Annotated in this window: 126 protein-coding genes and 1 pseudogene (2 of these 127 cut by a window edge); 23 read left to right on the plus strand and 104 right to left on the minus strand. The window is 50.0% G+C overall.

Annotated elements, in window-relative coordinates:
• Positions 1-294 carry the 5' portion of an NUDIX hydrolase gene (locus L6H70_RS08575; protein ID WP_236331869.1) on the minus strand. The gene continues 279 nt to the left of window position 1, outside the view, so only the first 294 of its 573 coding nucleotides appear in the window; it begins with the start codon at positions 292-294; its stop codon lies beyond the left edge, outside the window.
• Positions 295-371: 77 nt separating this feature from the next.
• On the opposite strand from L6H70_RS08575, the gene L6H70_RS08580 reads away from it, so the two are divergent.
• The gene (locus tag L6H70_RS08580; RefSeq protein ID WP_236331870.1) at positions 372-545 is read left to right on the plus strand and encodes a hypothetical protein; all 174 of its coding nucleotides are present in this window, start codon (positions 372-374) and stop codon (positions 543-545) included.
• Positions 546-656: 111 nt separating this feature from the next.
• On the opposite strand, the gene L6H70_RS08585 is transcribed toward L6H70_RS08580, so the two are convergent.
• On the minus strand, positions 657-1,784 hold the full coding sequence (locus L6H70_RS08585; protein ID WP_236331872.1) for a M20/M25/M40 family metallo-hydrolase: 1,128 nt from the start codon (positions 1,782-1,784) through the stop codon (positions 657-659).
• Positions 1,785-1,879: 95 nt separating this feature from the next.
• Here L6H70_RS08585 and prli42 point away from each other — a divergent pair, with 95 nt between their 5' ends.
• Positions 1,880-1,981, plus strand: a complete 102-nt coding sequence (gene prli42 / locus L6H70_RS08590; protein ID WP_108722016.1) for a stressosome-associated protein Prli42 — start codon at positions 1,880-1,882, stop codon at positions 1,979-1,981.
• Between the two features lie 70 nt (positions 1,982-2,051).
• Here the strand turns inward: prli42 and lipB are convergent, their stop codons facing one another.
• From lipB to lpdA, 5 genes are all read right to left on the minus strand, one after another.
• A complete protein-coding gene (gene lipB, locus L6H70_RS08595; RefSeq protein WP_236331874.1) occupies positions 2,052-2,768 on the minus strand; it encodes a lipoyl(octanoyl) transferase LipB in 717 nt (238 codons plus the stop codon).
• A 54-nt stretch (positions 2,769-2,822) separates the two neighbouring features.
• Positions 2,823-4,217 (minus strand): dihydrolipoamide acetyltransferase family protein, encoded by a 1,395-nt coding sequence (locus tag L6H70_RS08600; RefSeq protein ID WP_236331876.1) that lies wholly within the window; start codon positions 4,215-4,217, stop codon positions 2,823-2,825.
• A gap of 143 nt (positions 4,218-4,360) precedes the next feature.
• Complete coding sequence (locus L6H70_RS08605) at positions 4,361-5,347, minus strand: alpha-ketoacid dehydrogenase subunit beta (protein WP_206101221.1); 987 nt, start codon at positions 5,345-5,347, stop codon at positions 4,361-4,363.
• Between the two features lie 3 nt (positions 5,348-5,350).
• Entirely contained in the window at positions 5,351-6,385 is a 1,035-nt protein-coding gene (locus tag L6H70_RS08610; protein WP_236331879.1) for a thiamine pyrophosphate-dependent dehydrogenase E1 component subunit alpha, read from the minus strand.
• A gap of 206 nt (positions 6,386-6,591) precedes the next feature.
• Positions 6,592-8,013 carry a dihydrolipoyl dehydrogenase gene (lpdA, locus tag L6H70_RS08615; protein ID WP_236331880.1) on the minus strand — a complete coding sequence of 474 codons (1,422 nt, stop codon included), beginning with the start codon at positions 8,011-8,013 and terminating at the stop codon, positions 6,592-6,594.
• Positions 8,014-8,181: 168 nt separating this feature from the next.
• On the opposite strand from lpdA, the gene L6H70_RS08620 reads away from it, so the two are divergent.
• Positions 8,182-8,487, plus strand: coding sequence for a DUF2627 domain-containing protein (locus L6H70_RS08620; protein ID WP_236331882.1), 306 nt, complete (start codon positions 8,182-8,184; stop codon positions 8,485-8,487).
• A 130-nt stretch (positions 8,488-8,617) separates the two neighbouring features.
• Here L6H70_RS08620 and L6H70_RS08625 read toward each other — a convergent pair whose 3' ends face one another.
• From L6H70_RS08625 to L6H70_RS08635, 3 genes are read right to left on the minus strand one after another with little or no spacing between them, the layout of a single operon-like run.
• Entirely contained in the window at positions 8,618-10,468 is a 1,851-nt protein-coding gene (locus L6H70_RS08625; RefSeq protein ID WP_236331883.1) for an ABC transporter ATP-binding protein, read from the minus strand.
• Positions 10,449-12,194 (minus strand): ABC transporter ATP-binding protein, encoded by a 1,746-nt coding sequence (locus tag L6H70_RS08630; protein WP_236331885.1) that lies wholly within the window; start codon positions 12,192-12,194, stop codon positions 10,449-10,451. Before L6H70_RS08630 ends, L6H70_RS08625 begins: the two co-directional genes overlap by 20 nt.
• A gap of 18 nt (positions 12,195-12,212) precedes the next feature.
• Positions 12,213-12,422, minus strand: a complete 210-nt coding sequence (locus L6H70_RS08635; RefSeq protein WP_206101227.1) for a hypothetical protein — start codon at positions 12,420-12,422, stop codon at positions 12,213-12,215.
• A 223-nt stretch (positions 12,423-12,645) separates the two neighbouring features.
• Between L6H70_RS08635 and L6H70_RS08640 the strand changes: the two genes are divergently transcribed.
• Positions 12,646-13,215, plus strand: coding sequence for a thymidine kinase (locus tag L6H70_RS08640; RefSeq protein WP_236331888.1), 570 nt, complete (start codon positions 12,646-12,648; stop codon positions 13,213-13,215).
• 103 nt (positions 13,216-13,318) lie between these two features.
• Here L6H70_RS08640 and L6H70_RS08645 read toward each other — a convergent pair whose 3' ends face one another.
• Positions 13,319-13,843 carry a DinB family protein gene (locus L6H70_RS08645; RefSeq protein ID WP_236331890.1) on the minus strand — a complete coding sequence of 175 codons (525 nt, stop codon included), beginning with the start codon at positions 13,841-13,843 and terminating at the stop codon, positions 13,319-13,321.
• A gap of 137 nt (positions 13,844-13,980) precedes the next feature.
• Here L6H70_RS08645 and L6H70_RS08650 point away from each other — a divergent pair, with 137 nt between their 5' ends.
• The 5 genes from L6H70_RS08650 to sda all read left to right on the plus strand — a co-directional run bounded on the left by L6H70_RS08650 (position 13,981) and on the right by sda (position 16,031).
• Positions 13,981-14,646, plus strand: coding sequence for a hypothetical protein (locus L6H70_RS08650; protein ID WP_236331892.1), 666 nt, complete (start codon positions 13,981-13,983; stop codon positions 14,644-14,646).
• Positions 14,627-15,148: an accessory gene regulator ArgB-like protein gene (locus L6H70_RS08655; protein ID WP_236331894.1), complete on the plus strand. Its 522-nt coding sequence runs from the start codon at positions 14,627-14,629 to the stop codon at positions 15,146-15,148. Before L6H70_RS08650 ends, L6H70_RS08655 begins: the two co-directional genes overlap by 20 nt.
• Before the next feature lies 1 nt (position 15,149).
• Positions 15,150-15,269, plus strand: a complete 120-nt coding sequence (locus L6H70_RS08660) for a cyclic lactone autoinducer peptide (RefSeq protein ID WP_236331896.1) — start codon at positions 15,150-15,152, stop codon at positions 15,267-15,269.
• A gap of 20 nt (positions 15,270-15,289) precedes the next feature.
• Complete coding sequence (locus tag L6H70_RS08665) at positions 15,290-15,625, plus strand: LytTR family DNA-binding domain-containing protein (protein WP_236331898.1); 336 nt, start codon at positions 15,290-15,292, stop codon at positions 15,623-15,625.
• A gap of 226 nt (positions 15,626-15,851) precedes the next feature.
• Positions 15,852-16,031, plus strand: coding sequence for a sporulation histidine kinase inhibitor Sda (sda, locus tag L6H70_RS08670; RefSeq protein WP_236331900.1), 180 nt, complete (start codon positions 15,852-15,854; stop codon positions 16,029-16,031).
• Between the two features lie 143 nt (positions 16,032-16,174).
• Here the strand turns inward: sda and L6H70_RS08675 are convergent, their stop codons facing one another.
• The 4 genes from L6H70_RS08675 to L6H70_RS08690 all read right to left on the minus strand — a co-directional run bounded on the left by L6H70_RS08675 (position 16,175) and on the right by L6H70_RS08690 (position 19,799).
• Positions 16,175-16,483: a hypothetical protein gene (locus L6H70_RS08675; RefSeq protein ID WP_054941481.1), complete on the minus strand. Its 309-nt coding sequence runs from the start codon at positions 16,481-16,483 to the stop codon at positions 16,175-16,177.
• A 120-nt stretch (positions 16,484-16,603) separates the two neighbouring features.
• Positions 16,604-17,263, minus strand: coding sequence for a helix-turn-helix domain-containing protein (locus L6H70_RS08680; protein ID WP_236331902.1), 660 nt, complete (start codon positions 17,261-17,263; stop codon positions 16,604-16,606).
• Between the two features lie 186 nt (positions 17,264-17,449).
• Entirely contained in the window at positions 17,450-18,895 is a 1,446-nt protein-coding gene (locus L6H70_RS08685; protein ID WP_423802781.1) for a DHA2 family efflux MFS transporter permease subunit, read from the minus strand.
• A 4-nt stretch (positions 18,896-18,899) separates the two neighbouring features.
• Positions 18,900-19,799, minus strand: coding sequence for an SDR family NAD(P)-dependent oxidoreductase (locus L6H70_RS08690; RefSeq protein ID WP_236331906.1), 900 nt, complete (start codon positions 19,797-19,799; stop codon positions 18,900-18,902).
• A 513-nt stretch (positions 19,800-20,312) separates the two neighbouring features.
• Here L6H70_RS08690 and L6H70_RS08695 point away from each other — a divergent pair.
• Positions 20,313-21,344 carry a tyrosine-type recombinase/integrase gene (locus L6H70_RS08695; RefSeq protein WP_236331908.1) on the plus strand — a complete coding sequence of 344 codons (1,032 nt, stop codon included), beginning with the start codon at positions 20,313-20,315 and terminating at the stop codon, positions 21,342-21,344.
• A gap of 49 nt (positions 21,345-21,393) precedes the next feature.
• On the opposite strand, the gene L6H70_RS08700 is transcribed toward L6H70_RS08695, so the two are convergent.
• The 23 genes from L6H70_RS08700 to L6H70_RS08810 form a co-directional block, all read right to left on the minus strand.
• On the minus strand, positions 21,394-21,900 hold the full coding sequence (locus L6H70_RS08700) for an SHOCT domain-containing protein (RefSeq protein WP_236331910.1): 507 nt from the start codon (positions 21,898-21,900) through the stop codon (positions 21,394-21,396).
• Positions 21,901-22,038: 138 nt separating this feature from the next.
• A complete protein-coding gene (locus L6H70_RS08705) occupies positions 22,039-22,224 on the minus strand; it encodes a hypothetical protein (RefSeq protein WP_236331912.1) in 186 nt (61 codons plus the stop codon).
• A 4-nt stretch (positions 22,225-22,228) separates the two neighbouring features.
• Positions 22,229-22,930, minus strand: a complete 702-nt coding sequence (locus tag L6H70_RS08710; RefSeq protein WP_236331914.1) for a M15 family metallopeptidase — start codon at positions 22,928-22,930, stop codon at positions 22,229-22,231.
• 3 nt (positions 22,931-22,933) lie between these two features.
• On the minus strand, positions 22,934-23,245 hold the full coding sequence (locus L6H70_RS08715) for a hypothetical protein (protein WP_236331916.1): 312 nt from the start codon (positions 23,243-23,245) through the stop codon (positions 22,934-22,936).
• On the minus strand, positions 23,245-23,436 hold the full coding sequence (locus L6H70_RS08720) for a hypothetical protein (protein ID WP_236331919.1): 192 nt from the start codon (positions 23,434-23,436) through the stop codon (positions 23,245-23,247). Before L6H70_RS08720 ends, L6H70_RS08715 begins: the two co-directional genes overlap by 1 nt.
• Positions 23,437-23,500: 64 nt before the next feature.
• Positions 23,501-25,576, minus strand: coding sequence for a phage tail protein (locus L6H70_RS08725; RefSeq protein WP_341482737.1), 2,076 nt, complete (start codon positions 25,574-25,576; stop codon positions 23,501-23,503).
• Positions 25,577-25,658: 82 nt separating this feature from the next.
• Complete coding sequence (locus L6H70_RS08730) at positions 25,659-25,892, minus strand: hypothetical protein (protein WP_236331921.1); 234 nt, start codon at positions 25,890-25,892, stop codon at positions 25,659-25,661.
• A 139-nt stretch (positions 25,893-26,031) separates the two neighbouring features.
• The gene (locus tag L6H70_RS08735; RefSeq protein ID WP_236331923.1) at positions 26,032-27,114 is read right to left on the minus strand and encodes an EpsG family protein; all 1,083 of its coding nucleotides are present in this window, start codon (positions 27,112-27,114) and stop codon (positions 26,032-26,034) included.
• Positions 27,115-27,344: 230 nt separating this feature from the next.
• Positions 27,345-28,994 (minus strand): hypothetical protein, encoded by a 1,650-nt coding sequence (locus L6H70_RS08740; protein WP_236331925.1) that lies wholly within the window; start codon positions 28,992-28,994, stop codon positions 27,345-27,347.
• Between the two features lie 15 nt (positions 28,995-29,009).
• A complete protein-coding gene (locus L6H70_RS08745; RefSeq protein WP_236331926.1) occupies positions 29,010-29,810 on the minus strand; it encodes a phage tail domain-containing protein in 801 nt (266 codons plus the stop codon).
• Positions 29,810-33,403: a hypothetical protein gene (locus L6H70_RS08750; protein WP_236331928.1), complete on the minus strand. Its 3,594-nt coding sequence runs from the start codon at positions 33,401-33,403 to the stop codon at positions 29,810-29,812. Before L6H70_RS08750 ends, L6H70_RS08745 begins: the two co-directional genes overlap by 1 nt.
• Positions 33,400-33,645 carry a hypothetical protein gene (locus tag L6H70_RS08755; protein ID WP_236331930.1) on the minus strand — a complete coding sequence of 82 codons (246 nt, stop codon included), beginning with the start codon at positions 33,643-33,645 and terminating at the stop codon, positions 33,400-33,402. The genes L6H70_RS08750 and L6H70_RS08755 overlap by 4 nt, the downstream gene beginning before the upstream one ends.
• 162 nt (positions 33,646-33,807) lie before the next feature.
• On the minus strand, positions 33,808-34,035 hold the full coding sequence (locus tag L6H70_RS08760; protein ID WP_236331933.1) for a hypothetical protein: 228 nt from the start codon (positions 34,033-34,035) through the stop codon (positions 33,808-33,810).
• A gap of 77 nt (positions 34,036-34,112) precedes the next feature.
• The gene (locus tag L6H70_RS08765; protein ID WP_236331935.1) at positions 34,113-34,544 is read right to left on the minus strand and encodes a hypothetical protein; all 432 of its coding nucleotides are present in this window, start codon (positions 34,542-34,544) and stop codon (positions 34,113-34,115) included.
• Between the two features lie 60 nt (positions 34,545-34,604).
• Complete coding sequence (locus L6H70_RS08770; protein WP_236331937.1) at positions 34,605-35,135, minus strand: hypothetical protein; 531 nt, start codon at positions 35,133-35,135, stop codon at positions 34,605-34,607.
• Positions 35,136-35,211: 76 nt separating this feature from the next.
• The gene (locus L6H70_RS08775; RefSeq protein WP_236331941.1) at positions 35,212-35,589 is read right to left on the minus strand and encodes a minor capsid protein; all 378 of its coding nucleotides are present in this window, start codon (positions 35,587-35,589) and stop codon (positions 35,212-35,214) included.
• Positions 35,589-35,924 (minus strand): hypothetical protein, encoded by a 336-nt coding sequence (locus tag L6H70_RS08780; protein WP_236331942.1) that lies wholly within the window; start codon positions 35,922-35,924, stop codon positions 35,589-35,591. Before L6H70_RS08780 ends, L6H70_RS08775 begins: the two co-directional genes overlap by 1 nt.
• The gene (locus tag L6H70_RS08785; protein ID WP_236331944.1) at positions 35,909-36,295 is read right to left on the minus strand and encodes a hypothetical protein; all 387 of its coding nucleotides are present in this window, start codon (positions 36,293-36,295) and stop codon (positions 35,909-35,911) included. Before L6H70_RS08785 ends, L6H70_RS08780 begins: the two co-directional genes overlap by 16 nt.
• Positions 36,296-36,309: 14 nt before the next feature.
• The gene (locus tag L6H70_RS08790) at positions 36,310-36,537 is read right to left on the minus strand and encodes a hypothetical protein (protein WP_236331946.1); all 228 of its coding nucleotides are present in this window, start codon (positions 36,535-36,537) and stop codon (positions 36,310-36,312) included.
• 62 nt (positions 36,538-36,599) lie between these two features.
• A complete protein-coding gene (locus L6H70_RS08795) occupies positions 36,600-37,691 on the minus strand; it encodes an SU10 major capsid protein (RefSeq protein ID WP_236331948.1) in 1,092 nt (363 codons plus the stop codon).
• A gap of 73 nt (positions 37,692-37,764) precedes the next feature.
• Positions 37,765-38,475: a phage scaffolding protein gene (locus L6H70_RS08800; protein WP_236331950.1), complete on the minus strand. Its 711-nt coding sequence runs from the start codon at positions 38,473-38,475 to the stop codon at positions 37,765-37,767.
• Between the two features lie 178 nt (positions 38,476-38,653).
• Positions 38,654-39,286 carry a phage minor capsid protein gene (locus L6H70_RS08805; RefSeq protein ID WP_341482713.1) on the minus strand — a complete coding sequence of 211 codons (633 nt, stop codon included), beginning with the start codon at positions 39,284-39,286 and terminating at the stop codon, positions 38,654-38,656.
• Between the two features lie 113 nt (positions 39,287-39,399).
• Entirely contained in the window at positions 39,400-40,968 is a 1,569-nt protein-coding gene (locus L6H70_RS08810; RefSeq protein ID WP_236331952.1) for a phage portal protein, read from the minus strand.
• Positions 40,969-41,035: 67 nt separating this feature from the next.
• Between L6H70_RS08810 and L6H70_RS08815 the strand changes: the two genes are divergently transcribed.
• On the plus strand, positions 41,036-41,347 hold the full coding sequence (locus L6H70_RS08815; RefSeq protein WP_236331954.1) for a hypothetical protein: 312 nt from the start codon (positions 41,036-41,038) through the stop codon (positions 41,345-41,347).
• On the opposite strand, the gene terL is transcribed toward L6H70_RS08815, so the two are convergent.
• A complete protein-coding gene (gene terL, locus L6H70_RS08820) occupies positions 41,348-42,811 on the minus strand; it encodes a phage terminase large subunit (protein ID WP_236333206.1) in 1,464 nt (487 codons plus the stop codon). It abuts the gene before it with no gap.
• 852 nt (positions 42,812-43,663) lie between these two features.
• On the opposite strand from terL, the gene L6H70_RS08825 reads away from it, so the two are divergent.
• Positions 43,664-44,161, plus strand: coding sequence for a tyrosine-type recombinase/integrase (locus L6H70_RS08825; RefSeq protein WP_423802813.1), 498 nt, complete (start codon positions 43,664-43,666; stop codon positions 44,159-44,161).
• A 150-nt stretch (positions 44,162-44,311) separates the two neighbouring features.
• Here L6H70_RS08825 and L6H70_RS08830 read toward each other — a convergent pair whose 3' ends face one another.
• The 12 genes and pseudogenes from L6H70_RS08830 to L6H70_RS08885 form a co-directional block, all read right to left on the minus strand.
• Positions 44,312-44,455, minus strand: coding sequence for a hypothetical protein (locus L6H70_RS08830; protein ID WP_236333274.1), 144 nt, complete (start codon positions 44,453-44,455; stop codon positions 44,312-44,314).
• Positions 44,456-44,578: 123 nt separating this feature from the next.
• Positions 44,579-44,704, minus strand: a pseudogene (locus L6H70_RS08835) (hypothetical protein); the annotation flags it as partial.
• A gap of 590 nt (positions 44,705-45,294) precedes the next feature.
• Positions 45,295-45,816, minus strand: coding sequence for a hypothetical protein (locus L6H70_RS08840; RefSeq protein WP_236331958.1), 522 nt, complete (start codon positions 45,814-45,816; stop codon positions 45,295-45,297).
• Positions 45,813-46,178, minus strand: coding sequence for a winged helix-turn-helix domain-containing protein (locus L6H70_RS08845; RefSeq protein ID WP_236331960.1), 366 nt, complete (start codon positions 46,176-46,178; stop codon positions 45,813-45,815). The genes L6H70_RS08840 and L6H70_RS08845 overlap by 4 nt, the downstream gene beginning before the upstream one ends.
• Positions 46,179-46,191: 13 nt before the next feature.
• Positions 46,192-46,392 (minus strand): DUF5659 domain-containing protein, encoded by a 201-nt coding sequence (locus L6H70_RS08850; RefSeq protein WP_236331962.1) that lies wholly within the window; start codon positions 46,390-46,392, stop codon positions 46,192-46,194.
• Positions 46,385-46,843 carry a hypothetical protein gene (locus tag L6H70_RS08855; protein ID WP_236331964.1) on the minus strand — a complete coding sequence of 153 codons (459 nt, stop codon included), beginning with the start codon at positions 46,841-46,843 and terminating at the stop codon, positions 46,385-46,387. The genes L6H70_RS08850 and L6H70_RS08855 overlap by 8 nt, the downstream gene beginning before the upstream one ends.
• A 58-nt stretch (positions 46,844-46,901) precedes the next feature.
• Entirely contained in the window at positions 46,902-47,768 is an 867-nt protein-coding gene (locus L6H70_RS08860) for a tubulin gamma complex associated family protein (protein WP_236331966.1), read from the minus strand.
• A 64-nt stretch (positions 47,769-47,832) separates the two neighbouring features.
• Positions 47,833-48,627: a BRO family protein gene (locus L6H70_RS08865; protein WP_236331969.1), complete on the minus strand. Its 795-nt coding sequence runs from the start codon at positions 48,625-48,627 to the stop codon at positions 47,833-47,835.
• Positions 48,628-48,665: 38 nt separating this feature from the next.
• Positions 48,666-49,040 carry a hypothetical protein gene (locus tag L6H70_RS08870; RefSeq protein ID WP_236331971.1) on the minus strand — a complete coding sequence of 125 codons (375 nt, stop codon included), beginning with the start codon at positions 49,038-49,040 and terminating at the stop codon, positions 48,666-48,668.
• Positions 49,041-49,060: 20 nt separating this feature from the next.
• Entirely contained in the window at positions 49,061-49,354 is a 294-nt protein-coding gene (locus L6H70_RS08875; protein ID WP_236331973.1) for a hypothetical protein, read from the minus strand.
• Positions 49,355-50,469: 1,115 nt separating this feature from the next.
• Positions 50,470-50,787: a hypothetical protein gene (locus L6H70_RS08880; protein ID WP_236331975.1), complete on the minus strand. Its 318-nt coding sequence runs from the start codon at positions 50,785-50,787 to the stop codon at positions 50,470-50,472.
• Positions 50,765-51,199, minus strand: a complete 435-nt coding sequence (locus L6H70_RS08885) for a hypothetical protein (RefSeq protein ID WP_236331977.1) — start codon at positions 51,197-51,199, stop codon at positions 50,765-50,767. Before L6H70_RS08885 ends, L6H70_RS08880 begins: the two co-directional genes overlap by 23 nt.
• A gap of 458 nt (positions 51,200-51,657) precedes the next feature.
• Between L6H70_RS08885 and L6H70_RS08890 the strand changes: the two genes are divergently transcribed.
• The 6 genes from L6H70_RS08890 (at position 51,658) to L6H70_RS08915 (ending at position 55,054) form a co-directional block, all read left to right on the plus strand.
• Positions 51,658-51,885 (plus strand): helix-turn-helix domain-containing protein, encoded by a 228-nt coding sequence (locus L6H70_RS08890; protein ID WP_236331979.1) that lies wholly within the window; start codon positions 51,658-51,660, stop codon positions 51,883-51,885.
• Between the two features lie 135 nt (positions 51,886-52,020).
• The gene (locus L6H70_RS08895) at positions 52,021-52,206 is read left to right on the plus strand and encodes a hypothetical protein (protein WP_236331981.1); all 186 of its coding nucleotides are present in this window, start codon (positions 52,021-52,023) and stop codon (positions 52,204-52,206) included.
• A 226-nt stretch (positions 52,207-52,432) separates the two neighbouring features.
• Positions 52,433-53,629 (plus strand): FtsK/SpoIIIE domain-containing protein, encoded by a 1,197-nt coding sequence (locus L6H70_RS08900; RefSeq protein WP_236331983.1) that lies wholly within the window; start codon positions 52,433-52,435, stop codon positions 53,627-53,629.
• Positions 53,562-54,170: a replication-relaxation family protein gene (locus L6H70_RS08905; RefSeq protein WP_236331985.1), complete on the plus strand. Its 609-nt coding sequence runs from the start codon at positions 53,562-53,564 to the stop codon at positions 54,168-54,170. The genes L6H70_RS08900 and L6H70_RS08905 overlap by 68 nt, the downstream gene beginning before the upstream one ends.
• Before the next feature lie 220 nt (positions 54,171-54,390).
• Positions 54,391-54,774, plus strand: coding sequence for a YhjD family protein (locus tag L6H70_RS08910; RefSeq protein WP_236331987.1), 384 nt, complete (start codon positions 54,391-54,393; stop codon positions 54,772-54,774).
• Positions 54,775-54,859: 85 nt separating this feature from the next.
• Positions 54,860-55,054, plus strand: coding sequence for a hypothetical protein (locus L6H70_RS08915; RefSeq protein ID WP_236331989.1), 195 nt, complete (start codon positions 54,860-54,862; stop codon positions 55,052-55,054).
• A gap of 5 nt (positions 55,055-55,059) precedes the next feature.
• On the opposite strand, the gene L6H70_RS08920 is transcribed toward L6H70_RS08915, so the two are convergent.
• Positions 55,060-55,923 carry an ATP-dependent DNA ligase gene (locus tag L6H70_RS08920; protein WP_236331991.1) on the minus strand — a complete coding sequence of 288 codons (864 nt, stop codon included), beginning with the start codon at positions 55,921-55,923 and terminating at the stop codon, positions 55,060-55,062.
• 182 nt (positions 55,924-56,105) lie between these two features.
• On the opposite strand from L6H70_RS08920, the gene L6H70_RS08925 reads away from it, so the two are divergent.
• On the plus strand, positions 56,106-56,909 hold the full coding sequence (locus tag L6H70_RS08925) for a Shedu anti-phage system protein SduA domain-containing protein (protein ID WP_236331993.1): 804 nt from the start codon (positions 56,106-56,108) through the stop codon (positions 56,907-56,909).
• A gap of 150 nt (positions 56,910-57,059) precedes the next feature.
• Here L6H70_RS08925 and L6H70_RS28905 read toward each other — a convergent pair whose 3' ends face one another.
• The 29 genes from L6H70_RS28905 to L6H70_RS09065 form a co-directional block, all read right to left on the minus strand.
• Complete coding sequence (locus L6H70_RS28905; RefSeq protein WP_405132629.1) at positions 57,060-57,143, minus strand: putative holin-like toxin; 84 nt, start codon at positions 57,141-57,143, stop codon at positions 57,060-57,062.
• Positions 57,144-57,566: 423 nt separating this feature from the next.
• Positions 57,567-58,607, minus strand: a complete 1,041-nt coding sequence (locus tag L6H70_RS08930; protein ID WP_236331995.1) for a tyrosine-type recombinase/integrase — start codon at positions 58,605-58,607, stop codon at positions 57,567-57,569.
• Positions 58,608-58,618: 11 nt separating this feature from the next.
• Positions 58,619-59,566: a tyrosine-type recombinase/integrase gene (locus L6H70_RS08935; protein ID WP_236331997.1), complete on the minus strand. Its 948-nt coding sequence runs from the start codon at positions 59,564-59,566 to the stop codon at positions 58,619-58,621.
• 295 nt (positions 59,567-59,861) lie between these two features.
• Positions 59,862-60,686 carry a sporulation transcription factor Spo0A gene (spo0A, locus tag L6H70_RS08940; protein WP_236331999.1) on the minus strand — a complete coding sequence of 275 codons (825 nt, stop codon included), beginning with the start codon at positions 60,684-60,686 and terminating at the stop codon, positions 59,862-59,864.
• Positions 60,687-60,884: 198 nt separating this feature from the next.
• A complete protein-coding gene (gene spoIVB, locus L6H70_RS08945; protein WP_236332001.1) occupies positions 60,885-62,015 on the minus strand; it encodes a SpoIVB peptidase in 1,131 nt (376 codons plus the stop codon).
• Between the two features lie 114 nt (positions 62,016-62,129).
• Positions 62,130-63,857, minus strand: coding sequence for a DNA repair protein RecN (recN, locus tag L6H70_RS08950; RefSeq protein WP_206101237.1), 1,728 nt, complete (start codon positions 63,855-63,857; stop codon positions 62,130-62,132).
• A gap of 60 nt (positions 63,858-63,917) precedes the next feature.
• A complete protein-coding gene (gene ahrC / locus L6H70_RS08955; RefSeq protein ID WP_279306740.1) occupies positions 63,918-64,367 on the minus strand; it encodes a transcriptional regulator AhrC/ArgR in 450 nt (149 codons plus the stop codon).
• Positions 64,368-64,396: 29 nt separating this feature from the next.
• Positions 64,397-64,867: a hypothetical protein gene (locus L6H70_RS08960; protein ID WP_236332003.1), complete on the minus strand. Its 471-nt coding sequence runs from the start codon at positions 64,865-64,867 to the stop codon at positions 64,397-64,399.
• Between the two features lie 86 nt (positions 64,868-64,953).
• On the minus strand, positions 64,954-65,853 hold the full coding sequence (locus tag L6H70_RS08965; RefSeq protein WP_236332006.1) for a TlyA family RNA methyltransferase: 900 nt from the start codon (positions 65,851-65,853) through the stop codon (positions 64,954-64,956).
• A gap of 47 nt (positions 65,854-65,900) precedes the next feature.
• Entirely contained in the window at positions 65,901-67,808 is a 1,908-nt protein-coding gene (gene dxs / locus L6H70_RS08970; protein ID WP_236332008.1) for a 1-deoxy-D-xylulose-5-phosphate synthase, read from the minus strand.
• 94 nt (positions 67,809-67,902) lie between these two features.
• Positions 67,903-68,754 (minus strand): polyprenyl synthetase family protein, encoded by an 852-nt coding sequence (locus L6H70_RS08975; protein WP_423802814.1) that lies wholly within the window; start codon positions 68,752-68,754, stop codon positions 67,903-67,905.
• A 79-nt stretch (positions 68,755-68,833) separates the two neighbouring features.
• Positions 68,834-69,091: an exodeoxyribonuclease VII small subunit gene (gene xseB / locus L6H70_RS08980; RefSeq protein WP_236332012.1), complete on the minus strand. Its 258-nt coding sequence runs from the start codon at positions 69,089-69,091 to the stop codon at positions 68,834-68,836.
• On the minus strand, positions 69,069-70,448 hold the full coding sequence (gene xseA / locus L6H70_RS08985; RefSeq protein ID WP_236332014.1) for an exodeoxyribonuclease VII large subunit: 1,380 nt from the start codon (positions 70,446-70,448) through the stop codon (positions 69,069-69,071). The genes xseB and xseA overlap by 23 nt, the downstream gene beginning before the upstream one ends.
• 8 nt (positions 70,449-70,456) lie before the next feature.
• The gene (folD, locus tag L6H70_RS08990; RefSeq protein ID WP_236332016.1) at positions 70,457-71,314 is read right to left on the minus strand and encodes a bifunctional methylenetetrahydrofolate dehydrogenase/methenyltetrahydrofolate cyclohydrolase FolD; all 858 of its coding nucleotides are present in this window, start codon (positions 71,312-71,314) and stop codon (positions 70,457-70,459) included.
• Between the two features lie 64 nt (positions 71,315-71,378).
• The gene (gene nusB, locus L6H70_RS08995; protein ID WP_236332017.1) at positions 71,379-71,828 is read right to left on the minus strand and encodes a transcription antitermination factor NusB; all 450 of its coding nucleotides are present in this window, start codon (positions 71,826-71,828) and stop codon (positions 71,379-71,381) included.
• Between the two features lie 416 nt (positions 71,829-72,244).
• Positions 72,245-72,478 carry a DUF2273 domain-containing protein gene (locus tag L6H70_RS09000; RefSeq protein ID WP_236332020.1) on the minus strand — a complete coding sequence of 78 codons (234 nt, stop codon included), beginning with the start codon at positions 72,476-72,478 and terminating at the stop codon, positions 72,245-72,247.
• 15 nt (positions 72,479-72,493) lie between these two features.
• The gene (gene amaP, locus L6H70_RS09005; protein ID WP_054941494.1) at positions 72,494-73,033 is read right to left on the minus strand and encodes an alkaline shock response membrane anchor protein AmaP; all 540 of its coding nucleotides are present in this window, start codon (positions 73,031-73,033) and stop codon (positions 72,494-72,496) included.
• 74 nt (positions 73,034-73,107) lie between these two features.
• Complete coding sequence (locus tag L6H70_RS09010) at positions 73,108-73,524, minus strand: Asp23/Gls24 family envelope stress response protein (protein ID WP_236332022.1); 417 nt, start codon at positions 73,522-73,524, stop codon at positions 73,108-73,110.
• A 117-nt stretch (positions 73,525-73,641) separates the two neighbouring features.
• Positions 73,642-74,985: an acetyl-CoA carboxylase biotin carboxylase subunit gene (gene accC / locus L6H70_RS09015; protein ID WP_054941496.1), complete on the minus strand. Its 1,344-nt coding sequence runs from the start codon at positions 74,983-74,985 to the stop codon at positions 73,642-73,644.
• Between the two features lie 54 nt (positions 74,986-75,039).
• Positions 75,040-75,549, minus strand: coding sequence for an acetyl-CoA carboxylase biotin carboxyl carrier protein (accB, locus tag L6H70_RS09020; protein ID WP_054941497.1), 510 nt, complete (start codon positions 75,547-75,549; stop codon positions 75,040-75,042).
• A gap of 329 nt (positions 75,550-75,878) precedes the next feature.
• A complete protein-coding gene (locus tag L6H70_RS09025; protein ID WP_236332024.1) occupies positions 75,879-76,778 on the minus strand; it encodes a SpoIIIAH-like family protein in 900 nt (299 codons plus the stop codon).
• A gap of 78 nt (positions 76,779-76,856) precedes the next feature.
• A complete protein-coding gene (spoIIIAG, locus tag L6H70_RS09030; protein WP_236332026.1) occupies positions 76,857-77,498 on the minus strand; it encodes a stage III sporulation protein AG in 642 nt (213 codons plus the stop codon).
• Between the two features lie 33 nt (positions 77,499-77,531).
• Positions 77,532-78,320: a stage III sporulation protein AF gene (gene spoIIIAF / locus L6H70_RS09035; protein WP_236332028.1), complete on the minus strand. Its 789-nt coding sequence runs from the start codon at positions 78,318-78,320 to the stop codon at positions 77,532-77,534.
• A 161-nt stretch (positions 78,321-78,481) separates the two neighbouring features.
• On the minus strand, positions 78,482-79,711 hold the full coding sequence (gene spoIIIAE / locus L6H70_RS09040) for a stage III sporulation protein AE (RefSeq protein ID WP_236332030.1): 1,230 nt from the start codon (positions 79,709-79,711) through the stop codon (positions 78,482-78,484).
• Positions 79,712-79,757: 46 nt separating this feature from the next.
• On the minus strand, positions 79,758-80,147 hold the full coding sequence (spoIIIAD, locus tag L6H70_RS09045) for a stage III sporulation protein AD (RefSeq protein WP_039875230.1): 390 nt from the start codon (positions 80,145-80,147) through the stop codon (positions 79,758-79,760).
• A gap of 9 nt (positions 80,148-80,156) precedes the next feature.
• A complete protein-coding gene (gene spoIIIAC, locus L6H70_RS09050) occupies positions 80,157-80,360 on the minus strand; it encodes a stage III sporulation protein AC (RefSeq protein WP_020426549.1) in 204 nt (67 codons plus the stop codon).
• A 13-nt stretch (positions 80,361-80,373) separates the two neighbouring features.
• Complete coding sequence (gene spoIIIAB, locus L6H70_RS09055) at positions 80,374-80,892, minus strand: stage III sporulation protein SpoIIIAB (RefSeq protein ID WP_236333210.1); 519 nt, start codon at positions 80,890-80,892, stop codon at positions 80,374-80,376.
• Positions 80,885-81,886, minus strand: coding sequence for a stage III sporulation protein AA (gene spoIIIAA / locus L6H70_RS09060; protein ID WP_236332032.1), 1,002 nt, complete (start codon positions 81,884-81,886; stop codon positions 80,885-80,887). Before spoIIIAA ends, spoIIIAB begins: the two co-directional genes overlap by 8 nt.
• Before the next feature lie 83 nt (positions 81,887-81,969).
• Positions 81,970-82,233 carry a YqhV family protein gene (locus L6H70_RS09065; RefSeq protein ID WP_423802782.1) on the minus strand — a complete coding sequence of 88 codons (264 nt, stop codon included), beginning with the start codon at positions 82,231-82,233 and terminating at the stop codon, positions 81,970-81,972.
• Between the two features lie 327 nt (positions 82,234-82,560).
• Between L6H70_RS09065 and L6H70_RS09070 the strand changes: the two genes are divergently transcribed.
• Positions 82,561-83,427, plus strand: coding sequence for a YitT family protein (locus L6H70_RS09070; protein WP_236332034.1), 867 nt, complete (start codon positions 82,561-82,563; stop codon positions 83,425-83,427).
• A gap of 166 nt (positions 83,428-83,593) precedes the next feature.
• On the opposite strand, the gene L6H70_RS09075 is transcribed toward L6H70_RS09070, so the two are convergent.
• The 4 genes from L6H70_RS09075 to L6H70_RS09090 all read right to left on the minus strand — a co-directional run bounded on the left by L6H70_RS09075 (position 83,594) and on the right by L6H70_RS09090 (position 87,252).
• Complete coding sequence (locus L6H70_RS09075) at positions 83,594-84,847, minus strand: aspartate kinase (protein ID WP_236332037.1); 1,254 nt, start codon at positions 84,845-84,847, stop codon at positions 83,594-83,596.
• Between the two features lie 170 nt (positions 84,848-85,017).
• Positions 85,018-85,575: an elongation factor P gene (gene efp, locus L6H70_RS09080; RefSeq protein WP_054941504.1), complete on the minus strand. Its 558-nt coding sequence runs from the start codon at positions 85,573-85,575 to the stop codon at positions 85,018-85,020.
• A gap of 40 nt (positions 85,576-85,615) precedes the next feature.
• Entirely contained in the window at positions 85,616-86,686 is a 1,071-nt protein-coding gene (locus L6H70_RS09085; RefSeq protein ID WP_236332039.1) for a M24 family metallopeptidase, read from the minus strand.
• A gap of 74 nt (positions 86,687-86,760) precedes the next feature.
• Positions 86,761-87,252 (minus strand): YqhR family membrane protein, encoded by a 492-nt coding sequence (locus L6H70_RS09090; protein WP_236332041.1) that lies wholly within the window; start codon positions 87,250-87,252, stop codon positions 86,761-86,763.
• A 207-nt stretch (positions 87,253-87,459) separates the two neighbouring features.
• Here L6H70_RS09090 and L6H70_RS09095 point away from each other — a divergent pair, with 207 nt between their 5' ends.
• A complete protein-coding gene (locus tag L6H70_RS09095; RefSeq protein WP_423802815.1) occupies positions 87,460-88,407 on the plus strand; it encodes a DUF1385 domain-containing protein in 948 nt (315 codons plus the stop codon).
• A gap of 7 nt (positions 88,408-88,414) precedes the next feature.
• Positions 88,415-88,753 carry a hypothetical protein gene (locus L6H70_RS09100; protein ID WP_236332046.1) on the plus strand — a complete coding sequence of 113 codons (339 nt, stop codon included), beginning with the start codon at positions 88,415-88,417 and terminating at the stop codon, positions 88,751-88,753.
• Positions 88,754-88,859: 106 nt separating this feature from the next.
• On the opposite strand, the gene L6H70_RS09105 is transcribed toward L6H70_RS09100, so the two are convergent.
• The 3 genes from L6H70_RS09105 to mntR all read right to left on the minus strand — a co-directional run bounded on the left by L6H70_RS09105 (position 88,860) and on the right by mntR (position 92,223).
• The gene (locus L6H70_RS09105; protein WP_236332048.1) at positions 88,860-89,792 is read right to left on the minus strand and encodes a patatin-like phospholipase family protein; all 933 of its coding nucleotides are present in this window, start codon (positions 89,790-89,792) and stop codon (positions 88,860-88,862) included.
• 90 nt (positions 89,793-89,882) lie between these two features.
• The gene (locus L6H70_RS09110) at positions 89,883-91,550 is read right to left on the minus strand and encodes a family 10 glycosylhydrolase (protein ID WP_236332050.1); all 1,668 of its coding nucleotides are present in this window, start codon (positions 91,548-91,550) and stop codon (positions 89,883-89,885) included.
• A gap of 247 nt (positions 91,551-91,797) precedes the next feature.
• Complete coding sequence (gene mntR / locus L6H70_RS09115) at positions 91,798-92,223, minus strand: transcriptional regulator MntR (RefSeq protein WP_054941509.1); 426 nt, start codon at positions 92,221-92,223, stop codon at positions 91,798-91,800.
• Positions 92,224-92,413: 190 nt separating this feature from the next.
• Here mntR and splB point away from each other — a divergent pair, with 190 nt between their 5' ends.
• Positions 92,414-93,490: a spore photoproduct lyase gene (gene splB / locus L6H70_RS09120; RefSeq protein WP_236333215.1), complete on the plus strand. Its 1,077-nt coding sequence runs from the start codon at positions 92,414-92,416 to the stop codon at positions 93,488-93,490.
• 21 nt (positions 93,491-93,511) lie between these two features.
• Here the strand turns inward: splB and L6H70_RS09125 are convergent, their stop codons facing one another.
• From L6H70_RS09125 to adhE, 16 genes are all read right to left on the minus strand, one after another.
• A complete protein-coding gene (locus tag L6H70_RS09125) occupies positions 93,512-94,225 on the minus strand; it encodes a cytochrome c biogenesis CcdA family protein (RefSeq protein ID WP_236332052.1) in 714 nt (237 codons plus the stop codon).
• A 67-nt stretch (positions 94,226-94,292) separates the two neighbouring features.
• On the minus strand, positions 94,293-95,096 hold the full coding sequence (locus L6H70_RS09130; protein WP_236332054.1) for a metal ABC transporter permease: 804 nt from the start codon (positions 95,094-95,096) through the stop codon (positions 94,293-94,295).
• 523 nt (positions 95,097-95,619) lie between these two features.
• Complete coding sequence (locus L6H70_RS09135; RefSeq protein ID WP_236332056.1) at positions 95,620-96,369, minus strand: metal ABC transporter ATP-binding protein; 750 nt, start codon at positions 96,367-96,369, stop codon at positions 95,620-95,622.
• Between the two features lie 33 nt (positions 96,370-96,402).
• The gene (locus L6H70_RS09140) at positions 96,403-97,386 is read right to left on the minus strand and encodes a metal ABC transporter substrate-binding protein (RefSeq protein ID WP_236332057.1); all 984 of its coding nucleotides are present in this window, start codon (positions 97,384-97,386) and stop codon (positions 96,403-96,405) included.
• 162 nt (positions 97,387-97,548) lie between these two features.
• On the minus strand, positions 97,549-99,573 hold the full coding sequence (gene metG, locus L6H70_RS09145; protein WP_236332059.1) for a methionine--tRNA ligase: 2,025 nt from the start codon (positions 99,571-99,573) through the stop codon (positions 97,549-97,551).
• Positions 99,574-99,944: 371 nt separating this feature from the next.
• Positions 99,945-100,208 (minus strand): membrane protein insertion efficiency factor YidD, encoded by a 264-nt coding sequence (gene yidD, locus L6H70_RS09150; RefSeq protein WP_236332061.1) that lies wholly within the window; start codon positions 100,206-100,208, stop codon positions 99,945-99,947.
• A 1-nt stretch (position 100,209) separates the two neighbouring features.
• Positions 100,210-100,671, minus strand: coding sequence for a Fur family transcriptional regulator (locus L6H70_RS09155; protein ID WP_206105226.1), 462 nt, complete (start codon positions 100,669-100,671; stop codon positions 100,210-100,212).
• A 205-nt stretch (positions 100,672-100,876) separates the two neighbouring features.
• Positions 100,877-103,108: a stalk domain-containing protein gene (locus L6H70_RS09160; RefSeq protein ID WP_236332063.1), complete on the minus strand. Its 2,232-nt coding sequence runs from the start codon at positions 103,106-103,108 to the stop codon at positions 100,877-100,879.
• Between the two features lie 420 nt (positions 103,109-103,528).
• Positions 103,529-104,320, minus strand: a complete 792-nt coding sequence (locus L6H70_RS09165) for a response regulator transcription factor (protein WP_236332065.1) — start codon at positions 104,318-104,320, stop codon at positions 103,529-103,531.
• Positions 104,298-106,151, minus strand: coding sequence for a cache domain-containing sensor histidine kinase (locus L6H70_RS09170; protein ID WP_236332067.1), 1,854 nt, complete (start codon positions 106,149-106,151; stop codon positions 104,298-104,300). The genes L6H70_RS09165 and L6H70_RS09170 overlap by 23 nt, the downstream gene beginning before the upstream one ends.
• Before the next feature lie 26 nt (positions 106,152-106,177).
• Positions 106,178-107,008: a carbohydrate ABC transporter permease gene (locus L6H70_RS09175; RefSeq protein WP_236332069.1), complete on the minus strand. Its 831-nt coding sequence runs from the start codon at positions 107,006-107,008 to the stop codon at positions 106,178-106,180.
• Positions 107,008-107,892: a carbohydrate ABC transporter permease gene (locus L6H70_RS09180; RefSeq protein ID WP_236332071.1), complete on the minus strand. Its 885-nt coding sequence runs from the start codon at positions 107,890-107,892 to the stop codon at positions 107,008-107,010. The genes L6H70_RS09175 and L6H70_RS09180 overlap by 1 nt, the downstream gene beginning before the upstream one ends.
• 97 nt (positions 107,893-107,989) lie before the next feature.
• Positions 107,990-109,393, minus strand: a complete 1,404-nt coding sequence (locus L6H70_RS09185) for an extracellular solute-binding protein (RefSeq protein ID WP_236332073.1) — start codon at positions 109,391-109,393, stop codon at positions 107,990-107,992.
• 324 nt (positions 109,394-109,717) lie between these two features.
• A complete protein-coding gene (gene pflA, locus L6H70_RS09190) occupies positions 109,718-110,458 on the minus strand; it encodes a pyruvate formate-lyase-activating protein (RefSeq protein WP_236332074.1) in 741 nt (246 codons plus the stop codon).
• A gap of 137 nt (positions 110,459-110,595) precedes the next feature.
• On the minus strand, positions 110,596-112,857 hold the full coding sequence (gene pflB / locus L6H70_RS09195) for a formate C-acetyltransferase (protein WP_236332076.1): 2,262 nt from the start codon (positions 112,855-112,857) through the stop codon (positions 110,596-110,598).
• A 260-nt stretch (positions 112,858-113,117) separates the two neighbouring features.
• Positions 113,118-113,978, minus strand: partial view of a bifunctional acetaldehyde-CoA/alcohol dehydrogenase gene (gene adhE / locus L6H70_RS09200; protein WP_236332078.1) — the end only. The gene runs 1,761 nt beyond the window's last position; 861 of the gene's 2,622 nt are visible here — the last part of the coding sequence; its start codon lies off the right edge, out of view — the gene reads right to left on this strand; it ends in the stop codon at positions 113,118-113,120.

Raw genomic sequence — 113,978 nt, forward strand, 5'->3', positions numbered from 1 at the left:
ACGTCCTGCGGCGGCCAGCGGGTCCTCGCCTTTATCCAGCTTGCCTGCGGGAATCTCCACTTCCGTACGGTGCATCGGCTGACGGTATTGCTCTACGACCAGCATTTTATTGTTGTTCAGTGCCAGTACCGCCACAGCACCGGGATGTTTCACCACCTCGCGGGTAGCGGTATTGCCGTCCGGCAGCTTCACGGTATCTACCTGAAGGGTAATGATTTTGCCTTCAAAAATCGGCTGCGTGGATAATGTCTCTTCGTCTAATGCCGGGTTGCGGTTTATTTCATCTTTTTTCATAGTTTCATGGTCTCCTTTAACTGGGCTCTGCATAAGGTGTATTATAGCAAACTTAAGGGGAAAGAAGGAATGCAGGCATGAAGGACATTCTTATCCGTACAAGCACATCAGCGGTTACAATCGTAGGCAAGCCTGAGCAGATCAAAGCAGTCATTGCAGGCTGGATACAAAAATACGGACGTGATATGCCCCTGGCTTACGTTCTTCGGCTTCAGGCAGAGTCCCGGATTCATCCGCCCAAAGCCGGCTGAATCATACACTTGCCCGCCTTCACCCGCCGGCTAAACATAAGGAGCTGTTCCCGGGCATTCCCGGTAACAGCTCCTTCATTTCATGTATGCGCCATACAGACGCTCATTGTGTTAAGCTTTCACGCTTTCTTTTACAATTGCTACAACCAGTTCAGCTGTCTTGACGATGTCCTCAGCTTTGATTCGTTCCTTGGTCGTATGAATATGCTCATAGCCAATCGCCAGATTCACCGTCGGAACCTTCAGTCCGTTGAATACGTTAGCGTCGCTTCCGCCTCCCGAAGGGAACAGGCGGGTTTTCAAACCCAGCGAAGTAATCGCCCGGTCGGCAAGTTGAACTACAGGATCATGTTCATTGAAGCTGAATGCGGGATAGATAATCTCACTGCGGAACTCGCACTCTGCACCATATTCCCTCACTGTAGTTTCCAGCGCTTCACGCATGGAAGCAATCTGCAGCTCCACCTTCTCCTGCACAATACTGCGCGCTTCCGCGTCCAGCTGTACATGATCGCAGACGACATTCGTTGGCCCGCCGCCTGCGAACTTACCGATGTTAGCGGTTGTTTCTTTATCGATGCGTCCCAGCTTCATCGCTGAAATAGCTTTGCTGGCGACCTGGATGGCGCTGATGCCGTCCTCAGGGTTAACCCCCGCATGCGCGGATTTCCCAAAAATCTGCATCGTTACTCTCGCCTGTGCCGGCGCGGCTACAGCAATTCCTCCAACTTCACCGTTGGAATCGAGGGCGAAGCCCATATCCGCATCCAGATGGCTCGGGTCCATCGCCCGTGCGCCAAGCAGTCCGGATTCTTCACCCGCTGTAATCACGAACTGAATCTGCCCGTGCGGAATCTTCTGCTCTTGAATGACGCGGATCGCTTCGAATAAGGCAGCCAGTCCCGCTTTGTCATCTGAGCCGAGGATTGTAGAGCCGTCGCTCGTAATCCAGCCGTCTTCCCTGAGGATGGGTTTGATATTTTGTCCCGGAACCACTGTATCCATGTGACAAGTGAATAGCAGCTTAGGTCCTGCCGCACCGCTGTCTGCCGCCCAGGTTACGAACAGATTGCCCGCTCCATGTCCGGTACGCTCCTGGGAGTCGTCCTCGATTGCTGTAAGGCCGAGAGCACTGAATTTTGCTTTTAGCACATCGGCAATCTGCCGTTCATTTCCGGTTTCGCTGTCCACACGGACAAGCTCCATGAACTCCTGAATCAATCGGTCTTGTACTATCACTTAGGCTTCCCTCTCTTTCACAGATACGTTACAATAGTGGTAATGCTTATTTTCATGTACGCTTTAAACTTAAACTAATCCCAAAGGAGTCACTCATGAATCGTCAAAAATGGTTCCGCGTCGTCATTTATGTCATGCTGATCGCCATGGTCGCCTCAACCGTGCTGCTGGTAATCGAGCCCTTTATGGCCGGTTAACGGACAAGCCTTGAAACATTAATAACAGCGTCCGGTTTCCGGGCGCTGTTTGGCATGCCGCAGCTGCCGCTTAATCTGCCGGAACCGCGCTGCTCTCCGCTCGAACCGCCTCATAAGGAAAATGATGCAGAAAATAAGGAATCAACTCCTCCGCCACCTGCTCCAGTTCAAAAGAACGGCCGCTGCATTCCTCCAGTGACGTAATTCCATAACTCGAAATGCCACAAGGAATAATCCCCTGAAATCCGCGCCGTCCGATTCCTTCCGAGATATTGAAGGCAAACCCGTGGCTGGTGATAAACCCTCTGCGTGATCTGCTTTTGTTGAACTTGACACCAATCGCGCAGATTTTCTCATCCCCGACCCACACACCGGTATACTCCGGCTTGCGTGTTCCCTCGATCCCCTGGGCTGCCAAATAATCAATGATAACAGACTCCAGGCGGCGCAGATAACCGCGTAAATCCACCTTGCCCTCTTCCCCGAGCTTTAGCAGCGGATAGCCGACAAGCTGGCCCGGCCCATGATATGTAATGTCTCCTCCACGGTCGATTTCAAACAAGGCAATACCTTGCTGCTCCAGCTGTTCCTTGCTTAAGAGCAGATGCTCCGGATGATTCTGTGAACCGATGGTGTAGGTAGGCGGATGCTGCAAAAGAATCAGCCGTTCATTAGCTTCTCCGGCATCGATCGCCAGTACGGATTTCTTTTGCAGCTCCCAGGCCGCGCCATACTCCATCAGGGGGTGATATGAAAACTCCAGCTTACCAAGTTCCGGTTGATTCATCACTTCAGCTCCCCGCTTGGATATCAGTCTTCCGATTTAGGATTCAAATTTAAACTAATACAGTTTGGTGTCGGGCGTATAGCTTTCCAGATTATCTTTTACACGCTGCAGGAAACGGCCGCAAATGACGCCGTCCAGAATCCGGTGATCCAGGGACAGACAGATGTTGGCCATGGAGCGCACGGCAATCATGTCATTGATAACGACAGGCCTTTTGACGATGGATTCGAACGTCAGAATCGCCGCCTGCGGGTAGTTGATGATCGGGTAGGACAGAATAGAACCGAAGGAACCGGTGTTATTGACGGTAAAGGTACCACCCTGCATATCATCCAGGCGCAGCTTGCCCTCGCGGGTCTTCTGGGCCAGTTCATCGATCTCGCGGGCCAGCCCAGCGATATTCTTCTGGTCGGCCTTTTTGATAACCGGCGTCATGACGGAATCCTCTGTACCGACAGCAAGCGCGATATTGATATCACGTTTGACGATGATTTTATCAACAGCCCAAACCGAGTTCATAATCGGGTAATCTTTGATCGCACTGACCACAGCCTTCATCATAAAGGCGAGATAAGTCAGATTGATCCCTTCCTTGCGTTTGAACTCATCCTTAATTTTGTTGCGCAGCACGACCAGATTGGTTACATCCACTTCAATCATCGTCCAGGCATGCGGAATTTCTGACACACTCTGGCGCATTCTTGTCGCGATTGTGTTGCGGATCGGCGTAACGTCGATCAGATATTCCGAGCTGCTGCCAAGTCCGCCTTCCACCTCAATCGTTGGAATACGAGGGGACTCGCTCAGGTGAAGACCGGAATGGCGGACCGGCTCCAGCTTCTCCTGTACCTCCGCCTGAATGGCCTGCAGCGCAGGCTGCTGGGAGGCTTCAGGCACAGTCCGGGCTTCTGGCGCAGCTTGAACGGCAGCAGCGCCGCCGTTCTCCAGGAACATCAGCACATCCTTGCGTGTGATGCGTCCGCCGAGTCCGGTGCCCGGCACGGCGCCTAGGTCAATGCGGTGCTCAGCGGCAAGCGTCTGCACCGCCGGTGAGTAGCGGGAGCGCATCGGCGCGTCCGCTGCTGAAGGAGCCAGCGCAGCCGGCCGGCCCGGTGCGGCAGGCGTGCCTAGGGCAGGCGCAGCGGAAGCTGCCTGCGGTACGGCCTTTGCTGCCGGTGCGGAGCTTCCGGCAGGCGCGGCTACGGCGATGCGGGCGATGATCTCGCCCACGCTGACCGTCTGGCCTTCCTCGGCCAGCAGCTCTACCAGCGTACCTTCCACGGTGGAAGGGAGCTCGGCATTCACTTTATCGGTAATGAGGTCACAGAGCGGTTCATATTGCTCCACCATATCCCCTGGCTTCTTCAGCCATTTGCCAATCGTAGCTGACACCAGTGATTCCGCAAGCTGCGGCATAATCACATCGGTCAGCTTTGTATTGTCAGACATATTGTCACTCCTTAAAGTTTTGTAAGCAGATGCTTCCTGGAATTACTTCGTACAAAACTCACTCCGGAAGCATACACTTAAGTTTTGTTAGCGGATGATTCCTGAATTAACTTCGTACAAAACTCACTTCGGAATCATGTTAATCAGTACTGTGCCAGCCGGAGCATTTCCGCCTTCACTTTATCCTTGCTCAGCATGAAGAACTTCTCCATCGGCGGACTAATCGGCATCGCCGGCACATCAGGACCGCACAGGCGGAAGATCGGTGCGTCCAGCTCGAACAGGCAGTGTTCAGCGATAATCGCTGCCACTTCACCGCCGATGCCACCGGTTTTGTTGTCCTCGTGGACAATTAGCACCTTGCCGGTCTGGCGGGCCGCCGCAATAATCGCGTCACGGTCAAGCGGCTGCAGGGTGCGCAGATCAAGAATATGCGCGGTAATCCCTTCCTCGCGCTCCAGTTCCTCTGCTGCCTGCATCGCAAAATGCAGTGGCAGACTGTACCCGATAACTGTGATATCACTGCCTTCACGCAGCAGGTTCGCTTCGCCGATCGGCACGGTGTAATCACCTTCAGGCACATCTTCCTTAATCAGCTTGTAGCATTTCTTATTCTCAAAGAACAGCACCGGATCAGGGTCTCGTACGGCAGACTTCAGCAGGCCCTTGGCATCGGCTGCCGAATAAGGCGCTACGATCTTCAGTCCGGGCGTACCGAAGAAGATCGATTCCGGGCACTGGGAATGATACAGTCCGCCGAAAATCCCTCCGCCGATCGGCGCACGGATCACAATCGGGCAGCTCCAGTCGTTATTGGAACGGTAGCGGATTTTGGCCGCTTCACTGATAATCTGGTTGGTGGCCGGCAGCATGAAATCTGAGTACTGCATTTCCGCAATCGGCTTCATACCGTACATCGCTGCCCCGATGGCAACACCGGCAATCGCCGATTCGGCCAGCGGTGTATCCATCACACGCTCTTCTCCGAATTGCTCCTGCAATCCCTTAGTGGTGGTGAACACACCGCCCTTGAGGCCAACATCCTCGCCGAGCACAAATACCGAATCATCGCGTTCCATTTCTTCCTTCATCGCCAAACGGATGGCATCGATATATTCCATCATCGCCATGAGTTATGCTCCTCCTTTGAGGCCGGAATCATCGTACACATGCAGCAGCGTGTCTTCCGGTTTCGGAAACGGTGCATTTTCGGCGTATGTGATAGCCTCTTTAAGTTCCAAATTATATTCAGCGGCAAGATCGCGCTCCTGCTCGTCACTCCACAGTCCTAGTCCGGTTAGATAAGTGCGGAACGCGGCGATGCCGTCTTTTTTCCAGTTTTCGTCGACTTCTTCCTTGGTCCGGTAAGCCAGATCATTGTCAGAGGTCGAATGCGGTGACAAACGGTACATCATCGCTTCAATCAGTGTCGGCCCTTCCCCGGCAATCGCACGCTCCCGTGCCTCCTTAACCACACGGTACACTTCCAACGGATCATTGCCGTCAACGCGCACACCCGGGAAGCCGTAGCCCAGCGCACGGTCGCTGATTTTGCCGCCAAGCTGCTTGTGGACCGGAACAGAAATCGCATACTGGTTGTTCTGGCAAAAAATGATGACCGGCAGCTTATTCACACCCGCAAAATTGCAGGCCTCATGGAAGTCCCCCTGGTTGCTGGAGCCTTCCCCGAAGGTGACAAAGGAGACGAACTTCTTCTTCTTCATCTTAGCTGCCAGTGCGAAGCCAACCGCATGCGGAACTTGGGTTGTCACAGGACTTGAGCCCGTCACGATGCGCAGGCGCTTGCTGCCGAAATGGCCCGGCATCTGCCGGCCACCGCTGTTGGGATCCTCCGCCTTAGCGAATACGGACAGCATCAGCTCACGCGTAGTCATACCCACCGACAATACAAAGGCGTAATCGCGGTAATACGGTAAAAAATAATCATTCTGCCGATCCAGCGCAAACGCTGCTGCAACCTGCGCCGCCTCCTGGCCGATACCGGAGACATGAAAGTTGATCTTGCCGGCACGCTGCAGCAGCAGACTGCGCTCATCGTACTTGCGCCCGAGCTGCATATATCTGTACATATCAATGACCTGGCCGTCTGTGAGTCCAAGCTGTGAATGTCTGTTAACCGTTCCTACAGTAGTACCTTGGGATTCCATACAGAGGTACCTCCTAAATATTTTGATTCGTACAACTCCATCTATTGTGCCCTGATCTTATAACCAGGTACTAAACCTAACTCAAGATCATTATAAGCCCTTTACAGTCAAAAAGAAAAGAGAGGAAAAGCCGGAATAGCGCTATTTTACGGTCCTGAGACGTAATTAGCTCTGTTTCGGCTTCTTTTTATTACCTGCATCGTTTCCTAGAATCCGATTGCTCTGCCATCCACAGCCAGCATAGCTTCTCCAATAATCTCGGACAAGGTCGGATGGGCATGGATCGCTTCCCCGATCTCCCAAGGTGTGGCATCCAGCAGCTGCGCCAGCGCAGCTTCCCCGATCAGGTCGGTCACATGCGGACCGATCATCTGCACCCCAAGAATATCACCGCTGATGCGGTCAGCAACAACCTTAACGAAGCCATCCTTCATACCGTACACAATCGCCTTGCCGATGGCCGAGAACGGGAATTTTCCTGTCACCACATCATGACCGAGGCTCTGGGCTTCCTTCTCTGTATAACCGACACTGGCTACTTCCGGCCTTGTATAGACACAGCGGGGAACAAGGTGGGCATGATATGGATGAAGCTTCTCGCCGGCCAGATGATTGACGGCACGAATACCTTCATGGCTCGCAGCATGGGCCAGCTGAAGTCCCCCGATGCAATCACCGATCGCATAGATATGGGGCTCGCCTGTCTGCATGTTGTCATTGACCTCGATAACCCCTTTATCAAAGCGGATATCGGTATTTTCCAGCCCGATGTTCTCAATATTAGCTACTCTGCCTACAGAGACCAGCAGCTTTGCGGCGGACAACGTCTGGCTCTGATCCCCTTTGCGGGCTTCGATGGTTATACCGTCCTCCGTCACCACGCGGGTCTCCGCATCGACAGTGGTTCCGGTCAGAACCTTCACCCCGCGTTTTTTGAGCAGGCGCATGAGCTCCCTGGCAATCTCCGCATCCTCGAACGGCAGCAGCTGGTCTGCTGCTTCCACAACCGTAACCTGTACGCCAAAATCCGCCAGCATCGAAGCCCATTCCACTCCGATCACTCCGCCGCCTACGATAATGATCGAAGCCGGCAGCTCTTCCAGCGTCAGCGCTTCTTCACTGCTGAGAATAACGTGGCCGTCCGGTGTAAGGCCGGGCAGTACACGCGGACGGGAGCCCGTCGCGATAATCAGATGGGTAGAGACCACCGTCTCCATTTCGCCATCCTCCAGCTCCACTGCCACGGCACCGCTGCGCGGGGAGAAAATTGAAGGGCCGATAATACGTCCCTTGCCCTTCACTATCTGAATTTTATTTTTGCGCATTAGAAACTGTACGCCCTGGTGCAGCTGCTCGACGACTGCTTCCTTGCGGCTCTGTACTTTCGGAAATACCAGCTTTACGCCGGCAGTTTCGATCCCGTAGCTCTCGCTCTCTTGTATTTCAGCATATACCTCTGCACTGCGCAGCAGCGACTTGCTCGGAATGCAGCCGCGGTGCAGGCAGGTTCCGCCCAGTTTGTCCATTTCGATGACGACGACAGACTTACCCAGCTGGGCCGCGCGGATCGCTGCCACATAACCGCCGGTTCCTCCGCCCAGAATAGCCACGTCACAGGAAATTGTCATTATATGTATCCTCCAGTCATTACTCATAAGTTCTGCATAACTCCCTACATTGTACTCCCTTTTAAGCCTAATACAAAACTTATAAACGTCATGTAAACATGGACTTTTACCGGTTGAAGCGTTATCATATGGGTGAATCCAAAGGCCTGCAAGGGAGATGAATCCTAAATGAAACTGCTCATTTCACGCTTCATTGCTATTCTTATTCTCGTTCTTCCGGGTCTGATGGCGATGAAGGGCTTCCTGATGATGAAGGATGATATTTTCAACTACGTCTCCATGCACGGCGATGATACGGTAACACCCGTATTTGCCTGGCTGCATTTTGGCGGCGGACTGCTTCTGTTCCTGGCAGGAATGAGCTTCCTCGGCGGTTGGATTCTGACCAGGGACCGCAAGAAGAACTACGTGGGACCCAGATTCCGGGAAAAGCAAAAAGCCCAGCAGCCGGCCTCACCGGATACAACGGTTTAAACATACCATTCTATTTCGGGCCTTAGCCGAGATTACACACTAACCCCCTTTAGTTTAGTCTTCCATTTCAATCTAAATACAAAATACAAAAAGGCAGCTCCGGTAAAACGGATCTGCCTTTTGTATTGCTTTATTCTGCCCGTGAAGCTGCGGAAGCCCCCCGCACCAGCTCACTGTACAATCCGCCTTGCCGCAACAGCTCCTCATGGGAACCCTGCTGCTCCAACCGTCCGTTCTTGAGCACCAAAATGCGATCCGCAGCGCGGATCGTGCCCAGCCTATGGGCAATGACAAAGCTGGTCCGGCCCTTCATCAGCGCCTGCAGACCCTCCTGAATCTTGATTTCGGTCACGGTATCAATGCTGCTTGTCGCTTCGTCCAGTACGAGCATTGACGGGTTAGCCAGAATCGCCCGCGAAATCGCCAGCAGCTGCTTCTGCCCCTGGCTGATCCCGTTTCCATCCACCGACAGCATCCGGTCATACCCGCCTCGCATACGCATAATAAAAGCATGAGCTCCCGCAAGCTTCGCCGCCTGCTCCACTTCCTCATCCGTAGCCTCCAGCCTGCCGTAGCGGATGTTGTCACGAATCGTCCCCTTGAACAGAAAGGAATCCTGCAGCACAAAAGCCATATGGCTGCGCAGACTTTCCCGCCGGATGGAGGACAAGTCCTGGCCGTCGAGTGTGATGCTGCCTTTGTCCGGATCATAAAAACGCGACAGCAGCCCGATCAGCGTGGTTTTACCCGCACCCGTAGGCCCGACCAGGGCGATCATCTCCCCAGGCTTCGCTTCAAAGCTGATATCCTGCAGAATATCAGCCCCTTCGTCATAGGAGAAGGATACCCCCGAAAACTTCACCGCACCTTCCACATGCTCCAGCAGATGTGCAGCGCCTTCATCCCTCGCTTCCTTTTCCTCGTCCATCACTTCGAACACCCGCTCCGCTCCGGCAATCGCCGACAAAAGGGTGTTCCACTGATTAGCCAGGTCATTCAGCGGCCGTGTGAACTGGCGTGTATATTCCACAAAAGCGATAATCACTCCGACCGTGACCAGGCCGCGGATGGCCAGCAGACCGCCGACCCCTGCAACGATAGCAAAGCTCAGATTGTTTAGCCCGTTCATTAATTTGGGAATAAAGCCGGAAATCGACTGTGCCCAGTACCCGGACAGCATGATACGCCCGTTCCGCTCGCGGAAACCGTTGATTACCCGTTCCTCCTGGGAGAAGGCCTTTATAATCCGCTGGCCGGACAAAGTTTCCTCAATGAATCCGTTAAGCTCGCCCAGATTGCGTTGCCGCTCTTTAAATAGCGGGCCTGTACGCCGCGTAATCCAGCGCATGCCTAGCGTCATCAGCGGCACGACAATGAACGTCAGCAGAGTGAGCAGTGGACTCAGCCACAGCATTACCCCAACCGTCCCCAGTAAGGTCAAGACACTCGAGAAAATTTGGATTGCCGAGCTGTTAAGTGTAGAGCTGATATTCTCGATATCATTCGTCAGGCGGCTCATAATCTCACCCTGCTGCCTGCGGTTAAAGAAGGAGATCGGCAGACGGTGCAAATGTGCGAACAGATCCGTACGGATCCGGTATACCGTCTCCTGGGCAATTTCGATCATCCAGATATTCTGCAGCCATGACGTAAGAGAATTAAATATATACACCAAGGCCAGCGTGATTAAAAAAACGATCCATGTGCTGCCGCCGTCTCCCTCCAGGTAATGATCCACTGCTCTGCTGATCAGATACGGCCCCAGCAGGGCAAGCCCGGAGCTAAGCAGAACCATCACCAGCACCAGGATCAGCTTTGCCTTGCGTGCAGCTAGATAAGCCCAGATCCGTTTCAGTGTAGCTGATGAATTTTTCGCCCTGGCTTTCGGCTTCCGTCCGGCGGGGGATCCGAAGCTCTTCCCCTCGCCCAGTCCCAGTTCCAGCTTCGGATGGCGGAAAGGCTCAAGTAGTGCTTTGAACATGCTGCACCGCCTCCTCATTCTGTGATTCGTTAATTTTGCGGTAAAGTGCTGAATCCTTCATCAGCTCCCCGTGTGTTCCCCCGGCGATCAGCCTGCCCTCATCAAGCAGCAGAATCAAATCAGCAGAGACTGTAGAGCTAATCTTCTGGGTAATGAGAAAGGTGGTACAGGACATTTTTTTGAGTTCTTTCAGCAGCAGCCCCTCTGTAACCGCATCAAGGGCACTGGTGCTATCATCAAGAATCAGAATTGCCGGCTTCCTTACGAGTGCCCTGGCAATGGTCAACCGCTGTTTTTGGCCTCCGGACAGATTGACCCCACGCTGGCCCAGCATCGTCTCATAGCCTTGAGGCAGACCAGTGATCGTCTCATGGATCTGGGCTGCCGCAGCCGCCCGTTCAATCTCCTCTATCGTAGCATGCTCATTTCCCCAGGCAATATTTTCACGCACCGAACCGGAGAACAGCATGATCTCCTGCGGAACATAACCAATAGACCTGCGCAGCCTGTTAACCTCCATCTCAGAGCTGTTCTCTCCATCAATCCTGATGATCCCGCTGTCAGGCTCGTATAGACGGGGAATCAGGCTCACCAGCGATGACTTTCCAGAGCCGGTTGCGCCCATGATGGCTACACGCTCACCAGGCTGAACCGCAAATGAGATTTGCTCCAGCACAGCTATATCGCTTCCTGGGTAACTGAAGCACACATCAGTGAATTCCACTCTGCCTTCGATGGATGCCCCGCTTACCTGTACATTGGCCGATCCGGTTTCTCCCCGGCCTTCGGATGAGGACATTACTTCCGAAATGCGCTGTTCCGAAGCAACAGCCCGGGAGAAGGTCGCCATAATCCAGGAAAGGGCCGACATCGCCCCAATGGTACGCAAGGCGTAGTTAATAACTGCGACAGTCTCCCCCAGCGTAGCTTGCCCGGCAGAAATTTCAATTCTCCCAAACCACAGCACAGCTACAATTCCCGCGTTTACGATCAGCATAATGAGCGGTCCCATCGTTTCGGTTAACCTTAATGCAGCAACAGTGGATTTCATCAGATCCCCGCTGTACGAAGCAAAGCGGCCGATCTCATGACCCATTCGAACAAATACCCGGATGAGTCGGATGCCTGTAAGATTCTCCTGAATGACACCGTTTACACCGTCAACTCTGCTCTGCACAATCTTGAACAAGGCCGAAGACCTGCGCATCACCCAAGTCAGTACCACAATCAGCAGCGGCAGCGTGACGGCCAGCAATAAGCCCAGCTTCACATGCACGACCAGCGCCATAATTACACTGCCCAGCACCACCAGCGGTACACGGGTCATAAAACGCAGTGCCATAAATACCGTATCCTGCAGCTGCGTCACGTCCCCGGTCAGCCGTGTGATCAGTGAAGAAGTCTGAAAACGGCTGAACACTTCATAAGTGAAGGACTGCACCTTTTCGTACAGCTTATCCCTAAGATCATAAGCAAAGCCCTGGCTGGCATGAGAGGCAAAAAAAGAACTCAAAATGCCTGCCGCAAACGCTATTACAGCGCTAAGGGTGAGCACACCGCCCCACAGCCAGACCACCGCCATATCCTTTTCCCTGATTCCGTTATCGATAATCTTCGCGATCAGCAAGGGCTGTGACAGCTCCACTGCCAGCTCAATTCCCATCATTACCAGTGCGGCAATAGCTGCTACCCTGTATTTTTTGAGATATAAGAAAATTAGGTTCATCGGCGTTATCCTCTTGTTCTATTCGTAAAGTGCATCCCGCAAACGGGTAGACATTGCTGAGCCTTGACCGCTCTTCAAAATAACCCGCCGCAGTGCCTTGTTACTGCGTTGTAGCTCTGCCAGCTCGTCCATCATTTCCGACATTAGGCTTTGCGCCTCTGCAGACAGCCCCCCGTTCTCCATCACCCCGGCCAGTCTTTCTTGGAATTGCTCCAATTTATCTGTCACCTGCCATACTTCCTTCCTAATAAGAGTTCTCCAGCTGAAAACACAAGTGCGTACATTATAACACATCTGATGTAATGATCTTTACCTCAGGTGCGCCGCAGACGGAAAGTTTGGGATTCAACATGTTTTCACTGGCTAGCTCGGCTGCTCATATGATACTCTAATAAAGTCGCATTTTTAGGAATACTATACTTCAGGTTATAGAGCGAAAGGACAGATGGACGTGGCACAGTTGTTTTTCAAGTATGGGGCAATGAACAGCGGTAAATCCATTGAGATTCTCAAGGTAGCCCATAATTACGAGGAGCAGGGCAAGTCGGTGCTCATTTTCACCCCATCCCTGGACGATCGGGACGAGGTCGGGTATATTTCCTCCCGCATCGGACTGCGCAAGCAGGCCATACCTGTCGATGAGAATACGGATATTTACAGCATAGTAAGCAGCAATCTACCGAAGCCCCACTGCGTGCTGATTGATGAATGCCAGTTCCTCAGCAAGGATTGCATCCTTCAGCTGGTGCGGATCGTGGATGAATTGAACATTCCGGTCATGGCCTTCGGCCTGAAAAATGATTTCCAGAACAATCTCTTCGAAGGCAGCAAATACATGCTGATCTACGCCGATAAAATTGAAGAGATGAAGACCATCTGCTGGTTCTGCGAACGAAAAGCCACGATGGCACTGCGGGTTGAGAACGGCAAGCCCGTCTACAGCGGCAAACAAATCCAAATCGGCGGCAATGAAGCTTACTACCCGGTCTGCCGCAAATGTCACAAGAATCCTCCCCTGTAAACAATAAAAAAGCATTCCGGCGCCGTTATACATACGCTGGAATGCTTTTTTTAGAGAAATTTTAGCTTTGAATGACTTTCAGCGCCTCATACTCCACAGTCGATCACGCCTGCTTCAAATAACGCTCCTGCAATACATTCATGTGATGCCGTTCATGTCCAATGATCAGGCAGGCCTGAGCTCTGACTGTCATAGGCACCGAGAAAAACTGCCCTGCCTTAGTCCAAGAATCAGCCGGCAGGCTTTCCAGCAATGCAAGCGTAGACTCACGAACGATCCGGTAGTGAAGCAGCATTTCCTTCAAGCTGAACCGGTCGAAATCTCCTGCCGCCACATAATCATTCTCATCGTATCCGGGCAGCGGCGCCTGCTCACCTCTGGCAAAACAAAGAAGGCGGTAGGACATGATCCGGTCGTTATCCGTCAAATGGCCAATCATCTGCTTGATGCTCCATTTTCCCGGTGCGTACCTGTAGCTTCCCTGCTCTTCAGTGAGACCCTCCAGCAGCGTAAAGATTTCCTTAGACTGCTCGCGGAGAATAGCCGCCAGATCTCCCTCAGATGGTACTAAAGAGATGTACGCTGTTTGATACTCCAAATATTCACTTTTTTCCGGACGCTGATTCATATAAACGGCCCCTTCCACTCCCAATTTTATGAAAAAATTTGACGAAATGCATAAAATGCCATTGTTGTATTTTAGTATATTATGTATAATCTTTGCAAGATTAAGGAAAAGTTAATCTATTCATCGGGAGTGTAGGCATGCTGGATTTTGTGCTTTATATGTTTTTTTCAGGGTTGGAAACATTCGCAATGTTTTTTCTGGCTTTCAGCTTATTCAAAATTGACATTTATCCAAAAGAGATGATTTTTGCTGGTTTTATAATGGCGTTCTTCTCCTATGTTATTCGAGTGAATTATGAATGGGTGGAGCTAGACATCATTATCCAATATGCTCTGATGTTTTGCTTTTTTTGGTTGCTATTCCGCATTCATTTATTCTATTCAGCTATTTTAACTGGGATGACCTATCAAGCCTATACTTTCATTCAAATTGTTTTTATTTCATTATTCAAAAATATTGGAATTTTCTCAACACATAATTTTTTTGGGGTCGATATCAACGCGTATATAATGCAAGTTTTATCAGCTGCTTCTGCTATTCTTATCGGATGCTACATAGGTCGTAGACGTAAAGGTTTCGATTTTATTCCGGATAAGCCAAACGGTTTGATAAAAGTCACCAAACGGGAAATACTGTTGTTTATCTTAAACCTTCCTACTGCTGCTATACTTATCTCTATCAAGCATCTCTTTAATTCTACATACTTCTTAACTGTTCCTTTAATCTATGGTTTTCTGCTCTTTTGCTATATATATCTATCTTATACAAAGGACCGAAGCGGGAATGAATACACTAAGCTATAAGCTGGCAACTATCATAAAACAAGCTAACCCTCAGGAAACCGGCTCTGTTGAGGTTATGCAATATGCCCTTAACCTTATTCTTAATAGTCTGTTGATCGTAACAGTGTCACTGCTAATCGGCTGGTTTACGGGCAGCTTTGCCGGCACTGCAATCGTTCTTTTCAGCTTTGCAGTCCTGCGGTTTTTCTCTGGTGGTAAGCATCTCAAGACTGCTGCAGCCTGCAATGTTTTTACCATTACCCTGTGTTCTTCGCTACCTCATGTCTCTTACCTGTTCAAGGATAACTTATGGCTAATTAATATAGCGTCCCTGCTCTTGATTTTAGCTTTTTCCCCAAATCCTGACGTCAATGCCCAAATTCCTCATCACTGGTATCCCTGGATGAAGCTAATCTCTGCACTGATGGTTAGCGCCAATTTTTTGATTGCTTCGGATGTGATAGCATTAGCATTTTTTGCTCAATGCTTAACCATTATCAGTACTAAGAAAGGAGGAGCTTAATATGAAAAAAACCATTGCCCGTTATGCTTCTAAGACATTAACTTCATCTGCCCGTTTTTTCTCTACTGTATTGAAACCTTGGGCACACAGCCCGGAAGCACCCAAAGAATTGCGTAAGTAATCAAACAAGGATGGGAAAACATGCGTGTCTTACAAAACGACGGCTCCTCCCTGGATATCAGGGAAGAAGATATATTGTATTTTTCGAGTTTTAAGAATGCAATATTCGTCCATACGAAAGAAGGCGAGTTTGTTCTCCCCACTACTCTTTCCGATCTGTTGATTGCTTACAAGGGTAAAGGATTCGAACGCCTTGACCGTAACAATGTTGTCAGTCTTGACAACGTTGACAAGTACGACGCCGAGCGGAAAATTGTTCATTTTACCGAAGGCGAACAATTTGCCACTGTCTCGGAGTCTAACGAACCGCGAATCAAGAGATTCCTGGCTTCCCGTTTAAAAAAATCTGCAGACTGATACGCTGCGGGTTATAGCTCTCTACTACTCCCAGTGTCTAGCAGGCACTGGGATTTTTTTCAATTCAATATTGATGAAAACAAATTTATAATTATTACATATTCATCCTGTTTTGTAAAGGGTGATTCGCAGGGCGAATGCCAGGAGACGGATAACCTTCCAAATGGTACCATTTAAATAGATTAGCTACAATTTAAATCATTATACTATTTGATGGAGGAATCTAATGGATTATTATTTTCATCCTTCTCCGCGACCCTCATCACTTGAATTATTATCTGACGAGCAGTTGTTGAATATCTATGAATTAGCGGTGGAGGCAAAAGCTTCGCCTGATTTTATTGAAATTATAGTAAGTGTTCTATCTGGAAGAAAATCTGCAGCCTCTAAGCTTCAGGATGTGTGAGCACATTGTTCCAGCCTGCTTCTACATAATTCATTTCAATAACCATAATTTCAAAACCTATATCTAAAGAAGCCATCCCTCACTTCCGTGAAGAGGATGGCTTCTTTGCATGCGGACCGGAACACAGCGTCATACTCGCCCGACTACTCGATAAATTCAGTTTTAAACACATTATCTAACTTCCCGCCAAGTCTTTTTTTGAGCGGCACTTTAATATCACGGCCTAGTTCCTTAAAGAAGGTATCGACATCGCATTTCACATTTTGTGCCATCGCAATAACCGTACCGTCACCTACGATGTTCTGGTTTACTTCAAGAGGCACATCGACTTCGATGTCGTATTTCTTGGTCAGGGTCTTGATGTAACGGGCGAAAATCTCCAGCAGCTCTTCATTGTTGAAATTTTCGATTGCGGCTTTTCCCTTGGTGGTAAATTTCATGTTAATTCTCATTAATAGATATCCCCTTTTCTGTCGAACCATTTTTTGTTGGTTTATGGATCAAGATGAATAGATGGCTGCAAGAAAGGGCAACATTATTCATTTTTGAAAACTGGTTGTACCGGCTCACAGCTACTTAAAAGCCCCTTTAACCTGCTGCGCCTTAAACTGGGTGAATTCCTTCAAAGCCTGAATAATCTCGTCCTGCTCCTCTTCCTTGAGCTCGTAGATATACTCCCTCAGCCACTCCCCGAACAGATAGGCTTGCCGGCCTTTGCGGGGCTGTTTCCGCAGTGAATCCAGATTTCCTTCAAACTTGTCATTGAGTACATCCGTAAGATTATATTTCTCAATTTTTTCTATTACCATTCCTGCCCCATATTCCGTTTCATAAACGATAACTTCGTCTGAATCAAACGAAACATAAGACGTCTCCTTACCTTCCTTAGCCCGAAACGCCTTCAGCTTATTAAAAGCTGTCTCATATCTGTAATCCTGTGACTGATCATGTAGCGGCTGCTTGTATCCCTGCTTCAACGTCTTAATATATTCAATATCAGGCATGTAATCGGCCAGGTGGTACATCCGGTTCTTGAGATCACTTCCGAGCGCTTCGATTATTTTGTCCAGGTTGTCTTTTAGAGGAATGCTTTCTCCCCGTTCAATCTTGCTAAGCTGTGAGTAGCTGATGCCGCTCTTCTCTTCCAGACCCCTTAAGGTCAAACCTCGCGCTTTCCTGAAGTGCCGGATAAAGTCTCCGAGCTCATCGGGATAATGATCGAAATCGTTCATGGGGTCACCTCTACCTCTATCATAACACAAGATAACACTTTGTGTTTCAATATAACAATTAATACCTTAAAATATCTTTATCCAAAAAAGGTCCCGGCTCTAGGGAGTCGGGACCTTTTTTGCAAATTTAAGAATTTCTGTTTAACCGTAATTACCGAACTCTTTTAAATCAGCTGCATAGTCAGTTCACTTTGCCACTTCGGTCTGTTTGGTCTTTTCTATGAATAAGGAAAGAACTAGACCGATGATCCCAAAAATAATAACAGCAAAGTAAGCATCATTCATTCCGGCAATGGAAGCCTCCTGCACAATTTTTGTGGAGTCCGTAATTACTCCTTCTGCAGATAACTTTATAGCGTGGGCTTGTGCACGGTTCGTAAGAATTGTGACCAGAAGCGCAGTGCCGATGGCCCCTGAAACTTGCTTCACCGTATTCGAGATTGCAGTACCGTGAGCGTGGAGTGATACAGGCAGCTGGTTAAGCCCGGCAGTAGTAATTGGCATCAGAAACAGCGCCATTCCCACCCGTCTGCCGGTAGACATCAGCAGGAGATACGTATAACTTGTAGAGGAAGTTAAGGAAATAAACCCGATTGTGGTCACAATTGTAATCGCAATGCCGACAACAGACAGCCATTTGGCTCCGAAGCGGTCGAATAGTCTTCCTGCTACCGGCATTAGAAGTCCCATAAGCAAGGCACCAGGTAACATCAATTCTCCGGCCTCAAGAGCCGTATAGTGTCTCATGTTCTGCAAGTAGATGGGCAGCAGCATCATATCAGCATACATGACTACAGTGACCGCAACATTTATAATCGTAGTTAACGTGAACATGTTGTATTTAAAAGCCTTAAGCTCCAGCAACGGACTGCTGCTTCTTAACTGGCTTATGGTGAATAAAATTAGCGAAAGTATACCTGTAATAAAGCTTATAATGACTTCTGTACTGGACCAGCCGATGGCACCCGCTCTGCTGAAGCCGTATAACAAGGTGCCGAACCCTATTGTAGACAAAATCATTCCCGCAACATCCAGCCTTGGAAAGGTGCGCTCCGTTACATTTTTCAAGTACATAATTGCAAGAAGAATAACCAGTATTGTAAACGGAATAATTACGTAGAATAATGAGCGCCATACATAATGATCCAGCATATATCCTGCATAAGTGGGACCAATGGCTGGAGCGAAAATGATAGCTACGCCTATTAGCCCCATCGCCCCTCCCCGCTTCTCCTCAGGAAATAAAGCCAGCACAACATTCATCAGCAAGGGCATAATAATACCCGCTCCTGCTGCCTGCACGAGACGTCCGATAAGGAGCACTTCAAATCCAGGGGCAACACTGGAGATTACGGATCCCACCAAAAAGGCAATCATCGCGGAAATAAATAACTCACGGGTCGTAAAACGTTGCATAAGATAAGCGGTCACCGGGATAAATACCCCGTTGACCAGCATATAGCCTGTGGTAAGCCATTGAGCTGTTGTAGCTGCTATATGAAAAGATAGGATCAGTTCCGGGATTGCCACACTCATAATGGTCTGATTCAAAACCGTAATGAATGCACCCAAAATCATTATAAAAAGAAGTGGTCCTTTTTTAATATTAGTAATGTCCAAGTCATTATTCATAATTTTATTTATTCCCCTTCAGACATTGAGATTCAAAATAGCCTTTTTCCGCTAATAAATCCTGTGTGACCTCCCACAATTTTTTCTGCATCGCAAGGTCGCCGCCCGGAGATACTGGTTCGATTGATTTTCCGGTTCCAACGTTAAAGTACCCGCCAGAAACTTTTTCATATTCCGGTTCCACGATTAATTTAATTATGATATCCGTTCCTCTACGAGGATCACCTAGACGCAGAAGTTTCAAAATACGTTCGATGACAGAGGCAAATCTGAGCTCGCGTCCAAGCCCAGTTACATTAAAGCCCGGGTTGAGTGCATTTACGCTGATGTTCGTTCCTGCCCATTGCCGGGCCAATTCCGCAGTGAACATGATGTCCAATAATTTGGTTTTCCCATAGATGGGAGAGGAGCCGCGAGCAGTGAACGGAGTGGTATCGGTTAAATCGTCGGGCAATTTCAGTACACCATGTCTACGGGAAGCTTCAGAAGCCACATTTACTACTCTTGCGCTGGTTGCATTCTGTAAGGAGGGCAGCAGTGTCTTCGACAATAACCAGGGCGCTAAATAATTGACAGCAATCATTTCAGGGAAGCCCTCGGAAGTGACACGGGGCTCAAAGGCATGTATGCCGGCATTATTTAAAAGCACATCAATTACTGGGTAGGCCGCAACAATTTCTTTACCCACACGGTTAACATCCTCCATTAGTGCTAAATCTCCGTAGAAAAAGCCGATCTTTACAGAAGGAGCATTGGCTTCAATTATTGTTCTAGTTGCCTCCGCACGTTCTTTGCTTCTGGCGGTCAGAACAAGGTTAAACCCGCGCTTTGCCAATTCTATAGCCACAAGCTGCCCCAAACCGCTGGTTGCTCCTGTGATGACAGCAGTTGTTTCTTTACTCATCTTCATTCTCCTTAAGTGATACTTTTTTTTGTAATTTGGAAATAAGGAAACCGGTCAAACCATCAATATAGTTGATATATGTCCACTATAATTATTTAATGGATATATGTCAACTATATTACCCATGGAACGATGTTGAGCTGAATGACTTCATGCAAATACCTCGCCGCTTCAATGGCTTTGATTTGGACTGAATAACTCTGCAACTACAATAAAAACCGCCAATCACAGGCTTCCCGAAGGAAACTGTAATTAGCGGTTTTTATCGTTTGTTGCTTATAAAGTGAAACCCTTCACATATCCTGATCCTTACCCTTTCAAGATACCTTATGCTCAATGCGCAGCTTGTCGGCTACCATGGCAATAAATTCCGAGTTCACTCCGGTCAGACTCGCTTGCACATCGCACAACGATGCGGATAGTTGGACGTGAACACTCCGAAATAGCGATAAATAATGCGCACCTTTATCGGAACGTTTAGCGAAACTTTAACGCTAAAGGAGACGCAGACAAATGGTACGAAAAGATCCGAAATTTACGTTTGTATCGAAAGGAGGAAAGAGCGTTAAAATAGCGCTCGCGAAACACATTCCGCAGTTTATTGACTCTAAACGGTTGGAGAACCGATCGCCTAAAACAATCAGCGCCTATACGCAAGTTCTTGAGCAATTCCGTAAATGGTATGAGGCTACGGACTATAAGGACTTTACGGCGGAGATTCTACGGGAATATATTGAGTATCTTACGTTCAGCAAATCGAAGTGGGACGACCACCCGACGAGCCCGATCGGCAGCGTAGGATTATCACCGCGAACAGTCAATAATGTTATTCGAAATATGCGTATCTTTTTTAATTACCTCATTAAAGAGCGTATAATAACGCACTCCCCAATGGACGAAGTAAATTACCAACGGGAGGAAAAAGATACGTTTGAAGTTTTCACGGATGAGGACGTCTTGCGACTTCTCAGCGCTCCTAATCGTCGGGTCTACACTGGCCGGCGCGACTACTGTATGATGCTTGTTCTTATCGACTGTGGATTGCGCATAAAGGAGCTTACTGGATTACGTGTCTCGGACGTGGATTTTAAGCTTCGCCAAATTGTAATTCGAGCGGAGATCGCTAAGACAAATACAACGCGTGTCGTGCCTATTTCACAACGGACCATAAAAGAGTTAGAAAAGTTAATAGCATATATGGACATTGAGGGATCAGATTATTTATGGTTGACGCAGTTCGGAGAACGTTACCTGGGCGATACTTTTGGGAAGATGCTTAAACTATATGCTAAGCGCGTTGGAGTAGTAGGTCCGCGTGTATCTCCACATACATTCCGCCACTACTTCGCAGTCAAATTTCTGCGCGGTTCAGGTGATCCTATGGCATTAGCGCGCATTTTAGGTCATGTATCACTAAATATGACGCAGGTATACATTCGATACACAGGAACGGACCTGCGGGAACAGCACGATAAGGCATCGCCAGTAATGAACTTGATAGATAGCGGAAACAGAAAAAAGCGCGGTAAGCAACGGTTCTCGTAACGAAAAAAATCGCAGCCCTCACGGATGTTACTCCGCAAAGACTGCGATTTTATATCCTGGCCAGAAGTTCGAGGCGCTTTTCTTCGTACTCTTCCTTAGACACGATGTTGGCGTCTAATAATGCCTTGAGCTTCTCCAATTTTACGAAGACATCCTCGTTGTCAGGAACGCCTTGAGAGTTAGCGGAAGATATCTCAGCCTTTTGCTTATAGATGAGTTTTTCTAGCCTCAGAAAGTGGTCATAATTGTCTCGAATCATTACAGTGTTTTCATCCTTGGCGTAGTCAAACGCCGAGCTAAGTGACTTTGTCTTGTCCCCTACTCCGCTCGCAATGATCTGCATATGTCCCGCAGTAAGCATACCAGGTTTTTGCATATGTATTGAAGTAATGCTCTTAACATCGTATGATTTAATGTCTGGTCGAGAGAGTGACATCGACTTCACAATGTATACCCGATCCTTAGTTACTGCTAGAAGTGCACTGTTACCTTCTGCCCAATCAATTATGTCGCGCTTGTCGACTGATTCTGTTAACGTTCGATAAACTTTAGACATGGACTGACCTCCCCCAAGTGTTGGAAATTGTTACAATAATTATCGGCCAGTTAGTATGTTTTGTAAATATAAAGCTTCTACTAACGAAAAATAAAGCGCAGCCCCTACGGATATCCCTCCGCAAGGACCGCGCTTTTATTATTCCTTCGAACTATCCGCTGGAAACGTTTTGTAAATACCGACGCCGATAATCGCATAGCTCACGATATCAACGGCAGCCTGGTATACGCCGGCTTCCGGAGCGACTCCGTACTTAACGAGTAATTGATACGCGAGCCCTGCGACCGCTGCGATAAATACCGGATTCAATAAGCGCTTTTTCATCGTATTATTTCGCCTCCTTAGTTTTGATGCTTGCGGTTTTACTCGCGTTATCCCACGTAATGGTCGCGCCAAGCTTATCGGCAACCTCGCGCAATGGAACGTATACTGCTCCGTCGATGAGCACGCCGTCCTTCGCTTTACATCCGTCAATGATTACGTTCGCTTTATTTACGATCACTTCGACCGCCTCCTGTTTCGGTTTAATCAGCGCTAAAATAGCGTCTGTCTGCGCCTGTGTCGGACATTTCCCCGCGCGATATTCTGCGGTCGATAGTCCGAATGTCATTTCGAAATGCGGCGCGTCGTATATCGATTTGAAGTCGCCGCCCCACGTAAAGCCGAGCGCCTTCGCAATCGCAATCACTTCGTTCCAATCCGCCATACCGTCACGGTCTGCGTCAATCTTCGTATCCCACGATACCGAGCGCCCGTCATTCGTCAGCAGCGCGAAGTCAATCGCTACGCCGAAGTTATGATTCGAGTAGCCGCCGCGTGCGTGCGTTACTACGTTGCCCGGCGCTGTCCGGCCTTGCGCGTAGAGTGCGTTCTGCTCCGCAATCGTTCGTAATCCTTGCGTAATTACGATCGGAATGCCGGCGGCGTACGACCGGTCGATTAGCGCTTCGGCCGCCGCCTTTACGCACGGAATAAGCCCGGCGAGTTTCGCAGCGGACTTAGCGCGTACCTGTTCGATTGTTAACGTCATTTCTTATGCCGCATCCTTTCCGTGTACTACCGTTTTAATATCGCGGACATCGAGCGCCAGGCTTTCGTACTGTCCCGCCAGCGCTTCGAATCGATCCGTCAGTCCCTCCGCCAGCTTCATTAAGCGGTCCTCACGCGCGATTGCTTCGCTATGCATCCGTTCGCGTTCCGTACGTGCCTCCGCGCTGATCCGTTCCTCGCGCGCTTTTGCTTCGTCTGAAATCCGGATAAGCTGCTTCCAGAACGCGTAGGCCACGACCGCAGCGGCCAGCGCAAATATTCCGTTCTTTGTGACTTCCGCCCATAATACGTCCATTAATTGCTCGCCTCCGTTTTCTGCGGTTCAAACTCCGCTAATGCTACGCCGACCGCTTCGTCAAGGCTGCGGAGGACTGCTTCGCGTTGGCCTGGCGCGATTGACCCGAGGACTGCGCTGATTGCGTCCGTAAGCTCAGCGGCCGGGTTCGTGAGATCGACCGTTAATTCGAGTAGTGCGCGTGCTTTCATATGATAACGTCTCCTTTACGTAAAAAGAGCCCTGCGCGTAATGGCGCAAGACTCTTCGTTATAATTATGAAACCGTAAACGTACCGCCTGCAGATCCCGGAGGAATCGTAACACTGTGCGAGTGGTTAACGCTAGCTTTACCGGCTAACGCAGTCCATATCGCCGCAATATCGGATACGACCGCATCGAGCGCGGGCAAATTGATGACGTTAACGTTGCTGAAATCGAACGTACTCACTCCGTCCCGCACCGCGATAGTATTCGTAGGATGATCAATATCGCCGCCGAGTACGACCGTAGTTCCACCGAGCGATAGCAGGCTATCCGCCGCGATACTGAACATTCCTCCGTTTTGACCGGAGATGCCGCCGCCGTATGAGCCGTCCGGTCCGTAGTAGCGCATCTCTTGTACGCCGAAATCGTCCTCCGTCTCGATCGATATACGCCGCGTTCCCGTACTATCAAACGAACGGAATCCGCTACCGTCGAGTACGATCTTACGCGTAGTTGAATCGGTCTGAATCGTAGATCCCGTAATCGTGCCGTAGGTGATATCGGAGTCCTCAATCGTACCAGTCAGCGTAATCGAGCGCGCTACAACGTCACCGTTCATGTATACGCGGAAAGGTGCGCTGCTAAACGTAGCGTGGCCGGCTGCGATTCCGGTCGTATTAATCTGCACGACGTTGTTTCCGCTGCCGATTAGCGTCGATACGAAATTACCGAATTGGCCTACGACTGTTTCCGCTACAACTCCGGTTGCTGTGATCGCTGAGCGAACCGTATTCCATCCGTCAGTAGATACGCCGAGTCCTGCGGCAGTTAGGCGGACTTGATGCAGCGGATTCGTTTTGTCCTGCGCCAGTATACCGCCCTCGGCCGGATAAATTAGTTCCGTTTTGCTATTCGCGATATCCTTTACCGCAGCCGCCGCGTATGCTTCGAACGCTTCCGCCCGTATACGCCCGCCGCTGAACACGTTATCTACCGCCCGCCGCGTCGATTCCAGGTCCGCGATAATCTGCGCATAATCCCGCCGCAGTACGTTTGCGACCGTTACCTGTGCGTGCTTATCGCGAGCATATGGATACTCCGTTAACTCCGTGACGCGTGCGGTTATATGCGTGAGTTCCATATCCGGATCAACGCAAGTCACGGTATCGCCGAGGCCCGGACGCGGCTCCGTACTATCAAGCTTGTATAAGTCCGCAGCCGATACGGACACTTCCAGCGCAGGGACTTCGCGCTCAGCCAAACGTAAGCGTGCGGCAGCTAGCAGTTTTAGCGGATCGGTAACGTCTTGCTCCGTGAGTAAGTCGTCGTAATACGGAACGCTGGCGCTGGCCCACGTCCCTGCGTATTGACTGACGAGGTAATTTACGGTCAACTTTCCGTCGACTATTGCGTTAGGGTCCGCCGCGAGTAGCCGCGCCTGTTCATCCGTAGTTAATGTCGACGCAGGTTGCCCGATCCATGTGCGCGAGTCTTTCATTTCCGCAAATAGGCGCGTACACAGCGAGCCGCCGTCGTCCGTAAACGAAGCGCTAACGATGTTCTTGCCGACGCGGTATTGTAACGCGGAATTAGCATCGCCGATCTTCTTGCGCAGGTGCAGCGTAAAGTTATCCGGTTCAACTTCCGCGCCGTACGTGTCGATTACGTAGTTGAGCGCTTCGAGACAGTTGCCGCCGCCGAACTCTTTGACGTCCGCGAGGTCGAACGTGTCGTCTACCGCGATCGTAAAGCGTCCGCCTGTTGCCGCTGCGATTAACGTTGTGAGTTGCGAGATTTGATAGCCGAAGCCCTCCGCAACATATGACGCGTACGGGAACTTGTAATCCGCGAGTTTGTACATTACGTGGCTGCACGATATCTGCGCGGTTAGCTTGCGGCCGTCGCGCTGGCGCTGGCGCTTATTGATTACGTAATACTGGCCGCGCTCGTCTTGTACGTGGCCTTTTAGCGGAAGTAAATCGCGGTAATCAGCGCTGTTTAACGGGACGGTGAAGGTCAGCGTGTAGTCCGCGTTAATGCGGCGAGTGCGTACGATATCGTCTGCGGATACAAGCGAGCCGATTGGCGTGAGGTTGCGGTCGAGTGCGAGTAAATTCGAGATGATGGCGTCCTCCTTTCGTGTAATTACGTAAAAGTGCGCATGAAAAAGAGCCCCGCGCGTGATGGCGAAGGGCTTGCGTTTGATTGCGAGTTGTATAATCCTTTAACTATTGGCCGAAGATTGCACTACGTACTGCGTTTTTTAAGACGTTTATCTCAACTTGGCGCCAGTGTTCGATAATCGGCGTTAATTCACCAAAATCAAACCTGCCCATCATTCGGTCGTGTGTGTACGTAACCACCCCGCTCACAGTTCTTGACCCTTGCGGCACGTTCTCAACGAGTACCAGAAAAGTCGGGTCCTCAGATTGATCTTCCAAATAACTTACTGTAAAGTTCATAAATATGCCCCCTAGCTGTTTTAATGTACACAGTTAATACGTTAGGCAGCGCAGAAGGTGACATACCTTTCTATTGCGCAGTATGGTCCAACTGTGAAATTACAAACAAAAAGCCTCCACCATATGAGAGGCTTTACTCTTATGAAAATAATTTATAAGGGTCTAAATACTTTATGGTGTCAGTGTAAAAACCAACGACTAAAAACAAAATCATTACAACAGCAGCCATAATCCATGAATACTTTTTCGCCTTAACAATTGGGTGCCAGATCAGCAGTGGTATTAAAAACCATGAATATGCGGCTATACGATCACTAAAGGCTAAGAACCCACAAAGCACAAACAGAGAATTTAGAACAATATAAGCTTTAATGATTCTCAAATATTCATCTTCTCTGTAAAAGAAGTAGTATAGTACAATACCTATTGCTACCCAAACAGCGCTAAAAAGCAAGAAATCCAGCCTATTCGTCTGATTGGAATAAGCTTGCAGCGCACTAGTGCTACTGTAAACATCAAATTTTGGAATAATACCCGCAAATGGTGCTACTAATTTTGCGTTAAGATTAGTAACATAAAGTAGAGCTGACAGCATCCAGAAGCCTAGCAAATAGCGCAACTTTATATTCGTTTTTATCAGCAATATAACGGCAACGGCTGCGCTTATCCCCGTCCAATGGAACAGACATCCTACAGTTAAAAAGACATATGGTTTTTTGTTTTTTTGACCCATCAAATAGTAAGACAGTGAGAGGATAATAAACGCTATTGATATCCCCTGTCTTAGTACATTTGAAGAATACGAGTAAAAGAATCCAAAATTTAAGTAAGAAAAAATAATAACAGCAACTTGCCAAGGTTTATACATGCGGTTGAGGGATAAGTAGAACGGGACAATGAATACAACCCATAGTACCGCAAGATATATTCTTGGGTTCTCCGTAAAATGTGCAACTATCCAACTAACGATTACAAAAAGAGGCTCATTTGTAGAGTTGTAGAGAAATGTTTCTTTCAGCGTATAACTTGTCATACTGGAAAAGTCATAAGTGTATGTGCCAGTATCAATGTACGAAAAGTCTCTGAAAATGATATTAATTGATACCACTAGTAACATGACCCAAATAAGCATGTTTGCTTGATATTTGCTGTTAAGCAAACTTTGTTTATTTGAGTATGTCATTGGAATTAATAACGCCGCTGCAACTAAAGGAATAACCAATTCACATTCCACCATCCATCATTTTAGCATAACCCACCAAAATACACAGGCTACAACAGCACCAGCTGTTATACCCACCTTAGCCTTATTATCGGTTGTTTTAATTCTATTGTTGAGGATCAAAACTACCAATCCTAGCACTATCACCACAACAAAAAGAACGAAAAATTTCATCTTAGCACCAACCATTTTAGTTATATGCTACCAAACGTCAGGCATATGGTCAATGATTATGTGGTTAAATCATAAACAGTTCCAGCAAGATTTCGGTATTTAATTTTACCGTCAGTATCTTCAAAAAAATGACCCGCCATTGTGTCTGTTGCCGCGGTCTGTTTGGCAATCCGAAATAAACCGTCAGCACTTTCAATTCCTTCATCCTTTCTTAGAGACATAACTAATTTACCTTGGATAAAATGATTTGCTCGGTTAATAGCAGCAGCCGTATCAAACTGATAGAGAGAGTCTCCATTAAAGTTTGAAATATTCACACCAGCATATTGCGCTGAATCTAATCCAGCCTCTATACAAAGGTATAAAGACTGATTGGAGGAATTTTTGAATACTGGAGAAGAACCTTGATCCCCTCCCCAAGTATCAGAAAAGAGCGTACTGACATTAACAGCATATCCGCTACAGTTGGTAACTTTATTCCCTGTCTGGGAACCTACATTGTTAAGTTTGACCAGTTCTCTATTGCTGTTCGATACCACCACATTATCCAATAAACAATTTTGCAGCCCTACATCCGTCCGCGTTGGTTGCAAAAAATAATTGGCTGTTCCTAAGTCGGTATTGTGCACATTGCAGTAAACGTCTCGTATTGTTAAATCGCCTACGTAGTCGCTGGACACATCATCCCCGAACTGAATACATCCAGTCGATCCCTTATCAACTTCAAAATAAGTATTTGTAATAACTGAGTTGTTAGCGAAACGTCCAATCCGTACATTAGGAGTAAAACCCTCTATTTTAGAATTTGCCAGAGTATTGTTATATCCATCAAACCAAAATCCAAGTCCGCCATACGGGGATTGGTGAGTTGCTAAAATGTCATCTCCCCTAAATCTAGTCGCATTAATTCCACGCGGGTTAACCTTAACAAAATTAGAAGCTCGATTGAATGTCGAAAAAGTTTTCCACTGCGCGCCTGACATATCAGTATCCCAGTTGTTACCGTCCAGCCATACACCATAAGCAGAGGCGTTTCCAAAATCAACAAATCTGCACTTAACTACGGGCATGGTGACAAAATTATGGAAAAATAGTCCGTGTGACATAAACTCTCCGCCAGTAAACAGCAAATCCTTTACGGCATAGCACAATTCATATGTTGCTAAGGTATTATCGGACCTTCCACATTCGACGACTTTTCCTGTTCCGATATAATCCATAATAGCCAATCCAGATAATTCAACTGGTCGGGTAAAGGATAAGCCTCCGCTATACTTGTAATGCTTTCCTTGTGCAAATTCGATCCGAATCATTTTCTTATCGTCATATGGCATAGAGTTGACGAATGCTGACATAGCAGTGAATGCGGCAGTCTCGTCTGTAACCCCATCACCTACAGCCCCAAAAGAAGCAGGGTTAATCGCAATATCCGCCAACTGCGCATTAACTCCGCCAAACTCCGTATTCAACCGCTCTCGCAGCGTCCCGTAATCCTCGCGCGCGTCCACGATTTCCAGGTTACTCTCACCGCTACTAGCTACGATATTATCAATGCGCTCGCCTTGCGCTGCCTGTTCCGTTTCGACTGCGCCAATCCGTCCGCGATGCTCCGTTAGATCCGTTTCGATATCCGCAAAGTTAGCGTTATGTTTCGCTAGGTTAGCGAGGTCTAGCGTGCTCGATATTACGCGTCTTACAAATCCCATCCGCAATTACCTCCGTTAGTATAGATATTTATAGCGGAATACGAACTCAATCCGCACATTAACCGCCGCGCCAGTTACCGTAAACTCCGTGTCGCCCGGTAACAGCAGCGGAAACACACGATTACTCATCGCGTACGCATTGACGCCGTTCTTTTTCACCGTTTGCTTATCCGTAGCGCAATCGATCTCGATAACGTCCGTTCCCGTAGTCGATCCCGTAAGCGTCAGCGTACCGTAACCGTCCGTTAGCGATAAATTCGTAAACGCGCCTGTTATGCGAATCAGCGGTCCCACATCGTTCGAACCCGCGTTATTTACGGTGAACGTTTGGCCGGGCGCTGTAATCGCGAAGGAGTGATCCGTATAAAAATAACCGTCACCGAACGCCAGGCCGTCGCCGTATTCGTGTAGCTCCGTATCTTGCGCGCTCGTCGGCCACGGATCGTTCATGCGCAATTGCACGTCAATCAAACGCGAGCCAGTCGCGCCAAGCTGCAGCGTACCCGCGTATACACAGCGCCATTTCTTGTCAGGCATGTCCGCGAACTCTAGCGCTAGGACTCCGCGCCGTGAGTTGAACGTTCGGGCTAACGCACTTACCGTAGCGTTAAAATCCGCAGCCGACGACGTAATCTCGAACGTGAGCGTCAGCGTACGCGGCCCGTATGTAGCGCCGAAATCGAGTACACCGTCCCTTTCCGCGAGCTTAAGCGTGTTGTCTTCAACGTCCGGTAAAACGGGAAGACGACGCTCATAAAGCGCCGCCCCTACCGTTGACATCCATACTCCGTTTACATTTACGTCAGGTTTCGTCATTAAACCGTCTTCACCCCCGCCGATTGAATACGTGATACAGCGCGTGCACGCTCGTCGTAAAGCATCGCAATGTCCGCGCGGTCCGTCAGCGCTACGTCATTAACGCTCATATCGATCGTCTGCGTAACCTGCGTAACTGCTGCCGGACTCTTTGCGGCCGCCTGCGGAATCGGAATCGCGTGCCAGAGTGCCGCCTGCTGCTGCGGACTTAACGTAATTCCCGCGAGTGCTCCGACTGCCGGCGCGGACACTACGTTATTACTAGTGGTCGCTTTCGCTCCCGTAATCGCGCCCATTTTCGCGTTATACTGCGCGATAAACGTGTCAAGCTCCGTGAGTATCGTACTGTTCGCGCTGCTGCTTACGCTGACCCGGTACGCTGCGATTCCGTCCTCAACCGTTTTGATATCGCCGCTATACGATTCGAACGATTTCAATAGCGCACTGTATTGCGCTTCGGCTGCGGATTTCTCTGCGTCGAACGCGGCTTCCTTCGCGTCCTTCTCGCTAGATAACGCGTCCTGCTGCGCTTCGAGCGTTCGGTCCGCGAGATCCCGCCCATGTTCGAGCTGCATACGGTCGATTTCCTTGAGCAGCGCGTCACGTTCCGCGATGCCGTCCGGACCGACTGCGCTCGCCAGTTCCGTTAACCGCGCCCGTTTCTCCGCGAGCTGCGTTTCGTAATCGGCGTCATCGTTCAGCGTTTTATTAGCGTCGCGCAGCTTTTGGATAGCGTCGATACGCGCGTCATAATCGTCGAGTGCCGCCTTCTTACGCGCTTCAATTGCGTCGAGCTCCGCGTCCTGTGCGTCCTTAATCGCGTCCTTCTGCGCCTTAACCAGATCCTCCGCGAGCGCTAACGTCTGCTTCGTCAGGTCTTTGCGGGCTTGATACGTCTGTTCGTCCGCTTTCGCGTAATACTCCGAATCCTTAGCGTAACGGCCCCGTACGCGAGTCCATGCGTCAAGCTTCATCTGCGCGATTTCCGTTTCCGACTTTCCGGCGTCTGACATACGGCGTTCCTCCGCGTCAATCCATTTCGCGGATGCTTCGTATAGAGCGCGTGCTTCCGCTTCGGTTTCGGACGCAACATCCTTGCGTGACTGGCGTACCTGTTCGTCCGCAGCCTTATACTGCTCCGAATCCTTAGCGTAGCGATCACGTAGCCGCGTCCAGCTTGCGAGCTTCATCTGCGCGATGGATAGCTCCGTTTTACCGCTGTCTTCCATGCGCTTCTCTTCCGCGTCAATCCACGTAGCGCTAAAGTCATAGCGCGACTGTACGCTGTCCTCCGATAGCTGCTTGAGCTGTAACTGCAGCGTGCGCGCATCGTCTACGGATTCCTTTAGGAACGCGGCGTGCTTCTTTTTGAGCGCTTCGTATTTCGCGATTTGCTGGTCCGCCGTAAGATCCATAAAATCCGCTTGAAACTGAACGGTCTTGAGATCGGCTTCATACGCAGCTTTACGCGCTTCGGCGGCGAGTTCAGCGGGCGTCTTACCGGAGGATTTCGTTTTCTTAGCGTCTGGCGCTACGATATCCTTCGTAAACGTCTGCGTACCCGTTTCAACTTGACCCGCGAGTTTTTCCATATTGCGCGCTGCTTCCGCGTATTTCTGCTGCTGCTTAAGCGCTTCCGCCCTCTTCTGCTCCGCCTCTTGCGTTACCTTATTCGTCAAAGCTCCGTTAAGCACGATATCTGCTACGCCCGGAGTCGCCCCACTCATACGCGCAGCGCCTTGCGCAACTGAATCCGCGAACGTTTCCGCACGCGCTCCGGATACTTGCGCCATCGCCTGGATAAGTCGCGTATAGTTATCAATCTGCGCCTGGACCGACTTGGCCTGCGCTTCATTTTCCTTCGCAAAATTCCGTATACGTGCGGCTGCATTATCCGCGGCCATATCCGTGAACTTCTTGTCCGTAGCAATCTGCGCAATAATCGTATCGATATTCGTAGCGCGGATACGCCCATCTTCGCCTTGCTGCGCGTTGAGTTCCGGATACTGCTCGATCAATTTTTCCGTAATGTCGACCATGCGGCTTTTCTGCGAGGCGTCGAGCGTCTGCAGTCCGTTAAGCTCTTTGAACTGCGTGGCGAATGCGCTCATTTCCTTAAGCGTAGCCTTCTTCGTTGCCAGCGCTTCATACTCCGCTTCGTCCTGCTCAGTAACACGGTCGACCGAATACTTGAGCGCCTGGTTCATTTCGCCGAGCGCGTCCGTTGCCGCCGTCACGCCGTCGAATCCTAAGCTGCGGAGTTTAACGTCTAGCTTTTCGAGCTCGTCGTTAATATCCATCGACTCCGAAAGCATGGCCGGAGTACCTTCGCCGCGATCCCACACCGCCTGAAACTCGTTGATTCGCTGCTGCAGTTTCGCACGTTCTTCGAGGACACCGTTAAGCTCCTCCGCCTTTGAGCGCAATGTATCGTCATCCGCTGTCGTGCGGTCGATTGGCGCTTTCGCGAGCAATTCGTTAAGCTCTTTCTGCGCGCTCAGCATCTCTTGTGTGGCCGCTTTATCTTTCGCTTTAGCCGCAGTCAACGCACCGAATGCAGTCGTTAAAGCTCCGACGGCCAACAGCGCCAAGCCTAGCGGTCCTGTCGCAATTCCGAGCCCAGCTGCCGCTACTTTAATCGCGGTGAATAGCGCCGGTATTAACTTTAACGCGGTGGCAAATCCGGTAAGCGCAACAACTGCGGTAAGTAAGCCGGCGGTTCCCGTTGCGAGTCCAGATACAAGCGCCTGGTTCTCCGCTGTGAACTCCGCAAACTCAATAATCAGTGGAGTCAGAGTATCGAGCGCCTTTTGAACGACCGGTGTAAATGCATCGCCGAGCGCAACAGTAGCGCTATTCGTCGCCTGCGTAAATCGCGCCTGGCTTCCGATAATCCCTTGCATCACCTGGTCTGCGTTACCGACGTAGAAAGCGCCCTCGGAGATAAATCCGTTGTACGCCGCCTGTATCTTCTGCGCGTCCGTAAGTTTGCCGACCGTTGTTCCAATTGACGCTGCGTATTCCTTTTGCATAACGCTGAGATTCTTCGTTACGCCGACCGCATCTGCGAGCACGGAGTTACCGTTCTTGATACCGTCGAGTGACGCCTGAATCGCGCCGCCCATCGTATAGAACGACTGCCGCCCGTATGCCGCTGAATCCGCGAGTGAAGTAATCAGCTTCGTTGACTCTTCGAGACTTAAGCCGGTCGATAGCGCAGTCTTATACGCTTGCGCCGCCTCTGTCAGCGATAGGAATCCGCGGCTTGCAAGTTCCTGTACGGCCGCGTTTGCATCACGTGTCTGTACTCCGAAACCCCTCGCTACCGCCGCGAGTCCCGCAAATGCCGCATGTAATTTCGTCGCCTCGTTAACTGCGCGCTGCATCTCGTTAACTAACTTCGATAAGCCCGCGCCCGCAGCAAGTCCCGCGATTGCGCCGCTCATATCACGGAATCCGTCAGCGCCGCGCCGAGTGTCCTGCTCTAATTCGCGTATTCTGCGCCGGGCCTCGTCAAGCTGGCGTCTGAACTCCGTCATTTCCAGCGTTATCCGTGCGCGTATCTCGCCGACGTTTGTACCGTCCGTTGTCATCCTAGCGCCCTCCTTATCGCATCATTTATAAAACGTTGGTATAGCCGCTCATTCGTACGCAGCGGCCGCGAAAGGAACTTCGGACGCGTGCCGGGCGTTGTCGGGTTTTTATACTCGCCCATTTCGTGAACCCGCAGCGCGTAGTTAAAGCGGACGCCGCTGGCTGACGTTTCGGTTGCGGAGTAAAATACCTCACCGTATATTTGACCGTTCTCATTCGTGACTTTCTTTCCGGCGGTCATCCGCAGCGTTCCGGTCTTGAGTGGTGCTTCATTCCGCGAGGCTGCGAGTAGGTGGTCGGTTGCATCGTGTACGCCCGTTAACGCTGCCGCTAATACTCGCGCCTCTTGCGCCGCCAGGAACTGGAAGAGTCCGGACGTGTCTGCGCTAAATGTCATGCGTAATCACCTCACTCCCGCCCGCATTTGATCGCGGAGTAATTTGATACCGGCCGCATCGTATTTAGGCGGCGCGCTGCTTTGCGTATAGCCCGCTGCTGTCCGTAAACCGTCCGCAAACTTCCGGAAGTCGTCAACGTTGGTCGTATGCGACATCACGTTAACGTTAAGCGCGTCCAGCGTTTCGCCAGCTCTGCGCCGTGTCTCCGCTTCGAGTACGTCAAGCAAGTCCATAACGTAATATCCGTTCTCAAACTCAACTTGCGTTTTGCCGAGGCGCACGGCTGCGTCAATAAAAAACGCCTCTAACGTTATTCCGCGCTCATCACTACGTCCGCTGCTTTGTCCAGCGATTTCGTCAGGTTTAGAGCGCCTTGCACGTTTTTTAGGAATCCGCCGAAATCGTTCACGCGCGCAACGGCGACAAAGTACGCCATCAATTCGTCCGGAGATACGTTCTCGTCGATCCACGCTGGTTCAAGACCGGTCAGCAACGCAACAACGTTAATTACGTCGTCAATCGCGCTCTCAATAACCGCTAGCAGGTACGAGATACGGCTTTCTGCCGGGGCTGTCACTACGCTAAGAAGCATCTGCGGTAGCGTACCAACGACGGTGTTTAGTTCACGCCATTGCCCGATCGTTACCTTGCGCACCTTAACCGCCTGACCTCCGAGTGTGACCGTGTTCGGATCAATTTGTGTGGGCTCAACCGCTTTATCTGAACGCTTAAATAGCTGCATTATTTTCGCTCCCTATAAATAAAATAGAGGCGCAGTTAAGCGCCCCCTTCAACGTGATACTTACGGAGTTGCGGTGATTGTGTCGTCGCCGAGAATTAGAACAATACCGTCCGCATCCGGAGTCGACCGCAGTGTTACGTTGGTTACGCGTTCGTTCTCGTTATTGAACGAATAGGAAAGATCCGTTTCCGAATACGCAAGTGGCAGCGTAATCCAGAAGTCCGCGTCAGTCTTGTGCGCGATCGGTTTAATGACCGCAATCTTCGCGGTATCAATCAGATTCTGGCCTACGCCAGTCTTGACGTTAACCTTAGTTCCGCCGGTACCCGTTACGACCTCCGCGCCTGTCATGATCTTCGGAATTACACTCAGTTCGTACTCACCGAATGGAATTGTTACGCTGACGTTACGGCCTGTGATGCGCTTGCCTACGATTGTTTCGCCAGTCTGATCCGTTTTCTGATCGCGATAAGTTGTTTCGGTAGTCAGTACGACGCCGCCGATGGTCGTCTCAAACGTGACCTTATCCGCGCCCTCTCCGTACTCGACGATTGCCGGACCTACCTCGATTTTGCTAAAATTTTGCGCCATTTAACGTTTCCCCTTTGACTCGGTATTTTTTATTGCGCAACAAAAAAAGAGCCGCCCGATTACGGACAGCCCTGCGTTATAGTGATGTTGTTAACGTAAAATTGACGGAGTATAGTGCGCGTGCGCTCTCGTCAGGTCCGAGATACCACGGCGTAGACTGATCCGCCAGGCACTTAACTACGCGCGTACTTCCGAGCATAAACTCGGTCTTACCGTGAAGCGCCGCGATCAGCGCGTTACCTTTCGCCTCTGCCGTCGCTGCCAATTTCGAGCGTATGACGACTTGAAAGGCCGGATAAGCAACGGATGACCATTCGCTAGGAGGGCCGCCGCCCGTTATCCGTACATATGCGCAATCGTCCGGATTACCCGTTATAAAATCGTTGCCGACTACGGTGATTCCCGGCATTGCCAGCCGGACAGCCGCGTTTATATCCGCTAATGTCAGCGACATTATACGTCCACCTCCGTTATTAGCGGCTTACCGTTGAGCGCCCGTTTTACGCTTATTGCGATTGGCGTGTACGTTGTCTCCGCTGATAATTCGTTAGTGTACGTGAGGCTGTCATTAAGCGATATGTCCGCGAGCTTATCGAAATAGAACGTGCCGACGCTAACGACTTCGGCTCCGTATTGATTACGTACGAGCTTAACGCCCTCGCTAAAACGGCATTTCAGCGCATAGGGTACGCCCGGTATCGGCGTATTATAATCCGGATCGAATCCGCCAGGCGGCGTAATTGTCACCGTTTGGTTCAGCGGTATCAGCGCCATTACATCGTCACCCACTTAACTGCGCGCTTGCTGAGCTTAACGCCATTCTCCGCGCCAATTAACGTATAAACGACGTCAGGAATCAGCGCATCCAAGCCCGTTTTCATTCCGTCCTTAAACGTAAAATTAGCGACGCCGGAAATCCCGAAGCTCGCGACACCTTGTTGCTGCAGCGCGTTCGTATCGTTAAAAGCGATTGCCAGCGCGTTCGCATATTCGTAAACCGCCGCGTCCGGTATCGTGTATTGAGCGTATTTGGCCGTCAGCGTCCGTCCTGCCACGTTAACTATCCGTAGTTTTTTGGCGTCATCAGCGTCCGTCCAATCGTCAACGTTGATACAATTCGCGTTGATATACGTTGTTGCGTCTTCTACCGTAATTGCCATGCGCTCACCTCCGTTTATTTAGCGGAGGTTTTACGCGGTTTAGGCGCGGGCTTCTGAGGGCTAGCGTCCTCTTTTACCTCCGCGACAGCTTGCGGTTCCTCCGTTTTAATCGCGTCCTCCAAGCGGTCGAGTACCGCGATCTCGTCTGCGGATGTCGCTACGTATTGGCCGCCAGAAAACTTGCGTTCCTGACCGCCAACGTAGAACGCGAGTTCCGTGTATCTTGACGTGTATTTTGTCATCGTTTACCTCCGTTACAAACGGGAGCCCACGTCAGCAGGCTCCGTTGTATTTGCGGCTATATTTACGCCAGGTTCTTGATGCGTGCGAACGCTTTTTCCTGTTCGAGTTCGAACGTATACTCACCGACGATGATACCTCGAGTGTAGTCGCCTTGTTCGCCGAGGTATTTGTGGAAGAACTCGCGTCCTTGCAGCGGACGAATCTTCATGCGGTTAGTATCGCAGATGAACATTTCGCCGGCGTCCAGGTTGTTGTTCAGCGTGATATCGAACTGGCCGAAGTCAGTTACGAATTTATCTACGACTTGACCGCGAGTATTTTCGCCGCGTGTCAGCAGGATCTTATTCGCATCGACTGCGGACAGTGCGCGTTTTTGTTTCGCGCTTACGCACAGGCAGTAGTTACCGCCAGATGCAAATCCGCCTTTTTCGTAGATCGACTGAGCTGCGTTGTTAATCATATCAGCGGTCAGTGCGGCGCCGGCTGCGTTTGTAACGTTAGTCTGAACGAAGCTCCGAAGACCTTTCATCTGGCGAACGTTACCGCTTTGGTATCCGATACCGCCGATGACGGCCTTTTCGAGTTGCAGCGCAAGTTCGAGCTGTTTCTTCTGCTTCTCGTATTCGTACAGATCACCGATTCCGTATTGAGTAACGGCTTCTGCGGTACCGGTAACTTCGATAGAATCGTCGAAGATTTGCGTGTAGTTGAACTGCGGTGTACGCGCTTTGTAACGTGCTGCGCGCGCATCTGCACCTTCCGTACCTTCTACGAATTGAACTTCGATCTTAGCGCCGTCTGTGATTGCGGCCGCGGTAGTTCCGGCATATCCGCGCGCTACAGTCAGCGTCTTGGTTCCGGTATTGATTGCGGAGACATACAGCAGCTCATCGCCGATTTTTACAACGTGGCCGACACGGAAAGGCTCAACGTTGGCAGCAACGATAGTAGTATCGCTGACCAGCTTAGCACCGTTAACGATGGAATCATCACCAAACAGTTCATCCTCAAACCACTGGTGTGTAGTCTGTGTAACTGGGTCACTAAAACCGAGCAGATTCAGCATCGGTGTCGCGTGAGGGTTAAGCAAAAGAAGCTCGTCAACTACAGAATACTTTTTACCGACCATATCGGCTGTGTAAATTTTAGTCATTTAAAATTTCCCCCTAGTTTTTGGTCAAAACAAAAAGGCCACCCATATTGGGCCGCCTTAGTAAACGTGGTTATTATTTTTCGAGCTGTAGCTTGAGCGCTGAGTAAGCCGCGCGATCTTCCGGTTTCCCTGACTTGCGCGCTTTCTCAGCGGCTTCTTTAAGCAGTTGTTCCTTCGTCTTATCCGTCGGGTCAGCGTTACCCCCGCTTGCTCCTCCGACTGACTTCGGTTGCGTCTTTTCAACGAGGTAACCATTCGCAGCCACCAGCGCTTCGACCGCTTCCTTAACGCCGATTGCGTTACCTTCTTCGTCGACTGTTACCGCACTCAAATCCGCCAATTTTACCGCTGCAGCAATCCGATCGACGGGTACGTTAGCCTCACGCGCCAATGTTCGGAATTCTGCGTTAATAATGCGTTGATTAGCGGCTGTCTCGCGTGCCTGGCTACGTTCCTCCGCTTCCTGCGCCTTTTTCAGCGCTTCGGCCTTCTCCGCTTCCAAACGTTCGGCTGCGGTCATCTCCGCTTTCTTGCGGTCAGCCTCCGCCTGTTCAAGCGCGGTCAGCTTCGTCTTGATATCGTCGTAATCTTCGCGGCCTTTGCGATCGCGTGCGAGACGGTCGGCAACAATGCGGTCTAGATCCGCTTGCGTGAACGTCTTGTCTGGCGGGGGTGGCGTTGGGTCCGGATTAGGGTTCGGGTCCGGATCGGGGTCGCCTTCCGCAAAGTGCTGCAGATTCATCGGGTATCGTGAGACAGTGTTACGTTTAATTTCGGTTTCCATCGTAAGTCCTCCGTCCGTTTTGAGCCCGTCGGCTATCGTATGGCAAACCGTAAAGTTTATCGCGTCAATTCACGTCTGGACGCGGAGCCTATTGCTCCAATAACTTCGGATCGCGTATAGCAGTTACCAAATGTTTACAGTTAGGATGAAATATCTCGTTGCGCGGTAAATCGCCAATCTACCGGTAATCCCCCGGAGCGTCCGGCGTCAGCTTAACAATCATCCCCTCGTAGCCGCGACACTTATCGATCGCGTTATGCCTCGAAATCACACCGTAATAAGCTCCACGGCCGACCGCTTCATTAACGGTAGACTCTCGGTTCGTGGCCGCCATTTTTGTCCGCGTGACCATTTCAACGTAGACTTCCGGACGCCAGCGCCGGCCCGCGCTATCCACAATCCCGGTATCAACCGCGCTGCCGAGCGTCTTACGCATCCGCTGCAGAATGTCCGCATTTAGCGTACGGTTACCGTTGATCCCCCGCGTAAGATTAGCGCGCATTGAATCTGCGGTTACCTGGCGGATCGCTTGCTTAACGCGGCGGTCAACGTTCTGTGTAACCGCGAGCAAATCCGCCTGTGTATCCGCGACTGCCGACGCAACGAATTCGCGATTAATCCGGTTAAACTTCGCGATCTTCTCCGCGTCCTCAAGCGTATCCGCCGCGCCAAGCGCTACGATGGTACGCGCGATACCGTCCGTCGCAGCCTTCGGAATGTAACGCTCGACCCACGCGGCCGACTCGTCGTTGAGAGAACGCAAAATAACCGCAACCTCGGCGAGTGCGGATTTCGCATTAGCGCGAGACATTGCGGTTAAATCTAAGCGTGAGAGTTCGCCAGATATTGCGGATATTGCGGACTTATATGCGCGGACGAGAATTGCGACGTCGTAATCGTAAACGGGCTCCGGAATCAGTGCCGTCATTCGTTAAACACCGTCGACTCGACCGTTCCCGTTGTCCGCGCTTCATCTGCGTCAATTCTACGTATAATCTCCTCGGCCACCGCGTCGTCAACGCCGTCGAGCGTCTTGATTGCGTCGTGAACGGATATCGTCGCTTTGCCGCCCGTCCGAATCTGCGCCACTTCTGCGGCTTCTTTTTCATCGATCGGAACGCCGTCTCTCCACGATATACGCGGATAAACCGGCGTGTACTTTTCGAAGTCACTTACGCCGTCATTTGCGTAGTTTTCGAGCTGCATCGCGGTCCAAATTGCATCCCGTAAGGCGCGGTCAACATGCGCGCGTATCCGATTGACTTTCGCCAGGATCGGCATGAACCGCGCCTTGATTGCGCCGCTGTCCGTATGTGACGTACCGGTGCCGCCCTTATCCGAGGCGAGCGTTGTGCCGAACAACCACTGCGGCGTTTCCGACATTTGATATACGAGGCCGAGAAGCACGTCTAGCTCCGTAAACGCGGAATTTAACTGTCCTTCCCACGTCATATAGCCGGGCTCGTGGTCATCCTTGCTGACCGGAATATAGCGGCCGCCTCCGCGTAGTGTGTTCGCGGTACTTTCGTCGTCTCCGATGTCTTCCGGACCGTACATCCACGGATCGCTGTGCTTCCACAAGATATAATCAATCTGCGCCAGGCGTTCATTAATCGCGCTCAATACGCTTTCCAGCTTCTCGACTCCGTTAATGCCTTCCCAGCGGTCATCAACGCTCTTGTACGGAATGTGATGAACAAGTAGCGTAGCGGTACCGGTCGCCTCGACATCCTCCGAGAGTCCCGTCGTGATCTTATCGCCGATTAGATACGTTGAGATCGGCACGCCCCACTCGCTGTTAACGCCGGACTCCGTCAGCTTATAGCGTTCATGGATGATATAACCGGGAATATGCCGCTCGACTACGAGGTATGGTACGTATGATTCCGTCCGCCCCGTTATCCAGCGGACAACTTTTCCGCCGGGCTCCTCTACCCAATCTACCCACGCGACGTTAATCGCTTTGAACTTCTTACGCGAGCCCGTCGATAACTCCGGAAATACGATATCCGCGCGTACGGACTCGATGATTGGTTCCAGCGCTGTATCCGGCGCGGGCAATCCGAGCGCTTCCGTTTCGCTGACGTCGGCTCGCGTTCCGTAACGGACTTTAATAAACGAGTCACCGCGATAGCCTCCGCCGATAACCATTTCGTGGACCATTTGCGTTAAGTCGTTTTCTTCTACGATCGAGTCGAGGCGCTCCTGTTCGCGTGATCCTGCGCCTGTTCCGGCCTCGTAAGTCGGGGGCTCGCCGGTCAGTAAATCCGCCGGCTTCGTCAGCAGGATGTCCATGAGGTTAACCGCGATAAATAGCGTCTTGAGCTGCGCTGCATGTGGCGTATCTTTCAACAGCGATGATGCGCGTTCATAGATTTCCGGATGGCGTCCGTCGAATATCGTGCGGCCACGTTTATAACGGGCCAGACGCTGTATGTCGCGCGGTGGCGGATAGTACTCGCCTGTTGCGAATAATTTACCTATTTTAATCACCTCGTATATGGTTGATTCCTATCATTTATGATACTATTTACCTATACAAAATTTAGGAGGTACTTTCATGTCATTTGAGTCCGATATTCGAGAGATCCTTAACAAACTGGAGATTAAGCAACAGAAAGGAGTAGCTTTACAAGATACTATCCACGGAGTTTTAAGCAATCTTCTGCAAAGATTAGTCGAAAGAGATATCCCGGTTCACCTGTCTCGCAATGAAGAAATTCAGCCTAACGTGTGGGAGGTTCGGATAGGGAGATACGAGTTCAGTATTTATGGACAAGACGCTATCGAAGCTATCGAACAGGGCGATGAGCTTGAAAACTTCCTGGCGACTCAGGTGAGAAACGGACTTGAGAAGTTCTTGAAGATTTAACTAAGCCCATGGGGGCTTATTCCGCACTTTCTTCCGCCCGTTCTTCGCAATACTAACCGCCATCTCAAGCGCGTCCGGTAAGTCATCGTGAGTACCGGACGGGTACATTTCGAATTGCTCAAGCAATAGCGCATGTCTCCGCGAAAACTGTATCTCTCCGCTTTCAATCGCCGGCATGAGCGCCTCGATACGCAATCCCTTCCGCGACCGCTGATGTATTTCCTTAACGCGGGTATGAGACGGATAGCCGGCGGCCTTGAGCGCGTCCTTTAGCTGCATAACGAAGAACTCTTGCGCTGCCTGCGCCTCGGCCGCGATCGCATTCGGTTGATATCGCAGCGCCTTTTCTACGATTACACGCAAAAAAGCGTCCGGCTTTATCCGTTCGCCGAACGCATCGATAACGTATTTTGTTCCGGTTTGTTTATGGCGCGCAATCGTCACAATAGCGCTGTAGTCTCCGCGCGTTTTCCCCATCGCGAAGTCAACGCCCATGTAAATATCAAATACGTCAGTCGGGCGCGGATACTGCGTCAGTAACTCGCGAATCGGCGCGTTATCCCAGTACGTAAATGACTCCGGATTGAAGATCATCGACTCCTCATCGACCGGATTATTCATATACTCCGTATTGAACGCCTTGCTTCCGTTATCCCATTTCCACGTCATCAGCTTCCAAATCGGCTGGGCTTCCGGCCACAGTACAACGCAGCCACGATCCATTTCCTCGCGATTGAGTTCGTAAAGGGCTCGCGCTTCCTTAACGCGCTCCTCTTTTGGCCGGTCTGGGTCTTTATATATGAGCCGGCACACCTCCCACAGGTCCATACGCTCAGGCCATTCGATGACCGCGCGATAGACTCGCGATTTGAAGTCCGACCGGTTGTACAGCACGTCAACCAGCAGCGCTTCGTGATGGACCGTCGTTCCCATGTAGACAAACGCCGTTTTCTTCCCGCGCGGATCACCGAGAGGTACGACCGTCTGTGCAAACCAGTCCTTTAGTTTCTTGCGGAGTTCCGGGGTGGCCGCGTTACTCTTTATATCTTCGAGGTCATCGCAGATAATTAAGTCCGGACGCACACCGTTCCAGTTACGTCCGCGTAGTGCCTGACCGGTCGATGCCGCTTCGACTTTCGCGAGTAATCGTTTTGTACCATCATCACGCGGTTCCCATGCGATAAACTCGGATGAATTATCCTTCGGATTCTCCTGCTGTTTCGGCGACAGCAACGGACCGAAATCCGCCCGTAGCTTTTCGTTACTCTTTAGCTGCAGCGATATCCAGTCGAGATTCGCGCTCGATACCGCTGGCGTCTCGGATATCGTTATCACATACCGGCGCTTACGATAACATATTTCACGCAACGGGAACGCCTTCGATAAATACGTTGATTTCGCGTGAGATCGTGGCGCTGCCTCCGCTACCTTATCGTTTGTGTGTACGTTGCTGACATCGTCCATTAGCGCGGCTATTTCACGGTGAAACTCGGGCGCTTCCGATATGTCCACGATATCAAATCCGTCCCAATTACCGTCATTGCCGGGATTGCGCGCTTCTGAGAAATATTCGAGCGCGAAATCTAGCAACGAAGTTTCGCACCGCTGTATTCGTTCCAACCGCTCATACTCGCTCACTGCACGATCAATCTCCGCAGCCTCGGTCTCGGTAACGCTACCCCAATCGAAGTCAGCACGCCGAACAGTTTCGTATATCTCGCGATAAGGAGACAGTATCTCCGCACGCGCTTCTCGTGTGATCCACTTCCCGTTAACCCATGCGATAGATACCACCTCCTTTCGTCTACTTGATTTTGACCGTCATATTAGCACCTTTCTACCGCGACCCCTGCGCTTATACCAGTCGAGGCTTACGCGGGCTAAATCAACGGTGATTCTACGGTAAAATTACGTAAGCAATCGTAGCTATAAACGCAATCGGTACGGCCAATATCGCTACAATACCGGCACCGAAGATAAACGCGGCCATGCGCCACTCTGACTTCGTTCCCATGCGAAGCACCTCCGTAAGTCCAAACGTTATTTTGATACGCGGATTTTCTGAACGCCAGAAAGCGCCCTCCTGACGTGGGGCCTTGGGGGGTATACCCTATACCCACTCTCGAATGTATGATTTTGTATGTTTTCGTACATTCAAAACGTTGATTTTACTAGGTTTACGTGGTATGCTTGCTTTATGATAACGTAATCGTACATTCAATGTACTATTACATATGAAAAGAGCGTGCTAAAATGGGCGAAAAGAAAGCTATATACGATGTTCAACCGCTTAGAACTCGCGAAGAAATCGAAGACATGAAGCATTCACTCCGTCGATGGTGCGGCGAGCGTAATCTATTTATGTTTGTCTTCGGGATAAACACCGGCCTTCGCGTATCTGATATAGTCACGCTCAAGGTCGCGGATGTCAAAGACAAGACGCACGTGCGAATCGTTGAGCAAAAGAGCGGCAAGGTTCGCAATGTTAACCTTAGGGCAATACAGCCGGAAATCACCGAGTATACGCGCGGTATGAGCCCGGAAGACTGGCTGTTCCCTTCCCGTAAAGGCAACGGTCATATCACGCCGACACAGGCGTATAGAGCGCTCGTAAAGGCTGGCGAGATGATCGACCGTACGGACATCGGAACGCATACAATGCGCAAGACATTCGGTTATCACCACTACAAGCGCAATAAGGACGTAGCCGCGCTACAAGAGATATTCAATCACTCTGCGCCATCCATAACGAAGCGTTACATAGGCATCCGTCAAGACGAGATCGACGAGTCTCTCGAAGGGTTCAAGCTGTAGAAGACGTAGGGTACGTAGATAATGCGTACCTTTTTCGCCATTCCAAAAAATTCCGAAGGGCCACGCGCCCGGCCAGCCGTGCAGGTAATTCGCGCCTAATCCGAAGGTTTCCGCAGTCATCGCTGCGTCTTCCTTCATATAATAGCGCGACTACTCGCTCGTTTCGGATTGACGCTGTGACAACGATGCTACCCGCAGCCTCAACGCTTCGATGTCCGTTCCTTCTCCGTCCTTGTTCGTTACCTCGATACTCTCTGTCAGTACCCCGCCAACCTGTAGCGCAAGCTTTGCCATTGCTGCGTTACCATCTCGTATGGCAATGTCCGCTAATGACTGGAGTAACTCCGGTAACCTTACGTCGTTATTACGTCGCAGTGCGCGCCTGAACTCTGCGTCAAACATTGCGTTCTTACGCCAGTTCTCAAGCGTTCGCGCAGTAACACCGCATAACTCTGCGATCTCCTCGTACGTCTTGCCGCCCTTCTTTGGTTGCGCTAACCAGTCGATCGCGATTAACTGTTCCGCTGATAGTGTGTTAGCCATTATACCGTAATCCCCTCCGTATATTAGCGCCTCAAGAGCGCGTCCTTGTCTTTATGCTTAAGCGCCACTTTAGCGCCTATATTAACGTATATCTAACGGTAGAAAGCGCAAATAAATAGCGCTACTCATACGCTCGGGCAAAGCGTAAGAACAGCGCTTAAAAATGCGTTGCGTATATCGATACTTAACGTGATACTAGCGCTTAATAGATTCGATATATAGCGCTATACATACGAAGTAAACTACGTTTATTTAGATCCGCGCTATTCCTTGTCTTTGCCTACATGAGATTCTTCTTTGATTAATCATCATGAATAGGTAAGAGTTCAGTCCTTTGCAAAACCTATCTCAGTCACTACCGTTCCCTCGAAACTATTTTTATGCGCGAATAATCTATTAATCCTATTGTCCCGCGAGGATTCATGAGCGTAGCGAATTAATCCGATGCGGTAATGTTTTGTTTCTCTCTTACATCTTTCTCTCTTACTACTTTCTATCTTTACCGTGTGTCTAGGGCGTACTAACAGTAATGCGTCCTGCGCACACTACTGGTAGTGTGTCCTGCGCACACTAAGGCAATTTATGTACCCTCAAGCAGCGTCTTCTTTCGTGCGGCGTCTCGGTTTATACACGGACAAGTCCGGCATGATAACTACTCCGTCCTCGTCCACAATATACCCGTCCTCTGTAATACGCGGGCAGTATGACGGAAAGTACCACTTAAAGCGCCGTGTTCCCTCGTAGTGGCTCGCAGTCCGTATAATCCCGTTAGTATCAAGGATATCCGCTAAAAGCTTAACGCGAGGCCTATCGATACGCAGCGCGTCCATAATCGCTTCATACGAAAGGAAACACGCGCCGAAACGGTCATTATGTGTACCGTCTGCACGCGTGTGGTTCCCGTCAATATACGATTGCAGAAGAAAGTACAGCGCAACAATATCGCGTATCTCCGGCTTACGTTTTGCCCCCGCAAACACCTCGTCGTATGCTTCGGTTATGATTCGCGGGAACACCTTACGGACAAGCTCTCTATTATACGTTTCATAGCCGGCTGCCCCGTCTAGTAGCGTACGCTTATCATTAGGCAGCGGCTTAGCGGAATCACTCATACGCCGGCCTCCTTCTTAGCGGCTGCTAGGTTCGCTAAAAACATAGATGCCGTAAATTTACTCGGCTCTTTCTCGCTAACCGGATGCTCAATTGGGTTAACAAATATCCGCGTAAACTGACCGATGTATACATAAGCGATCAAGCCCGCCTTACACAGCTCGTTAAGAAGCGTTCTTATATGCCCGATGCTGCGCCCCACCTGCTTGGCGATGTCTTTCTTGGTCATAAATTCTATGTCATCTTGCCCCATCTCCGCATTCGGATTAGAGCAAACAGCATAACTTACAGGGTGTGTGTAGGCATCGAGTTTCGACAATAGGGATAACGCGGCCTTTGAAGGGGCTTTAATCTCAAATGACATTAGTTTATCGCTCCTATTCGTTTGTTTTTGTTCTAACTGCGGCTCTGCTTTCATTGAAAACAGTAATGGCGCGTTGTAAATACTCGGTATTATTGAAGAAAAACACGTTCCGTTCGGGAAATTTGCGGTTGCTTCCGATCCCTTTCAGGACGAAGCCGAGCGTCATAAGATGCCCGGCCACGCGCTGAGAAGTGACAACGTAGTGCTCACTCATAGTCCGCACCACTCGCGATAAGCATCGATCCTTTTCGTCGGCCATTGATTGCACAAGGATTGTTACCGATCGGAATATCCTGACGATCTTCAATTGGGCGCTCACGGTCACGCTGTAGCCGAAGCTCCTGCTCGGACTTGATTGACGAATCCTGCAGGTCGTAGCCGGCCGATACCCATGCGTTTAATCGTTGCCGCTGATCCTGTGGAATCTCATCACCCGTTATATGTGCGTAATAGCCGGCCAAGTCGTTAAGTGCCGTACGTCTCTCTGCCATCTGCAACGCAACCGTAGTCAAGCGATCTACGGCATGAACTAGGAGTAGCCGATTATCCACGCCTCTCTTAAAGAGGTCACGCCAGAAATAACCACCGTTCCAAACATCGCTAAGATTTCCGGATAGACTCTCGTTTGAGCTGTTGCTTGGGACATTATAAGCTACTGCATGCATTTGTCATTTCCCCTTTTGTTTTAGTAGGCCAACCCGGCCTCTCAGCTTTACAATTACCTTAATATGCAATAGTCGGAATAAAATCAGTGACACGTCCGCGTATATTCGCAAAACATTTTCCTAGATTACTTTCCTCTACGCCTAATTTCCCGGCCATATAGCGCGTTTTTAGTCGGTACACCCCGTCCTCACTCACTTTGTACTGACTGAGATCGCCGGCTTCAATATCCGCAGCGGCCACGGTATACGCACGTTCCACATAATCGCGCTGCTTGGCTGTCAGTTTCCGGAGTAGGTCGGGCAAAACCTCCGGAGTAACAGCACGGCCCAATACTATGCGCCAGGCGTCCGGCTTGTCCGGAGTGACATATACGTTGTGGTAACGGCCGTGCTCATCACGTCGTCCTAAGCGGACCGTACCGTTCAGTGTAGTAAGCAGTCGGATATACTCCGTTTGAAACGCGCGGTTTACATACCGAACGACTTCCCGCTCACTATGCGATGTGTCCGCATGGGTCAATGCGTGTTCGAGCGCGGGAATAATAACGTAATACTCGTGGTTTTTATACGCTAGGTGTCGTTCAATAGCGTGGGCCAGTGCTTCGTATTCATTTGCGCCCAAGAACCTGCGGACTTCGGCGGCATACGTTCGCAGCTCAGAGAGATCAGTACCCGCAAAGATATCGATACTCAGCGCAGCATATATAGAATCTCGGTAGTCTGATAGGGCTGCCGGCTCGTACTCAAGCGCTGACCGTTCGGAAGCTATGATATTATTTGCGCGAATCGCCACGTAGACCGAGGCATCATCTCCTGGCATAACCGCCCTAGATTCCGAACGATCGCGCATGTATGCGAGTATTTGCTGGATAATAGCACGGTCGCCGTCCGCTTGATACGCGGCCACTGCTTGGCGAAAGTCCATCCGTAATCCACCTCCGTTTGTTAATAAAAGAGGCGCCTTTAATTCTAAGAGCGCCTCTTTCAATCTACGCGTTCAGATTTAAATTAAGCGTTATCGAGGAAGGTCGACGGGGTTCAAATGTGATTACGTTATCCGTCGAGTAGGCTTCCGGCTCAACCTTGCCCGCGAGCAATCTCTCAATATACGCGACGCCTTCCGTTGTTACGCGAGCGTAAGGCTTAGCAACACCCCACGGCGACACATATGGTACAACATCGAAATAGCGTGGAGTGAACTGCTGATAAGGGAGCCCATCTCGGCGAATCAACTTACGGGCTCTCAATGTATCACGCAGCACTCTCGGTTTCATGCCGAGCAACTTCGCCACTTGATCGACCGTCATCGTCCCATCCGCGTCAATGAACGTATCGAACGCTTCAACCTTTGGCGCCTGGGCTGCGACCTGTGCTTCCGCCAATAACCGGCCGCGTCGTTCCTCCGCTAACCGTGTTACCGTTTTAAGCAGCAAGTCCGGATCGTCAAGCAGCGCGTCAGTCGCGTACATCCCCGTTTTGCGGATCGACGGAATGACATCGTGAGTGATCCAGCGTTTGAATGCGCGTGCTTCCGGTTTGCGACTACCGAGGATAAGCGAGTATAGTCCGGACTCGTTTACCGTCTGTAGCGATTGCACTCCGCCAAGGGTGTCGGTTGAAGCTACACCCTTTTCGTCATCATCCAACCTACCGAGCGCGTCGCGGTTATTCGCTATTCCCAGTACCGCGCAGACGTCCTTCGCAACGAACCACGGTTCTCCTTCGACCATTACCGTTCTCACTTCCGCAGACTCATACGTAAACACCTTCGTTAACTGTTCCATGAGTACCCTCCCTAATGATAATGGATTTATATAAACGACTAAGCGGCGTAAGGCAGCCTTGTCGGTATTAACTGGTCGGCCATTACTCGTATTTCTCCGTCATCCCCGCGCGCATTCACATCAGCCCCATCTCGTACTCTCCGTATCAATGCGATTCCGTCCGGCGTAACACCCGTATAACGCACTTTGAACGGCAGATCCGGCGTCTCTGTCACTTCAAACTCGTGAATAACGAAGTAATGCGGTATGAAACGCTGTAACGGCAGGCCGCGCTTGCGCAGCACCTTACGCCTGTACAGGAACTCGCGCATCGTACGCTCATCCCAGCCGAGCGCCAGCGCTGTTTGTCCGAGTGTGAACGTCGACTCCCCGAAAGGGCTGGGCGGAAAGATAATATTATTGACCGGACTCATAACCTACATCCTCACAGCTTTTAGTTTAGGGGTTTACTCCAAGGCCCCCCAGGTTCGAAAAGAGATTCACCTTTGCTTTCGAGTATTTTCATAATTTGGGGCATAAGTTCGGCCGTATCATCGTCGGAATCAATGTACTTATTTAGGTATGGGTGAAAATAAACGAGTGCGCTAACCTCTTGACGATCGTAAGTGTAAAATCTCATACCGAACATTTCAGTCTCACCCTCAAGGGTGAAGTCGACTATCGCCATGTTTGACCAACTTATAGGACATACTACCTTCGCGTCGTTTACTACTGGTGGTTTTTTCATTAAATCGTCTCCCTTTTCGTTTTGATTTTGCTTATAGTTAAAGCGACTCTGTCGCTGTCTACCTACTTCAACGCAGCTCGATACCGTTTCGCACACTTTGCGAAAAATAATCTTACGATTGATATAACGCATGCCACTCGCAGAACCTACACTCAGCGGTGAAATATTCCGCCTACTTATATACTCGTAGTCTGCGAGGTTTCCCGCACCATTACGTAAAAATATCCGCAATGACTTCGACCTCCCGCACCATTTACGGTATTATCTACAGCGGTCGGGTCTGCTGACACACTCTCCGGATATTAAATATGACGGATGCCGATCGCGGAATGTACACTCGCTATATTAATAAAGTCGCCGTCCTCAAGTGATCCGCACACATACATACGGACAATATTTTCACGGATTGGGACAACTACCCTGTCCTTAATATATAAGGACATAGAACTTCGGAATTGGGACAGCCGCTTACTGTATATAGGGACAGAAACTTCGCGGATTGGGACAGCCCCTTGTACAATAATATAGGTGTCTACGAATTACTCCCGCACCAATGGCGAAAACTTTTTCCGTCGGCGCATCGCCTTACATACACTTCAATGCACCTCACTAGCTGTTCGCACACTTTCCGCAATAAAAACGGAGAGTCGGCGAAATTAATTGAAACCGTGCGAACAAACGTGCGTATTACTATACATAAGGAACGGACGACCCCACCGCCCGATAAGCGAAGTCGTCCGTAAGTGATCCGCAAGAAGTTGGCGCTTCCTACGTTGTTATCCGAAGAGTAGCGGTCCACATTGGCGTGTGGCACTTCGGCAAAGCGTTCCGCGTGGCGACTCCTACGTTTGCAACCGCAGGACACGGAAGTAAATCGTATCGGCTGTCAACGCTGTAACGATGGCGGCCGGTTAAACAGTCTTCTCCACATACGGCGTTGGCGCGCCTCTAAGTTTCATCGAAGTTAGAACGCTCATCCCAAACGCACACAGCGGAGCCCGGCGCTAGTATTGAGGCGTACGAGCTCCCCATTCTGCGCTCGGATTAGGATCGCGTGGCGTGTGCGTGTGTACAGCTTTTCTTTACGTGGATAGTACATAGGTAACCTCCGAGTATTAGATTGGCATTTCGTCCGGCAGCATAACGTCCGGCATCACTTTCAGAAGGAAATCCAGCGCAGACATTCCGCTGAGCATCCGGAAGATTTCTTTAAGCGGTTTCTTCGATATCAACTGCAGGTCCGGGCCGTCGATGCGGTACAGGCCGTCGGTTTCCGTCGGTTCAACAAGCGCAAGCCAAGGATTACCCTCGTAGATGTACAGCGCACCATTATCGCGCACGAGAAGCCCGTCGAAATAGTCGTCCGTCCATCCGCTGTCCGGCTCCGCTTCCCACAGAAGTCTAACCGGTTTAGGCTGATACGGCGTACTCATATACGGTCGCCTCCGTTTCGACTGGCGGAACAATAAATCCGATATCGGAAAGCTGCGAAGCTGAGAGCGGCGGAGTAATACCTACGTCCGCTAATCCGGATATTCCGGTAATCTTAACGAGAGCGGCGCGGGATATGGCGAGGTTCTGCTTAGTGCGCGGAAGGTGGACGAAATAGAGTGAGCGGTCAACTGCGCGGAAATACTTAATGCGGTCGGTCGGTACGGTGAAACCGAATTGTTCGAATTGCTCGGTGGTAATGGAAGTGAAGCCGGTTGTTGCAAACATATCAACGTCAGGGAGAATACCGAAGAAGAAATCGGCGGGTACTGCGATCTGTTCTGATTGGTGCGTTACGACGAAATGACGATCGAGGTGAGGGCGGCGGTAAAATGAAACTTCAAACGTGGTCATAGTGAAACCTCCCGTAATAGCTATTTAGTATTGCGCGGTAATCCGCGACGGACGGCTCACACGTGAGCTATCCGTTTCAACCGGCCCCGCAGCCGGTCCAAGACGCATTTGCGTTCATCAGGCGGCTGTTTATAGGAATACCTCTTTCACGAACAAACCGAGTAAAACGACGAAAGATTTAGCGAAGGGCCATAACATTTTCTTGATAGCTGCTCGGCGATTACGGGAAGCAATTCGTCCGGCGGCAGTTGTGCGGGAAGGGTACGAGGGAACTTCTATAGTAGCGGATGCGATCGTAATTAAATTTGGCATTTTTAAAACCTCCTATGGCTTGTCTATATTTTATTACCTACAGTCGATTAACTATTGTCAGTATATACCTGCAGTCGATAATCGTCAATAGGCTATTCCATATTATGTTTTACTTTTGTATAATGATATTTAAGAGGTGAGCCCACGTGGCGTTTAATTTCAAATTAATTAACTTATTAGAAGATAATGATATCTCTAAAAACGCTTTAGCTCGCGAAGCAAAAGTCCGCCCGAACTTAATTTATGAGATGTGTGATAACAAAACTAAACGCATTGAATTAGAAACTCTTGAAAAGGTGCTTATAACACTTTCAGGAATGATCGGTAGACACGTTGATGTGCATGAAGTAATTGAATATAAGTATGGAGAGTAAGGACCACATGAGACGTGGTCTTTTTTATTTGCCTGCAGAAATAAATCTCCAGTAGATTAACTTTTGTAGAATATCGACTAATTCAAGATCATACGCTATAACCATTAACGGAACATTCCGAAGGAGGTTAAAATCATGATTACGTATGGACTTATCGGTATTATCTCGATCGGCTCGGTATTGGTTGAAAAGCGCTGCCGTATGGCCGGCAATACGAACGGTGCGTTAGCTGCTCGGCGGTTTGGCCGCATGTTCTTACTCGCTGCAGGCGGGCTAATTGCGATCGAATATGTGCGCGCGATGCTGGCGCTGCTCGGCTAATGGGCGCGACTATTTCGCCTACCCTTCCAGATAACATTCCGAAAAATTACCGATCGCCGACGAATTAAACCCCTCCCCATTTATACCGATTATTCCTCCGTTTAATATGCGCCAGGCGAACGTTATATCGGAACGCTAAGATTGCGGTGGCTGCGCGGGATTAGGCTTGTACGCTAGCCTTCCGCCAGCTCGGAAGAACCTTATGTTTTGCAAGGAGGCCTCCATAATGATTGAGATTGGATTTGGGTTATTGATTGGGTCTGTTGTATCTTTGTTCTCTTCTCTCTCTTTTTCTTTTTCTTTTGATTTAGGTAAATCCTTCCTCTCGGTCTGCAAGAGGCTCGGGCTGATGGTAACGTACGGGGATGAGGTCGCTCTGCCGTCGATAAATGCACAGTACGCGCATCCCTGGGGCAAGAGGCTACTCGTCGGCTTACCGGTCGGCCTATCGTCGCAGAAGGTCATCGATCAGAAACAAGCGCTCGCCGAAGCACTCCGCGTTGATCCGAACGACGTAGAAATCCGCTATAATGACGGGCTTATCATCGACATATTTACAGCAGAGATGCCGGCCGAAGTCCCGTACAGCCAGCCGCCAGAGCGAGAATCGTACCGTGTGCTTATTGGCATTACCAGGCGTGGGGAATTGCGCTATTACGACTTTGACGGACCGTATCCGCATTTGCTTATCGGCGGCATCAGCGGCGGAGGCAAGTCAGTTATGCTGCGCGCGATCATTACAACGCTGGTTACCGGACCTGCGCCGGATATGTATCTGTGCGATTTAAAAGGCGGAGTTGAGCTCGATATCTTTCGTAAACTGGCGAGCGTTAAGGGCTTTGCGACTACGCTGCAGGACGTTCGGACCGTCCTCGCCTCGGTTGAATGCGAGATGTTACGGCGCTACGAAGTAATGGCTGCCAATGGTTCGCAGAAATGGGCCGGTAAGAAAGCGATATTCGTCGTCGACGAGCTTGCGGACTTTAAAACACGCGCCGGTGATCCGGACAGCAAGCTAAAGGGCGAGATTAAGTCGATACTTACGCGCTTATCCGCTAAAGGCCGGGCGGCCGGCGTGCTTATCTTACTAGCTACGCAGCGTCCATCGGCGGATATCATAGACGGTCTGATTAAAACAAATATAGCCGCGTCGATCTGTTTTCGTACGCGTGACGGTACGCAGAGCCGCATTATCCTCGATAATACAAGCGCGGAAGAGTTACCGGACGTACCAGGGCGCCTTATATTTCAGACGGCGTATGATGAGACATTGCAAGCACCATATTTAACGGTGGAAAATGCACGGAAGTTGATCGCGGAATTGCCTATGAAGGAAATTAAGGAGGCTATACGTTATGTCTCTGACAGTAAACCGGACGCAGGCGAAAGTTTCTCGCTGGATCGAAATTTTATCGAGCTGTGACCGCTTCGGCTACCTCACTACTTCGCAGATACAGCGGCTCCATAACCTCGGTGGCCGGCGTAATACCACGCGCATACTGAACGATATGGGCGAGCTGCTATCGTCATTTCGCGAAGGTGAAACGGTGTGGTATTTAAGCGCGAAAGGTCGCAAGGAAATCGGCAGCCAAGTGCAGCGGAGGCGTACCTTACACGTACAGCATGCGATCATTCGAAATGAAGTATATATCGCATATAGACCAGAACAATGGCGAGAAGAATATAAAATTAAAATGGACGGCAAGGAAATCATAGCGGACGCGCTCTACGGTAGGCCCGGCGGCTTTACGTTTCTTGAGGTTGATGTGACGCAAGCCATGTCGCAAAACGAACGTAAGATAGCGCTGTACCGTGAGATCCGCGATAGTGGACGCTGGCAGGCTAAGAACGGAGCGTTCCCGGAGATTCTATACGTTACGGTCAGCGAGTACCGGCGTAAGAGGTTAGCGACGTTATTGGACGGGATGAATGCGCGCGTTCTTACTGCGGGGGAATTGCGTTAAATTGGGCGTTCTATGGCGTACCCTACCGCTAATACTCGGAAGGATCTAGCGGGGCTAGATCAACCCTAATAGAACAACCAATGCACCAGGCCAACCGGTATTACTCCGCAGCCTGGCTTTTTTTATTAAAGCGAGGTGAAAACCAATAATTCTCCATTGCATAAGAATAGTTTAGGCGCATATAATACGTACATACGTTCTTGTTACGGAGGGTTCTACGATGAACAACCATATCAACGAGGAAAACGCATTATTACGCGATTACATACTATTTCCGCAGCTCACATCTGCCGTTCAGCGCAGTATTGACGAGCTTGGTGACGCGCCCAACGTACTCAACCGGGCCTACAGTGCATCCGGCACGTTCCTTCTACGTAAAATGACGAACGACCTGGGCGAGAACCGCTTAGCACTTAGCCGCGCTGGTTTACGGATTACCCGCACAGCCGAACTTAATGGATTGATTCACGTTGAATTTACGCGTAAAGGTAAATCACAGGCGGAAGTATACGCGATAGCCCGCGAGGTCTTGAGGGATGAAATGCGCGCGAGGATGGCGCAATACATATCGGAGTTTGGCAAGGTTGTTAGCGGCACCTTATAATGCAAATAATGCGCGAGTCCACCGGAAGGAACTAGCGCAAATTATGGCGAATATAGACATAATACCTCACGAAAGGACAACGCATATGAGCCGATTTATGAAGCCGCTAACTTCTAACGTTCACTTTTACACTGCGCAAATGGAGCGCCTGCCTATCGTTATATTCATCGGAAACGAACTCGCCGGCAGCGGACTTATCGAAGAAATTACGGTGGCCTCCGTCAAGGTGCGCGGCGAATACTATATGCGCGCTACCTGTACATTTAAATACGTAAGCTAGACGGCCTAAACGATAAACTCCGTAAACACAGGGCTCCGCAACATACCCGCGCGAGTCCAATTTCGTATTTTCACGCGTGCTCTAATGCGCGGCTCTACGTACACGAAGTCGCTGTCCTCGCCGGTAATCAGCGCCTTACTGACGCCGTAGAACGCCTTCTTATGCGTAGGTGAAGCGCCGAACTCAATCACGCCCGCCGGCCGCATTTTTCCGCGATTGTCCGGCACAGACGTGAGCCAGCCGAACTCCGCTTTCTTATATCCGCTAAGATAAACGTCGGCATACGTCCAGTTAATGATCTTCTGCCACTGAGCGGACCGCCGACCGGTTTCATATACGCTGTCCTTCCGCTTGGCAACAACGCCCTCCATAGCTCGCGCCTGCATTTGCGCAAATAACGCTTCGCCGGCGCCTTCAACGTATGGAGTGACGCCGAAGTGAGCGTTAGGTAACGCCAGGCCCGCGAGGATTGCCTTGCGCTCCATTAGCGGCCGATTGCGGAGGTCCTCGCCCTTATAGCGCAGGATATCGAATATAACGTATGTGACCGGTAACTCAGCGATAAGCCGGCGTATAGTATCGGATCGCCGCGCCTGGAACCGCGACATGACGGATTCAAAGTCGACCGCGCCGGTCTGCGGATCAACGCACGCAATTTCGCCGTCTAGCGTAATGTCGTGCGGGAAAGGGACGCTGATTTCTGGGTATTGGCGCGTACATTCGTTGTTATGGCGTGTATATAAGTGAACGCTGCTAGCGTCAGGTTGATCGTATAGTAAGCGGTGACCGTCGATCTTCGGCTCGTAGATATAGCGCGAATCCGAGAACGGGGCCGCCGCAGTTTCGAGTAACATCGGAGAAATATACACGTAATCACCTCACGCTAATTATAGCGCGTGGCTGGCGTAGATTGGCGCGGTAAGTTATGGAACTCAAAGTATTGAAATTAAGCCGATTGCCGTGACCTGAACATCAATTCATTTGGGCTATAAGTCATCTCTTACTTATGTTAAACTAAATTTAGAAATGCTTGGAAGAGAGGACAATCCCATTGAATTTATACAGAAGAAACTATAATGTTTTAACATCTGAGGAACTAGAAGCGTATTCTTTAATCAAAGACAAGGAAAAAGAAGGCAGGATAGGAAAGTTAGTAACTAGAAATTTATTTAGAGAATATCCGAAGGCAGTAAGACACAACAAAAGCTTATTTCCAAATAACTATTTAGACTTCGTAGACCTAGAAAATCGTGAAGAAATCGAGGCCACAGTAGGGCAATTCTTAATGAAGCTTAATGGTGGATCGATTAAAAATGAACTTGAAATCCTACGTTTTATCAACAAAGAAACTAAAGCATTCTACCTAATAGGCTCAATATTCTCTTATTATGACTTTGGTCATCATGATGCTTATGTATTCCCTGAATTCCAAATTGGCAAATATAGGGCAGATTATTTATTAGTTGGAAGTAATTCCGACGGATATTCCTTCATATTCGTTGAACTAGAACATCCCGTTAACGGAATCACTATAAAAAGCGGAGATCTTGGAGACGCGTATAGGAAGGGAATAAGCCAACTAAAAGACTGGGAGAGTTTTTTGATATCAAACTATAATGATATTACCAACAGGCTAAAGCAGTGTAAGCATCCTGATGTCCAACTACCTGACGAATTTTACTCCTTAGACCCTACTCGTTTTCATTATGTGGTCGTAGCTGGGCGTAGGGATGACCTAGTGGATAAGACACGTAGGATTAGACGGGAACACCTAATTCAACAAAGAATCAAACTTCTCCATTATGATAATATATGCGATAAGACGCTAGCCCTATTAGATCAAAGAAATTACTGAGTACTCCTCAACAGGGAGCGCCAGAGTTCCGCGAACTAATTCGCAATTTTCCCAGCAATCCCTGTTGTGCCTAAAGTGGAATAAGCGTACAATTACATTGAGTAATTACAGCGGAGGGATAACCGTTATCTTGGCGGATGGCCGGTTATTTTAGCTCCGCTTTTTTCTGTCTATCACTAATACCAATGAAGCGAACGATATCATTAGTGTCAGAGCTTCGTTTATAGTCAACATTCTCCTCCCCCCCCCTTCCTTCACATCAGCTTTCTCTTCTCCAATTAATTATATGTTAATGATAAATTTTGTTCAATTTGACGAAATACCCTATTTGACAATTAGCTATATACAGTTAAATTAGTGAATTTATTTGAAAACTTGATTTTTGTCTACATTATGCTGGTTCTTGTCTACATTAAGTCTACTTTTGTCCCCATTTTCTCGATTTCAGCTGAAAATAGTACTATCGTTAAAATGAGCATATCTCGTTATTTCACTCTTTTTCTTCTATTTACTCACTATTTCATTTATAGTAAATAAAATCCCTCCTCACCTATCTAGGGATTCCTTTACATAATCTGATAAGATATCAATAGTGTACTGTTATCCATACGAAGAGAAAGCCGGTCGGCCTTACCTGGGCTTTCCAGCTTGGTTGTGTTAGGTTGTGCGCTTAATCTTCCGGTCCTTTCCAAGCTTTCCGACGACATCGTTTATTGTTGAGTACCGGTCATGCTGATCTTTAACGGATTTTTCTGAGAGATGTACGTAACGAGAAGTCATTCGAATATCGGCGTGACCCAAAGTTTGGGCCAAATGATGTACGTCTCCGCCATTCTCTAAAAAAAGGGTTGCTGCTGTGTGGCGGAAAATATATGGGTGAATCCTTAATTCTAATCCGGCGTTAATGGAGTGTTTCTTTAGTCTTTGACGAAATTGATTGCTTGATAATGGCAGGCCGTAGTTTGTAAGAAAGATGTGGTCGGTTTCGAATTCCTCATTCTCTGATATCAACTCTCGTAACAATCGAACGGTACGCTTCGTTATTGGTACTCTGCGCGCTCTCCGAGTCTTAACTACGTTCTCGTTAAAAAACAGCATTCCCCTCCTAAAATCTACGTCCAACTTATTTAGAGAAACTACCTCTCCTATTCTAGCCGAACTATCAATCAATACCGTTATTAGAACGTAATCACGAAAACCAGCGTATGTACTCTTATCTATTACAGAAAGTAGTTTCTTCATTTCTTGCACAGAAAGAATTTGTATTTCCTTAATTGGCTCCGTTACTTTCTTTATATTAGCAAGTGGATTTGTAGGAATGTAACCTTCCTCATTTAAGAATTTAAACATGGTTTTAAGTCCCTTGACTTTAGTATTTACAGTTACTGGCGAGAGTCCCACTGTTTTTTCATGTTCCCCTTTGTGGTTGTGTCCTTCCCACTTTCTCTTGTCATTTAACATCCAGCTCATATATGATCGTACCGATTCCGGAGTAACAGAGCTAAAGACTCGTTCCACGCCCTGCATATCCAGATACTCGCAAAAATATCTGTAACTATCCTCATATGTTTGAAATGTACGTTTTGAGCGCCCCTCCGCTTTCTTAGCAAGGCGAAACTGTTCAAAAAGATCCTCTAATTTCTTATCATTTCGAGTAGACCGTCTCGATTTATAATTCCTTCCAATTCGCTTATCCATATCGTCTCCTATTAATTAAGTAATGAACTTATTGGAGAAAACTTTTCGTGTTGCTTTGACAAGTCTGCCGGAAACATATCTGCATACAATTGCGCCATATGCAGTGATTTGTGACCCATTATTTTCATTAGGCTTATGGTGTCAGACCCGTTCATTATGTAGTTTCTTGCAAACGTGTACCTTAAGGAATGACAAGATACTCTAACGCCTTTTATGCTAGCTATCTGCCCGTAATCTGAGATTTCTTCCTGAATGGTACGCCTCTTTAGCGGCTCTCCATCGATATTCACGAAAAAAATACCTCTAGCCCCTTCTCCTCTAATTTCTAAATACTCGCGCAGATTAAGCCCCAGAACATCGCTGAAAGGAATTAGGCGCTCCACCCTTCCCTTACCGAAAACCTTGATTACGCGTTCCTGCCAATGCACGTCCTCAACGCGAAAACTTAACGCTTCCTCCAGCCTCATGCCGGTATCAAGTAGAAGCAGCATGAAGACGTAATTACGATGGCCGGCAGGAGTCGAGCGGTTTGGTACTGCGAGTAATGCCATAACTTGATCGCGACTTAACGTCCTTAGAACGCGCTTCTCCTCTACGAGTTTTTCGATAGCCTCCATGGGATTTTCTGTAATATATCCAGAGCTGCAGAGAAAGTTATAAAATGCACGTAGGCTTCGTATGTACTTATTAATTGTCGGTGCGCTATTACCTAAATTCATGCGTGTTTGTATGAACTCCTGCACATCTTCAAGAATAACATCATTAGGTTTACTAATTTCGTTTTCTTCTAAGAACTCTGTAAATTTAGAAAGCGTTTGGACGTAAGAAGCCGTAGTATTACTTGTCAGATTTTTTAGTTTCCGTGATTTGATAAACATATTAATAGCAGACTGCATAGTTAGCTCTTCTTTAGCCCCTCGCATTTCAAGGATCATTTTTCTTTTTTCTCTGTACTCCATAATAAAGTCTCCCTTTGATTATATATTTGAAGGCGTAAAATTTGCCGACATAGGCTAACACAAATAACGCGCCAACCTCCGGAGAGATTGACGCATGTTTGAATATACCGCATATTTGCGTTAAGATTTAGTGTAGCTAAACGTCTGATAAATTTGCGCCTGCTACTTTGGCGAATACGGAAAGTTTAACGGAGTCGCACACCGACAGTTTATCGGAATCTCCGTTCAACGAACGTAATAGTTGACGTGAACAAACGTTCTATCAAACGTCCTCATTCCGCGTTACACCAGCGTTTCAAGATACCTTATGCTCAATGCGCAGCTTGTCGGCTACCATGGCAATAAATTCCGAGTTAGTTGGCTTGGATTTGGAGATATTAATGGTATAGCCGAACAGGTGGGAGATGCTGTCGATGTTGCCACGGGTCCAGGCGACCTCAATTGCATGGCGAATGGCCCGTTCTACGCGGGATGGAGTGGTCTTGAACTTCTCCGCGATGGCAGGGTAGAGCGTTTTGGTAATGGCTCCGAGAATTTCAATATTGTTATATACCATCGTAATCGCTTCACGCAGATACTGATATCCTTTGATATGTGCAGGTACACCGATTTCGTGGATGATCGAAGTTATATTGGCATCCAGATTCTTGCCCTTGGATAGCGGCACAACATTGTTATTGGATGATGCTCTTGAACCGGAATAATTGGACATGTTCGGGGAACTGCTCATGCTGCCCTGTGCACCGACCAGCTGACGTACACGGTTGGCCAGAACTTCCATATCGAATGGCTTCAAAATATAATAAGAGGCCCCAAGCTGCACAGCCCGTTGAGTGATGTTCTCCTGGCCGAATGCAGTCAGCATAATAATCTTCGGTTGAGGATTGAGATCCATATCACGCAGGCGTTCCAGAACGCCGAGTCCGTCCAAATGCGGCATGATAATATCGAGGATAAGTACATCGGGAATTTTTCTTGCCCCGCTAAGCATTTGAAGCACTTCTTCACCATTGTAGGCGATGCCCGTTACGGTCATATCTTCCTGTTCCGTAATGTATTCGGCAAGCAAGTTTGTAAATTCCCTATTATCATCGGCCAACAACACTTCAATATTCTGCACTGGCTGCTTCCTCCTTATTCATCTCTGCAATTTATAATTAGCATTTATCTGTCCTCCCTTACATTTTCGACATGCACTCTAAATATCCTTCTGTCGAAAATTATTTTTCTTTATTTTTTTTCGGCGTTGGATTATAATTAATTATTTTATTTCATCTTTCGATGTTTATCGCTGAGCTTCGACAAAAAAATCTTAAGGCTATACCGCCTTAAGATTGTAGGGAGAACCTTCTATTTGCTCTGCTACACCGGAGTCTTTGAGCATCCATTCGATGAAGCAGCCATACCCCGATTTGGGATCATTGACGAATACATGGGTTACCGCTCCGATTAAACGCCCGTCCTGCACAATGGGACTGCCGCTCATGCCTTGCACAATTCCGCCGGTCTTCTCAATCAGGCGCGGGTCTGTAATGCGCAGCACCAGTCCTTTGGTTGCTGGCGTCTGCTGATGTGCTACATGGATGATCTCCACATCAAACCGCTCCACCTGCTGCCCGTCAACCACGGTTAGAATCTGCGCCGGCCCTTCCTTCACTTCATTGCTCATCGCAACCGGTATCGGCTGTTTGTAAAGGCTGTGCTCGGGGTTCTTGGTCATTTTGCCGAAAATTCCGAAATCAGTATTGCTCTGCACATTTCCCAGCACCTGGCTCTCCTTGAGAAAAACAGCACGCTTCTCTCCGGGATCACCATCCTGGCTCTTGGAGATCGAGGTTACAGTGGATTGAACGATATGACCGCTGCCCACCACAATCGGAGTTCCGGTGTTCATGTCCGTAATGACATGGCCCAGAGCGCCATAAACTCCCTGCTCCGGAGCATAAAAGGTTAAGGTGCCGACACCCGCCGCGGAATCGCGGATATACAGCCCCAGTCTCCATACCTTGTCATTACGGTCATAAGCGGGATTAAGCCTTGCAGTATGCTCTTTACCGCCGCGTTTGTACACGATGGTCAGAGCCTCTCCTGCTTTGCCTGCACGCTCCACCAGCTTCGCTACCTTGGATACCTCATCCAGCTTCACTCCGTCAATGGAGACCATCAGGTCACCCGGAACAAGCCCGCTGTTCTCTCCGGGGGAAAGCTTGGACTGCTCAGACACTTCAATCAAATGATGGCCAACAACAAGTACACCTGCAGACTTTACTTTCACGCCAATCGTCTGACCACCCGGAATAACCTTAAGCTCCTGGTCAGTTCCTTGCACCTGCTCGCTTAGTTGATCAAGCGGTGCAGCATAGCTTTGAAGAGGTCCCGTTATGCCTGATAAGCTGAGAAAGAAGGCAAATAAAAGGCCGGGCATTAACTTCCTGAGGTTCGGCTTCAATGGCTGTCACGCTCCCTTTTGCTTCTTTCGCTTGACGAAAAAGGTGGTCGCCAATTGCGTACCTATAAGATAACCTTGCCCCCAGGCTTTTATTACTGTCAATCATTGTCCCGCTTACCCTATGGCTGCTTTGCTGGCCTCGGCCAGACCGAGCATTTCCTGTGCGTGATGCAATGTTTTTTCGGTAATTTCCACGCCGCCCAGCATGCGGGCAAGCTCCATGACTCTGCCTTCTGCTGTGAGGGAGTCCACTTCGGTCATTGTGCGCCCGTCCTCGACTTTTTTGCGGATCAGATATTGATGATCGGCCATACAGGCCACTTGCGGCAGATGTGTAATGGAGAATACCTGGCAGGTGGAGGACAGCTTGTACAACTTATCGGCAATGGATTGGGCTGCGCGTCCGCTGACCCCGGTATCCACTTCATCAAAAATCAGCACAGGAATGGCATCCGTCCGGGCAAAAATGCTCTTCATCGCCAGCATAATCCGTGACAGCTCACCGCCTGAGGCAATTTTGCCGAGCGGTCTAAGCGGCTCCCCCGGGTTCGGGGAGATCATAAATTCGGCGCTGTCGATACCTTGCCGGGTCAGCCGGTACCGGCGCTCCTGGTATTCTACGCCCCGCGGATCCTCCAGCGTATCCAGCTTGACCTGGAGCGATGTCCGCTCCATCTGCAGATCCTTGAGCTCGCCTTCAACCTGAGTGGAGAGGTCTGCCGCACATTGACTACGCGCTTTGCTAAGTGCCCGTGCCGCTTCCATTAATGTGCTAAGCAGGCCATCCCGTTTCACGGTCAGCTTCTCGATATATTCATCCTTATTCTCCAGCAGATCCGTTTCCCGGTGAATCTGTTCGTAATATGCCAGAATCTGCTCGACACTGTCCCCGTATTTGCGGCGCAGTCCGGTAATCAGATCAAGACGGTTCTCGATCTCCTCCAGCCGGGCCGGATTGAACTCGATATCCTCCCGATAATCCCGCAGTTGAAAAGCGGCATCCTCCAGCTGATAATAGGACGACTGCAGCTGATCCAGTACCGAGCGCAGCCCCTTCTCGTCGTAACGGACCGCATCCTCCAGCCGGGAGATGACATTACCGATGGACTCCAGGCCCTGCCTGTCATACAGCAGCTCGTATGCGCCGGAGACCGAATCCATCATTTTCTCGCTGTGGGATAGTTTGACCCGTTCTTCGGCAAGTAATTCATCTTCTCCCGGTTTTAATCGCGCAGAAGAAATTTCCTCCAGCTGAAAACGGTACAAATCCAGCATTTGATACGCTTTTTGGCTGGATTCCTGAAGTTCCCGCAGTTCTTTTTCCACTTTGGCAAACGCGGAATATTTCTCTTGATAATCGGCTTTGAGCGGTCCGATCACGGCTTCGCCATACGTATCCAGCAGCCCGAGATGACGCTCCGCCTTAAGCAGATTCTGGTGCTCATGCTGGCCGTGGATATTTACCAGCTGCTCACCGATTTCACGCAGCATGCTGAGATTAACCATCTGCCCGTTGACGCGCGAGGTGCTTTTGCCAAGGGAGGTGATTTCCCGGCGGATGACCAGGTGCTCTTCACGATGACCCCCGATGCCCAGACGCTCCAGCGTTTCCCACACCGGATGGCCGGCGGGCAGGCTGAACAGGGCTTCCATCTCTGCCTTTTCGCAGCCGTAGCGGATGGAATCCGCGGAACCGCGGCCGCCGGCAATGAGACCCAGCGCATCGATAATGATCGATTTCCCGGCGCCGGTCTCCCCTGTAAGTACATGAAAACCAGGATAAAAATGCACATCTACCGCTTCAACAACGGCTAGATTGCGGATCGACAAGGTCTCTAACACGAATACTGCACCTCCGGAAAGATGTTTCCCATGAATGGATGAAACTTGTTTGTATAGAAATCAGGAGATATATCCCATTATTTGCGTAATTACGTTCTTGCTGTCTTCCGGCTGTCGGCAAATAATCAGGATGGTGTCATCGCCGGAAATGGTGCCCATAATCTGCGGCCAGTCAATATTATCAATCAGCGCCGCCACCGAGTTAGCCGTTCCCGGAAGACATTTCATAACCACAAGGTTGCCGGAGTAATCAATTTGGACAAAATTATCCACCAGCACTCTTTTTAGCTTCTGTGTCGGATTATAACGCTGGTCGGTCGGGAGCGAATATTTATATCTTCCGTCATCCATCGGCACCTTGATCAGCAGCAGCTCCTTGATGTCCCTTGATACTGTCGCCTGGGTAACCTGGAAGCCCGCTTCACGCAGCGAATCCACCAGCTCATCCTGTGTTTCAATGTCTTTCTGTGTAATGATCTCACGGATCTTGATATGCCTGTGTCCCTTCATTATTGCCTCCTGTATTTAAAAGATGAACATTAATTGGATTCCCCGTCATCCCTGCCGAGCGAAATCACATGTATGGCAGACGATACGGTATTGACGTACAGCACGCCGCTGCAGTCAGGGTAAATCAGTAAATACGGCAGAAGTGCATCCCGGAGCGCGCTGCCGGTGAATTCCAGCTCCTTACGGGGACGGGATAGAATCACCAGGTAAAAGGAATCCTCTTCTTTGCTGGCCACATAGTCGATAAACAGCCTGCTGTACATTGAAGATCCGTCAACATTAAAAGCAAGCGGGATTTTCAGTTTGCCGCCAATCACCTCGTATCCTGCTGCCTCGAGCAACTCAATAGAAGGATGCGGCGTAATCACACTGTTGATCGGCACCCGGTCCTTCATGAAGGACCGCGGTGAACTCTGCAGCCATATATAGATCCGGTAAACCAGAAATATCGCAACCGCCAGTCCAATGAGCACCATAACGGTTTTATCAGAGCTTGCCAACACAATCACCTCGGTGATTTATTCGCTTGAGCAGCGCTGAAATCCTGCTTTTTGGACACAGCCTTCTCCATTCAAGCAAAAGAAACTCATCGTTTTTTCGATGAGTTTCCGTTGGTGTTCGCAGTAAAGGTTGCAGAGGCTTCCTTGATAACGTCATCAGCCAACGCCGCGAAATTGTCAACAGGGCTGAGCGGAGCAGCAGCCACTTCCGGCTGCGCTTCACCTGCGGCAGCCTCTGCTTCAGGCAGCAGTTTCCAATGCGCCAGGAACTCAATGTTGCCTTCCCCGCCGGTAATCGGCGAGAACGTCAGCCCCTCCAGCCGGTAACCAAGACCAGCAGCCATAGTCAGCACATTCACCAGCACTTCCTTATGAACCGCCGGATCACGCACTACGCCGGATTTGCCAACCTTCTCACGTCCGGCCTCGAACTGCGGTTTAATCAGCGCCGCAATATCTGCCGGACGGTTCAGCAGTGCTTTGAGCGGAGGAAGGATAATTTTGAGTGAGATGAAGGATACATCAATGCTTGCGAAGTCCGGAACCGGACCTTGCAGGTCAGGAGGCGTCATATAACGGAAATTGGTCCGTTCCATCACGCTGACCCGCTCATCATTGCGCAGGCTCCAGTCCAGCTGGTTATAACCGACATCAATGGCATAGACATAGCTTGCCCCGTTCTGCAGCGCACAATCAGTAAACCCGCCGGTGGAAGCTCCAATATCGAGCATAATCCGTCCGTTCAAGCCGATCTCAAACTTGCGTAGCGCCTTCTCCAGCTTGAGGCCGCCGCGGCTGACATAAGGGTGCACAGCGCCCTTCACTTTCAGGGTGGAGCTGCGTGGCACCTTCATGCCGGCTTTCTCGATCCGTTCTTCATCCGCCAGAACAAGACCGGCCATAATCGCGGCCTTGGCCTTCTCCCGGCTCTCATAAAAACCTTGCTCTACTAACAATACATCTATCCGTTCTTTAGGGTGTTCCATGTTCATCTCCCGATCATTCTTGGGCTAACGAGATTCTCTTCCTGACTTTAGGAAGTAGAAGTCGTCTTGTAGGTATATTTGCTGAGCGCCTTCATCGCTTTGATGCGTGCGCACAGCGCTTCAACGGTAAGTCCCGTCTGCTGGCGCTGTTCCTTGACGGAACCGTGCTCGATAAAGATATCCGGAACGCCCATCAAATGGACACGGGCATCATAAATTTCTTGTTCCGAAAAGAATTCCAGTACCGCGCTGCCAAGGCTTCCTGCCTGGCTGGCTTCCTCCATAACTACCATGGAGGTTCCGGCATGGGCAAGTTCCAGCAGCATGGCATTGTCGAGCGGTTTCAAGAAACGTGCATTCACTACACCAACCTGAATGCCTTCTCGCTTCAGCACCTCTGCTGCTTCTTCCGCCACCTGAACCATCGGGCCGCAGGCCAGCACCGCATAATCATCACCAGGCCGCAGCCGCTCCCAGGAACCGATCGGCAGAACGCGCAGTTCGGGATCCAGAGCCACGCCGGTTCCGTCAATGCGCGGATACCGGTAGGCAATCGGCCCGTCGTTATATTCCAGTGCCGTCTTCATCATATGGCGAAGCTCGTTCTCATCCTTAGGCATCATCATGACCATATTCGGAATATGACGCATAAAGGCAATATCGTATACCCCTTGATGGGTCTCGCCGTCAGCGCCGACAAAGCCTGCACGGTCAATCGCGAACATGACATTGGCGTTATGGCGGCAAATGTCATGGACGATCTGATCGTAGGCCCGCTGCATAAAGGTGGAGTAGACGGCGTACACCGGCTTCATCCCCTCCATGGCGAGTGCTGCGCAGAGTGTCGCGGCATGCTGCTCGGCTATACCGACATCGATCATCCGGTCAGGGAATTCCTTGGCGAACGGAAACAGTCCCGATCCGCCCGGCATCGCCGGAGTTACAGCAATCAGCCGTTTGTCCTCATGGCCCAGTTCAATCAGCGTCTGCCCGAATACTTCCGTGTACATCGGAGGATTGCCGACTGCCTTCAAGGACTGGCCGGATTCGATTTTGTAAGGAGAAATCGCATGTGATTTGTAGAAATCGGTTTCAGCCGGTTTGTACCCTTTGCCCTTGGTAGTGAGCACATGCACCAGAACAGGTCCGGATACATTATCCGCCTGATGGAAGGTTTCGATCATTTTCTCAATATCATGGCCGTCCACCGGACCCAGGTAAGTGAAGCCCAGTTCTTCAAAAAGAACGCCTGGAACCATCATATATTTAAGGCTGTCCTTCAGCTTCTCGGCTGTCTTAGCCAGCTTTCCGCCAATTGCCGGAATTCTTCTCAGCAGTCCTTCAACCTCATCTTTTGCACGCAGATAATGACGGTCCGAACGGATCTTGCTCAAATAATTATGCATTGCCCCTACATTAGGAGCGATGGACATTTCGTTGTCATTCAGAATGACCATCAGCTTGCGGCGTTCATGGCCAATATGATTCAATGCTTCAAAGGCCATCCCGCCGGTCAGGGCACCATCACCGATTACAGCGATAACTTTGTTGTCCTCACCCTTAAGGTCACGTGCCATCGCCATACCCATGGCTGCAGACAATGAGGTGCTGCTGTGTCCGGCCTCCCAGACATCATGCTCACTCTCCGAACGTTTTACAAAGCCGCAAAGACCGTCTTTCTTACGAAGCGTGTCAAAGCGGTCCTGACGGCCGGTCAGAATTTTGTGGACATAAGCCTGGTGTCCTACGTCATATATCATTTTGTCCCGGGGACTGTCATAGCAGTAATGCAGGGCCAGTGTTAGCTCCACTACCCCCAGGTTGGATCCGAGGTGCCCGCCGGTAACAGTAAGCTTCTCAATCAGAAACCTACGGATCTCCTCTGCCAGAGTGTCCAGCTCAGGCACCGACAATGTTTTCAGTTGCTCCGGATCATTTATATTTGGAAGCAGCACGAGTCTTCCCCGCTTTCCTAGATGTTGTAAAATATAAACCCCATTATAACACAAACGAAACGGCTGTCGAAACACAGCCGCTTCCGAATTTTCCCTAATGATCTCTGGACATGAGATATGAGGCAATTTCCAACAGGCGCGAATTGTCCGGAAAACCGCCTTCAAGCACTGCGCTTCGGGCTGCTTCCGTCAACCGCTTCACCTCTGCACGCGAGGCTTCCAGCCCGATAAAATACGGGTAGGTCACCTTCTGCTGCTTGATGTCGCTGCCTGTCTTCTTGCCAAGCTTGCCTTCATCTCCAACCAGATCAAGAATATCATCCTGCACCTGGAAGGCCAGGCCAATCTGTGTACCGAATTCGCGCAGCGCTTCCAGCTGCCCGGCATCTGCTCCGGCAATCCTGCCGCCGGCAAGCAGAGAGAATACGATCAGATCCCCGGTCTTATGACGATGGATATATTGAAGCTGCTCCAGATCGGTAAGGCCCTGCTCACCCTCCATATCGGCCACCTGCCCGCCAACCATGCCGCGGGGACCTGCCATTTCCGCCAGATCCTCTACGATGGCAAGCGCCCGCTCTGCAGGGATACCGTACCGGCGGGAAGCCTGCACCACACTATAAAAGGCATGTGTCAGCAGTGCATCTCCGGCCAGGATGGCGGTTGCTTCGCCGAATACCTTATGACTTGTGAGCTTGCCGCGCCGGTAATCATCATTATCCATGGCCGGCAGATCATCATGAATCAGCGAATAGGTATGCACCATCTCAATCGCTGCTGCCACCGGCAAGGCGGCCTCCCGGCTGCCTCCGAGCGCTTCACAGGCAGCGATAACCAGCAGCGGGCGAAGGCGCTTGCCTCCGGCCTGCAGGGAATAATCCATCGCTTCTTTTAAGTGGCCCGGCACATTCCAGTCCGCCGGAAGCGTTGTCTCCAGTTCCTGCATGACAGCCGCAGAGACGCCGGTGATATAATCCGGGAGCGTCTGGCGTATGCCTTCTGCAGCGTTCATCTCCAGATTATGCTCAGACCGGCTCATCGCTGTCCCCTTCCAGCCGCGCGCCGAAAGGCTTCTTGCGCAGCTCCCCGTCCATCTCAGTAATCATTTCAATCTTACGCTCTACCTGCTCCAGCTTGCTCCCGCAGAGCTGCGACAGCTTCATTCCCTGCTGAAACAAATCGATGGCCTTCTCCAGGGGAACGTCGCCGTGCTCAAGCTCACGTACGATTTCCTCCAGCCGCCCCATTGCACCTTCAAAATCAAGCTCCGCTTCCTTCGTCATCGTCTTTGCCATCCTCCTTCATTCCCCAGACCTGGCAGCTTAGCTGTCCGTCATTCAGCTTTATGTTGACCACATCGCCAAGCTCTACTTCCTTCAGCGATTTGATTAAATGCTCTTCCTTTTCATCGTAAACGAGGCTGTAGCCCCGTGACATCACTTTCAGCGGGCTGAGCGCATCCAGATGGCGCAGCTCGGCCACATAACGCGAGCGCTTGTCCTGCAGGCGCGCCTGCATCGCACCCGCCAGCTGACGGGTAATGCCCTCTGTGCGCTGCCGGGCCGCATTGACACTTGCCTGCGGGTGGAACCGCTGCAGGCTGTGCCTGAGCACCGCCTGGCGCTCCTGCGCCCGGCGGTGCCGGCTCTCGGCTGCGCGGCTCAGCGCCGTGCGCAGCATGTCCAGCCGCTGCGCGTGCTGGGCCAGCTGGCGGCGCGGGCCTACCAGCGCAAGCGACCGCTGCAGCGAAGCCAGGCGCTCGCCGCCGCGCTGGGAGCGGCGCAGCAGGCCCTGGCGCAGCCGCTGCTCAGCTGTGCGCAGCTGCGCAGCAAGCTCGGCGGCATGCGGCACAGCCAGCTCCGCCGCCGCGGTAGGGGTTGCCGCCCGGAGATCGGCGGCGAAATCGGCGATCGTGAAGTCGGTCTCATGACCGACGGCCGAGATCACCGGGATCTCTGAGCCGGCAATCGCCCGCGCGACGGCTTCTTCATTGAAGGCCCACAGCTCCTCCAGTGAACCGCCGCCGCGGCCGACGATCAGCACGTCAGCCTCGCCCATGGCGTTCATGTTCTGAATCGCCTTCACAATGGACGGGCCGGCCCCTTTGCCCTGCACTAGCACAGGATAGAGCACGACCGCCACCTGCGGAAAACGCCGCTGCAGGGTGATAATAATATCCCGTACAGCCGCACCTGTCGGCGAAGTTACGACTCCAACAACGCGTGGAAAGCGCGGCAGCGGCCGCTTGCGCTCCGCTGCAAACAGTCCTTCCTGCTCCAGCTTGCGCTTGAGCTGCTCGTAGGCCATATACAGGCTGCCGATTCCGTCAGGCTGCATATGGGTCGCATAGAACTGGTACTGCCCGTCCCGTTCATATACCGTTACATTGCCTCTGGCGATGACCTTGGTGCCTTCCTTCGGAACAAAGGGAAGCCGCTGGTTATGCGAGGCGAACATAATCGCTTTGATCCGGCTGCTCTCATCCTTCAGCGTAAAATACATATGGCCGCTGCCATGATGGGTGAAATTCGAGATTTCACCGCGAATCCATACATCCGAGAGCAAAACGTCCGAATCCAGCTTCATGCGGATATAACGGTTAAGGTCTTTGATAGAGTAGACTTGCCGTTCTGCCGCCATAGAGCAGCCTATTCCAAGCCGTGGCGGCGTTTGGCCGCAATCAGCGTATTGCTCATCAGCATTGTAATGGTCATTGGACCTACTCCGCCCGGAACTGGCGTGATGTAGCCGGCCACTTCCTTGGCGCTTTCATAATCCACATCTCCGGCTAGCTTACCGTTATCCAGACGGTTCATCCCCACGTCGATCACAACCGCTCCCGGTTTCACATAGGAGCCGTCAATGAAATTGGCGCGGCCGATCGCCACTACCAGGATATCTGCCTGGCGGCTGAGCTCAGCCATGTTAGCTGTGCGGGAATGGCACATCGTTACTGTAGCATTCTCACGCTGCAGCAGCAGGGAAACCGGCTTGCCGACAATATTGCTGCGCCCGATCACTACGGCATGTTTACCGGATAACCCCGTGCCCGTACGCTTGATCAATTCAATGACACCCGCAGGTGTACAAGGCAGCAGACTGTCATCCCCGATCACCAGATTGCCCACGTTTACCGGATGGAAGCCATCAACATCCTTCTCCACAGCAATAGCATCAATGACCGCTTTCTCCTCAATATGCTTAGGAAGCGGCAGCTGGACAAGAATTCCGTCAATGTTGTCACGGCTGTTCAGCTCTGCCACAAGTGTGAGCAGCTCTTCCTGCGTAGTCGAAGCAGCCAGTCTGTGCACTTCGGAATGGAAGCCCAGTTCGATGCAGGACTTCTCTTTATTGCGGACATAGACCTGAGAAGCCGGATCTTCACCGACAAGCACGACAGCAAGACCGGGCTTCACGCCGCGTTCGGCCAGTTGTTTAACCTGCTGGGCAATGTCAATACGAATTTCGTCTGATACTTGTTTACCGCTGATGATTGCTGCTGTCATGTAAGTCTCTCCCCTTTTATCTACTGTAGATGGATGCTGAACCGTTAATTGGTTATCGTTCGGTTTACAGATCGCCTTTGAGCGTGTCAACCTCTTGAATCATTTTCCCCAGTACACCGTTCACGAATTTCCCCGAGTCTTCCGTACCGAAATGCTTGGCCAGATCAATCGCTTCATTGACGGCAACCTTAGCCGGCACATCATCCGCAAAGACCATTTCAAAGGTGGCCAGACGCAGAATTTGGCGGTCAACACGCGACAGGCGGCTCATCTGCCAGCCCTTTAAATAATGCTCCAGCATGTCGTCAATAGCGACCTTATGCTCCCACACGCCGTTCACATGCTGCACAACATACGCCTTCAGCTCAATCTCATCCGTAATTACATGTTCCGTCTCATTCTCATCTGCAGCCTCGGCAATCAGCATCTCTACCGCTTCTGCGCTGTCTACATCATTCATTTCCATCTGGTACAGGCTCTGGACAATAATCTCTCTTGCTAAACGTCTCTTCATGTGTTCCTCCTACAATCTTATCTCGCATACTTTTATATTGGTATTCCATTGTTTCTTGCGGTTTATAAAATAAATAATTGTATTTCATGCAGCTATTTTGAGCTAATATCAGCAAATTCTATCCCTAATTGTATTTCGTACAATTAAAAATCAGAAAAAGGGCTATTTCTGTGTTCGTTCCTGGATTTAATTGTACGAAATACAGTTAAACCAACATTGAGGTGTCTTAACAGCTTTTAGTTGCACAAACTACAATTACACTACTTTTTTCATAACTTTTCTTCACAAGAGATATGGTTTTCCGGCTTAGAAACAGATAGATTCTTTTCATCAAAAAAACCGCATAGCCTTTCCTCCGGCAAGCCAGGCAACTCAAAGTGACGGGTTCCATGCTCCGGGAGAAAGACTATCGCGGTTCACTTGAAGGGACGCCAGCGTCCGGACAGCCGCTGAGCCAGCTCCTGCCACTGAAACAGCGGGGGCTGTGCGGAATCCTTTCTTTTGCCGAGCGTATATCCGATGAACACTACCAGTGCAAAGAACAGCATATCCCAAAAACCGCTAATCAAATAAATCAATCCAAGAACAATACCGAAGGTTACTCCGGTAATTCTACCCCCGTGACTTTCCCATACTTCTCTCCAGGGCATAAGGGAAACTCACCTCTATTCCACTCGACTTTTGAAGCTTGGAGACTGTGTGAGGTTGGCAATATAGACCGATACGTCTGCAACCGGAATGCCGGTTGTTTCCTGCACGAAATCGTGCACCTGACGCTGGACCTCCGTCGTAAGCAGCGGCAGCGAATGCTCGCCGTCCACCACTGCGCGGATCATAATCTCAAGCCCGGCCTGCGAAACGCGGATGCGCGACTTCAGGTCCCGGATGCCTTTGACTTTGCCGGCTGCTTTCAGGCTCAGGTTCTCAATCGTTTCCATGGAAATCTGTATGTCCCCGTATTCCGTACGCTGATCTACCGAAGGCTGTGAAGCCCGGTCGCGGCGCAGAGAAATATAGAAGAACCGGATGCTCAGCAGGAACAGAATGACCGCCACCGCAATTGCAGCAATATAGGCGGCCGGACCATCCTGAATTTCCAAGGTATCGGGAATTGCGCCGCTTAGAAGGAGGATGGCAATTACAGATAATATTCCGATGCTTAAGCTGTACAAAAACAGCAGAAGCCTGTCCAAAATTTTTGCCACGAGTCTCATAACCTCCTTAAATTAGAGTAAACCCTCGACGGTGCTGTCGGGGGTTTATGGATAAACGATGGCCCTTATTTCACGCGGAGAACCGCTTCTGTATCTTCGTTCTTATCTAGATTGCTGGTCGTTTTGAACTGCACATCGTGAATATGCACATTCACTTCGACTACGGTCAAACCGGTCATTGTCTCGATGGAACGTTTAACGTTGCGCTGAATTTCACCGGCTACTTCCGGAAGACGGTTGCCATATTCAATAATGACGGACACATCTACTGCAGCCTCACGCTGTCCAACCTCTACTTTGACTCCTTTGGACAGGTTTTTGCGTCCGAGAAGCTCGACAATCCCTCCGGCAAATCCGCCGCTCATGCCAGCCACGCCTTTAACTTCTACGGTTGCCAAACCAGCGATAACCTCGATCACTTCTGGAGCGATCTGGATCTCGCCGATTTCCGTACGTTCATATTCCGTCGGCAATGTACTCATTTTGGACTTCAACCCTTTCAATAAAAAAGTTGTTCAATATTTCAAGCGGAGAGCACGTCTCTTATTAAACATACTATATCATTTGCCGAACTTTATGACAAACAATGTGAAGCCATCCTAAATTTCATACTCTTCAAGGAACTTGATATCGAAATTTCCGTCCAAAAATACAGGATGCTCCAGCAGCTTCTGATGGAATGGGATCGTTGTATGTATGCCTTCTACAGCAAATTCAGCGAGTGCCCGTTTCATCTTCGCAACCGCCTCCTGGCGCGTTGGCGCCCAGACGATCAGCTTGGCAATCATCGAGTCATAGAATGGCGAGATTGTATACCCGGGATAAGCCGCACTGTCAACCCGTACTCCCAGTCCGCCTGGAGGCAGGTAAAAGCCGATTTTTCCCGGCGAAGGCATGAAGTTACGTTCCGGATCCTCCGCATTGATACGGCATTCGATCGACCAGCCGTTGATCACGATGTCTTCCTGTGTGAAAGAAAGCGGATTGCCTTCCGCTACCGAAATCATCTCCTTGATCAAATCAACACCGGTCACCATCTCAGTTACCGGGTGTTCCACCTGAATTCTTGTGTTCATCTCCATGAAGTAGAACTGCCCGTCCGGCCCCAGCAGAAACTCAAGGGTACCTGCTCCGGAGTAATTCACGGCGAGTGCTGCACGTACAGCAGCCTGGCCCATCGCTTCGCGGATATCCGGTGTCAGCACGGAGCAAGGCGCTTCCTCCACCAGCTTTTGGCGGCGGCGCTGCACGGAGCAGTCACGTTCGCCCAGGTGAACCACATTTCCGTGATTGTCGGCAATGATCTGAATCTCCACATGCTTCATACCGGTAAGGAATTTCTCCAGGTATACTCCGGCATTGCCGAAGGCCTTCTGCGCTTCCTGCTGGGCAGCTGTAATCTGCTTCACCAGGGATTCCTCATCCTCGGCAATGCGGATACCTTTGCCTCCGCCGCCTGCAGTAGCCTTAACAATGATCGGATAGCCGATATCGCGGCCCAGCATAACGGCTTCCTCAATATCCCCTACCAGCCCGTCAGAGCCGGGAATGATGGGAACACCGGCAAGCTTCATCGTTTCCTTGGCCACAGCCTTGTCACCCATGCGGGTAATGGCATCCGGTGAAGGCCCGATAAAGGTGATATTGCAGGATTCGCAGATTTCTGCGAAATCAGCGTTCTCAGCCAGAAATCCGTAGCCCGGATGGATGGCATCGCACTCGGTTAGAGTAGCCACACTCATAATATTGGTAAAGTTCAGATAACTATCCTTGGACGGCATCGGGCCGATGCAGTAAGCTTCATCCGCCAGCCGGACATGCAGTGAATCCCGGTCAGGCTCTGAATAGACCGCGACGGTGGAAATGCCCAGTTCACGGCAAGCTCGAATGATGCGAACCGCGATTTCACCGCGGTTGGCGATCAGCACTTTTTGAATGTTCATGCGTTTCCTCCCAAAGTTTAACGAGGCCTGCTAGCTCCTCTAGTTCTGCGGCATTTACTCCGGTTTTACCAGAAACAGCGGCTGGCCGTATTCTACAAGCTGGCCGTTCTCGGCAAGCACGGACACGATTTCGCCCTTAACTTCCGCTTCCAGCTCATTCATCAGCTTCATCGCTTCAATGATACAGACCGTTGTTTTCTCATTTACCCGGTCTCCTACACTTACAAAGGACGGGTTTTCCGGAGAAGCTGCACTATAGAAGGTTCCTACCATCGGAGAAACAATTTTATGTAATGCTCCTTCGGCGGAAGAGACTTGCGGCTGCACAGCAGCTGGAATCTCACTTGAAACCGTAGGTGCTACATGCTGCGGGCTCTGAGGCTGCGGTGCCGGCGTAAAGGGATAGACATAAGGAGCCGCCTGAATTGCGTTTCCATCAGCTTCAGGGCGGTCCGGTTTACGTATAGCCAGCTTCATGCCTTCGCTTTCAATCTCCAGCTCATGTACAGAGGAGGTCTGGTCCAGCAATTTAATCAATTCCTTAATCTCACTTAACTTGAACATTTAATAGTTCACTCCTTCAGCTTTCTCTCGAAGCCACTTTTCTGGTGCGGACAAGAAGAAACGACCATGCCATCCTTATAGGGACGGTATCCGTTTCTGCGGGAAAGAGAAGGATCATTTATTGCGTAAAGCAAATAAATTCTTGTCTTTCAAGCAAAAAACGGCTGCGCCGTTTCGCTATTCCTTGCATAGCTTCAGTTGTTTGCGCAATCCTGGGGTCGCTTTCATCAAGATAACTTTATGTATTATATCACAAACGCTAGAAATGGAAAGAGCCCGGGACAACCCGAGCTCTTTCGGCATTTTTTGCTGTATTCTTCAGTAAATTATTATTGCTCTGATACATATTGCACTCTGATCTTGTCCTGGCTGACGCTCAGTTCCTTCATAACGAGATCAACAATGCCAACTGCCTCTTTCACATCCAGCTTTTCGCTCTGCACAACGACTGTGTAGCTCTCGCCTGTTTCTTCTTTGACGATGGCTTCACCGTATTTTTGCTGTAATTTGGTTTCAATATCGTTGATTTTCGACTCTTTTTCTTCGAGCTTGCTGAGCTGCTCCTGGGCAACCGCGTTTTCGGCAGGTGTCTTCTCCATGTCATTGATCTGGGCAATCAGATCGTTGTAGTTCTTAAGATTCTGCTGCTCGCGTTCGAATAGATAATTGTTGAATAAGCTGCTTGCGGAGGAGCTTTGGGCGGCAACCTCTTTCAGAATTTCATCATCGCCCTTAGCCGGTGTTTTGCCGGTTGAAGTACTCGCACTGTCTTTATCGGCGGCTGCAGCATCTGAATCTACTGCTGCCGTCTTGTCTGAATCCCCGCTAGTTGCAGCAGCAGGTTTATCTTTAGAAGTCTCAGCGGCTTTGTTGTCCTCTGAAGCTGTAGCCGCTTTGCTGTCATCTGTAACGACAGCGGGGTCCGTAACAGCTGCCGGATCTGTAACAGCTGCTGTGCTGCTGCTGTCAGTGCCTGCTGCTGCATCCTTTGAATCGGCATCAGCTGCGAGCGCACCCTGTGTATCCACTTCATTGACAACCAGGCCGTTATCGAGCACCGTGGAGTCCGTTCCGCCTGTTCCGTTATCCGCGCTGTCTACCTGGATTGTTCCCGCCGTTTCCTTGGGGATAGAAGCACCTGTGTCCTCCGTAAATAAATAGTATGCCGAGAGGACCACCATCAAGCTAAGCATGGAAACCAACCAAATCGTTTGTCTTTTGCCCTTCATTCTTATTCCTCCTAAAAATTATTGATAGCATTTACTTCTTAGTAATCGCTTCGCAAACTCACATCACAGCCCTAGAATCTATTCCTGCTTCCGCGGCACGACAGAGATGCGGTAGCTCGGCACATTCAGGCCTTTCTCGATCGCCTGTTCGATCAATCCCCTTACGACTTTATTCTCCGCGCCTTTGGCGACGACAAGAACGCCGCGCACCTGGGGTTTAATCCGTTTGGTGATAATCGGGGTTTCGTCACCCGACTGGCTATAGGTGACAATTTCACCGTCTCTTGTGTATTGAGTCGTATGGCGTTTGCCGCCGCTGGCATCGGTCTCTTCACTCTGCTGCTGCGAATCATTCATATTCCGCTGCACTACGATTTCCTCTGTAGAATCCACCGTTACCATGATGTCCACGGTTCCGACACCGACGATTTTCTCCAGGATTTCCTTGGTGCGCTCCTCCATCGCCTGTTCAATTCCGTCAAAAGAATTCGGAGACCCCATATCCCCCTGCTGCAGGGTGGCCTGAGACGATTCGCTGACCGGCGGCTCCCGCCCGGTGTTCTCACTGTCCAGTTTCTTCACATTCACGAAGGAATTGAATAACATGATCGCCGCGCCCAGCAGTCCCAAAATGATCAGCCAGCGGAAGGTATGACTCCTTTTCGGACTGCCGGAGCCGCCGCCTGCCCATTGCTCCAGCTTCTTTAACCAATTGCCCACTTCTATCCCCCCTCGCAGGTTTCACATCGCTTTTCATGACTTCCCTGTATCTGCTCCGCTGCCAACTACCCGAATCAATTCGCGCTCAAGATTCCAGTTCGCTTCCAGCAGCTTGATGATTGCCTCTGTATCGTTGTTAGCCGCTTTCCCGTCAGTGCTATCAGCACCAGACTGGTCTGCCTGTGAAGCAGCCGCCTCCGTAGCTGAAATGGCTGAATCCGCATTTTCTCCGCCAATATCTACCTGTACAGGAGCCACCGGCTCGATTTCAATCGGCTCTGTTCCTGCTGCAATATCTGTATCTCCTCCCGTGCTGCCGGTCTGTGACGGTCCGGCCGCTGCCGGCAGGGAAACTGTTACCGAAGAAATTACGGGAACCTCATCACCGCCCAGACCGGCGGAGGATTTGCCCATCGCCAGCTTCACTGTAACTGTGGCTCCCTTCACGCCTGTACTTCCAGCAATCTGCTCACGCATCTGTCCCGCGACTTCCTCTGCGGCCAGCTGGAGGCTCCGTTCCCTGGCTCCGGCTGCCAGCCTCCGCCCGTCCGCCAAAATTTTCTCCAGCGAACCTGCCCCTTTTCCCGCACCGGACATCAGCCCGCCATCCTGCTCCTGCTGCACCATGGCGACGCTCAGTTCTTTCGCTGCATCCCCTTTCAGCAGAGAGACGATCGGGCTCAGCATCGTCAGCAGGACCAGCAGGCTGAGCACCAGCCTGGCGTAACGCTCCATCGACTTGCTTGGAAGCAGCATCTCTACAAAGGCAGCCATCAGGACCACCAGAATGAGCTCCCTCAGCCACCCGCCTAACCAGGTCATTGAGTACCTCCTAAAAGTTTGTGAGCATCCGCTTCAAAATTCCTGCTTCGCAAACTGGCATCGGAAGCATCAGCTTAAGTTTTGTTGAGATTCCTTCCTCGAACTACTTCGTACAAAACTCACTTCGCAAGCATCTGCTTAATTCGTGAGCATCGGCTTCTTTACCTCATCATGACGGTGACATTGCCGGCGGTCAGCATGATTGTGACAGCCAGGAAGAACATCAGGGAGACCGCAGCCAGCGCCGCGAAGACATAGATCATGCTTTTGCCGATGGTCTGCAGGCAGGATACGATTGGTGTATCACCCAACGGCTGCATGACAGCAGCGGCTACATTGTAGATCAGAGCCAGAACCAATATTTTGATTGCCGGAAATGCGCAAAGGAACAGGATAATAATGACGCCTGAGAGCCCGATTGCATTTTTCACAAGCAGTGAAGCCGAGATCACGGTGTCCGTGGCGTCCGCGAACATTTTGCCGATGACCGGCACGAAATTACCTGTAATGTATTTGGCGGCCCGGATCGTCACACCGTCCGTCACCGAACTTGTGATGCCTCTGACCGAGATCACTCCGAGAAAAACCGTCAGCAGCACGCCCAGCAGTCCGGCACCGATATTGCGCAGCAGATTAGCCAGCTGGGTCAGCTTGTATTTGTCCGACATGGCGCTCACCAGGTGCAGCACTGCCGAGAAGAACAGCAGCGGAAACACGATAGTGTGGATGAGTGTGCCTACGGTATGAATCATGAATACAATCAGCGGATGGGTGACCGACACGGTCACGATATTGCCCATGGACGCCAGCAGTGCGAACAGCAACGGGATCATGGCCATCATGAAGTCGATCATCCGGTCAATCGCATCCTTCGCATACCCGATGGCGATATTGAAGCTGTTGACGGCGATGACGAGCACCACCATATAACACAGCATATAGGCGATTTTACTGACGGATTTCCGTTCAAAAGCGGTCTGCAGCGTCTCCAGAATCATGCTCAGCACGCTGACCATCACGATCGTAACCAGCAGCTTGCCGTTATACAGCACTTCATGCCACATGAACCGGGTGAGCCCGGACAGGACACTTTTGAAGCTTAGCCCGTCCTCACCGGGAAGCAGCATATCCATCAGCGATGGCGTTTTACCATCCGGAAAAAATCCCCCGTACTCCTTCATCAGCTGATCCCAGTACGATTCAACCCCGTCCATCGGCAGGTTCTCCACCTGACCCTTGACCCATCCGTCAACGGGTGAGGACGAACCACCTGAAGCTTGCGGAGCACTGGTGGCCCAGGCGGTATCCGCATACCAGAGAAACAGCAGGCAGGGCAGGATGAGCAGCAGCATTTTTAATTTCGGAGGCCGGAACACACTGCGCTCACACATGGGCTTACCACCGCCTTTCTCTGGTTTATTCTGGCTTCAGCACGGTTCAGGCGGGCAGGAGCTTCATTACCGTTTCGATAATAATGCTGATGATCGGCACCGCCAGCACCATGATCAGGACCTTGCCGGCCAGCTCAATCTTGGAGGCGATCGATTCCTGTCCGGCATCACGCACAATCTGCGCCCCGAACTCCGCAATATAGGAAATTCCGATAATTTTGAACACGGTTTTGATGTAGATCATTTCCATTCCCGAGGACTCCGCCACCCGCTCCAGCGTCCCCAGAATCGTGCCGATCTTGCCGATCAGGAACAGGAAAATCAGTATGCCTGCCGCTGTAGTCAGCAGAAAGGCGAACATCGGCTTTTGTTCCTTCAGCACAAGGATCAGCACCGTCGACAAGAGTCCTATTCCCACTACTTGAATAATTTCCATATCGCCTGCCTATTGAAAAAGAAAAATCGTTTTAATTTCCTGAAGCAGTCCGTCCAGCATGCGGATCACCATAAACAGCACGATGATAAATCCGACAATGGTCACCCAGTGGGCGATATCCTCTTTCCCCATCTGCTTAAGCACCGTGTGAATCATGGCGATGATGATGCCGATGCCGGCGATTTGAAAGATCGCGTTGACTTCAATATTCATTCCTGGCACCTCGCTAAAAGATCAAAATGACGATCAATGCTCCAAGCAGCAGACCCAGGCTTTTGCTCATTTTTTCATATTTGCCCTGATCTTCTCTGGCTACTGTCTCCTCCTGCTTCAATTGCTGCAGAGCCAGCGCAATATGCGTGCTCTGATTCGATCTGTCGCTTGTGCCCAGGGTGCAGCTCAGCTGCCGGATAATTTCCTTCTCCGTCCCCTTCAGGGCGGCGGATTTGAAGTGAAGCTCCATCGCCCGCTGAATGGCCTCCTCGGCACTGCGGTTCTGCGGCGGGCTCATCTCATCCGCCGCTGCGGTAAAAAAGGTCCGCAGCGGCTCTTTCGACTGCTGCCCGATCCGGTGCAGAGCCTCCGGCAGCGGGGTGTACCCGTACAGGATTTCGGTCTCCAGCCGCTGCAGGGCGGCGATGAGGGCTCTGATGTTCCTTGGCCTGTCTGCATACTGGGCAGCCCGTTTGAACCCGGCGAGCGTCCCAGCCAGCACGATCAGTACCGCTCCGAGCAGCTTAAGCATGGCGCTCACCGCCCAGCCGCTCCTCCGGCGAGATCAGCAGCAGCGCCCGCTTCTGCCCGTCCAGAATGCGGAAGGTAAGTCCCGCCTCTGTGCGGTGCAGAATGACGTACCGCTCGAACATCCGGTGCTCCAATAGTCCGCCAAGGCCGGGACGGCGGGCCAGCTCGGACACTTCCTTGCCATGGGCTGAGGCTACCACCGAGATGCCGGCGTGCAGTGCTTCGGTGACAGCTTCGGCATCCTCCAGCCGCCCGATCTCATCGGCAATCAGCACATCCGGCGAGAGGGAGCGAATCATCATCATCATGCCTTCCGCTTTGGGACAGCCGTCGAGGATGTCCGTGCGCGGCCCGACGTCAAAGGCGGGGATGCCGCGGCGGCTGCCGGCGATCTCCGAGCGTTCATCGACGATGCCGACCTTCAGGCCCGCCCGGCTGCCCTCACGGCCTTCCCGGCTCCCCGCCGAGATCTGCCTGGCGAGGTCCCGAAGTAGCGTGGTCTTGCCGTGCTGCGGCGGCGAGAGGATCAGCGTATGCATGATCCGCTGCCGTCCACGCTCCAGCAAGTACGGCAGTACACTGTCGGCGATGCCCGGAATCTCGCGGGCGATCCGGACATTGAATCCGGTGATGTCCCGCAGATGCTCCACACCGCCGCCGCTGAGCACTGTCCGGCCTGAAAGGCCGATCCGGTGCCCTCCCGGAATGGTGATGAAGCCTTTGCGCAGCTCTTCTTCCATCGTATACAGTGAATGATTGCTGATCAGGTCGAGCAGCCGGTGCGTGTCCTCACGACTTGGCTTGTACGCTTCGCCAGGATTTTGGGTCAGGCTGCCGCTCCCGGTAAGGAAATGATAGTGGCCGGAATAGTTGATCTCCAGCGGACGCCCTTCACGCACCCTGATTTCTTCTACTTTCGCGAGCAGCGGGACCGGGAGTCCGTTCAACAGCACCCTTACTTTTTCAGGAAATAATAAAAGCCAATCATTTGCCATACAGAGTACCCCCAAGTTGTCCTCTACTTTAATAGCTTTATTCCATATTTATGCTTGTACCTGTGCTTTATGACTATCATCTATCATTTTTTCAAAATACCGATTAAGAGAAAGGCTACTCCGCAGCCAATCCAGCCCAGCTTGCCCCATGACAGCTCCTGAGCCATCCCTGAAAGGCCGACAGCCGTCGTCAGAATCAGTATGGTCGGTCCAACCAGGGCCAGCCCGGAATTGACCGCCAGTGCCTTATCTACCTGATTCAGCTTCAGCATGATTAGGGCAGCCGTTATTTCCACACTTCCGGAAAGCAGCCTAAGCACCGCCATCCAGCTAACATACTTGTCCAATCCGCTCCACTCCTTTTTCCAAATCTATTGCTAGAACTATTCTTTGCTGTTTTAAAACAAGCTGTATTCCATGGATATGCGGAAGCCTCCCACTTTAGACAACCGAAAATAGGCGGGACACGGGGAGCGGGATGTGAAAGATATCATAGTGAAAGTATTCATAAAAAAATATCATCAGTGTGATAAAATAAATTTGTTATTTAGCATTTAGGCCTAATGGAAAATAGAAGTGCATGCGGTTGGTTAGACTAAGACATCCTTATATTTTCAGCTTCTCGGCTTTCCTGCATCTGATTAAAGACAACTTAAAAGAGGGGATTTTTTATCATGCAAGTTCGTAATCTCGTAGTACCGCTCGTATCAAGCACTGTGGCCAAGCAGGTAAAAGATGTGGCTATCATTATTTTTTCAGCCTTTCTGGTGGCGAGCGGGCTCCGGCTGTTCCTTATTCCGCATCAGCTGCTAAGCGGCGGGGTGGCGGGGACGGCTTCCATTATCGGCTACCTGACAAATCCGAAGTATATCTCACTGTATTATTTTGCAATTAATCTTCCAATTCTGATCTGGGGCTTTGTAGCCGTAGGTAAAAAATATATTTGTCTGAGCATGCTGTCAGTCGTTTCCACCACCTGGTTCCTGACTGTAATTCCGGTGATTAAGCTTACCAAGGATCCGATTCTGGCCAGTATTTTTGGCGGAGTGATCATTGCCGGCGGGGTAGGGTTTTCGCTTCGTGCGGGAGGATCTTCCGGAGGATTTGATATTTTAGGCTCAATTATTACCCGCAAACGCGACATTCCAATGGGGACTGTGCTGTTTGTGATGGACGGTCTGGTTATTCTGAGCCTCGGCTTCTTCAAGAGCTGGGACTCCGCCCTTTATGCGATGCTCTGTATCTTCGTCAAAAGCAGAGTTGTGGATATGATTCATATCCGCCACATTAAACTGACCTGCTTCATTGTAACGAAGGAACGGGAAAAAATGCTCGACCGCCTGACCCTGCTTCCGCACGGCGTCACCGTTGTCAATGCGGAGGGCGGATACAGCCATGAGGGCAACACGATGCTGATGACGGTAACGACACGCTATGAGCTGGCTGAGCTTCGCAAGACGATCCTGGAGACAGATCCCAAATCCTTTGTCAATGTGCTGGAGACGGTGGAGATCGTAGGCAGATTTAGACGGCTGGGTTAGCTTAAGTAAAATAGACAAGCAAAAAGAACCTGCTTTCCCGCCAGCATTTCACGGGGGGCAGGTTCTTTCTTCACCTACTTTTCTATCAGAGTTATCGCATTTAAAAAAAGGATGTCTCTCCAGCCCTCCGGCTGAAGAAACATCCTTTTGATTGTGTGGCAGTGGCCTAGCGGCGGTCCTTAGGACCACCAACGAAGGCCTGCTCTTCTGTATCCAGGTTGTAGGCGGTGTGAAGCGCCTGGATGATTGTAGGCAGGTTACCTGATTCAATGACGCAGGACACCTTGATTTCAGAGGTACTGACCATCTTGATGCTGACCCCTTCGCCGGAAATCACTTCGAACATCTGTGCGGCAACCCCCGGGTGGCTGACCATGCCTGCACCGACGATCGAAACTTTAACCAGATTGTCCTCTGAGGTTACTTCGCGGTAAGGCAGTTCGCTGTGCAGCCCTTCGATGATTCCCTTGGCCCGCTCAAGCTCGCTCAGCGCGAGTGTAAAGGAGAAGTCTGCCTCCCCGTTCTGAACACCGCTCTGCACGATAATATCGACGTCAACGCCTTCAGCAGCCAGCTTGCCGAATACCTGGGCCAGTACGCCCGGAACATCCGGAACTCCCAGAATACTGATCCGCGCCACGTTCTTGTCATACGCAATACCGCTAACTACAACTCCCTGCTCCATGCTTGCTTCCTCCTTCACAACAGTACCTTCATTATGGTTAAAGCTTGATCTGACGACCAGCTTCACTTGATATCTTTTGGCATATTCAACGGCACGGGGATGGAGTACCGCAGCGCCCAGGTTGGCCAGCTCCAGCATCTCGTCATAGGAAATCTCCTTCAGCTTACGCGCTGTCTTCACAATACGCGGATCTGTTGAATAGATTCCGTCGACATCCGTATAGATCTCGCAGACATCTGCTTTGATCGCGGCAGCCAGTGCTACAGCTGTCGTATCCGAACCTCCGCGGCCCAGTGTTGTAATCTCGCCGTCCAGCGTCATCCCCTGGAATCCGGCTACAATGACAATCTGTTCTCGTTCCAGGGACTCCAGAACACGCCGCGGCACAATTTCGTTGATCCGGGCCCGTCCATGGGTCTCATCGGTGCGGAAGCCTGCCTGCCAGCCTGTATAAGAGACGGCATTCCTGCCAATCCCGTGCAGCGCGATGGACAGGAGCGCAACTGAAATTTGTTCTCCGGTCGTCATCAGCATATCCATTTCGCGTGCAGGCGGCTGCTCATTCAGCTGTTTGGCCTGATCGATCAAATCATCCGTAGTATCCCCCATAGCAGATACCACCACTACGCAGCGGTGACCTTCATCCTGCTTGTCTGCGATGCGCTTAGCGACCCGTTTCATACGTTCAATGTCGCCGACGGAGCTGCCTCCGAATTTCATGACATAAAGTGACAAAGTCCCATTCACTCCCTAATTCGCTCTATGAAGCTTATATTTGGTTTAACGCTTTAACCCAGTATAATACGAAATTCATATCAAGCGTTAATGGTTTCACAAAAAAAAACCTCCGCCGCTATGCGGGGAGGCCTTCTTGAACGCGAACTGCGGCTAATGCCGGACAAGTCCTATGCGCGGGAGATGTATTTACCTTCGCGGGTATCGATCAGGAGAACATCTCCCTCATTAATGAACAGCGGAACCTGTACAGTATGACCGGTTTCCAGCGTAGCCGCTTTAGTTGCGCCTTGAGCAGTGTTGCCCTTAACGCCCGGTTCAGTTTCAGTAACCTTCAGCTCAACACTTGTAGGCAGGTTGATTCCGAGGATTTCGCCCTGGTAGCTGACGATGTTAACTGTCATATTCTCTCTCAGGAAGTTAAGCTCCCATTCCAGCTGCTTGGCACTCAGCTCGAACTGGTCATAGGTTTCATTGTCCATGAATACATGCTCTGCACCGCTGGCATACAGGTACTGTACGCCACGGTTTTCGATAATTGCGCGGCCGATAGTTTCACCGGCACGGAATGTGCGCTCAACAGTGTTGCCGTTGCGCAGGTTCTTGAGCTTGGAGCGGACAAATGCCGCGCCTTTACCCGGCTTTACGTGCTGGAAATCAAGAACGGTAAAAATATCTCCGTCCACCTCTACGGTCAAACCTGTTTTAAAATCATTAACTGAAATCACTAAAAATCCCTCCTGGATTAATTAACATGATGAAGCAGAATTACAGTACCAGATAGTCCTTCGACGAATGCGTCAGCAGCGTTATGCCGCTCTCCGTGATCACGATATCGTCTTCAATCCGCACTCCGCCAAGACCTGAAAGATAGATTCCCGGTTCCACGGTAACGACCATCCCCGGCTCCAGAATCTCATCGGCAAGCTTGGACAAACGCGGCCATTCATGAACCTCCATGCCCAGTCCATGCCCGGTGCTGTGGCCGAAGTATTCTCCGTAGCCGTAACGGGTAATGATGTCGCGCGCCAAAGCGTCGGCTTCCCGTCCGGTCATACCCGGCTTGATATTCGCCAGCGTGTGCAGCTGGGCTTCAAGCACGACGTCATAGATTTCCTTCAGCTTCGGATCGGGTGTCCCCAGTGCAATGGTGCGGGTTACATCCGAGCAGTAACCGTCAAGCAGCGCCCCGAAATCGAAAGTAACGAATTCGTTGTTCTGAATCACCTTGCTGCTTGCTACACCATGCGGCATGGCGGAACGTTCGCCTGAGGCGACGATCGTATCAAACGATGAAGAGGTTGCGCCGTGGGTGCGCATGTAGAATTCCATTTCCAGATCAACATCACGCTCGGTCATGCCGGGCTTGATCACATTCAGAATATGACTGAAGGTCGCATCCGCCAGATCCGCCGCCCGCTGCATCACAGCCAGTTCGTCCTCGTCTTTGAACATGCGCAGATTCTCTACAGCCTTGGATACCGGAACCAACACTGCAGGCTGCAGCGCAGCAGCATAAGCCGTATATGCGCTGAAGGTAACGTCATCCTGTTCAAAGCCGACTCGGACTGAGCCCCCCTGCGGAAGCAGTTCACGCACAGTGTCAATGAATTTCGGACCATGCTCAACAACCTTTAACCCTGCTACCTGTTCTGCCGCCTGTGTCCGGTACCGGAAGTCAGTCAACAGATAACTCTCATCACCAGTGACCAGCACGTAACCGGAGGAGCCGGTGAATCCGCTCAAATAACGGCGGTTAATGCTGCTGGTAATTAACATCGCATCCAATCCCTGTTCCTGCAAAACCTTACGCAGCTTGGAGACGCGCTTGTTGCCCATTCTCATTCTCCTCTCGAAATAGCCACATTGTATTTTAACATAGGGTCATGCCCTTGAGAAGTTTTTTCGGGCGTTCAGGCAAGCTTTGTCCGCTGTTCGCGTTTTCGTTCATCAGTAAATTCAATTGCCGCTGTGTAGCCGATGAATAATCCCCAGAGTAAAGAGATGCAAAACTCACTCACAACAGAATTCCAGGGCAGCTTGAACATGGGCTGCAGCAGGAACATCCATGAGCCGGCTATGAAGATTCCCGCCCACCAGAGCATGCCGTAAATCATGCCTGGCCAAGGCCCCTTCAGCTTGCGGAAGATCAGTACATAGATCAGTGATGCAATTACAGAAAACGCGATATAAAACAAATATCCGAGCAGATGCCCGGCAGGCTTAATTAAGAACTCATGCTTAAAAAAGGGCTCCGCTAAAAAGCCAGGGATCACCTTAGTGAAATGCAGTGTATACATCAGCCAGCGGATACCTCCCCAGATCAATCCGGCAAATATCCCCAGTTCAATCGCAAAAAAGAATGGGTTCGTATGTTCAGTTTCTCTCTTGCCTGCTTTATTCATTATATAGCCTCACTTTCAAGTAAATGGTGTGCGGTACGCTTCTCAGATCTCTATATGCTAGTATGCTCAGGAAAAGGCAATCCAACTAGCAATGTAAGCATAAATTAGTTACAATGGATTATATAAATCATATTAATATGCGGGAAGGTGAATTGGTTGTCCCAGGAAACTCCCAGTTACGGCGGCCAAGCCGTTATCGAAGGCGTCATGTTCGGCGGCAAGCATATCAACGTAACAGCCGTACGGCGGAAGAATCAGGAAATCACATTTTTGGAGGTGCCGAAGAGCGATAAGAGCTGGGTCATCAAACTGCGCAGGATTCCTCTGCTTCGCGGCATTGTCAGTATTATAGATTCCAGTGCCAAAGGCTCCAAGCACCTCAATTATTCGGCTGAATCCTATGCCGAGGACGAGACAGAGCCGGAAGAGCTGGCGAAGCAGAAGGAAAAGACTAAGAAGAAGGAAGAAGGCTGGAGCCTTGGCATGATTTTTGGCGTCGCCGTTATGGGGATATTGTCATTTCTGTTCGGTAAGCTTATTTTCACGCTGGTGCCTGTCTTCGTGGAGAATTTCCTTTTCAAAGATGCATTTGATAACTACATTCTTCACAACCTCGTAGAAGGCGGCATTAAACTGATTCTGCTGTTAGTCTATCTGACAGCCATTTCACAGACCCCTGTGATTAAACGTCTATTCCAGTATCACGGAGCCGAGCATAAGGTGATCAGCGCCTTTGAAGCCGGCGAAGAATTAACTGTAGAGAACGTACAGAAGTATAGCCGTCTGCACTACCGCTGCGGCAGCAGCTTTATGATGCTAACCATCATTCTCGGCGTGGTAATCTACTCGGTTGTCCCTTGGAGCAACCTTACGGAGCGTATTCTTCAGCGGATTATTCTCCTGCCGGTTGTCATCGGTGTTTCATTTGAGGTTCTGAAAGGAACCAACGCCGTACGGGATATTCCGGGCCTGAAATATTTGGGGTATCCGGGACTGTGGCTCCAGCTGCTTACAACGAAGGAACCTAAAGACGATATGGTGGAAGTATCGATCGCTTCGTTCAACCGGATGCGGGAGCTTGACGCCGCGATTGAAGCACGAGGATATGCGGAGGAAAGTGTGTCAGGCGGCATATTGGATCCTGCGAAAGGATGAGTGGCCTATGATCAGGCATGCTTTGATTTTTTGGATTGCAGTTTCGCTCGCTGTACTTGGATTAGTTACGGGGATTATGGATTATGGCCTGGGCTGGCTGTTTTGGACGATGCTTCCAACTCTGCTGCTATGCGCCCTTCTGATCTATGCTTACCGGTTAACGCAGAAGAAGCCAAATGGTCCGGGTAGATCGAGACCCAAAGTAAAGCCGTCCCAGAAAACCATGGCCAAAGTTGCAGGGGTCCGCAAGACTCAAGCTGCTCCCGGCAAACGCAAGACTTACCCGTTTCAAGTCATTGAAGGCAGCAAGGGAAAGAATGATGAACATCTTCCCAAATATCATTAACCACTGTTTCTGATGTATCAGAGCATCCCGAGGTTGCGTCAGCAATCACACGGGATGCTTTTTTATTGAAAATTACAGCCTGTAGCCTAAGATTTAAAGGATGTAATTAGTGCTTATACGGCCGCCAATGTTTGAAGAACACTTCCCCCGCATTCAGTCCTGCTGCATACAACTCATCACTCTGCTCTGGCGTAATATGAAATTGTGTCGTGGATACGCCGAGGGTCGGGATTTTGACGGTACGCACAAACTTCTCGGTCTCTATATAACGTTCGTCATGCGCAGACAGCATTGTACCCACCATTGCCTGCAGCATGCTGAACGGACCGGTAATCCGGTGCGCCTGCGGCTCCGTTTTCCCGATCAGCTGATAACCGACCGTAGGTGTCCTGCGCTCCGGGCTTTTAAAGCCCTCCTTCTCATCAAACAGCCATAGCGGAAAATTACTCAGCAGGCCGCCGTCCACTACATAAATAAACTGTTCCATAAAGGTTTTGCCCTTCGCCGCCTGCCCGTTTAAACGCAGCATCACCGGATCGAAGAAATACGGAATACTACAGCTCATCCGTACCGCCTTGGCAACCTCAAATCCGCCAGGAGATATCCCGTAGTCCTCCAGATCGTCAGGCAGTACAATAATTCGCCCATTCGTGATATCCGATGCAATGATGGATAGCTTGCCGCGCGGCAGATCACTGAAAGTAACAATGCCTTTTTCCCGTAGAATGCCGCGGATCCACGCCTCCAGCGCCTCTCCGGAATACAGCCCTTTCTTAATCATTACACGTAATGCAGGACCAACGATAGCGGTATTGTACAGCATTCCCCGCTTTAAAAAAGCGGTGAAAGAGGTCTGCCTGATAATACGGCTCATGGTCTCCCCGTCATAGCCTGCAGCCAGGAGAGACGCGATGATGGAACCGGAGGAAGTACCGGCCACTTTTTTGAAGATGCCCCCCGCCCGTTCCGTAGCCTCAACTGCTCCGGCAAGCGCTACGCCTTTTACACCTCCGCCTTCAAAAACTGCATTAATCTCCATACACGGCAATCCCCCGTTCCATAGATCTAATGCTTATCTATGAGCACGGGGGAGTTTTAATGACTTTTTAATAGGGGTATGGAAGTTCCCTTAGGATTTAAAATAAAAGGACAGTAAGCTTGATAGCCCATAAGGATCACGGACGACAATATCGTTAGCCCGGAACATGATACTACCGGCAACTTCATCATAATTCTCATTATATTTCAGCTGGTTGATGATCTGCTCGCCGCTCTGCCACTCTGCACTCTGTTTGGTATCGCCTACCTTATAGGTGGCCTGGCCGATGTAGAGCTTAACACCTGTTCCCTTAACTTCATTCACCCACCAGTCCACCAGTTTGTCGTAACGGGCAGCCGTGAAGGATAAGCTCCAGTATATTTGCGGAGCAATATAGTCAATCCAGCCGTTCTGAATCCAGGTGCGGGTATCCGCATACATGTTGTCATAAGCTGAAACGCCCGCAGTGGTATCCGATCCCGAACTGTCAGCTTTCTTATTGCGCCAGACACCGAACGGACTGACTCCATAGGAGAGCGCAGGCTTTGCGGTGTGAATCTCCTGGCCCAGCTGACGGATAAATTCGTTAATATTATCCCGCCGCCAATCCGCCTTGCTCACAATGGCTTTCGAATTATACGCTTTGAATGCATCATCATCAGCAAAGGCAACGCCGGAAGGGTAGAAATAGTCATCTAAATGTATACCATCGACGTCGTAACCGCGCACAACTTCCATCACGGTATCTATAATGTGCTGGCGCGCTTCCGGAATGCCGGGATTTATGTAAAGCTTGCTGTCTGCCTGAACGATCCATTCCGGATGAAGCTTAGTCACATGATTCGCGGCCAGCCCGGCAAGTGTTGCTGTACCCATGTCTGTAGTTGCCCGGAACGGGTTAAACCAGGCATGAATCTGCATGCCCCGCTGATGCGCCGAGCTAACCATGTATTCCAGCGGATCATAACCAGGGGCCTTTCCCTGCGTACCTGTCAACACCTTGGACCAGGGAACTAGCTGCGAGGCGTAGAGGCTGTCACCCGACGGGCGCACCTGTACAAAAACAGCATTGAATCCGGTCGCCTTAAGCTTGTCCAGCAGTGTATCAAACTCCTGCTTCTGCTTCGCAGCATTATTCACCGAGGCCGCCTGCGGCCAGTCCAGATTGAATACCGTGGAAACCCATGCCCCCTTCATCTCCTTCCCCGACTTCACACTTGGGACGGACGGCACTGAAGGCACTGTTGGCGCAGGTACTGTCGGTGCGGGCACCGTGGGAACTGCTGGAACCGTAGGCCCCGCCGGAGCAGTGATCTCGGCATTTGAATACAATGCGATATGTTTGGCCGCCTGATTCCACACCACCTGCAGCCCCAGCTGTTCGCTAACAAACCGCAGCGGCACCATCACCCGGCCCTGCTTGATTTGTACGGAGGTATCCAGGCTGACAGAAGCCTCATTAACCAGAGCCGCCTTCTTGCCGCTGGTCAGCTTGAGCACGGTATCCTCCTTGCTGATTGTCACTGTCTTACTGTTCTGATTCCAATCTACCACCGCACCGAGTCCTTTACTGACTACGCCGACCGGCACCATGGTTACATTAGAGACGGTTATGTACGGCGGCACGTCCGTATCCAGTGTCTCTCCATCGAGTTCAATTGTAATCTGCACCGCTGCCGCCGCGCGTGCACCTGTTGACCACACCGGCAGGCATAACATCAACACCAATACTCCCATAATCCATTTACGGTAATTCATAATTCCTCCCAGTTGTAAAAAAATTAATATGGCTTTAACAAAAAAAGAAACGGCCTTCTCGTCCTTGAATAAGGGAGACGGCCGTTTCTTTTAAAACGGAGTCAGGCAGAAACTGTCTTTCTGCCGGAAATACAAGAAAAAGTATAACGGAAAGTCTATACTTTCTTATACTTCATTAAAGGACGTTATCCGTTTTGACGTAAAAAAACTGGAAAGGTTGCGGTAAACGATACAGAAACAGTTCTCTTTATGAATCGCTGACCAGTTCATGGTGGATATCATATAAGGTCTTCACGCGTTCTTCATCGCGGCGGAAATACTCCACCAGCGTTTCAATCCGCGTAATGGAATCCCAGCTCAAATGATGCTCAATGCCTTCGACATCCTTATAAATATGCTCCTGCTGCACTCCGATCAGGCCAAGAAACTCCTCCAGCAGCTGGTGACGGTCAACAAGCCGTTTTCCCACTTTTTTACCTTTGCTCGTTAGGACAAGCCCACGATATTTCTCATAGATGAGATATTCGTCCTTATCCAGTTTTTGGATCATCTTGGTCACAGATGAGGGGTGTACTTCCAATCCCTCGGCAATATCCGAGACCCGCGCATAACCCTTCTCGTCGATGAGCTTGTATATGCGCTCCAAATAATCCTCCATGCTGGGTGTTGGCATTCAAGTTTACCTCTTTTCTATAATGAGCGTGGCACGGGGGCCAACCTTGCTCTAACAATGATACATGTTTCTGCCGCTCCTTGGCAAGTCCTCCGGTGCTGAAACGCCGCCGTTAGCGATGTTTACCATGATTTCAGCGGCCCGGAGAAAGGCACAATATCGGTATGACCATCCAAAGGAGCGTGAATTCATGACGATCGCAGCACCTGAACGCCCTGCCGTAAAAAAACAAAGAAAGCCCACCGGTTTGTTTATCCCTGAGCTTGTTTTTTTTGAGCCGGATGCGCTGAAATACCCCAAAGGGGAGCAGATCATGGAATGGGTCAAAGCCCGTAACATCCCCTTCCGGATGACCACGTCACATAACCGGATTACGAATCTGCCCGGCGAAACCGAGGTGGAGCAGTATAAAATCGCCAAACGGACCCTTGTGGTCGGTCTTCGAAAAACACTGGCTTTTGACCAGTCCAAACCTTCGGCCGATTACGCGATCCCCATTGCCACCGGCTGTATGGGCCACTGCCATTATTGTTACCTGCAGACTACGCTTGGCGCGAAGCCTTATATAAGAGTATATGTAAATACAGGCGATATTCTGGACGCCGCCAAAAAATATATTGATGAGCGCGCTCCCGAAATCACTACCTTTGAAGCTGCATGTACCTCTGATCCCCTGGGGCTTGAGCATATTACCGGTTCACTGGCCGAGCTGATCACTTTCATGGCCGCTGAGCCGCTAGGCCGGCTGCGGTTTGTTACCAAATACCAGCATGTAGACCCGCTGCTGAAGCTTAATCATAACGGTCATACAAGAATCCGCTTCAGCATCAATGCCGATTATGTCATCAAAAACTTTGAACCTGCCACTTCCCGCTTCGAGGAACGGATTGAGGCAGCCGGAAAGGTTGCCCGTGCCGGTTATCCGCTCGGCTTCATTATCGCGCCGATTATCTGGCATGAAGGCTGGGAGGAGGGCTACGCGGAGCTGCTGTCCAAGCTGGCAGAGACATTGCCGCCGGACGCCGGTAAAGGCCTGACCTTTGAGATGATTCAGCACCGGTTCACCAAGACAGCCAAAGCCGTCATCGAGAAACGTTATCCGAAATCCAAGCTCGAGATGGACATCGAGAAGCGTAAAAAGAAATGGGGCCGTTGGGGGCAGAATAAATATGTTTATCCCGACGAACAGCAAACCGCCCTGCGTGAATTCATCACAGAGCGGATCTTTGAACATTTTCCGGAGGCGGGCATTGATTATTTCACCTAACCTCCCTACTGCATCTTCCTGCTAAAAAATCAGCCAGTCCGGCGTCACTCCCTGCAGCCAGATCGTAATCCGGAACATTTGGTCCGTGAATAGCAGTAAGCCCATAAAGATCATCAGCGCACCGCCGACCTTCATCAAGGCATTAGAATATTTAAGAATACGCCGGGCACTCCCGATGAAAAAGGCCAGTGCAAAAAACGGCAGCGCAAACCCGATGCTGTAAGCTGTGATCATGGTAAACCATGTGGTTGGATCACTGGCCGAGAGCGCGATGATCGCTGTCAGAATCGGCCCGATACACGGTGACCAGCCTGCAGAGAAGCCGATGCCGAATATGAAGGACCCCGCATACCCTGCCGGCTTCCATTTCAGATCCAGCTTACGCTCGCGCAGCAGAAACTGCGGCTGGAATATCCCAAGCAGGAATAGGCCCATGACGATGATCAGAATCGCCGACAGCTGGCGGATCAAATCCCGCTGGCCGTTGAAAAATTGCCCGAACAGCCCGGCACCGAAGCCGAGCGTATAGAACACTGCCGAAAAACCCAAAATAAAGGCCAGCGTATGCGAAAGGGTCCGGAAACGGACCTCTTTGCTGTCGCTGCCGTTTTTGAGCTGCTGGACCGACAGTCCGGTAATATACGATAAATACGAAGGATAGAGCGGCAGGCAGCAAGGCGAAATAAACGACGCCACTCCGGCGGCAAAAGCGATTCCTGCATTCAGATTGGACAAAGCGGCAGCTCTCCTTTCGGATTCGGGGTCACTTTATGTATTGCAATTCCCGCAGGTGCTTGAGCGATTAGGCAGGCAGCCCTTTTTTACCGATCAGGGTCAGGGTGAGCAATGCGATAAGCAGGAGGACGATTGTCGCTCCGGGTGCGAGATTCCATACTCCGGCCACAACCAGACCGCCGACAACGGCGATTTCCGCGATAATTACAGACAGCACCACAGATGACTTAAAGCTGCGTGACAGCAGCAGGCTGATAGCTACCGGAATGGTCAGCAGCGCTGACACGAGCAGGGAACCGACAATTTTAATTGCGGTGCTGATGACCAGTGCCGTCAGTACTGTAATCAACATATTGAGCAGCTTTACAGGCAGTCCGCTGACACTTGCTGCATCCTCCTCAAAGCTGAGCAGGAAAAATTCTTTGAAGAACAGCGTAACGACAACAACCACTGCAATAGTCACTATCCCCACTACAACCAGATCCGTATTGTCGAGTGTGTAGATGCTTCCGAACAGATAGCTCATTACATCCGCATTATACCCTTTGCCCAAGGTAAAGAACAGCGAGGCCAGGGCTACACCACCTGACATAATAATAGCAATTGACAGTTCGGCATAGCTTTTGTAAGCTTTCCGCAGCTTTTCAATGGCAAAAGAAGCCACCACTGCAAAGATCAGACCTGCTCCAAGCGGATAAAATCCGGTCAAAAAGCCCAGCGCCACCCCGGCAATGGTTACATGCGCCAGCGTATCCCCAATCATGGACAAACGTCTTAAGACAAGAAAAACGCCTATAAGCGGCGCCGTGATACCGATCATCAGCCCGCCCGCAAGCGCCCGCTGAAAAAAGTCACTGAATAGGATTTCCAAGATGATATCTCCTCTGAAATTCAATTGCATTTAAACATTCCAAACCTTTTAGGAAAAGATTTCCGATCCCTCCCAAACCCTCCCTTCCAAGGGAGGGCCCCAAGGGCTCTGCCCTCTGGACACCCGCTAAGCGCACCTGGCGTATGAGGTTCGTATACAGGTAACTAGATACTGCTAGGAAGGATCGCTTTCGTCCCTTTTCAGGGACACGCTTTACTTTAGATGTGTTTAGTCCCTGGGTAAAGATTAGAGAACGACAAGCAATTAGTGTACTTCATACAATTAAATCCGGCAGAAATGTTATTTCCAACAGAATAAATGCATTCTGTGCAGCTATTTTTATAAAAAAGAACGCTTTGGGCAATTCTTTGCAGATATAAGTGTACAAAGTGCAATTAAGGTTACTCTAGAGCTTGATAGTTAGATTTAATTGCAGAGAATACAGTTATTCTCATACACAGCCATCCCTAGTGTGCTTAGTTCACTACTAGTGCCTATCCTAAGATCGCAGATTCCTATCGCTTCACGTCAGCGTATGCTGCAGATTCTCTACCACGCAATCCTGGGCCTCGTGGGAGTGGCGGCAGTAGAAGTTGATTTTGCCGTTACTCTGCACCGGCTCGTTGCCCAGATAGCTTTTGATCATGTCAATGTCATGCGAAACCATCAGGAAGGTCATGTGGTGGTGAGCATGCATATGGAAGATAAGATCAAAAAATCCTGCCTGCGTCTCCGTGTCAATCCCCACCGTAGGCTCGTCCAAAATGAGCAGATCCGGATGATTAATCAGCGCACGAGCCAGGAATACACGCTGCTGCTGGCCGCCGGACAGCTGGCCTACTCTTTTCTCGGCGATATCCTGAATCCGCATGACTTCCAGCGCGTCTTCGCACTGGCGGTGCTGAGCCTTGGATACCCGGCGGATCAGGTTTTTGTTATTGTACAGCCCGGACAACACGACTTCACGGACCGTGGCCGGGAACAGCGGATTAAAAGCATTTTTCTGCGGAACATAGCCGATCCGTTCCCAATCCTTAAATTTGCGCACCGACTGGCCGAACAGCTTGATGTCACCGCTGGTTGGGGGCAGAAGGCCGACGATCATTTTCATCAATGTGGTTTTGCCGGCTCCATTTGAACCGATAATCCCAAGAAAATCACGTTCCTTCACCGTGTAATTCAGACCGGAAATTACCTTCTGCTCTCCGTAGGAGAAGGACAAATCCTGTATTTCAATCATATGCTGATGGCAGTCCAGGGATACCGATTGCATGAGTTGTACCGCCTTTCCCTTATACTTTCCTTTTTATTGTAAAGCCAGAATCAGATTTTGCAAATTTTTCTCCATCAAAGTGAAATAATTATCGCCGTTCTTCTCCTGCGCCTCGGTCAGTCCCTCCACCGGATTCAGGACCATCGTTTCCACACCCGCTTCGCCTGCCAGTGTTTTGGCCAGCTTATCGGAGACTAATTCTTCGAAAAAGATATACCGGATGCCTTCCTCTTTCACGAGTGCAGCTAGGTTCACCAGATCCTGACCGCGCGGCTCGGAATCCGGCGATAAGCCCATAATAGCATGCTGGGTCAGGCCATAGTCGCGTGCCAGATAAGAAAAAGCCTGATGGGAGACGACAATCTCTTTATTCGGCATCTTGGCAAGCTCTGTCTCGAATTTGCTGTCCAATGCCTGCAGACGCTCAGCAAGCTTGTTATAACGCTCCTCATAGCCCGCTTTATGCGCTGGATCAACCGCAATCAGGCTCTCTTTAATATTTTCCGCCATGATCAGTGCCGATTTGGGACTTACCCACGTGTGGGGATCTGTATGCAGACTGTCACTGCTGCCTTCCGCCGCATGATTCTCCGCTGCTTCAGCTTCACCGTGATCATGTCCATCTTCTTCGTCAGTCATAATATAATCCACACCCTGGCTGACTTCAACAGCCTTGGTTTCACTGTCGCTTTCCAGACTTTTCAGGAAATTCGGCACCCAGCCCTCAAGGCCCGCTCCATTGTACAGGAATAACTGTGCCTTGGAGGTATTGATAATATCCTGGCTGCGCGGCGTCCAGTCATGGGGCTCCACCCCAACCGGCAGCAGATTGATCGCATTCACATCTTCTCCGCCAATTTCACCGGCAAATTCATATATGGGATAAAAAGTTGTGACCACGTTTACTTTCCCCTCGACAATATTCCCGCTGCTTTTAGTGCTGCAGGCTGCGAGCATTAACAGAACCGGAAGGGCAAGCGCAATCAGCAGTCCTCTGTGCAAACCTTTGAAAGACATAGTAACTATCGACTCCTTAAATCGTAAATTTTACTATGAGAATTATAATAGTAATCGTTACGATAAGTCAACACCGAACTCTCCCTGAACGGCAGGATGAAAAAGAACGCCTGCAGCCGTTCCCGGCATGCTGGCGTTCTTTTTCATCCTATTGATTCGTGCTTACTTAACAATAGCTCCGTTTGGCATACTGTCCGGAACCGTAGCGATGGTCAGCTGGTCGCCTTTGGAGGCCGCCAGTATCATGCCTTGCGACAGCTCTCCGCGAAGCTTCACCGGCTTCAGGTTGACGATACAGATGACTTTTCGGCCTACCAGTTCTTCCGGTGTGTAGAACTTGGCAATCCCGGAAACGACCTGCCGCTGCTCGTACCCCAGATCCAGCTGCAGCTTCAGCAGCTTATCTGCCTTCTTAACAGGCTCTGCTGCGATAACCTGAGCCACGCGCAGCTCGGCTTTGGCGAAATCATCGATGCCGATTTCTTCTTTGTGCTCTTCCTCAGGCTCCGCTTCGACGGCAACCGGGGCTGCAGTTGCTGGTGTAGCTTCCGGCTCTGCTGCTGCCGGCTTGCCTGCACCCATTGCCTCTGCGATATAGGCCACTTCCACAGCGACGTCAAGCCGCGGGAAGATCGGGTCGCCCTTGGCCAGTCTGGTTCCGGCTGGAATCAGGCCAAAGGTTTTGCCGCTGTCCCAAGTAGTCAGTTCGCCCGGCTGGATGCCAAGCTGCTCCCATATTTTGGCCGGTGCACCGGTCAGGAACGGCTGAAGCAGGATTGAGGCTGTGCGCAGTCCTTCTACAAGATGTCTCATCACTGATCCCAGCTCGCCGGTTCTGCTCTCATCCTTGGCAAGCACCCAAGGCTGGGTTTCGTCGATATATTTATTCGTCCGGCTGATAAAAGCTCCAATCGCGGTAAGCGCCACGGAGAACTCCATCTTTTCCATGGCTTCTTCCACCTTGACATAGGTGCTTTGCGCTGCCGCTTCCAGCTCCCCGTCAAACGCAGTAACCTGACCTGCATAAGCCGGAAGCTCGCCGCCAAAGTATTTCTCGACCATAGCACCGGTGCGGTTCAACAGGTTCCCGAGGTCATTGGCAAGATCGTAGTTGATCCGGTCGACGAAGCTCTCCGGTGTAAACGTGCCGTCTGAACCGAACGGAACCTCACGCAGCAGGTAGTAACGCAGTGCATCCAGACCATAGCGGTCGATCAGCGTAACCGGGTCCACGACATTGCCCTTCGATTTGGACATTTTACCGTCCTTCATCAGCAGCCAGCCGTGGGCGAAAACCTTCTTCGGCAGCGGCTCGCCCAGCGCCATAAGAATAATCGGCCAGTAAATGGTATGGAAACGTACAATTTCTTTGCCGACGATATGCACATCCGCAGGCCAGAACTTGTCATACAGGGTGCGGTCCTCGGAACCATAGCCAAGGGCTGTAATGTAGTTGGTGAGCGCATCAATCCATACATAGACCACATGCTTGTCATCACCTTTAACCTTTACGCCCCAGTCAAATGTTGTACGCGAAACCGCAAGATCTTCAAGGCCCGGCTTGATGAAGTTGTTGATCATTTCGTTCTTGCGTGATTCCGGCAAAATAAACTCCGGATTCTCCTCATAGAACTGGATCAGGCGGTCAGCATATTTGCTCATCCGGAAGAAATAGCTTTCTTCCTTGACAAGCTCAACCGGATGGCCGCTGTCCGGGCTTTTGCCTCCTGTAATATTGCCGTCCGCATCACGTTCGATATCCACAAGCTGAGTCTCGGTATAGAACGTCTCGTCCGAAATACAGTACCAGCCCTCATACTCACCTTTGTAGATATCTCCCTGCTTCAACAGGCGGTCGAAAATATCGGCTACCACTTTTTTATGACGGGGTTCAGTTGTGCGGATGAAGTCATCATTGGAGATATCCAGCTTGCGCCACAGCTCCTTAATACCCTCGACAATCCCGTCAACAAACTCCTGAGGCGTCTTGCCGGCCTTGCCAGCCTTCTCTTCGATCTTCTGCCCATGCTCGTCGGTACCGGTCAAATAACGGACCTCATAGCCGCGCAGCCGTTTGTAACGGGCCATCGCATCACCGGCAACCGTCGAATAGGCATGCCCGATATGCAGCTTATCACTTGGATAATAGATCGGGGTCGTTAAATAAAATGTTTTCTTCTCGCTCATTGGTCTGGGTCATCCTTTCGTCATAACAAATCTCTTAAACCTAATTAACGCAAAAAAACTCCCGCCCCTATATGGGGCGAGAGTATACTCACGCGATACCACCCAAAGTTCCCCGGCTCTTCACAGAGCACAGGCTTCGCCAGTTCCCCTGAAGGGAACTGTCCATTAACGCTGGAACACGCTGTTATCTTACCAGAGCCGGTGTATTATCCGCTCCTGCTCGAACACAGTTCCTCCCGGACCATATTCAATCTGTGTACCATACCGGTTCCCAGCACTCCCGGCTCTCTGTAATGGCCAACCCGACCTACTCATCCGTTCCTCGGAATTCTTGTTATTCTCCAAAATATACCCAAAAATAACCCGCCCTGTCAAGTCGTGCGGGCAGAGCCCTCACCTGACGGCTGATCTTCCCGCGGCGGCACCGGGTCCAGCCCTCCGGGATGGAAGGGATGGCATCTGGCAATCCGCTTTGCGGCCAGCCACGAGCCCTTCACCGGACCGTGCACCTCAATCGCCTCAAGCGCGTATGCTGAGCATGTCGGATAAAACCGGCAGGTCGCAGGCTTCAGCGGCGAGATGAACTTGCGGTACACGCGGATAGGAGCTTGAACCGTTCTGCGCAGGCTAGCCATCTCAGCGGCCTTCTTTGCCGTGAGCCGCTACGGCCGAGTCTTCTTCACGGCTACTTTCACATTCCTTGCAGTAACCGAACACCTCAAATTTATGCTTGACTACCCGGAACTGATCCGGGGTATCCGTTAAATTCATCGGGCAGAAATGGATCGGGTAAGTCTTCATACACTGAAGGCATATCATATGATGATGATGGTGGTCCTGACTGCAGCTGGCTTTGAATTTGACGCCTTCTTCAAATACTACCTGCTCCAGCACACCGAGCTCCTCCATCACACGCAGATTGCGGTAGACCGTATCGAAGCTAAGTCCGCTGTACTTGCGCCCCATATGATCATAAACATCCTTCGCCGACAAATATCCCGTATTCTCGCCGAATAACTTGGCAAGCGTTTTGCGCTGATCGGTGATTCGCAGACCCTGCCCCGACATTGCTTCCAGTATTTGTTCTGTCGACAGCATTCGCTCATCTCCCATAACATAAGTCATTGGTGTTGCACTCTCTTTATAATGCCCCAAAACAAATGCCCCGTCAATGAAGTGCAGCAGCGGATGTCACCAGTTACGAGTAATTAAAGTACATCCGCTAACCTGCAGATATACAAAAACCGGCCAAAGCTCACAAGGAGCCTTAGCCGGTTTGAATTACACATACTCAATGAATCCCTTATTGCTTCAATGGAGGAAGCGGCGTGAAGACAAAGTTAACCGGAAGATTGCTACCGGAAGCCACGGAGAATACGATATCTACCGGACCTTCATAGTTGCCGGAGCGGTAGACTACAGCATTCATATCCGAGCTGGACAGGTTGCCTTTATTCGGCAGGTTGACAATGGTATTATTCACCATCAATGAGCCAAGATAATTGCCTCCGCGCGGGTTAAACGTAATCAGGGTGTTTGGTGCAACGCGTTCGAGTCTGATTTTGTAGAGCACACCGAAGTTTCCGGCATTGGATGCTGTCGTTCCGGTCATAGGGTCCATCCCAATCAGATTCAAGTCGTTCTTGTTATCACCAAGCACCAGCTTAGCTTGTGTAGCTCCGACCACATCGCTCACATTAATGATCCGTGTGGAATTCGGATACGTTCCGCGGTTGTGTACGCCATCACGGTCCAGAATCGGCAGTGTTGGCAGCAGGGCTACAGGATCCTTACTTTCTTCGACCATCACCACATTGTATTGAACCGTGAGGTCGCTGAACAAATCGGCACTAAGTGACAGTACTTCGCCCGGCTTCATGGATACTTTATTAATATCCGTCAGGATTGGCATGCTCTGGCCTGGCTGCAGTGTTACGGAGCTGTATTTTTCATTCGTCAGCATGGAAGTGTAATACTTCAGGATCGAGATTTTACCGGTATATTCCGGGGAAGTAACCGGACCGGCGATCCCGGAATATTGCGTTGTAATGGTCGTCGGGTACAGATTATTGTTAGTCGCGATAACATACAGCTTCTGTCTCGTAGACATATTGTTCATGTGATGAACAAGGAAGCGTGTCTTGCCGACCGCGGTTTCACGGTACAATATCCCTTCTGTATTAACCGTCTCCGGGCTGTTGCTGCGGATCAGTAAGTAATCCTCGGATGAAGTGGTATTATTCACATTAGTCAATCCAGGAATCATTCCGCCGTCCATAGAAATAATGTCACCCGGCATAGTGAACAGCTTCGCTACTTCATCCTGGGTATATAATTGTTCGCTGGTAATATTAATGGTCTTCTCAAAAACGCTGCTCAAACCGTGCTTATCCGTTACTTTCAATTGAATCGACACCGGGCCTGGATTAAAGAACGCCAAAGCGCGGTTTGTCCACTCGGCGGTCAGTGCCTCATTTTCCGGATCATAGCTTAGATCAGTAAGGGTTACAGGTTCACCCATCTTGTACTCTTCTTTGTTGGTTGTGAAGTTAGCGACCGGCGGCTGGTTAGGCTGCAGCACATTAATCGTCACAGAATAAGGGTCACTTAACTCCCCGTTTGCATCCCGGACGGAATAAGTCACTGTATAATACCCGGGCTGATCATACATATCTTGTTTATTACCGCTCCAGATTTCCTCAACAATGGGTGTTCCATTTGGAGAAGAACTAGTGGTTTTATAAGTAATAAAGGTCTGGCCGGCATAAATTTCCGTCGGCTGAACGCTAAAAGTAGCGGTCGGCTTAGTGTTCAGTGACAGAATGACACGCTTCCCTATGTTATCAACCGTATATGGAATCCCGAGCGCGTAGGTAATGGAGGTCAGAGGAACCATAAATGTTCCTTTATATTGGTAAGCCGGACCTTTCATCGTTACTTTGCTGCCGTTTACGGTATAAATTTTGCTGTCTGTTTTGAAACGCATCACACTGGTGCCTTTGGTAACAATAACTTCTTTAGTTTTGTAATCATAGGTGTAACTAACACCCACCATCTCAACCATAGCGCGAATTGAGACGTAGGATACTCCGTATTTGACAGCCATCGGCTGATTGGCCAGATACGGGGTGCCGTTCTTGTACATTTTATTGCTGTTCATCATTAGTATAAGCTGATTGGAGGTTGCTGCATAAACGGCCGTCACCGTGTTTACCGGCTGGGTATTAATCCCCTCAGTCGCAGCGGGAACTGCAGTTTCCGACGGAACCGGAGTCACTGCCGGGGTTGTTGCCGGGATTGTTGTTGCCGTAGGATTCGGGGTTGCTGTTGGTGTAACCGTTCCGGCTGGAACTTCACTTGGCAGCGGATCGGTAGCCTCCGGCTGAAGCGTTACCTCAGACACCTTAGCAGCTTCTGCTGAGTAAACAGTGCTGGATACCCCTGCGGTACTTACCGGTACGGCAAACGCCGGAACGGCTGCTGCAGCTTGCGATACAACCAAGGCAGCGACTAATGTTAGTTTTTTCAAATTCATGGTACGACTCCTTCTGCTCCCATTTGTAGTCTATAAGGCAGTAATATATCTCTCTGGTCCTTATATTCCCCGCAAAACATAATCCTCCTCAAAAGCCGGAAGGTCATGTTTGGCCACGTCCATTTTACAAAACATAGTATTAGACGCATCGAACCTCAAAAAGTTTCATTCAGTGCAAATAAAAATAACTTGAAAATACATTTTTTACTTCACCTTACAGTAATCCGCCAAGCAGTACCGGCATTCACCCAACTACATATCACAGAACTTAGATCATACCATTGCCTGCCATTTCAGTAAACACTTTTGCCTATGCTGCTTCAAACAACAAAGACGATTCCCCTTAAATCCTTAAGGTTAATCGTCTTCTCCGGTAAACATTTTAGTGGATCAGTCATCTAATTGTCCGGAATACAGGCTTCACGGCATCTCCGTGCGTTTCTTCTGATCACGATATTCTTTGGGCGTCATTCCCGTCTGCTTCTGAAACACCTTGGTAAAATAACGCCGTTCCTGATATCCCACACCTGAGCTGATTGCTGTTATGCTCTTGTCTGTGCTTGAGAGCATAAACTTGGCTGCTTCAATCCGCTGCTGGGTGACGTATTCCACGAAGGTCATCGCAAAACGGTTTTTGAACAACAGGCAGAAATAGCTGCTGCTGATCCCGATCCTGCCCGCGACCTCCTCTATCCCGAGATCATAACTCAACCGTTCGGAAATAATTTTCGCCGCCAGATTCATCAGCTGATCCGGTGTTTTTTTGGCCGAATCCTCGGCTGCAGGCAGCTCCTGAAACAACGGGATGCTATTGTACAGTTTGTCCTTATACTGTCGGTTACGGATTTGTGTGCCGATTTCACGCACCTTGTTGCCAAGCTCTCCGTAGTGAATCGGCTTGCAGATATATTCTTTGACCCCAAGCCGGATGGCTTCCCTGGCATAATCGAATTCCTGGTATCCGCTCAGCAGCAGCACCTCGCTCTCCAGCCCCATTTCCCGCAGCTTGCCAATGAAGGTCAATCCGTCCATCACCGGCATGCGGATATCACAGAGCACCAGATCCGGCGCTGCCTCCTCAGCAATCTTCAGTGCTTCCATACCGCTTCGCGCCATGCCTGCTACTTCCATCCCCATCTCCTGCCAGGGCAGCACTCTGTTGAGATTGTTAAGGATAGGGGCTTCATCGTCAACCAATAATACTTTTAGCATAATGATCTTCCCCCTGCTCGTATTTAGGTATGACGCATTGGATTATCGTGCCCTCGCCGGGGCTCGCACAGATGAAAATACCATATCTGCTGCCATATTCAATCCGGATTCTGTCAGCAACACTCCGTACCCCAAGCCCGCGCCGTTCCTGGTGCATTCCCTGTTCCGCCTGGCTGACCGCACTCTGCTCCGCCGAATCACTGATCATGTACTGGAACATGGATAGCTGGGCAGAAGTCATACCGATTCCGTTATCCTGAATTCGCAGAATCAGATTCCCCTGATCCTCCCAGCCCTTCACCATCACCCGGCCATGATAGCCGATTCCCTCAAAGCCGTGCTGAATGCTGTTCTCCACAAGCGGCTGCAGGGTCAGCTTAAGAATACCGCAATTCATAAGCTCCTCCGGAATATCGATCTCATAATCGAAGACATCCTCAAAGCGGAATTTCTGGATATCAAGGTAATTGCGCAGATGGGTTATTTCCTCGTGAAGTGTGATCTCATCCCTGTCCTGAATACTGATCCGCAGAATGCTGGCCAGACGGTAGACCATTTCACTGACTTTGCTTCCTTCGTTCTGAACGGCGAGCACATTGATGGATTCCAGGGTATTAAAAAGAAAATGCGGTTTGATCTGCGCCTGCAGCACACGCATTTCCGCCTGATTTTTCCGCCGCTGCTCCACCTGAATGCGGTTAAACAGCACATTGATTTTGTTCATCAGGTCGTTGATCCCTTTGGCCAGCAGTGTCATCTCGTCATTGCCCTTCTCCTCCACCCGCGTTGTGAGATCACCATCTTCAACTCGGCGCATAAAACGGACAATGACCGCAATTCCGCCGGTAATCCGGTTCATGAAGAACAGGTTGAAAATGACCGCCGCCAGAAAACACAAGAAAATCACGGCGACAAACCAGCGGGCAAATACGGTGACTTCGCGGGACAACGAACCCCATGAGGTCACAGATACCAGACTCCATGGATAGTCTTTGAGATGATAGACAGACAGAATGCTTTTCTCTCCGCCGAATTGGGTTTTGAAGCTTTGAAAGCCTTGCTTATAGGTAATATTCTTAGTTGTAAAAGAGCTTAAACTCTGGCCGTCCAGATTGCGGTCCGGATCAAGCAGAATCATTCCGTCATCATTCACGAGCATAAACGATACCTTCTGGTTACTGCCGCCGATCTTTAAATTACGGAAGATAGATTCGAACTCCCAGTTTTTGATCTGCACTACCAGAATGCCGATATTCTGAAAGAAGCTCAGCTCTTTGATCAGCCGGATCTGCGTAAATACCGCTTCGGTTCCGGTCAGCTCTGGATACTCATGCGGTGCTAGCCATTTCGGCACTCCATTAAGCTCCATAACCTCCTGGTAAAGCGCACTCCCTTTGAACTTGTCATAGGGAAGCGTCCGGAAATTTTCTTTGGTGAAGACGGAGACAATCTCCGAGCTGCCTTTACCATTAAAATTGTACAAAAAGGCGTAACTAATCGAAGGATGATTATAGAGCAGACTGCGAAAATTGCGTTGGCTGGCATTCAGACTGAGCTGTTCGGCATCGGTCAGGTCCTGTTTGGAGGGATCATCCGCACTAAGCGCCATATGAAACACTGAGGTGGCAATTCCGTTGTCCGTCACATTGTTCATATCCTTGAAGACATTGGAAATGCTGTAGCTGATCGCTTTAAGCGAATACTCCGACTGCTGGCTGTACTTCTTCTCAATAGAATTATAAGTCACGAAGAACATAATCATGCCAAGGATAAATAACGGAATAATGATCAAACCCAAAAATGCCGTAAACAATTTATAGCGCAAATTCATCGGCTGCGCTCCTGACTGTGATAGGGTTAACCTTTTACGCTGCCTGCCGTTACACCTTCAATTATTTTCTCCTGCAAAACAGCATAGATTATGACTACCGGCAGTACGCTGTAGACAATCCCGGCAGACATTTGCGCATAGTTCATCTGGTACTGATCACGAAATTGAACCATTCCCACCGGAAGCGTACGCAGCTCATCGTTCGAGAGAAAATAGTTAGCCAGCAAAAATTCATTCCAATTTCCCAGGAAATTGACTATGAATACTGTAACCATGGCGGGAACCGTCAGAGGTACAATAATCTTAGCAAAGATACCTGGAGCCTTCAACCCATCCATTACCGCTGCTTCCTCAATTTCACTGGGCAGGGAACGCATAAAGGCGGCCAGAATGATAATCGTAAACGGGATTGCATTGGCAATATAAGGGATAATCAGCGCCCAGTGCGTATTCAAAATATGCAGCTTCCGTACAATCGTATAGATCGGCAGCATCAGCGCATTATTCGGAATCAGCATCCCGATCAGCACCAGCGAAAACAGGATCGTATTCCATTTGCCCTGGCGCATCCGCGTGACCGCAAAGGCAAACATCGAAGCCAGCAGGATCGATACTACCGAGGCCAGGACCGAAATGTACAAGCTGTTAAAAAAGTACGTGCTGATCTTAGCGTTGACCCACGCCTCTACATAGTTGTTAAACACGAATTCCTTCGGGATACCGAATGGATTCAGGGCGATCGAGTTATTGTCCTTCTTCACGGAGGAGAAGAGCACGAACAAGAACGGAAACAGAACCACTAAAAGATAGCCGAGCAGCGCGATGTGGGGGAGACTTTTTTTCAAGGTACGCGGCATCAGTATTCAATCCTTTCACTACGCCGGTTAAACAGCAGCTGATAAAGTGCCGTAACGATAAGCGTAAATACGAAGATTAGGACCGCAATGGTATTGCCGTACCCGTATTTAAAATTGGTGATAGCATATTTAATCATATAGGTGGCCATGACTTCAGTGGAGCCAGCCGGTCCGCCTTTGGTCATAACGATGACAATATCGGCAGCCTTCATGGCCCCGGCGATGGAGAGCATAATCACCACCGAAATAATCGGTACAATCAGCGGCAGAGTAATGCGGGTAGCCCGCTGAAAGCCGGTAGCGCCATCAATCGCCGCTGCCTCGTCAAGCTCACCGGGTATAGAGAGAATGGCCGCCAGCACCATGACGATGTAGAATCCGGTCCACTGCCAGGCATTTGTAATCAGAATAGACAGCATGGCAAATCGCTCATCCGACAGCCAATATATTGGCTCCACTCCGAATAGCCCCAGCAGTTTATTGAACAGTCCGATATTAGGCTCATAAATAAAACCCCACAGAATACCGATTACTGCTGTGGACATGATGGAAGGCATAAATACGGCTGTTTTATATAAACCTTTGAGCTTCTTCACATTGGCAATCAATAAGGAGAAAAAGACGATCAGTGGAACCTGTATAAATACGGAGAAGAGGATGAACCAGCCGTTATTCTTCACTGAGACCCAGAAGCGTTCATCGCCGAGCGCCTTCTTGAAATTGGTTAGACCGGTATATTTGACGGTATCCGATACGCCGTTCCAGCTGGTGAAGCTATAATAGATTGAACTGAAGATTGGATAGATGAAGAATACAAAAAATAATGTAAGTGCCGGAATAACGAACAGGATGAAAATCAAGGGGTTTTTGAGTGCTTTATTCATGACTACCTCCGATAGCTTTGACATCTGGAAAAAATTAGGCCGGAGTGTAAAAATGTACCCTGGAGCAAGCACCAGGGTACATTTCATTGGCTGCTGCTTACTCCACCGCTGCGTTCGCTTCTTCCTGAACCTTCTGCAGCGCTTCGCCCATCTTCTCAGGTGTAGTCTGACCGCCGATCAGCTTCTGAATTTGAATATTGCTGATTTCGGTCGTTACATCCGCCTGTACCAGAGAGTCGAACGCCGGGAAGGAAGACTCCGAGCTGTTCAGCACCGCCACAATTTCACTCATCAGATCATCAGTGATGTTCTTGTTCAGCACCGCCTGATCAATCTTCATCGCCGGAAGCACACCGTCTTCCACCAATCCGCGCAATTGCATTTCTTCATTGTACATATTCTTGATAAACGACTTCACTGCAGCGAGTTGACGTTCGTCTTCACCTGCGGAAGCAGAGAAGCCATAGCCGTTGTTCACATCACGCATCAGGGCCGTCTGATCGCCTACCCCGCCTTCAACCGCAGGGATATTGAAGAAACCTACTTTACCGATCAGTCCTTCGCCGGATTGACCAGGCTTGAATACCGATGATTTCCAGGTTCCGTCATACATCAGGATCGCTTCACCGCTGGTGAACTGGGTCGTATATTCAGCATACTCGAACCCGAGCTCGCCTTTTTTGAAGTAGCCTTTGTCGACCCATTCCTTGTATTTGGCGAACCCTTTTACAACGTTCGGATCATTCCACTTCGCTTCACCCGTGGCAAACTTCGCTGTAACATCCGGACCGGCATACCGGGACCACAGGTGGTTAGCTAGCATCAACGGTACCCAACCGGCTTTGGACGCGCCAGCCATTGGCACTTTGCCATCCGCCTTAATGTCAGCCAGCTGCTGTTCCAGTTCAGCGAAGGTAGTTGGAGCTTTCCAGCCCTTGCTTGCATAATATTCTTTATTATAGAAGAATCCTTCACCCGAACCGCCAATAGGCAATCCGTAGATTTTGCCTTCATAAGTAAAAGGATCCAGATTGGAGAATTTGTCCTTGATACCAAGCTCTTCGAGGATCGGGGTCAGATCAAGCAGTTTACCTTCTTTTGCATAGATCTTGGAATCAGGGCTGCCGAACAGGTCAAAAATTTCCGGCGGATTGCCGGCGGCCATTTCACCGCGCAGCTTTTCTTTGCGGTTCACATCCGAATCCACACCATCGAGCTTGAAGGTCAGACCCGGTACCTCTTCCTGCACCTTGCCGACTACATCTTCCAGAATCGCCAGACGCTTCTGTTTGTCTGCACCTACCTGAGTATGGCGGATCGTCATTTCAAAAGGCTCTGTGTTTGCTGGCTCTTCTGTAGCCGGGGCATTGGTTGCAGCAGTTCCACTGTTAGTTGCAGCGGCTTCGCCATTGTTGCCTGCATTATTATTATTTCCGCAAGCAGTTAGTAGTGCTGAGGTGACAAACATTAGGGACAAGAGCATGGTTATACTTTTTCTCATTACGGGTGACCCTCCCTGTTTAATGATTTATGATTTCCCTTACAACTCTTATTATAGAAAACAGACATTGTAATCGTAAGGTTAAGATTCATCTACAATAGGGATAAAAACCTCTAATGTAAGCGAATACAACAGTATTTAGTCACATATTAAGTTATATTTAGTGACATAATATTAAAGATACAGTGAAATCACAACTCGTTTTTGTCATAAAACCTATACACAATGAGGGCTACCTCTACATATACACCCTTAACCTGACAACAAAAAGCCGCCCCCCAGTATATTAGCTACTGTTAGGAACGGCTTCCTTCAAATCAATCATTACTTTACCAAAGCTGTCTCTTGACGTCCTTCTTCAATCAGCCGGTAAGCGCGCTGCACTTCCTCTTCTGTCGGTGAAGGTACACCTTCAAGCTCATAGGGACGGCCAAGCACTTCCCATTTATAGATCCCCATCTGGTGATAAGGCAGGATTTCAAACTTCTCAACACCGTTCAGGGTTCCGATGAACCGGCCAAGATTCAGCAGGTCTTCTTCCTTGTTATGAATGCCGGGAACGTAAACGTGGCGGATCCACATTTTACGGTTATGATCAGATAACCAGCGAGCCAGTCTCAACGTACGGTCATTGGATTTACCTGTCAGCTTGATATGAGCTTCATCATCAATATGCTTCAGATCCAGCAGCACCAGATCCGTTACATCTAACAGATCAGTAATCTTATCGCCTTCGTTATACCCGTTTGTATCGAGTGTTGTGTGCAGGTTCCAGCGTTTCTTTACTTCCGTAAACAATTGCTTCACGAAATGTGCCTGGAGTGTAGGCTCACCGCCTGAAACGGTAAGTCCGCCTCCTGAAGAACGGTAATAGTTCAAATAAGGCTCAATTTCTGAGAGTACATCTTCGATACTCATTTCTTTACCTTCGTTAAGACCCCAGGTATCCGGGTTATGACAATATTGGCACTTCAATAGGCAACCCTGCATAAAAAGAACAAACCGGATACCAGGCCCGTCCACGGTCCCAAAGGTTTCTAAGGAATGTATGTGTCCATTAGCCATATGATGACATCCTTTCGAAATAAAACTTTAAATTTTAATGAATTTTAAGCAAGATTTTACCGCTCTTGGAACAAGAGCGGTATCACCTTGCAGCTATTGCATTGTATAAGCGTAACTGCGGTAAGCAGTTAATTTAATTACATTGCACCGTGGAAAGTACGGTTGATAACATCGAGTTGTTGTTCACGAGTCAGCTTGATGAAGTTAACAGCATATCCGGATACGCGGATTGTCAATTGTGGATAGTTTTCTGGGTGCTCCATAGCATCCATCAATTGTTCGCGGGCAAATACGTTAACGTTCAAGTGGTGACCTTTGCTGCCGAAGTATCCGTCCAGCATCGATACCAGGTTGGATTTACGTCCTTCTTCTTCTTTACCAAGTGCTTTAGGCACGATAGAGAAGGTGTTGGAGATACCATCCAAGCTATCTTCGTACGGCAGTTTAGCTACAGAGCTCAAGGAAGCCAAAGCGCCTTTTTTGTCGCGTCCGTGCATTGGGTTTGCACCTGGTGCGAACGGTTCGCCTTTTTTACGTCCATCAGGAGTTGTACCTGTTTTCTTACCGTATACTACGTTCGAAGTGATAGTCAGTACCGATTGTGTCGGCAGAGCATCACGGTATGCATGGTGTTTGCGGATCATAGTCATGAACGATTCAACCAGTTCCACTGCAATGCTGTCAACAGCATCATCATTGTTACCGTAGCAAGGGAATTCGCCTTCAGTTTCGAAGTCAACCGCGATACCTTGTTCGTTACGGATCACTTTAACTTTTGCATGTTTGATTGCACTCAGGGAGTCAGCGGTAACAGACAGACCGGCAATACCACAAGCCATAGTCCGCAGAATATCGCGGTCATGCAGAGCCATTTCGATACGTTCGTAGGAATATTTATCGTGCATGTAGTGAATGACATTCAGTGTGTTCATGTAAGTCTTAGCCAGCCACTCCATCATCGGTTTAAAACGTTTCATTACTTCGTCGTATTCAAGATATTCAGAAGTGATGCGTGGATATTCAGGTCCTACTTGAGCACCGGATTTTTCATCCACACCGCCGTTGATTGCATACAGCAGAGCTTTTGCAAGGTTAGCGCGGGCTCCGAAGAATTGCATTTGTTTACCGATACGCATTGCGGATACGCAGCAAGCGATACCGTAGTCGTCTCCGTAGATTGGACGCATCAAATCGTCATTTTCATATTGAATTGAGCTGGTTTCGATGGAAACCTTCGCACAATATTTTTTGAAGCCTTCAGGCAGTTTTTCAGACCACAGTACAGTCAGGTTTGGTTCTGGTGCTGGTCCCAGATTGTACAGGGTGTGCAGGAAGCGGAAGCTGTTCTTAGTAACGCGTGTTGTTCCGTCTACGGACATACCGCCGATGGATTCTGTAACCCAAGTTGGGTCACCGCTGAACAGTTCGTTATAGTCAGGCGTACGCAGGAATTTCACGATACGCAGTTTCATGATGAAATGGTCAACCAGTTCTTGTGCTTGTTCTTCAGTCAATGTACCTTCAGCGATATCGCGTTCAACATAGATATCAAGGAAGGAAGATACACGTCCAAGGGACATTGCAGCACCGTTTTGTTCTTTGATTGCAGCCAGGTAACCGAAGTATACCCATTGGAAAGCTTCTTTAGCGTTGTTTGCAGGCTTGCTGATATCCATGCCGTGCATTTGTGCCATTTGTTTCAATTCGCTAAGTGCACGAATTTGTTCGGAAATTTCTTCACGAAGACGGATAATGTCATCTGTCAGAGAATCCACTTCAAGGTTTGTAAGATCTTGTTTCTTTTCTTTGATCAGGAAGTCAATACCGTAAAGTGCTACGCGGCGGTAGTCACCGATAATACGGCCACGGCCATAAGCATCTGGAAGACCAGTGATGATACCGGCTTTACGAACGGCTCTCATTTCGGATGTATATGCATCAAATACGCCTTGGTTATGCGTTTTGCGGATGTTCGTGAACATTTCAACGATGTTTTGCGGAAGTTCGAAGCCGTATGCTTTGGTAGCATCGATCATCATCTTGATTCCGCCAAAAGGTTGAATAGAACGTTTGAAAGGAGCATCTGTCTGAACACCGACAATTTGTTCTTTGTCCTTGTCGATGTAACCAGGCTGGTGGGATACGATTGTAGATACAGTATTAACATCTACATCAAGTACGCCGCCGTTAGCAATTTCTTGCTTGGTCATTTCAGAAACAATTTTCCAAAGTTCTGTTGTGTTATGTGTAGGACCTGCAAGGAAATCTTCCTTACCTACATAAGGATTGATGTTCTTCTCGATAAAATCATTTACATTTACTTTCTTGGACCATTTACCTTTTGCAAAACTTCTCCAACCGGACTTTACTTCTTGTACATCTTTTTCAATCACCGACATGCTAAATCCCTCCATTTATATTTATATTATTTGTAGAGATCGCGGGCTTGAAGGTTAATCCCGTGTCTCGTGATCCCAAAGATATGGTTGTTATAAATTTCACAATCGCGACTTCATATCCGGGAACGTTGTTTATATAAACATTTTAGTTTATTTTCTCAAAAAGGACTGTGACAAATATCACCTTTCCGGTGATATTTGTCACTACCATCTAGTCCCATATTAACCTTTAAACTTGTTTTTTGCTAAGCAATCGCCAATTATACGTCGAATCTTCCGTAGAATGCGTTGCGGTATACATCAGCCAGCTCAGTTACCAGCGGCAGTTTAGGGTTGGCAGTAGTACATTGGTCTTCAAATGCACGGTCAGCCAGGTAATCTACACGCGATTCGAAATCCTTAGGATCGAAGCCAAGCGCCGAGAACGACTCTTCGATACCGAGTTTTTTGTTCAGATCGCGGATTGCATTGATCAGGCTAGTTACGCCTTCTTCAGTAGTGCGGGCCGGCAATCCCAGAATGCGGGCGATTTCGGCATAACGCTCGTCAGCTACGAAGTGCGAATATTTAGGGAACGAAGCGAACTTCGTAGGTTTTTTGGCATTGTAACGGATAACGTGCGGCATCAGGATGGCATTGGTACGACCATGTGCTGTGTGGTATTGACCGCCCCATTTGTGCGCCAAGCTGTGGTTAATGCCCAGGAATGCATTAGCAAATGCCATACCAGCGAGTGTCGATGCGTTATGCATTTTTTCACGAGCCAGTTTGTCGCCAGTCAGTGCCGATTTTTCCAGGTACTGGAATACCAATTGAATTGCTTTGATTGCCAGACCATCGGAATAGTCACTAGACATTACAGATACATAAGCTTCAATTGCATGTGTCAATACGTCCATACCGGTATCAGCAACAGCAGTTCTAGGCAAGCTGTATACAAACTCTGGATCAACGATCGCAACATCTGGAGTCAGCTCATAATCAGCCAATGGGTATTTAGTATTGTTGCCAGTTGTCTTGTCAGTAATAACTGCGAACGGAGTTACTTCCGAACCTGTACCCGATGTTGTTGGGATTGCAACGAATTTCGCTTTGTTGCCCAGCTCAGGGAACTTGTAGAC

This window comes from Paenibacillus auburnensis, assembly GCF_927798115.1.
GTDB lineage: Bacteria > Bacillota > Bacilli > Paenibacillales > Paenibacillaceae > Paenibacillus_AQ > Paenibacillus_AQ auburnensis.

Coding starts and splice junctions, on each gene's coding strand:
- L6H70_RS08580 (WP_236331870.1), top strand. CDS start 372: ATGAAGGACATTCTTATCCGTACAAGCACATCAGCGGTTACAATCGTA.
- prli42 (WP_108722016.1), top strand. CDS start 1,880: ATGAATCGTCAAAAATGGTTCCGCGTCGTCATTTATGTCATGCTGATC.
- lipB (WP_236331874.1), bottom strand. CDS start 2,768: ATGAATCAACCGGAACTTGGTAAGCTGGAGTTTTCATATCACCCCCTG.
- L6H70_RS08600 (WP_236331876.1), bottom strand. CDS start 4,217: ATGTCTGACAATACAAAGCTGACCGATGTGATTATGCCGCAGCTTGCG.
- L6H70_RS08605 (WP_206101221.1), bottom strand. CDS start 5,347: ATGGCGATGATGGAATATATCGATGCCATCCGTTTGGCGATGAAGGAA.
- L6H70_RS08610 (WP_236331879.1), bottom strand. CDS start 6,385: ATGGAATCCCAAGGTACTACTGTAGGAACGGTTAACAGACATTCACAG.
- lpdA (WP_236331880.1), bottom strand. CDS start 8,013: ATGACAATTTCCTGTGACGTGGCTATTCTGGGCGGAGGAACCGGCGGT.
- L6H70_RS08620 (WP_236331882.1), top strand. CDS start 8,182: ATGAAACTGCTCATTTCACGCTTCATTGCTATTCTTATTCTCGTTCTT.
- L6H70_RS08625 (WP_236331883.1), bottom strand. CDS start 10,468: ATGTTCAAAGCACTACTTGAGCCTTTCCGCCATCCGAAGCTGGAACTG.
- L6H70_RS08630 (WP_236331885.1), bottom strand. CDS start 12,194: ATGAACCTAATTTTCTTATATCTCAAAAAATACAGGGTAGCAGCTATT.
- L6H70_RS08645 (WP_236331890.1), bottom strand. CDS start 13,843: ATGAATCAGCGTCCGGAAAAAAGTGAATATTTGGAGTATCAAACAGCG.
- L6H70_RS08650 (WP_236331892.1), top strand. CDS start 13,981: ATGCTGGATTTTGTGCTTTATATGTTTTTTTCAGGGTTGGAAACATTC.
- L6H70_RS08655 (WP_236331894.1), top strand. CDS start 14,627: ATGAATACACTAAGCTATAAGCTGGCAACTATCATAAAACAAGCTAAC.
- L6H70_RS08660 (WP_236331896.1), top strand. CDS start 15,150: ATGAAAAAAACCATTGCCCGTTATGCTTCTAAGACATTAACTTCATCT.
- L6H70_RS08665 (WP_236331898.1), top strand. CDS start 15,290: ATGCGTGTCTTACAAAACGACGGCTCCTCCCTGGATATCAGGGAAGAA.
- sda (WP_236331900.1), top strand. CDS start 15,852: ATGGATTATTATTTTCATCCTTCTCCGCGACCCTCATCACTTGAATTA.
- L6H70_RS08675 (WP_054941481.1), bottom strand. CDS start 16,483: ATGAGAATTAACATGAAATTTACCACCAAGGGAAAAGCCGCAATCGAA.
- L6H70_RS08680 (WP_236331902.1), bottom strand. CDS start 17,263: ATGAACGATTTCGATCATTATCCCGATGAGCTCGGAGACTTTATCCGG.
- L6H70_RS08685 (WP_423802781.1), bottom strand. CDS start 18,895: ATGAATAATGACTTGGACATTACTAATATTAAAAAAGGACCACTTCTT.
- L6H70_RS08690 (WP_236331906.1), bottom strand. CDS start 19,799: ATGAGTAAAGAAACAACTGCTGTCATCACAGGAGCAACCAGCGGTTTG.
- L6H70_RS08695 (WP_236331908.1), top strand. CDS start 20,313: ATGGTACGAAAAGATCCGAAATTTACGTTTGTATCGAAAGGAGGAAAG.
- L6H70_RS08700 (WP_236331910.1), bottom strand. CDS start 21,900: ATGTCTAAAGTTTATCGAACGTTAACAGAATCAGTCGACAAGCGCGAC.
- L6H70_RS08705 (WP_236331912.1), bottom strand. CDS start 22,224: ATGAAAAAGCGCTTATTGAATCCGGTATTTATCGCAGCGGTCGCAGGG.
- L6H70_RS08710 (WP_236331914.1), bottom strand. CDS start 22,930: ATGACGTTAACAATCGAACAGGTACGCGCTAAGTCCGCTGCGAAACTC.
- L6H70_RS08715 (WP_236331916.1), bottom strand. CDS start 23,245: ATGGACGTATTATGGGCGGAAGTCACAAAGAACGGAATATTTGCGCTG.
- L6H70_RS08720 (WP_236331919.1), bottom strand. CDS start 23,436: ATGAAAGCACGCGCACTACTCGAATTAACGGTCGATCTCACGAACCCG.
- L6H70_RS08730 (WP_236331921.1), bottom strand. CDS start 25,892: ATGAACTTTACAGTAAGTTATTTGGAAGATCAATCTGAGGACCCGACT.
- L6H70_RS08740 (WP_236331925.1), bottom strand. CDS start 28,994: ATGGGATTTGTAAGACGCGTAATATCGAGCACGCTAGACCTCGCTAAC.
- L6H70_RS08745 (WP_236331926.1), bottom strand. CDS start 29,810: ATGACGAAACCTGACGTAAATGTAAACGGAGTATGGATGTCAACGGTA.
- L6H70_RS08750 (WP_236331928.1), bottom strand. CDS start 33,403: ATGACAACGGACGGTACAAACGTCGGCGAGATACGCGCACGGATAACG.
- L6H70_RS08755 (WP_236331930.1), bottom strand. CDS start 33,645: ATGACCGCCGGAAAGAAAGTCACGAATGAGAACGGTCAAATATACGGT.
- L6H70_RS08760 (WP_236331933.1), bottom strand. CDS start 34,035: ATGGACTTGCTTGACGTACTCGAAGCGGAGACACGGCGCAGAGCTGGC.
- L6H70_RS08765 (WP_236331935.1), bottom strand. CDS start 34,544: ATGCAGCTATTTAAGCGTTCAGATAAAGCGGTTGAGCCCACACAAATT.
- L6H70_RS08770 (WP_236331937.1), bottom strand. CDS start 35,135: ATGGCGCAAAATTTTAGCAAAATCGAGGTAGGTCCGGCAATCGTCGAG.
- L6H70_RS08775 (WP_236331941.1), bottom strand. CDS start 35,589: ATGTCGCTGACATTAGCGGATATAAACGCGGCTGTCCGGCTGGCAATG.
- L6H70_RS08785 (WP_236331944.1), bottom strand. CDS start 36,295: ATGGCAATTACGGTAGAAGACGCAACAACGTATATCAACGCGAATTGT.
- L6H70_RS08790 (WP_236331946.1), bottom strand. CDS start 36,537: ATGACAAAATACACGTCAAGATACACGGAACTCGCGTTCTACGTTGGC.
- L6H70_RS08795 (WP_236331948.1), bottom strand. CDS start 37,691: ATGACTAAAATTTACACAGCCGATATGGTCGGTAAAAAGTATTCTGTA.
- L6H70_RS08800 (WP_236331950.1), bottom strand. CDS start 38,475: ATGGAAACCGAAATTAAACGTAACACTGTCTCACGATACCCGATGAAT.
- L6H70_RS08805 (WP_341482713.1), bottom strand. CDS start 39,286: ATGTCTCGCGCTAATGCGAAATCCGCACTCGCCGAGGTTGCGGTTATT.
- L6H70_RS08815 (WP_236331954.1), top strand. CDS start 41,036: ATGTCATTTGAGTCCGATATTCGAGAGATCCTTAACAAACTGGAGATT.
- terL (WP_236333206.1), bottom strand. CDS start 42,811: ATGGACGATGTCAGCAACGTACACACAAACGATAAGGTAGCGGAGGCA.
- L6H70_RS08825 (WP_423802813.1), top strand. CDS start 43,664: ATGAAGCATTCACTCCGTCGATGGTGCGGCGAGCGTAATCTATTTATG.
- L6H70_RS08830 (WP_236333274.1), bottom strand. CDS start 44,455: ATGGCAAAGCTTGCGCTACAGGTTGGCGGGGTACTGACAGAGAGTATC.
- L6H70_RS08840 (WP_236331958.1), bottom strand. CDS start 45,816: ATGAGTGATTCCGCTAAGCCGCTGCCTAATGATAAGCGTACGCTACTA.
- L6H70_RS08845 (WP_236331960.1), bottom strand. CDS start 46,178: ATGTCATTTGAGATTAAAGCCCCTTCAAAGGCCGCGTTATCCCTATTG.
- L6H70_RS08850 (WP_236331962.1), bottom strand. CDS start 46,392: ATGAGTGAGCACTACGTTGTCACTTCTCAGCGCGTGGCCGGGCATCTT.
- L6H70_RS08855 (WP_236331964.1), bottom strand. CDS start 46,843: ATGCATGCAGTAGCTTATAATGTCCCAAGCAACAGCTCAAACGAGAGT.
- L6H70_RS08860 (WP_236331966.1), bottom strand. CDS start 47,768: ATGGACTTTCGCCAAGCAGTGGCCGCGTATCAAGCGGACGGCGACCGT.
- L6H70_RS08865 (WP_236331969.1), bottom strand. CDS start 48,627: ATGGAACAGTTAACGAAGGTGTTTACGTATGAGTCTGCGGAAGTGAGA.
- L6H70_RS08870 (WP_236331971.1), bottom strand. CDS start 49,040: ATGAGTCCGGTCAATAATATTATCTTTCCGCCCAGCCCTTTCGGGGAG.
- L6H70_RS08875 (WP_236331973.1), bottom strand. CDS start 49,354: ATGAAAAAACCACCAGTAGTAAACGACGCGAAGGTAGTATGTCCTATA.
- L6H70_RS08880 (WP_236331975.1), bottom strand. CDS start 50,787: ATGAGTACGCCGTATCAGCCTAAACCGGTTAGACTTCTGTGGGAAGCG.
- L6H70_RS08885 (WP_236331977.1), bottom strand. CDS start 51,199: ATGACCACGTTTGAAGTTTCATTTTACCGCCGCCCTCACCTCGATCGT.
- L6H70_RS08895 (WP_236331981.1), top strand. CDS start 52,021: ATGATTACGTATGGACTTATCGGTATTATCTCGATCGGCTCGGTATTG.
- L6H70_RS08900 (WP_236331983.1), top strand. CDS start 52,433: ATGATTGAGATTGGATTTGGGTTATTGATTGGGTCTGTTGTATCTTTG.
- L6H70_RS08905 (WP_236331985.1), top strand. CDS start 53,562: ATGTCTCTGACAGTAAACCGGACGCAGGCGAAAGTTTCTCGCTGGATC.
- L6H70_RS08910 (WP_236331987.1), top strand. CDS start 54,391: ATGAACAACCATATCAACGAGGAAAACGCATTATTACGCGATTACATA.
- L6H70_RS08915 (WP_236331989.1), top strand. CDS start 54,860: ATGAGCCGATTTATGAAGCCGCTAACTTCTAACGTTCACTTTTACACT.
- L6H70_RS28905 (WP_405132629.1), bottom strand. CDS start 57,143: ATGTTGACTATAAACGAAGCTCTGACACTAATGATATCGTTCGCTTCA.
- L6H70_RS08930 (WP_236331995.1), bottom strand. CDS start 58,607: ATGGATAAGCGAATTGGAAGGAATTATAAATCGAGACGGTCTACTCGA.
- L6H70_RS08935 (WP_236331997.1), bottom strand. CDS start 59,566: ATGGAGTACAGAGAAAAAAGAAAAATGATCCTTGAAATGCGAGGGGCT.
- ahrC (WP_279306740.1), bottom strand. CDS start 64,367: ATGAAGGGACACAGGCATATCAAGATCCGTGAGATCATTACACAGAAA.
- L6H70_RS08965 (WP_236332006.1), bottom strand. CDS start 65,853: ATGGAACACCCTAAAGAACGGATAGATGTATTGTTAGTAGAGCAAGGT.
- L6H70_RS08975 (WP_423802814.1), bottom strand. CDS start 68,754: ATGCAGGAACTGGAGACAACGCTTCCGGCGGACTGGAATGTGCCGGGC.
- xseB (WP_236332012.1), bottom strand. CDS start 69,091: ATGACGAAGGAAGCGGAGCTTGATTTTGAAGGTGCAATGGGGCGGCTG.
- xseA (WP_236332014.1), bottom strand. CDS start 70,448: ATGGCGGCAGAACGGCAAGTCTACTCTATCAAAGACCTTAACCGTTAT.
- folD (WP_236332016.1), bottom strand. CDS start 71,314: ATGACAGCAGCAATCATCAGCGGTAAACAAGTATCAGACGAAATTCGT.
- nusB (WP_236332017.1), bottom strand. CDS start 71,828: ATGAAGAGACGTTTAGCAAGAGAGATTATTGTCCAGAGCCTGTACCAG.
- L6H70_RS09000 (WP_236332020.1), bottom strand. CDS start 72,478: ATGCCCTGGAGAGAAGTATGGGAAAGTCACGGGGGTAGAATTACCGGA.
- L6H70_RS09010 (WP_236332022.1), bottom strand. CDS start 73,524: ATGAGTACATTGCCGACGGAATATGAACGTACGGAAATCGGCGAGATC.
- accC (WP_054941496.1), bottom strand. CDS start 74,985: ATGAACATTCAAAAAGTGCTGATCGCCAACCGCGGTGAAATCGCGGTT.
- accB (WP_054941497.1), bottom strand. CDS start 75,549: ATGTTCAAGTTAAGTGAGATTAAGGAATTGATTAAATTGCTGGACCAG.
- L6H70_RS09025 (WP_236332024.1), bottom strand. CDS start 76,778: ATGAAGGGCAAAAGACAAACGATTTGGTTGGTTTCCATGCTTAGCTTG.
- spoIIIAF (WP_236332028.1), bottom strand. CDS start 78,320: ATGACCTGGTTAGGCGGGTGGCTGAGGGAGCTCATTCTGGTGGTCCTG.
- spoIIIAE (WP_236332030.1), bottom strand. CDS start 79,711: ATGTGTGAGCGCAGTGTGTTCCGGCCTCCGAAATTAAAAATGCTGCTG.
- spoIIIAD (WP_039875230.1), bottom strand. CDS start 80,147: ATGGAAATTATTCAAGTAGTGGGAATAGGACTCTTGTCGACGGTGCTG.
- spoIIIAC (WP_020426549.1), bottom strand. CDS start 80,360: ATGAATATTGAAGTCAACGCGATCTTTCAAATCGCCGGCATCGGCATC.
- spoIIIAB (WP_236333210.1), bottom strand. CDS start 80,892: ATGCTTAAGCTGCTCGGAGCGGTACTGATCGTGCTGGCTGGGACGCTC.
- spoIIIAA (WP_236332032.1), bottom strand. CDS start 81,886: ATGGCAAATGATTGGCTTTTATTATTTCCTGAAAAAGTAAGGGTGCTG.
- L6H70_RS09070 (WP_236332034.1), top strand. CDS start 82,561: ATGCAAGTTCGTAATCTCGTAGTACCGCTCGTATCAAGCACTGTGGCC.
- L6H70_RS09085 (WP_236332039.1), bottom strand. CDS start 86,686: ATGGGCAACAAGCGCGTCTCCAAGCTGCGTAAGGTTTTGCAGGAACAG.
- L6H70_RS09090 (WP_236332041.1), bottom strand. CDS start 87,252: ATGAATAAAGCAGGCAAGAGAGAAACTGAACATACGAACCCATTCTTT.
- L6H70_RS09095 (WP_423802815.1), top strand. CDS start 87,460: ATGTTCGGCGGCAAGCATATCAACGTAACAGCCGTACGGCGGAAGAAT.
- L6H70_RS09100 (WP_236332046.1), top strand. CDS start 88,415: ATGATCAGGCATGCTTTGATTTTTTGGATTGCAGTTTCGCTCGCTGTA.
- L6H70_RS09105 (WP_236332048.1), bottom strand. CDS start 89,792: ATGGAGATTAATGCAGTTTTTGAAGGCGGAGGTGTAAAAGGCGTAGCG.
- L6H70_RS09110 (WP_236332050.1), bottom strand. CDS start 91,550: ATGAATTACCGTAAATGGATTATGGGAGTATTGGTGTTGATGTTATGC.
- mntR (WP_054941509.1), bottom strand. CDS start 92,223: ATGCCAACACCCAGCATGGAGGATTATTTGGAGCGCATATACAAGCTC.
- splB (WP_236333215.1), top strand. CDS start 92,414: ATGACGATCGCAGCACCTGAACGCCCTGCCGTAAAAAAACAAAGAAAG.
- L6H70_RS09135 (WP_236332056.1), bottom strand. CDS start 96,369: ATGCAATCGGTATCCCTGGACTGCCATCAGCATATGATTGAAATACAG.
- L6H70_RS09140 (WP_236332057.1), bottom strand. CDS start 97,386: ATGTCTTTCAAAGGTTTGCACAGAGGACTGCTGATTGCGCTTGCCCTT.
- metG (WP_236332059.1), bottom strand. CDS start 99,573: ATGAGCGAGAAGAAAACATTTTATTTAACGACCCCGATCTATTATCCA.
- yidD (WP_236332061.1), bottom strand. CDS start 100,208: ATGGCTAGCCTGCGCAGAACGGTTCAAGCTCCTATCCGCGTGTACCGC.
- L6H70_RS09155 (WP_206105226.1), bottom strand. CDS start 100,671: ATGCTGTCGACAGAACAAATACTGGAAGCAATGTCGGGGCAGGGTCTG.
- L6H70_RS09160 (WP_236332063.1), bottom strand. CDS start 103,108: ATGAATTTGAAAAAACTAACATTAGTCGCTGCCTTGGTTGTATCGCAA.
- L6H70_RS09165 (WP_236332065.1), bottom strand. CDS start 104,320: ATGCTAAAAGTATTATTGGTTGACGATGAAGCCCCTATCCTTAACAAT.
- L6H70_RS09170 (WP_236332067.1), bottom strand. CDS start 106,151: ATGAATTTGCGCTATAAATTGTTTACGGCATTTTTGGGTTTGATCATT.
- L6H70_RS09175 (WP_236332069.1), bottom strand. CDS start 107,008: ATGCCGCGTACCTTGAAAAAAAGTCTCCCCCACATCGCGCTGCTCGGC.
- L6H70_RS09180 (WP_236332071.1), bottom strand. CDS start 107,892: ATGAATAAAGCACTCAAAAACCCCTTGATTTTCATCCTGTTCGTTATT.
- L6H70_RS09185 (WP_236332073.1), bottom strand. CDS start 109,393: ATGAGAAAAAGTATAACCATGCTCTTGTCCCTAATGTTTGTCACCTCA.
- pflA (WP_236332074.1), bottom strand. CDS start 110,458: ATGGCTAATGGACACATACATTCCTTAGAAACCTTTGGGACCGTGGAC.
- pflB (WP_236332076.1), bottom strand. CDS start 112,857: ATGTCGGTGATTGAAAAAGATGTACAAGAAGTAAAGTCCGGTTGGAGA.